Raw genomic sequence first — 113,528 nt, forward strand, 5'->3', positions numbered from 1 at the left:
GCGCGCAGACGACCAGCTCGCTATCTGGCAGCCGGGGCCGCAACGCTCCTGGCCGTCGGGATGATCGGGTCGCAAGCAGCGGCGCTGCCGGAGGACGACTCGGAGGCGCTCGCGCAGCTGATCGACGTCGACGCTCTCGGCCTCGAGGTGCTGGAGGCCCTGACGCAGGCGTCGGGCAACCCCAGTGACCTCGGCCCGAACTTCGGCGAGATCGATGCCGAGGTCCTCAACGGCCTCGTCGGCCTGAGCCTGCCCGGTATCGGGATCCCGCTCATCGGCGACGGCGAGAACACCGGGCTGCTCGACCTCGGCCCGCAGGCGGGGGTCGGGGCGACCAACGCCTTCACCTCGTCGGCGACGCCGAGCACCTCGATCGCGGCCGTCGGCGCGGTCACCGATGAGGGTGCCGTGGACGTGGCTCCCGAGTTCGACCCGAGCGATGTCAACAACGCACAGCTCGATCTCACGGCCCTGCTCGGTCAGCTCGAGGTCGACGGCCTGACCGACGAGATCGTTGACGAGCTCACCATCGCGCTCGGCGCAGTCGCCGCACGTGCCGAGGCCACCGGGCCGGGCGCGTACGACTCCGACTACCTCCTCGCCGGCGCCGAGCTGCGAGTGAGCAGCCCCGCGGTCGGTGGGCTGGCCAGCACGCTCGACACGACCTACGACACGGTGGTCGGCGGCCTGGAGACCACGGTGAACAGCGCCGTCGGCGAAGGCGGCACGATCGACACGGCACTGGGTCTCTTGGAAATTCCCGCCCTGAACGTGCTCGGCCTCGTGACGCTCGAGCTCGACGACATCTCCGCCGCTGTCGACGTGACGATCCCGGATCTGTCCGATGCGCTGCTGACGCAGGCCGTCAGCGATGACGGTCTGGTCACGATCGATCTGACGGATGGCACCATCGCCGTCGACGTCGCTCAGCTGGTCAAGGGCGAGGACGGCGAGGACCTCAACGGACTTGCGCCGAACACCTCGGTGCTGACCGACGAGACCATCGAGGCGATCACCGCCGGTGTGGCGAGTGCGCTCGGCAACGTGGTGGACTCGCTCAACACGCAGATCGTCACCGGGCTGCAGAACTCGACGCTGACGATCACGCTCAACGGTGAGGCGACAGCGGTTGGTGGCGTTCTCACCGCTCCGGTCAGCCTGACGGTGGCCGGGACGCTTGCCGGGTTCGCCGGCCTCGCGGACGCGCCGACTCCCGTCGTGAGCTCGACCACGGCGATCGAGATCCCGCTGCTGGGCATCAGTATCCCGGCGGGGGCCGTGGTCACGGCGGTGGCGAGCACGCTGCTCCCCGCCGTGCTGGCTGGTGTCGGTCCGGTCGTAGGCTCGCTCCTCGTCACCCAGTCTGCACTGGTCGAGTCCACGCTCACCGGCGTGGTCGACCTGGTGCTGGAGCCGCTCGAGCCTGTGCTCGACGGCGTGCTGCGTCAGATCGTCACGCTGACGATCAACGAGCAGCCCACGGTTGCGCCGATCAACGGCACCGGTGACCTCGGCGCGGGCTCCTTCACGGTGCGCGCGCTGGCGATCGACGTGCTGCCGATCCTCGGGGCCGGCGCAGTGGGCGTCGATCTCGCGAGCGCCAGCGTGCGTGCCGCTGTGCTGGCACCTGTCGTGATCGCGACTCCTGACCCGGTCGAGATCGGCGCTGAGCTGACGGCGACCGGTACGGGCTTCACCCCGTTGACCGAGCTCACGGTCACCTACGTGGACGCGGGCGGCAACACCGTCGGGACCTCCACCGTGACCACCGACGAGACCGGCGGCTTCACCGACACCATCACGGTGCCGGAGGAGACTGTTCTCGGGATTCTGACGGTCACCGCGGACGACGGCACGCTGTCCGGCTCCGACACCACCACGGTGATCGACGAGGGCACGGGTACTGACCCGACGGGCACTGACCCGACGGGTACTGACCCGACGGGTACTGACCCCACGGGTACTGACCCCACGGGTACCGACCCGACCGGCACGGACCCGACCGGGACCGACCCCACGGGTACTGACCCCACGGGCACCGACCCCACGGGTACCGACCCGACGGGTACTGACCCGACCGGGACCGACCCGACCGGCACGGACCCGACCGGGACCGACCCGACCGGTACCGACCCCACGGGCACTGACCCGACCGGTACCGACCCGACGGGCACCGACCCCACAGGTACTGACCCCACGGGCACCGACCCGACGGGCACCGACCCGACGGGCACCGACCCCACGGGCACTGACCCGACCGGGACCGACCCGACGGGCACCGACCCCACGGGCACTGACCCGACCGGGACCGACCCCACGGGAACGGACCCGACCGGCACCGACCCGACGGGGACCGACCCGACGGGCACCGACCCCACGGGCACTGACCCGACCGGGACCGACCCCACGGGAACGGACCCGACCGGCACCGACCCGACGGGCACCGACCCGACGGGCACCGACCCCACGGGCACTGACCCGACCGGGACCGACCCCACGGGAACGGACCCGACCGGCACCGACCCGGGTGCTTACGACCCGACGCTGGTGGTCGACCCGGGGACGGTCGAGCCGGGCGAGGAGCTCACCACGAACGGTTCGGGTTACCCGCCGAACACGGAGGTCGTCGTGACCTACGTGGACAGCGAGGGCAACACGATCGCGACGTCGACGGTCACGACCGACGACAACGGTGACTTCACCGACACGATCACCGTTCCTGTGGGCACGCCTGCCGGCGCGCTCGTGGTGACCGGTACGGCAGACGGCTACGCGGCCTCCGACACGGCGATCGTCGTGACGGATGAGCTGGGTATCGCCATCGAGCAGCCGACGCGCTACCGCGGTCAGGTGCAGGTCGGGCACGGATGGGGCTACGCGCCGGGGACGGTGGTGCACGGGTACATGAACTCGACGCCGCAGATCGACCTCGGCACGCAGGTCGCGAACGCGGACGGCGAGGTGACGTTCACGTGGACGATCCCGGCGTCGGCCGCGATCGACACCCACACGTTCTCGCTCACCGCCAACGGATACGACGACCAGTCGGTCACGTTCCGGGTGCTGGCGAACGCGGCCGCTCCTGGCCCGCAGCTGCCGAGCACCGGTGCTGACACCGGTCTGGCGATGTCGGCCGCGATCCTGGTCCTGCTGGGCGGCGCGTTCGCCCTGCTGTCGACCCGGGTGAAGCGTCGGCGAGGCATGCTGGAGGGATGACATCAGTCGTCCGTAACAAGGCCGGCCGCACTCAGCCCGAGTCAGGTCGACCACAGCCCGAGGGGCGGCGTGCAGACGCCGCCCCGAGGGCCCCGGGTGAGCACCCACCCGCCCAGCGAGGACGTCCTCGCTGGGCGGGTCCCGCCGTCTGGCTGGGTGTCGTCGCCGTGCTGCTGCACACGCTCGTGATCGCGACCTGGGTGGGACCGAACACCCCGGTCCGCACCGCGGTCGGCGACGACCGGCTGCGCTCCTACGTGATGCCCGTCTTCGAGCAGTCGTGGATGATCTTCGCCCCGACCCCGCGACGCGTCGCCGTCAACCTGCAGATCCGGGTCGAGTACGTCGACCCGGCCTCGGACCAGCCGGTCATCACCGACTGGGTCGACCTGGTCGACGGCGAGGACGCCCTGATCGCCGGCAACCCGTTCCCGCCGAGGATGTCGCTGGCGGCGCGCCGGGTGGCGAACACCCTGAACGCCGCGATGGGTGATCTCAACGACGCCCAGCTCGAGGCGGTCGCGGGCAACTACCTGTCCACCCCCACGTCGGTGCTGGGGGACCGGATGATGGATGTGACCGACGCCGGCGTGCCCTCGGGCACGGTCGGCACCTATCTCCAGTACGACGAGATCGCGACCCATCTCGCCACGCTGTACTTCGCGGCCGCCTATCCCGACGTCGAGCTGACGTACGTGCAGTTCCGCACCGGGATGCGGTACGTCCCCACCTGGGAACCCGGGACCCCGCGGAGCATCAACGACGCCGAGATCACCTGGTTCGACTACGGCTGGCGTCAGCCCGCCGTGATCACCGAGGACGAGCTCGGGCTGTTCGCCCCGTACCTGCGCATGACCGGGAACCTGTCATGAGCGTGCTGAGCACCCCGATCGCCTCGATGTCGCAGGCCAAGGATCGGGTCGACGACTGGTTCCTCGACGACAAGCGTGCCGGCTACGGCCTCTCGTTCAGCCGGATCGCCGTCGGGATCGCGGTCCTCGGCATCCTGGTGACCAACCTCGGCACCCGGTACGCGCTGTGGGGCCCGGGCTCGTCGTGGGCCTCGAGCCTGCGCGAGAGCTCGACCTTCGGCGGCCTCAACCAGCTGTGGGGGACGTCGAACCCGGTGCTGTTCACCACCCAGTACCTGCTGCTGATGCTAGTCGCGGTGGCGGTGATCATCGGGTGGCGCACGCGACCGGCCACGGTGCTGCTCGTCATCGGCATGACCGCGCTCGTGGAGCGGAACCCGATGGTCGGCGACCAGGGCGACAACATCGCCCGCATCGGGCTGATCTTCCTCGCGGTCACCTCCTGCTCCGAGCACTGGTCTCTCGATGCGCGCCGGCGGCGCCGGGTGCTCGCCGAGGGTGCGCCCTCCGGTGCTCTCCGCCGGCTCTGGGCGGGGCTGCCGGTGCTGCCGCACTGGGCCGGTGCGGCGATCCACAACCTCGCCCTGATGGCGCTCGCGCTGCAGGTCTTCGTGCTCTACCTGGCCTCGGCGCTCTACAAGGCCAACGGCGAGCTGTGGCAGCTGGGCACGGCCCTGCACTACCCGCTGGCGCTGCACGAGTACGGCGTGTTCCCGTGGTTGAACGAGCTGCTGACCGGCAACGGCGTGATCCTGACGGCGGCCACCTACTTCGCGGTGTTCGTGCAGCTGTTCTTCGCGCCCGCGTTGCTGCACCCGCTGACGCGGAAGGTGGCGGTGCTGGCGGTGGTGGCGATGCACGTCGGCATCGCGGTGCTCATGGGCCTGCCGTGGTTCTCGCTGTCGATGATCGCCTTCGACGGCATCTTCGTCTCCTCGGTGACCTATCAGCGGCTGGCCGCGTGGCTGCGGGAGCGCGCGCGTGCCGTGCAGGCGTGGTCGGCGCGGCGAGGCTGGTTCACCGGATCCGCTACCACCTGAGGAAGGTCAGGCGCCGAGAACCATCCACCGGGACCCGCGGGCACGAAGTCCCGTGGTGACCGCCCGGGCGAGCATGAACCCGCCGGCGAAGGCGACCCACAGCCACGCCAGCCCGGCGGCACCGCCGGGTGCCCAGGCGCGCACGGCGAGCGCGAGCGGCGCGTACGCCACCAGGGTGATCAGGCCGGCCCATGCGAGATAGCGGCCGTCGCCGGCGCCGATGAGGACGCCGTCGAGCACGAACACCCAGCCGGCGATCGGCATCAGCACGCCGGTGACCACCAGTGCGAGCGCGGCCGCTCGGCGCACCGCCGGGTCCTCGGTGAAGAGCGGCGCGATCAGCCAGCCGGAGGCGGCCACCAGCACCCCGACGGCACCGCCGCCGAGCGTGCCCCACCACAGCGAGCGGCGCGTGATCGCGCGCACGCTGCCGGGGTCGCGAGCGCCCAGCCCGTGCCCCACGAGGGCCTGGGCGGCGATGGCCAGCGCGTCGAGGAGGAAGGCCACGAGGTTCCAGATCGAGATCACGATCTGGTGGGCGGCGAGGGTGTCGTCCCCGAGGGAGGTCGCCACCAGCACCGTGAGCAGGATCGCCGCCCGCAGCGTGAGCGTGCGCACCAGCAGCGGCGTCCCGGCACGGGCGTTGGCGAGGATGCCGCCGGGGTGCGGGCGCAGCGAGACCCCGCGCGCTCGAGCGCCCCTGACGATCACGACGAGCAGGGCCAGACCCATGCCGATCTGGGCCACCGCCGTCGAGAGTCCCGAACCCGCGATGCCCATGTCGAACCCGTAGACGAACGTCACGCACAGCACCGCGTTGGTGATCGCGCCGGTGACGGCCACCACGAACGGGGTGCGGGTGTCCTGCATGCCGCGCAGCGCGCCGGTGGCGGCGAGCACCACGAGCATCCCGGGGATGCCGGGGGCCGACCAGCGCAGGTAGTCGACCGCGTGCGGGGCGACGTCATCGGACGCCCCGAGGGCGGTCACGACGTGCGGTGCGAGGGTCAGCCCGAGCGCGGTGAGGGCGACGCCGAGCAGGAGGGCGAGCCAGACGCCGTCGATCCCGACGGCGAGCGCGCCCTTCTCGTCGCCCGCTCCGATCCGCCTCGCCACCGCGGCGGTGGTGGCGTAGGCGAGGAACACGAAGACGGCGACCAGGGTCACCAGCACCGTGCTCGCCAGGGTGAGGCCGGCGAGCTGGGGTGTGCCGAGGCGGCCGACCACGGCGGAGTCCACCAGCACGAACAGCGGCTCGGCGACCAGCGCGCCCAGCGCGGGCGCGGCGAGCGCGAAGATGCGCTTGTCGAGGGCGCGTCGCTGCTGGGCGTCCTCGGGTGCTCGACGGCGTTCGGTCACCTGGTCATGGTGGCGCACCTCGGGGGCACCGGGCGCCGCAGTACCGTGGCCGCATGCCGCGCCTGGTGCTCATGTGCGGTCCCGCCGGCGCGGGAAAGTCGACGCACGCGCGACGGCTCGAGGAGGAGGGCTGCGTGCGGGTCTCGGTCGACGACCTCGCCTGGGCGGAGGGCCACGTGGAGCATCCGCTGCCGGCCGAGGTGGCGGCGCGGGTCGGGGAGGCGTTGCGGGAGCGGGTGGTCGCGTTGCTGGACGAGCGGCGCGACGTCGTCGTCGACAGCTCGTTCTGGTCACGGGCCTCGCGGGAGGAGTTCCGCCGCCTGGGTGCCGAGCGGGGCGTGGTCGCGGAGGTGCTCTACGTCTCGACACCGAGGGCGGTGGCGCTGGCGCGGGTGGCCGCGCGCACCGGTGCGCACGCGCACGACGTGCTGCTGAGCCCGGAGGTGGCCGCCGCCTACTACGACGGCTTCGAGGTCCCGACGCCGCAGGAGGGTCCGCTGACGGTCGTTCGTGGTGGTTGAACCGGACCGGTGCCGTCAGGGCCGGCAGCCGGCAGGGCCGGCAGGCGTCGCGGCGGTCAGCGGCGCAGCAGGGCGGCGGTGTCGCGGCCGAAGGACCACAGCAGCAGCGCCAGCGTCACGGCCGTGACCACGACGGCGGCAGGCTGGGGCAGCAGCGGACCGGCACCTAGCGCCAGGGGCGGGATCGAGCCGATCACCTTGCGCGAGAGCCGGGGCGGCAGCGGGCGGCGCAGCGCGGGGACCCGCCGTCCCGCGAGGGCGTAGCCGTAGGGCAGCGCGCCGATGAGCAGCACCCACCACCCGAGTGCGGCGGCCGCGGCGATCGAGAGCACCGCCGTCAGCGCGCAGTCGACGGCCATGTCGAACCGGCCGCCGGCCTCCGAGGCCTCGCCGCGCGAGCGGGCGAGCCGACCGTCGACGCCGTCGAGCAGCACAGAGACGCCCACGAGCGCCAGCACGAGCAGCGCCGCCGCCTCGCCGACGAGCATTCCGGCGGTCGCGGCCAGCAGCAGCACCCGCACGTGGGTGACGTGGTCGGCGAGAGTGACGTGGAACGGTGAGCGCCTCAGGAACGCCGCGGTCGCCACGACGCAGAGGATCGCTGCCGTGACGGCGGCGAGCGGGCGATGAGCGGTGGCGGTGGTCACCGCGAGCAGCGTGGCCGCGCAGGCTTGCACCGCTGCACGCGGCAGCCACGCCGCGCGTGACCAGCGGGAGGTCATCGGTGTCACGTGGTTGCCTCGTTCGGTGGTGAGGAGTCCGTTCAGCGGCGACGATCGCCGTCGAGGACACGCCGACGCATGTCTCCCGACCCGTCACCGCAGTCTCCCACCGAGCCGGTCCACCCGCCCCGCCGGGCCGATCGGGGGGCACCTACCCGGGGGCGACCGCCCAGGGATCGGACCGCCGTCGGGCGCTCGGCGTGTCGCGAAGGTGTGTTGCGCGGGTTGTCCACCGACGGGTCTTCGGCGGACGTCCACAGCGTGTGGGAGGGCGTTCGGGTGCGGTGGCGGCGTTGTGCACACCTGTTGAGAGAGGTTGTGGACAACTGTCCACACGGACTCCACAGGTGGGGGCGGGTTCTCCCCAGGGCGGTGTGGACCGGGCGGCTCGACGGCGGCCTTCGGGGCCGCTAGCGTCGCGCGGGTGCCGTCGATGGTGAGGGCCTCCGCGGGGGTCTGGATCCCGCGGGCCAAGGTGATGTCGGTGGGCGGTGCAACGCTCGGACCTATGGGGGAGACAGCAACGGTGAGAGTACGGAGACGGCTGACGTGAGCGTGGCAGAGCTGGCTCCCCAGGGGAACTTCGAGCGGACCCCACCGCAGGATGTCGCGGCTGAGCAGAGCGTGCTCGGCGGCATGATGCTGAGCAAGGACGCGATCGCCGATGTCGTGGAGACGGTGCGCGGCACCGACTTCTACCGGCCGGCGCACGAGTCGATCTACGACGCGATCGTCGACCTGTACGGGCGTGGCGAGCCAGCCGACGCGGTCACGGTGTCGGCGGAGCTGACCAAGCGCGGTGAGCTGGGCCGCATCGGTGGCGCGCCCTACCTGCACACCCTGATCAGCTCGGTGCCCACGGCCGCGAACGCCGGGTTCTACGCGCGGATCGTGCGGGAGCGGGCGGTGCTGCGCAAGCTCGTGGACGCGGGCACCCGGATCGCGCAGCTGGGGTACGCCGCCGATGGTGGCGACGTCGACGAGCTGGTGAACACCGCACAGGCCGAGGTCTACGCCGTCACGGAGCGGCGCAGCAGCGAGGACTACCTGCCGCTCAAGGACGTCCTCAACGGCACGATGGAGGAGATCGACGCCGCCTCGCACCGCGGCGAGGGGATGATCGGCGTCCCCACCGGGTTCAAGGATCTCGACGCGCTCACGAACGGTCTGCACCCCGGGCAGATGATCGTGCTGGCGGCTCGTCCGGCCGTCGGCAAGTCGACCATGGGTCTGGACATCGCCCGGGCCGCGTCGATCAAGAACGGTCAGACGTCGGTGATCTTCTCGCTGGAGATGAGCCGCAACGAGATCGCGATGCGCATGCTCAGCGCGGAGTCGCAGGTGCCGCTGCAGCACCTGCGCAAGGGCACCCTGCGCGATGAGGACTGGACGCGCCTGGCCCGCACGATGGGCAAGCTGAGCGACGCGCCGCTGTTCATCGACGACAGCCCCAACATGTCGCTGATGGAGATCCGCGCGAAGTGCCGCCGGCTCAAGCAGCGCCACGACCTCAGGCTCGTGGTCATCGACTACCTCCAGCTGATGAGCTCGGGCAAGCGGGTCGAGTCGCGCCAGCAGGAGGTCTCGGAGTTCTCGCGTGCGCTCAAGCTGCTCGCCAAGGAGCTCGAGGTCCCGGTCATCGCGATCTCCCAGCTCAACCGTGGCTCCGAGCAGCGCACGGACAAGAAGCCGCAGATGAGCGACCTGCGCGAGTCGGGCTCGATCGAGCAAGATGCCGACGTCGTGATCCTGCTGCACCGCGAGGACATGTACGAGAAGGAGTCGCCGCGCGCGGGTGAGGCGGACATGATCGTCGCCAAGCACAGGAACGGCCCGACCGACACCATCGTCGTCGCGTTCCAGGGGCACTACGCCCGGTTCTTCGACATGGCGCAGTAGCTCAGCGCGCAGCAGCGTTCAGCACCAGGATCCCAGAAGGGGCGGCGCCAGCCCACGATCGCGATCCCTACCTCATGCTGCGAACCGTGGGGACCCGCAGCCCTGTCGCGGCGCCGCGGATACCGTGGCGCCCCACCGCTGGGGCGGATCGACCAGGGATCAGATGTCGAGAGGGGTCACGCCGTCGGCGACGAGAATGTCGCCGGCGGCGTCGACCGCGTTCGGGACGACGACGAGCCAGGGGAGCTCAGCGACCGTTTCCTCACCGTGCTCCGCATCGGGACGTACCGTCGTTCCATGGAGACGGTCCACATTGCGGGCCTGGGTCTCGCCTACCGCCGCTGGGGTCACGGGCGAACGGTGTTCTTCGTCCACGGCGGGGCCCAGGACAGCCGTTCCTGGACGCCGCAGCTGGAAGCCCTGTCCGACGAGTTCACCGCGATCGCGTGGGACGAGCCCGGCGCCGGCGGGTCGGCCGACGTACCGGACGGATTCGGCCTGGCCGACTACGCCGACTGCCTCGCCGGCATGATCGATGCCCTCGGCGCGTCGCCGACGGCGCTCGTCGGGCTCTCGTGGGGTACGACCGTGATCCTCGAGCTGTATCGACGCCATCCCGGGCTCGTGCGCAGCATGGTGCTGGCCGACGGGTATGCCGGGTGGCGCGGATCTCTGGGCGCCGACGAGGCAGACGCCAGGCTGGCCGCCCTACGTGCCGACCTGGCTGAGCCGGACGCGGTATCCGCTCCGACGCTGCCGGGACTCTTCGCAGGTGGTCCACCAGCGCGCTTCGTCCCTCTCCTGAACGCCATGGCGGCGGACGTCAGACCCGCGAGCATGATGACCGCCCTCACGGCCATGGCACAGGCCGATCTCAGTGACGTCCTGCCGACGGTCCGGGTGCCTACCCAGCTGATCTGGGGCGCCCTGGACGTGCGGTCGCCGCTGTCGGTGGCGCGCGAGCTCGAGCGCATGATTCCCGGCGCGAGACTCGACCTCATCCCGGGGTGCGGACACGTGAGCAACCTGGAGGCACCCGGGCCGTTCAACGACCTCGTTCTCGCCTTCCTCCGAAGTCACGGGTGACGAGCGGCGCCAGCATCTGTGTCTGGTCGCGCGTTGCCGCCAGCCACGGGGGCATGTGGCTCATCCGCACTCACCGCTCGGCGCTCCTGTCGGAGGCGGGGATGGACCGCTCGATGTCATCGAGGATGACACCGAGGCCGTACGCGAACTCGTCGCCGAAGTCGTAGCCAGGCTTCATGACGCGTTCGACGGCGTACTCGCGCAGGCGCGGATACTCGCCGGAGGAGAACTGCGCCGCAATGGCCTGCGTCACCTCAGGTGCGCTGTCGCGGTCGAAGGGCAACGCAGATTCCTGGATGGCGAACCCATAGACGAAGGAGTCGAGGAGAGCGTAGGCGTGCCCCGTCATCGGTAGGGAGAGCCCGGCGCTGCGGAGCGTGTCGAGCATCGCTTCGTGGTGTCGCAACGTCGCGGGGCCGGGTGTGGTTCGGGACTCCATGAGGGCGATCGCCCAGGAGTGACGCCGGAGCACGGCGCGCGCAGAGGTCGCCCGGCGGCTGACCTCGGTTCTCCAGTCCCCGTCGGCTGCGGGCAGCTCGATCTCGCCGAAGACGAGATCGACGACGCCGTTCAGGATCTCGTCCTTGGTGGCGAAGTAGTGGTAGAGCGACATCGGCCTGACGCCCAGCTCCTTGGCCAGCGACCGCATCGTGAGCGACTCAAGGCCGCCCGCGTCGGCGATCGCGACGGCACGCTTGAGCACCCGTTCACGACTGAGGGGAGCGCGATCGCGGCTCTCGCTTGCTTCGTTCAACATCAGCCCCCTGTCGCGCTCGTACTTTGTACGGTACCGTGCCTTACATAGTACGGCGGGACGCGACACGGCGCCCAGCAAGATGGAAGGAACACCATGGCGGCTCATGGTCAGCACGTCGTCTCGGAAGGCCTCGGTACGAGCGAGGACACGATGCGCGCGGTCGTGCACGAACGATACGGAGGAGCCGAGGTACTGCAGCTTGCCCGTGTCCCGCGCCCTGAGGTGAGCGACCGGGCCGTGCTGGTCCAGGTGCATGCGGCGGGTCTGGACCGCGGGGTTTGGCACGTGATGCGGGGGCTCCCGTACGCCGCCCGTCTCGCCTTCGGGCTCCGGCGACCGAAGCACCCGGTGCTCGGCTTCGACGTCGCCGGCACGGTCATTGCCGTGGGAAGGTCCGTGACGCGGTTCGCCGAGGGGGACGAGGTGTACGGCTTCGGCGAAGGCACCTTCGCCGAGTACGCCACGGTGCCGGAGGGCAACCTCGCCCGCAAGCCGACGAATCTCTCCTTCGAGCGTTCGGCCATCGTCCCGGTCTCTGCCGTCACGGCGCTCAAGGGCTTGCGCTCCGCCGGGAAGCTACGGGCAGGGCAGCACGTCCTGATCACTGGTGCCTCCGGTGGCGTGGGCAGCTACGCCGTCCAGCTCGCCAAGGCCCTGGGGGCCGAGGTGACCGCCGTGGCGAGCACCACCAAGCTCGAGCTGGTGCGATCCCTGGGAGCGGACCACGTCCTGGACTACACGTATGAGGACTTCGCCGACGGGGCGCGGCACTACGACCTGATTCTCGACATCGCCGGCAGTCCGTCGATCGCACGGCTGCGGCGCGCACTGACCCCGAACGGGACTGCCGTGATCGCCGGCGGCGAGGACGGCGGCAAGCTCACCGGCATGAGCAGGCAGCTGAGCGCCTTGGCCATCTCTCCGTTCGCGCGCCAGCGGCTGACGAGCTTCGTCGGCAGTGTGCGCACCGTCGACCTCGAGCAGCTCACCGCATACATCGAGGCCGGCACCGTGACCCCGAGCCTCGACCGGACCTACCCCCTCGAGCAGACAGCCGATGCCATGCGCCGCCTCGATGCGGGAGAAGTACGGGGAAAGGTCGCCATCACTATCTGAGCTCCGCCGTCGGGCGACTCGCGTGGTGTCCGATACGCGCGGCGGCAATCACTAGTCTTGCGGCATGCCTGGACGCCTCTGGTTCGGTTGCGGCAGTGCCGCGGATGAGCGGCCGCTGTGGCTGGAGATGCTCGGCGAGCGGCACACGCGGATCGTGTACTGGCCGTTCGCGCTGGGCCCGGAGATGCTCGCCGGCGCCGATGCGTGGCTGCGAGGCAACCTCGACGCGCTCGGTGCCGACTACGAGCTCACCACCTGGGAGAGCCTCGAGGGGCACCGACCCGAGGAGCTGATGGAGGTCGCGGACCTGCTGTTCGTCGGCGGGGGCAACACCTTCAGGTTGTTGGGCGAGGTCCGACGCCATGGCTTTCTCGAGCCGGCCCGGGCTTTCTGGCGTGCCGGCAGGGACTACTACGGCGGCAGCGCCGGTGCCGTGCTGGCGTGCGAGTCCATCGCGATCGCCGAGGGGCACGACCCCAACGAACCCGGCCTGGACGACCTGACCGGGCTCGGCCTGTTCACAGGCGCGACGATCCTGCCCCACTTCACACCCGCGCAGGTGGAGTCGGCCCAACGGTGGGGCCGCGCCCACGACACCACGGTGATCGGCATGCCCGAGAGCATCGGCCTCGCCCACGCCGATGCTCACTCGACCGTGATCGGCGCTGGAGTGCTGACGGTGATCACCCCCACCGGTGTCCAGCAGCTCGCTCCAGGGGAGTCGTTCGGGTGAACCTTGTTGCTTGATCGGTGACGGCACGGATCAGCGTCACCCGGATTCGGGAGGGTCACCACTGCGCGGGGACGGCGCCATTTCCGACCGACCCTGGACCTCTCGACGTGCGGTGCGTACGGTGGATGGCGTTTTGCAGCCGACCGAGGAAGCACTATGCACCCTCAGACGAACGCACGATCAGCAACCAGCACGTCGTCCCGGCGCCGATCTCGCCGCCTCTCAGCGCACCTCGGCAGCGCCGTCGCGATCGCGGCGACGGCCCTCGCCGTCGCGGGGACCGGGGCGGCCGCGGCACCGGGCAACGGCACGGCCCTCGATGAGGCCGAGTACCACGATCCCGGCACCTACGCACTGGATGTCACGGACTACTCGCAGGCCATCGATGCGATCGCCGGCCAGCCCGACGTCGACCAGGTGAGCTTCGACGAGCTCATCGCGAGCCGCTCCGGCGAGACGACGTCCTGCGGCGAGACCTGCCGTACCTGGCCCGAGCACCTGAGCTCCGACGACCGCTGGTACCCGCAGGGACTCGCGGGCAGCGAGGAGTCGAACTGGTCGGAGGCACCGGACGCCGAGGTTCTCGTCTCTGCCTGGTACCAGCGCACCTCACCGGAGGAGCACGCGGCCGTCGACTCGGCGCTGAAGTTCGTCTCCACGGACGACTGGCGCTACCGCAACGTGCCGCTCCGACTCCCGGTGCAGACAGACGACGGCTGGACAACGGAGCCGCTCGCCAGCCACAACGGTGGCGTCGCCTGGGCCGGACCGTACCTGTACGTGGCCGCGACCGACCGGATCCACCGGTTCGACCTGCGCACGACGATGTCCGACGACGAGGGCTACTTCCTGGTGCCCGACAGCACCTATGTCGGGATCGACCAGGACCCGTACGGCGAGCCGCGCCTGTCGGCGATCTCCACGGACTGGACCGGGCAGCCGGCGCTCGTCTCCGCTGAGTACTCCGCAGACGAGAACGCCACCACCGAGGTCGTCCGCTGGCCTCTGAGTGCCTCGGGTGAACTGGCGGCCGAGAGCGGAGTCGTCGGTTCGCAGGACAACTTCTGGGTCGACAAGGACTCCTCGGTCGACAAGGTCCAGGGAGTCGGCGCACACGAAGGCCTGTACCTGTTCAGCGGTTCCGCCGGCACTCTCGACACCGCGCGGGTCGGATCCCAGACGGACCGAGGCACACTGACCTGGGGGCGCACCGGCGACGACACCGACATCCCCCAGGACCTGTATCTCAGCGAGTCGAACGTGTACGGCCAGACCGAGGAGCGCACCGACCGCTACCTGTTCTGGGAGTCCCGTGACGACGTCCTGCCCTGACGCCTCGACCTTGCACGCTTAGCCCTGCCGCCCTGCCGCCCTGCCGCCCTGCCGCCCTGTCGTTCTGCGGCATGCGCCCTCGGACTGACGCCCTGCTCCAGGTGACGGACGGGCACGTCAGAACGGTGGTGGGACGTCGGGTCCGGGATGTGCGACCGGGGCCGGTGCGGGTTGCGGCTGCTGCATGACGACCCTGCCGTCGTGGAACTCGGTGTACCGGTGCCCGGTCGCGGTGGTCCAGGTGCGGCTGCGCTCGATGCCGTTGTAGGTGTAGTGCCAACCGGCGTGGGTCAGGAGCAGGTGGTCCCGGCGGCAGCCTGGCGCCATGTCGCGGGCTGTCGTTATGCCGATCGGCCAGGGGATCTCGTGGTGCAGGTCGCAGGAGTCCGAGCTCACGCCGCAACCGGGCCGAACACACTGCGGGTGGGTGGCCTTCACCAGGTCGGCCATGCGAGGCGGCGGCTTGTACCTCTCGGTGGAGAGCTCACGGACCGACTCATCGATCGGGTCGGTGACCAGACGTTGCCACGTGCTGCCCGCCGCGAGTGCGCGAGCCACCGAGGCGGGAATCGGGCCGTACCCCTCGAGATCGGCCGGCTCATGGGAGCCCGGTGGGTCCGAGCCGCCACCATCGGTGCCGGTCATCAGACTCGTCAGCGGTACGGTCACGCGGATGTGCGCGGACCTGCCACCGATCACTCCTACCCGCATCCGAGGGGCACGCTCATGATCCGGGCCGTCGGGTTCTGGTGCGGCAGTGCTGCCAGCGGATGGCGCGGCTGCGTCAGCAGCTGATAGGCGACCGCACTGGACGCCGTCACACGGGCCGATCCAACCGGTCTCGACCGCGGTGGCGCCCAGCAGTGCGAGGGCGTCGGCGCGAAGCTGATCCATGGTCCGCTCATCGCCGCCTGCTTTCGCGGACCGTGCCGCGGCATCCAGAGCTCGGTAGAGGGTCGACGCCTCGGCAGCCGGCATCACCGCATACACCGAGGCCATGCCGTGCGGCAGCGCCCGCGGTCGGTCCACGCGCCGCACCGTTGCCGCCTGTGCGCACCGATCCTCGAACTCCTCGGGATCGACCTGTGCGCACGCCTTGGTGAGCTCGCGGCGCACCGTTCCCGACGGCACGTACGACGCCTTCTCCAGGACCCGGCTCTGCACCTCGAGAGCGACATCGACCGACAGATCGGTCAACGCATCGAGGATCATGTCAGCCTTGACGGCGTTGATCTCCCCGGCCTCGAACGCCTCCTGGGTGGGGATGCCGACATGCCGCATCACCTGGCCGGTGTTGATCAGTCGCTTCGCGGCGCGCTTGGTGATGCCGAGTCGGGACGCGAGCTCGTCGCCAGCGATGCAGGGGTCGGAGACCACCACGCCCCGGCCTCGGGCATCCTTCTTGCGCAGCCGTTCCAGACCCGCCAGCCCGTGGGCCATCTGCTCGCGCCGTGCCAGCGCCGCAGCAGCCAGGCGCTTGCGCGCTGCGCAGAACGCCTCCAGCCGATCCCAGTGCGAGACGATCTCGACGGCGTCGTAGTCGGTGTCGATGGCGCCTTCGGGCAGCTGCTCGAGCTCGGACAGGAGCCTGCTCGACGGCGGTAGCTCACCCAGCCACGAGCCGGGCCCCAGCTCCGGAAGGTGAAGCTCTGTCAACCAGTCCGACTCGGACGCGTCATCGTCAGCACTCGGCTCCCAGTCGTGCGGTCGTGTGGGCAGGAGGTCGGTGAGGAGGTCGAGCAGCTGCTCACGCGACATCTCGTCGAGAGGCACAGGGCCGCGGCACGAGTCGTCAACGATGGTCTCCGACACCCTCCCACTCCCTTCAACGACGCTGGTGATCTGCACTGATCCGAGAGTCCCACAAGGCTCTGACACCGGCTGATCTCGATGCTCCGAGCATCTCACCGAGGTCTGACATTCCTGCTTCTGCCAGGAGAAGGAGCCTTCATCCGACAAGGAGAGCTCCGCCGTCATACCTGAAGGATGGGGGTCGTCGTTGCCGCCCGCAGGCGCCTGCGCAGGGCCGCCCATCGCGCTCGCCACCTCGCGCAGACCCGAGCCGTGCCCCGCGCCGTCAGCGTTCGCCCCGCGCCGCTCGGTAGCGGGCGACCTTGTGCTCGTTGCCGCACGTGCGCATGCTGCACCACCGTCGGCGGCGGCTCCGTGAGGTGTCGACGAAGAACCAGCCGCACCCGTCGCAGGCGCGGATCGCGGGCGTGGGCGGGTGCAGCAGCAGCTGGAGCGAAGCGACCGCAAGAGCGGCCGGCGCGCCGGCGGTTGCGCTCGCGGTGATCGCCCCGTACGGGTCGACCACGACGTGCTCCGCGCCGCGCCGTGCCTGTGCGAGCACGCGCGCCAGGACCGCGGGGTCGATGCCTCGCCCTGCACGCTGGGCGTCGAACGCCTTCCAGAGCACCGAGCGCAGGTCGACGGCGGCCCTCAACGTGGCGGCCTTGACCGGTTCGGCGGTCGGCGCCACGAGATCGACGTGGATGAGCCAGCGGTAGAACGCGTCGGTGCTGTCGAGCAGCTCGGCCCCCAGCTCCGGAGTGCGCCGGTAGACGGTGTTGCAGAAGTCGAGGGCGACGTGCCCGGCGACGACGTGGTCGTCCAGCCAGACTGTGCCCGTCATCGTGGCGTCTGCGTGTGCCCGGCGACCACGTCGCGAGCGAAGGCCCTGACGGCGGTGGTGATCTCGTCGGCGTGCGTCTCGGTGAGGAAGTGGCCGCCGTCGTAGATGTGAGCCTCGAGGCGGTCGAGCTCCTCGTGGAAGGCGAGCACCTCGGCGATGTCGAAGAACGGGTCGTGGCGACCCCAGAGGACCAGGCACGGCGGTTGGTGCCTGCGGTGGTACTCCGCGATCTCCGGGAACCGGTCGACGTGACGGCGGTAGTCGAGGAACAGCCGCTCATGGGCGTCGATGTTGCCCTGGCGGGACAGGCGTTCCCAGTCCAGGTGCCAGGACTCGCGCGGGTGCAACGGCACGAGCCGCTCGGGAAGCCCGGAGAGATAGGTGTCCCTGGTGCCGGCGAACGTGAACCAGTCCCCGATCGCAGCGCGGTTCTCCGGCGTCGGGTCCGACCAGTACCGGCGCACGGCGTCCCACGGCTCGCCCAGGCCCGCGTCGTGCACGCTGCCGTTCTGCACCACGATCCCGAGCAAGCGTTCCGGGTGGCGGGTGGCGAGGTAGTAGCCCACCGGCGTGCCGAAGTCGGTCACGTATAGCACGTACTGCTGCAGCCCGATGTCCTCCAGGAACCGCTCGATCCTCGTAGCGAGGTGCTCGAACGTGTACTCGAACTCCTCGACGGCCGGGGCGTCGGAGAACCCGAAGCCGGGCATGTCCGGTGCGACGGCGTAGTGCTCGCTCCCCAGTCCCGGCAGGACCTCGCGGAACGAGTGGGACGAGCTGGGCGAGCCGTGCAGCAGCACGATGCCCGACGAGCCCGGTACACCGGTCTCCCGGTAGTGGACGGTGAATCCCTCGATCGTCCGGTCGAGGTGCCGGGTGCGCGCGATGCGCTGCATGCCAACCTCCTGTAACCGATGACCATGCTTATAACGGTTACCAGCCTGACCGCTTCGACCACTCTGCGCAACCGTCTCGTGGCCGGCTTTCGCGGTGGTCCCGTTGATGCCTTGTCGCTCCTCGGCTGCCTCGGGCACAGTGACCCGATGAGCGAGCAGCGACCCGTCATCGACATCCGCCCCTACGACCTGCACTGGCCTGAGGAGTTCGCGGCGTTGCAGGCACAGCTCGTCGACGCGCTCGGCGGACTTGCCGTGCGGGTGGATCACATCGGCTCGACGTCCGTGCCCGACCTCGCCGCCAAGGACATCATCGACATCCAGGTGAGCGTGACCGATCTCGACGACCCGGAGGTGTCGCGCGCCTTCCTCCAGCTCGGTGCCACCGCGACGACGATCACCAGCGACCACGTCCCACCCGGGGACAAGCACGGCAGTGTCGGCTGGCGCAAGCTGCTGTTCCGCCCGCCGGCCGCCTGGCGGCCGGCGCACCTGCACGTGCGCGCCGTGGGGCAGCCGAACCAGCGGTACGCGCTGCTGTTCCGGGACTACCTGCGCGCCACGCCCTCGGCGGCCGCCGCGTACGCGCAGATCAAGATCGCGCTCGCCAGGCTGCACCCCGATGACCCGGGCGCCTACTACGACGTCAAGGATCCGGTCTGCGACCTGATCATCGATGCCGCCGAGCTCTGGGCAGGCGGGGAGGGCTGGCGCCCCTGACGCCCGCGGTGCCCGCGTCCCTCCGGTCGATGTCAGCCCTCGCTGACAGACTGCGGCGAGTGCTCGACCACCCAGGTCGCGCAGCGTCCGAGGAGGAACAGTGCCGGTTTCCGTCAGCAACCCCGAGGGTCTCGCACCGCCGCCGGCCGGCGTGTACAACCATGTGGCCGTCGCCACCGGCAGCCGCCAGGTCTACGTCGCCGGTCAGATCGGGACCGACGCCAGCGGCGAGCTGGTGGCCGAGGATCTCGCCGGTCAGGTGGCACAGGCCTACCGCAACGTCGTCACCGCGCTCGCCTCGGTGGGTGCAGGGGTCGCGGATCTCGTGCGACTCACCTTCTACGTCGTGGACTGGTCGCCGGAGAAGTTCCCCGAGTTCATGGAGGGCATGCAGGCCGCGGTCACCGAGCTGGGGGCGAGCGGAGCGCCCGCCTCGCTCATCGGCGTCGAGATCCTGTTTCAGCCCGGCGTGCTCGTCGAGATCGAGGCGACCGCCGTCGTCGACTGAACCCGCCCGCTCGATACCGGAGATCCGCCCGCCGCGGCTACAGGTCGCGGTGAGCGCCGGAGTCCGGGCCGCCGCCGCGCTTGAGGTTGATGATCGCGGCCACCAGGCCGCCCCAGACGATGACGATCGAGACGATCATCATGGCCACCGCTGCTCCGCTCATGGTGCGTCCTCCAGGTCCTGCTCGGTCTCGAAGTTCTCGACGGCGGTGTCAGCACGCCATCGGGTCCGCCCCGCGATCAGCCCGAAGATGATCGCGGCGACCGCCACACCCCAGCCGAAGACGGCGAGCATCCAGGTCGGGTAGCCCTCGTACGGGGTCCGCAGGTCGGTGATGAGCTGCTGCACCAGCACGAACGTCAGCGCCACCGGGATCACCCCGCCGACCAGGACGTACCACCACCGCCCGAGCCGTATCGAGCCGGAGCGGTTGAGGTGGGCGGCCAGCTCGGGGAGTGCGCGGACGCCCCAGGCGACCGCGAGCGTGCTGACGACGGCGACCAGCAGGATCCCGTACTGGTTGACGAAGTGGTCGACGATGTCGAGCACGCTCAGGCCGCTGGCGGTCGAGAAGAAGGCGATGCTGACCAGGGCGGCCGGCACCGTCACGACCAGTGTCGCCCTCACCCGCGTGAGCTCGAACTTGTCCCGGACGGCGGAGATCACCACCTCCAGGATGCTCACCAGCGAGGTGATCCCGGCCAGCACCAGCGAGCCGAAGAACAGCACCCCGATCAACGCACCCGCGGGTGCCTCGCTGATGATCGTCGGGAACACCACGAACGCCAGTCCGATGCCACTGGCGACGACCTCGGTCACCTGGACGCCGTTGGCCTGGGCGAGGAAGCCAAGCGCGGCGAAGACACCGATGCCGGCGAGCAGCTCGAAGCCGGAGTTCGACAGACCGACGACGAGGCCGGAGCCGGGCATGTCGGTCTTGCGGCCCACGTAGGAGCTGTAGGTGATCATGATGCCGAAGCCCACCGACAGCGAGAAGAAGATCTGGCCGAACGCCGCACCCCAGACGCCGGGTTCCAGCAGCGCGGCCCACTGCGGGGTGAACAGCGCGTCGAGGCCGGTGGCGGCGCCCGGCAGCAGCAGCGCCTGCACCACGAGTGCGGTGAAAGCGACCAGCAGCACCGGGATGAACACGACGGCGGTGGCTCCGACCCCCCGCTGCACCCCGAGCGTCATGATCGCGATCGTCACGACCCAGACCAGCGTGAGCGGGACGAGCACGCCAGGAACGATGTCGAAGGAGATGCCGCTGCTTCGCTGCAGGAAGTCGTTCATGAGGAACGACTCGGGATCGTCACCCCACGCCTGGGTCAGCGAGAAACCGGTGTAGCGGATCGACCAGGCGATCACGGCGGCGTAGTAGACGGCGATCGCGACGCAGATCGCGACCTGCCACCAGCCGATGCCCTCCGTCCACCGGCGCAGCCGCGCGAAGGTCAGCGGTGCCGAGCCGCGGAACCGGTGCCCGAGGGCGTAGTCCATGAGCAGGAACGGCAGCCCCGCCACCAGCAGCGCGACGATGTACGGGACCATGAAGGCGCCGCCACCGCCCTCGTAGGCGACGTAGGGGAACCGCCAGATGTTCCCCAGCCCGACGGCGGAGCCGATCGCGGCCAGGATGAACACGGTCCGGGAGGAGAACGCGCCCCTCCGCTTCTCGGCGTCGGTCGTGGCAGACATCGGCACTCCGTCCTGCTCGGGTCCCGCCACGCTAGCGCTGCGAGCGGGCGTGGACCACCCGTTCGCCGAGCGGCGCACGGTGGAGGTGGCGCCGTGCCGCCGCGGCGCACGACCCGACGACACGCGTTCGCCGTCAAGATTTGAGTCATTCACGATTGCGGGTTAGCGTCGAGGCGACGAGCGCGACCGGGCCAGGGGCCGGCGAGCACGACGTCGTCGGGAACCCGATCTCGGCGCGCTCTGTCCGTTCGGTCGGCGTGTCGCCACCGATCTCCCCGGGTGCAGACCGCGCCGCGGGTCAGAAGTCGAGCAGAGGAATCACCCAGGCATGAGCACTCCCACCACGAGCAACAGCGGTGCACCGGTCGCGAGCGACCAGCACAGCCAGAGCGTCGGCGCCGACGGCGCGATCGCGCTGACCGACCACTACCTCATCGAGAAGCTCGCGCAGTTCAACCGTGAGCGTGTGCCGGAGCGCGTCGTGCACGCCAAGGGCGGTGGCGCCTTCGGCAGGTTCGAGGTGACGGGTGACGTCAGCGCCTACACGCGTGCGGCCGTGTTCCAGCCCGGCGCCCGGACCGAGACCCTGGTGCGGTTCTCGTCGGTCGCGGGCGAGCAGGGAAGTCCCGACACCTGGCGGGACCCGCGCGGTTTCGCCGTCAAGTTCTACACGACCGAGGGCAACTACGACCTGGTCGGCAACAACACCCCGGTGTTCTTCATCAAGGACGGCATCAAGTTCCCGGACTTCATCCGCTCGCAGAAGCGGCTCCCGGGCAGTCACCTCCGCGACCACGACATGCAGTGGGACTTCTGGACCCTGCAGCCCGAGAGCGCGCACCAGGTGACCTGGCTGATGGGTGACCGCGGCCTGCCGAAGAGCTGGCGCCACATGGACGGTTTCGGCTCGCACACCTATCAGTGGATCAACGCGGCCGGCGAGCGGTTCTGGGTGAAGTACCACTTCCGGACCGAGCAGGGCAACGACTTCCTGCCGCAGGAGCAGGCCGACCAGCTGGCCGGGTCGGACGCCGACTACTACATCCGCGACCTCCACGAGGCGATCGAGTCCGGCGACCACCCGTCCTGGACGCTGTCGGTGCAGGTGATGCCGTACGAGGACGCGAAGAGCTACCGCTTCAACCCGTTCGACCTGACGAAGGTCTGGCCCAAGGGCGACTACCCGCTCGTCGAGGTGGGCCGGATGACCCTGGACCGCAACCCGCAGAACTACTTCGCCCAGATCGAGCAGGCCACCTTCGCGCCGTCGAACTTCGTCCCGGGCATCGCCGGCAGCCCGGACAAGATGCTGCAGGCACGGATCTTCTCCTACGCCGACGCGCACCGCTACCGCGTGGGCACCAACCACGCCGACCTGCCGGTGAACCGCCCGCACGCCGCGGAGGTGCACAGCTACAGCAAGGACGGCGCAGCGCGTCACTCCTATCCCGACCCTGCCCGCCCGGTGTACGCGCCGAGCTCCTTCGGTGGGCCGGCGGCCGACCCGGTGCGCGCCGGTGACGACGCGGGCTGGCACAGCGACGGCGAGCTGGTGCGCACCGCCGCCACCCTGCACCCCGAGGACGACGACTTCGGGCAGGCGCGCACCCTGGTCAACGAGGTGCTCGACGACGCCGCTCGCGCACGGCTGGTCGACAACATCGTCGGGCACGTGAGCAAGGTCCGCGTGCCGCAGATCCGTGAGCGTGTGATCGCGTACTGGACCTCGGTCGACACCTGGCTCGGCGAGGCCGTCGCTGCCAGGCTCGGGCCGATCGAGAACCCGAAGCGCACGCTGGTCGAGACGCCGGCGCCGGCCCCGGTGGGCTGACCGCCGCAACCACCCACGAACGGCCCGGACCGCATGGTGTCCGGGCCGTTCGCGCTCCTCGACACGAAGGACGTCTGAGGTCGCCGTGCATGAGGCTGCCCTCTGACGCGCCCAGTGGGCTCGGTCGGGCCCTCGAGCTATGCGACGCTCGCGCCCAGCCGTGCCGTGTCGTGAACGGCCACACGCTGGACCGGCAGCGCCTCGGGATTGTGCTCCTGCAACCAGGTGGCGAGCTGCTCGCGGACGAGGCAGCGCAGGGCCCAGTCGTCACCGGTGTTGCGGGAGGTCACCAACGCGCGCACCGTGAGCCGCTCGCCGGAGGAGTCGGTGACAAGGATCGAGCGGGAGCGGCCGTCCCACATCCCGCTGTCGTCCACGATCCGCTCGAACGCCTCCCGCATCCCAGCCAGGTCCACTCGCCAGTCGAGCGAGAAGTTGATCGTGCCGGTCACCGTGTTGCCGGTGCGGCTCCAGTTGATGAACGGCGTGGTCGTGAAGTACGTGGAGGGCAGCACCTTGTGCCGCTCGTCCCAGATGCTCACCACCACGTACGACAGCGTGATGTCCTCGACCGTGCTCCAGGTGCCGTCCACCTCCACGATGTCGCCGATCCGGATCGCATCGGTGAACGCGAGCTGGAGCCCGGCGAACAGGTTGCCCAGACTCGTCTGCGCCGCCACCCCGATCACGACCGAGAGCAGGCCTGCGGAGGCGAGGATGGTGGTGCCGATCCGCTCCACCCCGGGAAAGGTGAGCAGCACCAGTGCGGCGCCGAGCACCACGAAGACCGCCCCGACGACCCGCCCGATCAGCGTCATCTGCGTCTGCGCCCGCCGTTGGGCGCGATCGTCCTTCATCCGGCTCGTCACGCGCGTCCGCGCGTGCTCGAGCCAAGCCAGCACCACCGTGCCGGAGAGCCAGACCGCTGAGACGATGATCACGATCAGCAGCGCATGCAGACCGAGGTCGCGGAACGACCCGCGCTCCGCCGTCGCCGCGAAGCTGATCCTCAGTGCTACGGACAGCGCAAGTGCAGCCAGCGGTCGCCGCACCTGGCGCCATGCCGCCAGCACCCAGGGCAACCGCCGGCCGAGCCGCCCGGCGGCGACATTGATGACGAGCAGGACAAGCACCGTCGCTGCGGCCGAGGCGGCAACCGCGATGATCCATCTGAGGACTGGCCATAGCTCCATGCCGTCCGTCCTAACACACCCGGACCAGCGCGCTGAGCACACGACGAGGAGCGCACCGGCCGCTCACTCAGTCGGCGGAGTAGTCGCGGGCCCACCACGTCGTCGGCCTGACGACGAACGCGACGAAGCCGGAGCGCTGCTCGTACGGCCCGCCGGTGTAGGTGTGGGAGAGCCGGTCGACGACCTCCATCGCACGGTCGCCCTCGAGGCGCTCGAAGACGACGCCCTGCACGGTCGCCATGTCGAAGGCGTTGTCGGGTGCGGTGATCGAGAGCGCCACCCGCGGCTCGCGGGCGATGTTGCGATCCTTGCGGGTGCCCTCGAGCGTGAAGAACGTCAGCGCGTCCTCACCTTCGAGGTCCACCCACACGGGGACGACGTGCGGTGCGCCGTCGTCGTCGATCGTGGCCAGGTGGGCCACGGCCGTGCCGGTGAGGTGCGGTACTACCTGAGACCACTCGGTCATCGCCATCTCCTTCGTCCGGGATCAGCCTGCCACCCCGCTCCGTACGCGTGAAGACTCAACCGAGCGACCAACGGCGGGACACGGCTGGCCGGGGCTTGCTAACGTCCGAGAGGCCGAGCGCGACGATCAGGGAGTGCCTGTGCCAGACCGAGACAGATACCGCGGCAGCCGCCCCCTGCTCGACCGGCGCACGATGTTGCGGTTCGTCGGGGGCACCGCAATCGCGCTGCCGCTGGCGGCGTGCGGGGCGGGCGGTGGCAACGAGAACCGGCTGCGCATCGCCTACCAGCAGTTCGGCTCCGGTCAGGTGATGGAGGACTACCTGACGCGGGTCATCGAGCAGTTCACCACGGAACGGCCCGAGGTCGTCGTCGAGCTGGTGCCGATCGTCGCGGCGGAGCACGACTACTTCACCAAGAACGAGCTGATGATGTCGTCCGCCCGGACCGCGCCGGACCTGGTCTACGAGGACACCTTCATCCTGCAGGCCGACGTCGAGGCGGGATACCTCCGGCCGATCACCGAGCTGGTCGAGGCCTGGCCCACCTGGGAGGCCGTGTTCGAGCCCGGACGGACGGCGGTCACGGCCGACGACGGCGAGATCTACGCCGTCCCCACCCACACCGACACCCGCGCGCTCTGGTACCACAGCGGCCTGTTCGAGGAGGCTGGTATCGAGCTGCCCTGGGCCCCGACCACCTGGGAGGAGCTGCTGGAGACGTTCAGGACGCTGCAGTCCGAGCTCGGGGAGGACGTCATCCCCTTCAACATCTTCTCCGGCAAGGCTCAGGGCGAGAAGGCCAGCATGCAGGGCTTCGAGATGCTGCTGTACGGCACCCAGGACACGCTCTACGACGAGGAGTCCCAACTGTGGCAGCTCGGCAGCCAAGGCTTCGCGGACTCCCTCGACTTCATCCGGACCGTCTTCGAGGAAGGGCTGACACCCAACCTCGGCGACGCGCTCGACCCGAACGTGGGCGAGACCATCTACAACTCGTGGTTGCCCGAGGGCCGGCTCGCCGTCAACCTCGACGGCAGCTGGATCAGTCAGAACTGGATCGAGGGCGCGCCCGGTGAGTGGCCGGAGTGGTCCGACGTCATGCAGCTCGCGACCATGCCGACGCAGGACGGCGCCGACCCCGGTTTCGTCACGCTCTCCGGTGGCTGGTCCTGGGCCTTGCCCGCGCTCTCGTCCCGATCCGAGCTCGCCTGGGAGTTCCTGCAGCAGATGCTGACCGTCGAGAACATGACCGAGCTCGCGGTCACGGACAACCAGATCGCGATCCGGGAGGACATCGCGGCGCAGGAGGACTACCTCGGCTACTCGCCCACGGTCGAGTTCTTCACCGAGCTGGTGCCGGATGCGACGTACCGACCGGCCTACGCGCCGTACCCGCAGGTGTCGGCGGCGATCCAGACCGCGATGGAGACCGTGATGACCGGGCAGGGCTCGGTCGAGGAGGCACAGGCCGCCTACGACGAGGACGTCATCGGCATCGTGGGCGAGGACGGCGCGGAGCAGGCCGGATGACCGCCGCCACCGCACCCGAGGCCGCCGCGGCGAGCACGCCGGGGGAGGGGAGGGAGCCGGACCGGCAGGCTCCGACCTCACGCACCGTGCGCCGCGGGTTACCGCTGGTCCCCGCCGTGGTGCTGCTGCTGGCGTTCATGGCCGGACCGATCGTCTACAGCCTCTACCTCGCCTTCACCAACCGCGCGTTGCGCGGGGAAGGCGCGAGCGAGACCTCCTTCGTGGGGTTCGACAACTTCACCCAGGCGTTCGCCTCGGCCGACTTCTGGAACGCCGTCGGGCTGACGCTGCTGTTCACGCTGGTCTCGGCGATCATCGGCCAGAACCTGCTCGGGATGGCGCTCGCGCTGCTGATGCGGAAGGCGAACAAGCTGGTGACGGCGTTGACGGGCGCCGTGGTCATCGGCGCCTGGATCCTCCCCGAGGTGGTGGCCGCCTACCTCTGGTACACCTTCCTCGGCGACGAGGGTTCCCTCAACCAGGTGTTCACCGCGATCGGGCTGCCGCCGCAGGACTGGTTGTTCTCGGTGCCGATCCTGGCGGTCTCGTTCGCTAACATCTGGCGCGGCGTGGCGTTCTCGATGCTGATCTACACCGCGGCGCTCGCGCAGGTCTCGCCCGAGGTCGAGGAAGCGGCGACGATGGACGGAGCGGGGCGGATCCGCAAGTTCGTCTCGGTGACCCTGCCGATCATCCGCCGCTCCGTCGCCACCAACCTCATGCTCATCACGCTGCAGACGCTGTCCGTGTTCGGCCTGATCTTCATCATGACCGCCGGCGGGCCGGGCACCTCCAGCCAGACGCTGCCGCTGTACATGTACGAGCAGGCCTTCAGCTACGGCCAGCTCGGCTACGGCACCGCGGTGGCGCTGCTGCTGCTGCTCATCGGCGGCCTGGCCTCCCTGGCGTACCTGAAGATGCTCCCCGAGGAGGAGAAGTCGTGACCGCGGCAGCGACCAGCGAGCGCGCTCCCAGCCAGCCCGCGCGCACCACCGAGCTGCACCCTGACCGAGGACCGGGGGCGGCCCAGCGCGTCGTCACGGTGCTGTCGAACATCGCTCTCCTGGTCATCAGCGCGCTGTTCGCGATCCCGCTGCTGTGGGTGGTGCTGGCCGCGCTCGACCCCGAGGCCTCGCTCGCCGTCAAGGTTCCCTCTCCGCCGTCGCTGGCGAACTTCTCCGCGATCGCGACCATGGAGACGACGTTCCGGCCGCTGCTCAACTCGCTCATCCTGTGCGGTGGCGGCACCGTCGTCACCATGGTGTGCTCGGCGCTCGCGGCCTACCCGCTGTCGCGCTACCGGTCGCGCTTCAAGCGACCCTTCCTGCTGACGATCATCTTCGCCACGGGGCTGCCGATCACCGCGGTGATGATCCCCGTCTACGCGCTCTTCGTGCAGGTCAACCTGATCGACTCGATGGGCGGGGCGATCCTGTTCCTCGCGGCCTCGTCGCTGCCCTACGCGATGTTCCTCACCAAGACCTTCATGGACGGCGTGCCGATCGAGCTCGAGGAGAGCGCGTGGACCGAGGGCGCCACCATGCTGCGCACCCTGTGGTCGATCGTGCTGCCGCTGATGCGGCCCGGCATCGCCGTCGTCACGATCTTCACGTTCGTGACGATGTGGGGGAACTTCTTCGTCCCGTTCATGCTGCTGCTGTCACCGGAGAAGCTGCCCGCCGCGGTCAGCCTGTACACGTTCTCCAGCCAGTACGGGCAGATCGCCTACGGCCAGCTGGCGGCGTTCTCGTTGGTGTACTCCCTGCCCGTGGTCGCGCTGTACCTGGCGCTCGGTCGCCGGCTCGGTTCGGGCTTCGCGATCACCGGTGGCGTCAAGGGCTGAGCGCGGCGCGACGATCATCCCTCGGCCTACGCCATGCTGCCCAGCAGCTCGGCAGCCTGGCGGGGTCGCACCAGCCACCCCAGATGGCTCGAGGTCAGCGTGCGGACGTCGTAGCGGTTGTCCGGCGTGAGGGCGTCACCCTCGCGGATCATCCGATCCTGCATCGCCACCGGGATGCTCGCGTCCTCGCTGAGGCGCACATAGGTCCGGGGGATCGTGCCCCACGTGTCGGGTTGGGCACGGTCGTCGGGTCCGCCGGCGTCGAGGTTCTCGTCGGGTTGGAACGAGTTGAGCAGGGCGAGGAACTCCGACTCGGTCCCGTCGGCGAGGAAGGCCGCCCGAAAGCCGGCGAGCGTGGCCGGGTCGGCCGTGCGGAAGTTGCTGCGCAGCAGCCCCAGCTCCATCGGGTTGCCGAGCATCCCGCTGGCGATGCCCGCGTTGTCGACCGATGCCATCTCCGGTTCGGCGTAGTACGCACCCACCTCGAGATCGACCGGCGCCCACGCCGAGACGTACACGATCCGGTCCACCAGATCAGGTCGAGCGTTGCCCACAGCCGTGATCGTCATGCCACCGCGGCTGTGCCCGAGCAGGATGACCGGGCCGTGCTCGCGCACCCGCTCCAGTATCCCGATCACTCGCTCGACGTTCTGGGCGAGCGTGACCCCGGCGATCGCGCCCGGTTCGGCAGCGAGGCGAGCCAGGTCCTGAGGTGCCTGGTACGCCGTCGAGAACGTCGCCTCGAAGCCGTGACCGGGCAGGTCGACGGCGAGCGAACGCCTGCCCAGCAGGGCCAGCTCGGCCTGCAGCGGGGCGAACGAGAACGAGTTGGCGAAGGCGCCATGGACGAGGACGAAGGTCGGCGTCATCCTTCCGACGTTACGACATGACGCGCGGTCGTCGGGCACACGAGCCGTGGAAGCATGTCCCTCATGCAGGACGCGTCCTCCCTCGCCGAGCCCGACGAGGCCGACGAGGCCGACGAGATCATCCAGGCCACGGCCGAGCAGGTGCTGGCCGTGGTCGAGCAGATGGTCGACCTGCCGTGGCCCGAGGGTGACGAGTGGCTCGAGTGGCGGCTCGACGGCCTGGAGGGAACCACCAGCTACCTCATGCACGTGCTCCCGCTCGCCAGCCACTCCGATGCAGCGGCGGTGGCGACCTTCATCGCGCCGGTCGCCGCGCTCGCCGACCAGCGGTGGGGAGCCCGCCACCACTTCGACGCATCTCGCTTCACCGACACCGCTGCCACGCCCGCCGCGAAGTACGACCTGCGCAGCGCGCCCGCCGCCCTGGTGCGCTCGCTCGACGCCGAGAGTGCGATCTGGTGGAGGCTCGGCACGGATGCCGCGCTGCTGGTCGTCAGCTCGGTTCCCGGCCTCCAGCTCAACAAGGCGGCGTTCATGGTGTTGTCGTCGAGCTGGTTGGCCGACGAGGCACCCGACGAGGCGCCGTCGGCCCTGCTGCTCGCCGACCTCCTGTCAGGTGAGAAGGACCGGATCATCTCCGCGATGTGGGAGGTCTTCGCGACCCGCGATCGCGAGATCCTCGTCCCGCTGGCGCGCTACCTGCCGAAGATCCGGCAGGCGACGGCGGACGTCGAGCTCGGCGGCATGCTCGCCTCCCAGCGGTCCAACCTGGAGCACGTCCTGGATCGGCTCGGGCTCGTGAGCAGCGGTGCGTGCCTGTGCGCGGCGTACCCGGCTCACCAGTTCTACGACCCGAAGAAGGAGGAGGGGCGGCAGCACGTCCGGATCGTGGGGACCGTGCCCAACCAGCAGCAGTGGGAGCCGGACCGCATCTGCGAGTGCTGCGACTGCGGCGCGCGGTTCCAGGTCGAGCAGGGCGAGTACCACTACACCTGGTGGAAGTGGCGGCCACTGACCGCGCCCCGATCCGGTCGCGCGAGAAGGCGCAGCGGCGTCAAGCGTGAGCGGCGCTGACCTCCGCGGCCAGCCCGGCGACGTCGACCGGGCCCGAGGTGTCGACCTCCACCACGGGGGACAGCCCGAGCGGTCGGCCCTGCGAGGCCCAGGTCTCCCAGTCCCGCTCGAGACGCTCGACGTCCTGATGGACGGCGTGCCGGCGCCGCGCGACGTAGCGAGACCTCGCGGTGGCGGTGCCGGCATCGCACCACACCTCGACGACTCGGTCGGGGGACACCGCCGCGATCCCCGCACGGACGAACTCGAGGTCCCTGGGTGCGAACCACCACGACTCGACGAGGACCGTGCGCGCCACGGCAGCTGCCAGCACCCACGCGGCCTCCATGGCTGCGGCGCCCAGTGCGGCCGCGCTCTGCTCGTCCAGCCGGAGGGCGTCGGCCATGGCTTCCTTGATCGCGTCCTTGGAGATGACGACGGCGTCCACGCTCGCCCCGAGCTGGTGCGCCAGCGTCGTCTTGCCGGCACCGGGAAGACCGTTCACGAGGATCAGGAGGTCCGGCATGTTCCCAACGGTAGGCCGGGAGCCGTGCTGTCGACGAGGCCCCCGGAAGCGCGCTACGTTGCGTGAGGAGGCCACGCCGTCGAGATCGGGGAAGTGTCGATGAGTGAGATCCGGGCCATCACGCTCGTGCTGGAGAATCCCTCGCGCGCGGCCGGTGCCCTCCGGGACATCTTCGGCTGGGACGTCGACAGCGACTACGGTGCCTTCGCCTCGGTGGCGCTGCCCAGTGGCATCCCCCTCTGGATCAACGCACCTGCGGCCGATGGGTCGGTCACCGACAACGTCACCATCCACCTGAGCGCGGCCGACGTCGACAAGGCCTTCGACGACGCCGTGGCCCGGGGCGCTCAGGCGCTGCGGGAACCCACCGACATGGACTACGGCGAGCGTTCGGCGTGGGTCACGAGCGAGCTCACGCCCGGCGTCGTGTTCGACTTCTCCCGACCTCTGGACTGACCGGCGCGCACGCCGGCGTCAGACGAGCCCTTCGGTCCAGACGCGCTCGAGGATCTCCTCGACGCTCTCCTCGACGGACTGCTCGGAGGTGTCGAGCCACAGCCCGATCCGGGGCGTCTGCTCCCGCAGGTAGGTGTCGAGGTCGGCGATCGAGTCACCGCCCGGCCGGTAGGCGACCTTGCCGCGCGCGGCCTGCCGGTCCGCGTCACGATCGCGCACCACCTCAGGGCGGGGTGCGAGGACGACGACGTGGAGCGGCCGGGTGCGGATCGCGGCCACCATCTCGCTCAGGTGAGGCCCGAGGACGATGTCCTGCAGGACCACGGTGAACCCGGCGTCGGCGTAGCCGTCGGCTGCGGCGGCGGCCAGGCGGTAGCGCAGCTCGAGCTGACGGACCGCCTCGGGCGAGGGATCCGGGGCGCCCATCTCGGCGCGGCCGTTCACGACCATGCGCCGGAACAGGTCGCCCCGCACGTGCACGGAGCGGTCGAGCCGCTCCGCGATCGCCTGCGCGATCGTCGACTTGCCCACGGCCTGGATGCCCGTCACCAGGATGATGCCCATCGCCACCCCGTGCTCGAACCGGTCGGGCGAGGTCACGGCGCCACGTCGACCGCGACGGCGTCCTCGCGAGCACGCTCGGCGTCCAACCGCCGGCCGGACTCGGCGTCGAACAGCAGCGTGCGGCGCGGCGGCACCGTGACCCAGCCGCGGGACCCGGGCGCCGGCTCGTCGTCCTCGCCGAGCACCAGCTGCAGCCGGTCCGCGCCCGCCACGGCGGTCACGAGCACCGAGGCGCCGAGGTTCTCCACCACGGTGACCTCGGCCTCGACACCACCCTCGACCGCCGTCGTGCTCCATCCCAGGTACTCGGGGCGCGCACCCCACACGACCTCGGCGCCGTCCGTGACCGCGCCGACCGCGTCCAGCGGCATCGGGACCACCGCGGACCCCAGCCGCACCTGCCCACCCTCGACCCGCGCGGCCAGCAGGTTCATCGGTGTCGATCCGATGAAGCCGGCCACGAACGTCGTCGCCGGCTTGGCGAACACCTCGCGCGGCGTGCCGACCTGGATCAGCTTGCCCGCGCTCATGACGGCGATCCGGTCGGCGAGCGCGAGCGCCTCGGCCTGGTCGTGCGTGACGAACACCGTGGTCACCGCGAGCTCGCGCTGCAGCTCCTTGAGGAACGTGCGCGCCTCGAGCCGCAGCCTCGCGTCGAGGTTGGACAGCGGCTCGTCGAGCAGCAGCACCTCCGGTCGGGTGGCCACCGCACGTGCCAGCGCCACGCGCTGCTGCTGCCCGCCGGAGAGCTGCCCCGGCCGGCGCTCCATCAGCCCGGTCAGGGACAGCCCGTCGCCGACCTCGCTCGCGACGCCGCGTCGCGCGGACCTGGGTTGGCGCCGGATCTTCAACGGGTAGGCGATGTTGTCGGCCACGTCCATGTGCGGGAACAGCGCGTAGTCCTGGAACACCATCGCGACGCCGCGCTGGCCGGGCTCGAGCCGCGTCACGTCGCGGTCACCGATGAGCAGCTGCCCCTCGGTGATCGTCTCGAGGCCCGCGATGGAGCGCAGCAGCGTCGTCTTGCCGCACCCGGAGGGGCCGAGCAGGGCGAAGAACTCGCCGTCGGCGATGGCGATGTCGACGCCGTCGACGCCGCGGACCCCGCCGGGGTACTCCTTGACGAGAGCGTGCGTGGTGATCGCGGCCATCAGCTCTTGATCCCTCCGTGGAACCGGAATCCGTACCGGCGGTTGACGAGGAAGTACATGACGATGATCGGGATGGAGAAGATCAGCGCGAACGCCGACAGCAGCCGCAGGTCCGCCTGCCCCGACTCGGTGTAGAAGGTGTACATCAGCACCGCGGCGGGCTGCTGCTGGGTGCGCCGGATCAGCAGGTACGGCACGAGGAAGTTGCCCCACACCTGCACCAGCGTCCACACCGCCACGAACGCGAGGCCGGGGCGGGCGATCGGCACCACGACGTCGCGCAGGATCTGCCACGGCCGCGCCCCGTAGAGCCTTGCGGACTCCTCGTACGACCTCGGGATCGAGTCCATGAAGTCCTTGAGGATGAAGATCACCGTGGGCAGGGTGCCGCCGGAGACCACCAGCACCACCGCGAGGTGCGTGTCGATCAGGCCGAGCATGTTGACGAGCTGGAACGTGGGCACCATCGCGGCTGTGCCGGTCACGATCGAGGACAGCAGCAGCAGCGCGTAGAGCAGCCCGTCGCGGCCGGGGATGCGCACGCGCGAGAGCGCGTAGGAGGCGAACGCGCCGAGCACCAGCACGACGACGCAGGTCCCGAACCCGATGATCGCCGAGTTCACGAAGGACCCGATGGCGTAGCGGTTCTCCCCGATGGCCGCGAAGTTGGACAGCGTCCAGTCCGGCCACGCGACGGCGAGGGTGGGCGCCGAGTCGAACGGTGCGGTGGCGAGCCAGGCCAGCGGCACCCCGAAGAACACGACCAGCAGCGCCAGCCCGATCACGGTCAGCAGCCGCGAGACGAAGTGCCGTGCTCGCGGTGCCCGCGCCACGCGCGCTGCAAGCGGCGGGGGTGCAGCCGCGGTGGTCCGGGTCTCGGTCATGATGTCGCCGCCCCGCCGGCGGTCTCGGCCGCTGTCGCTTCCGCCGGTCGCGCGGCCCGGGCACGCCCCACGCGCAGGTAGCCGAGCGCGATCACGAGGTTGATCAGCAGCATGATCAGCGAAATCGCCGCGCCGACGCCGAGCTGGCCGCCCGGGATCGCGGTGTTGTAGATGTACACCGCGAGGATCTCCGAGGCACCGTTCGGCCCGCCGGCCGTCACGAGGTAGGGCGTGAAGGTGTTGAAGGTCCACAGCGTGATCAGCAGCGTGTTGGTGAGGATGTGCCCGCGGATGTTCGGGATGACGACATCCCGCAGCTGCTGCCAGCCGCTCGCCCCGGCCATGCGGGCGCTCTCCAGCTGTGACGGCGGCACGGACGCCAGGGCCGAGGAGAACAGGAGCATGGAGAAGGCTGTGCCGACCCAGATGTTGAAGATGATGATCATCGCCATCGGGTGCTCGATCAGCCACGCCGTGCCCTGCGTGCCGAGGATCTCGTTGAGGGTCCCGCCACGCCGGTCCAGCAGCGCGATCCACAGGAACGAGGCCACCGACGCCGGGATCACCCACGCGGCGAGCACGAGGGTCTCGACGACGGACTTCAGCCACCCGGTCAGCCGGCGCAGCGCCCAGGCGATCGCGAACCCCAGCAACGACTGGCCGACGATGCCCGAGGCCAGGACGAACACCAGCGTCAGCCGCAGCGAGCGCCAGAACGCCGGGTCGCCGAGGATCTGCTCGTAGTTGTCCAGCCCGACGAAGCTGGGGTCCACCGCCTGCAGGCCGGTGAGCCGGTAGTCGGTCATCCCGAGGTAGATCGTCCACAGCGCGGGGAACACCAGGAACAGACCGATGAGCGCGAGCGCGGGTGCGACGAACGCGCCCGCGCCGAACCGGCCGAGGCCGGCCACGTCGTCGCTCGCACCACGTCGGGGACGCCGACGGCGGGGCGCGCCACCCCCCGCCGCGGACGCCGAGGCGGCGGTCAACTCAGCCGTCCCCCGACGCCACGTTCTCTTCGCCGACGATGCCGATCAGCGCCTGCTCGTAGGCCTCGGCGGCCTCGTCCGGTGAGGTGCCGTCGACGACGGCGGCCGTCGCCTCCTGCAGCGCCACCGAGACCTGTGGGTACGCCGCGAGGCCGGGCCGGTAGCTGTTGATCGGCAGCACGTTCTCGCTGACGAAGCTGAGCATCGGGTCGCCCGCGAGCACCTCGGCGTTGACGTCGTCGCGCGGGGTGATCGAGACGGTGCCCGCCACGCGCTCGGAGTACGCCTCGGCCGAGTTCATGAACGCGAGCAGCTCCCACGCCAGCTCGGGGTTCTCCGAGTTCGGGTTGAGGACGCGGCCCGTGCCGCCACCCATCGAGACGAAGTCGCGCCCCTCGACGCCGCTGCCGGGCTCCTGCGCCGGGATCAGGGTGTAGCCGACGATCTCGTCGCGGTTCGCCATCGGCGCGGTCCCGATGCTCTCGTCGGGGTTGATCACCGAGCGCCAGAAGTAGTCGCCCTCGAGCAGGATCCCGATCTCACCTGCGGCGAACTGCGCGAAGGAGTTGTCCCGCCCCGCGGCCTCCTGCTGCAGGATCGGGTCGCCGAGGCCCTCCTCGGCGTAGATCGTGGCGTACAGCTCGAGCGCGTCACGCAGCCCCTGCGTGGCGCCGTTCCACATGCCGTCGGAGTAGACCTCCGAACCGGTCCCGGCCAGCAGCGGCAGCACGCCTTGCATCGTGGTGGCCTCGCCCATCGCGGTGCCCGCGTTGAGCTGGATCGGGATCACGCCGTCGATGCCCGCGAGCGAGCGGCCGGCCTCGAGGACCTCCTCCCAGCTCGTGGGCTGCCAGTCCTCGGGGAGCCCGGCCTGCGCGAACAGCTCCTTGTTGTAGTAGAGGACACGGCCGTCGGCGCCCTGCGGGACCCCGTACCGCTGGTCCTCGAACGACATCGCCGACTGGACGGCGTCCGACATCTGGTCCCAGCCCTCCCAGCTGTCGACGGCGTCGCCACCGACCTCGCTGAGCGGCATGATGTAGCCCGCCTCGGCGAACTCGCCGACCCAGATTCCGTCGATGCCGATGATGTCGGCACCTTCGCCGGACTGCAGGTCGAGCGCGATCTTGGTCTTGTAGTCCTCGTCGTCGACGCCCTCCTCGAGGAACTCGACGGTGACGTCACGCCCCGCCTCGCTCTGGGCGGCCTGGAACTCGGGGATCACCCAGTCGCGGATCCAGTCGGCCTCCGCGGCGTTCTTGCCGCCCGAGATCGCGTTGGCGGTGATCGTCAGGGTGACGGCTCCGCCGTCATCTCCCCCGCCGCCATCGCCCCCGGAGCTGCACGCGGCGACGAGACCGAGTGCGGTGAGCGAGGCGAGCGCGGCCGTGAGGCGTCGCGTGCGGTGGACCATGGTTCCTCCTCGAACGTGGATCGTCGACGCCCCGGTCCGGGAGCCGGCTGGGCCGGGCGCCACCGCTCCGAGGCGTCATTGTCACGACAAAGTCACCCTAATGCAGCCCCACGACAGCCGAGGGGCGCTGCGGTGGACGTCGGGACCAGGTCAGCCGGCGTCGGTCGGCGAGGGGGCGTCGTCGGCGACGACCCGGACCGACTCCTCCAGATAGGCCACGACCTGACCGGGCCGGATCTGGGCGCCGCGACGGGTCTCGACCTCGCCGTCGACGGTCACCTCGCCGTCCTGGATGACCATCCGCGCCATCACGCCGTCGTGCACGAGGCCGCTGAGCTTGAGCAGCTGGCCGAGGCGGATGGCCTCGTCGCGGATGACGACGTCGGTGGGCACGGGCACGAACCCACCCTACGTCGGCGCCTGGTCGGCGGGGACGTCAGCGAACCTGCTGCACCTCGAACTGCATCCGCGGGTGTGCGTAGGCCTCCTGGGACTCGACGAGCTGCAGCTCGCGCTCGCCGGAGGTCAGGGTGTTCGTGAGCAGGTCGAACACGCTCGAGGTGGTCGCGGCCAACGCCTGCGCCGCGGAACCGGTGCTGCGGTAGTGGGCCGTGAACAGGGCGCTCGTGACGTCACCCGACCCGTTCGCCTTGAACGGCAGGAAGGGCGTCTGCACGAGCCATGCCCCCGCCTCGTCCACCGCGAGCATCTCGATGGTGCCCTCCGGCCGGTCCGGCCGCTCCACGCTGGTCACCAGCACGGTGCGAGGCCCCATCTCGCGTGCCAGGTCCACCGAGGCGAGCGTGGACTCGAGGCTGTCGGGGTCGGTGCGGGTGAGGAACCCCAGCTCGAACTGGTTGGGCGTGATGATGTCCGCGTGCGGGATCACCCGCTCGCGGATCAGCGGCGGGATGCTGTCGGCCACGAAGCAGCCGGACTTGGCGTTGCCCATGACCGGGTCGCACGTGTAGGTCGCGTCGGGGTTGGCCGCCTTGACGCGCTGGACGGCGTCGACGACGACGTCGACGATGCCCTCGCCACCGAGATATCCCGACAGCACCGCGTCGACCTGACCGAGGGCGCCGCGCTCCTCGATGCCGGTCACGATGTCGCGGACGTCGTCGGGCGGCAGCAGCGGTCCACGCCAGGACCCGTACCCGGTGTGGTTGGAGAACACCACCGTGAACACCGGCCACACCTCGTGGCCCAGCCGCTGCAGCGGGAACATCGCCGCCGAGTTGCCGACGTGCCCGTAGGCGACCGAGGACTGGATCGAGAGGAACTTCATCCTCCTATCGTGCCCCCTCCGCGGCGCCTGCCCCGCCCCCGGCTCAGCGACGCGCCAACGTCGCTCTCTTTGCCTCTTGCGGTCGCGGTATCTAGCGCTACTATGTACCGGTAGTCAATGACGTTGAGTAGTAGGGAGCTTCATGAGCAAGCAGATGACCGAGATGCTCAAGGGCACCCTCGAGGGGATCGTGCTGGCACTGCTGTCCGGCCGTGCCGCCTACGGGTACGAGATCACCGCCTGGCTGCGCGAGCAGGGCTTCGCCGACATCGCCGAGGGCACCGTGTACGCCCTGCTCGTCCGGATCGAGCAGCGCGGGCTCGTCGACGTCGAGAAGGTCCCCTCCGAGAAGGGCCCGCCTCGGAAGGTCTACTCCCTCAACGCCCAGGGGCGGAGCTACCTCGACGAGTTCTGGAGCACCTGGCGCTTCCTCGCAGCTCGGCTCGAGCAGCTCCGCACCTCGCACCCGGACGACGCCGGCGGCGGAGGCGACGCCGTCGACCCAGACAACCGCATCGACCCAGACAACTCAGACAACTCAGACAACTCAGACAACTCAGACAAGGAGAGCTGACATGGCCAAGTGGTACGAGATCGTGACCGGTCCGTTGGAGCAGAAGAAGCAGTACCGGCAGGCGAAGGCGCGGATCGAAGCGCTCGCCGAGCCGTACGCCGAGGTGGCGACCGCCATCCACCGCTACCTGTTGATCCAGGGCGGTGTCACCGACGGCGACACCACCGTGCAGATGTTCGTCGACCTGGCGGACCTCTGGGAGCGCGCAGCGGTGGACGGCACCCCGGTGCGGGACATCGTCGGGGAGGACCCGGTCGACTTCGCGGAGACGTTCGCCCTCGCGTACACCGGCAAGCGGTGGATCGACAAGGAGCGCAAGCGCCTGATCGACGCCGTGGATCGCGCCGACGGCGACACCAGCGGGAGGTCCTGATGTCCACGGCAACCATGTCCGCCCCGGCGATCAGCGTGCGGGAGCTGTCGAAGTCCTACGGCGACCTGCAGGTGCTGCGCGGCGTCGACCTCGACGTCACGCCCGGCGCCATCGTCGCGCTCCTCGGCTCGAACGGCGCAGGCAAGACCACCCTGGTGCGGATCCTGTCCACGGTGCTCGCCGCCGATGGCGGCGCTGCCAGCGTCGGCGGCTTCGACGTCACCTCCCAGGCCGCCCAGGTGCGGGAGGCGATCAGCCTCACCGGCCAGTTCGCCGCCGTCGACGAGATCCTCACCGGGCGAGAGAACCTGATCCTCATCGCGCGGCTGCGGCACCTGCCCGACCCACGCGCGATCGCCGACGCGCTCCTCGAGAAGTTCTCGCTCACCGACGCCGGCGGCCGGCCGGTGGCGACCTACTCCGGTGGCATGCGTCGTCGTCTCGACATCGCGATGAGCCTCGTCGGCAACCCGCCGATCATCTTCCTCGACGAGCCCACCACCGGCCTCGACCCGCAGGCCCGCATCGAGGTGTGGCAGGCCGTCAAGGAGCTCGCCGCCGGCGGCACCACCGTGCTGCTCACCACGCAGTACCTCGACGAGGCGGAGCAGCTGGCCGACCGGATCGCGATCCTGCACGAGGGCCGGATCATCGTCGACGGCACCCTGGCCGAGCTCAAGCGGCTGCTGCCGCCCGCCGAGGTCGTCTACGTCGAGAAGCAGCCGACGCTCGAGGACGTGTTCCTCGCCGTCGTCGGCCACACCAGCGCCACCACGAAGGATGGAGACCCGTCATGACCCGGCACTTCGTCAGCGACCTCGGGGCCCTGCTGGGCCGGTCGCTGCGACACATCGCACGCAGCCCGGACACGATCATCACGACGGCGGTCATGCCGATCGCGATGATGCTCCTGTTCGTCTACGTCCTCGGTGGCGCGATCGATACCGGGTCCGCCTCCTACGTGGACTACCTGCTGCCCGGCATCCTGCTGATCACGATCGCCTCCGGCATCTCCTACACGGCGTTCCGGCTCTTCCTCGATCTCAAGGGCGGGATCGTCGAGCGCTTCCAGTCGATGCCGATCGCGCGGTCAGCGGTGCTGTGGGCGCATGTCCTCACCTCGCTGGTCGCGAACCTGATCTCGCTCGCCGTCGTGATCGGGGTCGCCCTGATCATGGGCTTCCGGCCCGTGGCGGGGGTGGGGGACTGGATCGCCGTGGTCGGGATCCTGCTGCTGCTGACGCTCGCGCTGACCTGGGTCGCCGTCATCCCCGGCCTGACGGCGAAGTCCGCGGACGGCGCCGTCGCGTTCTCCTACCCGCTGATCTTCCTGCCGTTCATCAGCTCCGCGTTCGTCCCGACCGCCACCATGCCGGGACCGGTGCGGTGGTTCGCCGAGCACCAGCCGGTCACGGCGGTCGTCGACACCGTGCGCAGCCTGTTCGCGCAGCAGCCTGTGGGCAACGACATCTGGGTGGCGCTCGCCTGGTGCGTCGGCGTGCTCGCCGTCGGCTACCTCGGCGCGTCGCTCACCTACCGCCGCAGGGTCGCCTGACCGACCCCCTCAGGGTGCCGACTCCCGGCACCTCACCCCTACGGTGTCGTCTGCACGTCTCTACGACGTGCGGACGGCACCGTTGGCACGAGAGGGCACTCGCGATGGGCACGGTGGGTTCGCCCGACACCCGGCTGATCGTCATCCGAGGCAGAGCTACGGCGAGATGCTCACTCGCCTCCGCCGCGACCACCGCGGCGTGACGCGCTGCTACCGCTACGACCTGGACCTGGACGTGACGCTGGAGCGCCACCGCACCAAACCGCTCGCCGCCGAGGTGACCGAGGGCACGGTGCAGTCCTGGTACCGGCCGAGCGACCCGGTCGCCGAGCTCGGTGAGACAGCCTTCGGTCCCGATGTCTCCGTCGATCTGGCTCTCCGCACCATCCTTGCCGACGTCGGCTGGACGGCCCGCCCCATCGGTTCGCACGCACCGGACACTCGGCCAGCAGGACCACCGTAGAGTCGAGAAGTGAACAACCTGACCGCTGGTGTCGTTGCTACCTCTCGCAAGCCTGACGAGCGGCGGTTGGCCATCCACCCCGCGCACCTGGAGCGGATCGATCCACAAGTGCGCTCGCGGCTGTTCCTCGAGCACGGCTACGGCGAGCGGTTCGGGTTACCCGACGCCGACCTCGCCCGCCTCGTCGGTGGCCTCCGGACGCGTGAGGAGCTTGCCGCCGAGTGCGACGTCCTCGTGCTGCCCAAACCGCTGCCGGAGGATCTCGAGACCCTCCGCGAGGGCCAGGTCCTGTGGGGCTGGCCGCACTGCGTGCAGGACGAGCGGATGACCCAGCTCGCGATCGACCGCCGTCTCACGCTGATCGCCTGGGAGGCGATGAACCACTGGACGCGTGAAGGCGCCTTCAGCCTCCACGTGTTCCACAAGAACAACGAGCTGGCCGGGTACAGCTCGGTCCTGCACGCGCTCGGGCTGCGCGGCATCACCGGTGACTACGGGCGCAGGCTGCGCGCCGCGGTCATCAGCTTCGGCGCGACGGCGCGCGGTGCGGTCCGCGCGTTGTCGGCCCTGGGCGTCAGCGACGTCACGGTCCTCACGCAGCGCAACACGACGGCGGTCGCCTCACCGTTCGCCTCGGTGGTGCTGCAGCACTTCGCGCGTGACCCTGCGAGCCCGGGCCGCACGCTCGCGCTCAAGGATCCCGAGCCCGGCCCGCTCGCCGAGGTGCTCGCGGGGTACGACATCGTGGTCAACTGCATCCTGCAGGACACCGACGACCCGCTGATGTTCGTGATGAACGAGGACCTCGGCCACTTCGCGCCCGGCACGCTGTTCATCGACGTGTCCTGCGACGAGGGGATGGGTTTCGAGTGGGCGCGGCCCACCTCGTTCGCGGAGCCGATCATCCCGGTCGGGAACGCGTCGCACTACTACGCGGTGGACCACAGTCCCTCGTTCCTGTGGAACTCGGCGACCTGGGAGAACAGCGAGGCGCTGCTGGAGTACCTGCCCGGCGTGCTGGCCGGCCCGGCGGGCTGGGATGCCGACGAGACGATCAGGCGTGCGATCGAGATCCGTGACGGCGTGGTCCAGAACCCCCGCATCCTCACCTTCCAGCACCGCGGCGAGGAGTACCCGCACGCGGTGGGCGCGGCCTGAGCTCCGCCGCCCTCAGCCGGGAGCGTCGCCGTCTGCGGGCTCCGGCAGCTGAGGATGCTCGGTCGGGTAGAGCCCGGCGACGAAGCCGAACACCTGGGTGCCGCCGCGGGGCAGCCCGCTGAACTCGTCGGCCAGGTCGAAGAGCCGCCGCCGGAACTCGTGCAGGTGCTCGCGCGGGACGCTGGCATGACGCAGGATCGCCGTCAGCGAGTCGTCGGCGTGCGCCTGCCGCGACTCGGTGGCCGCGGTCGCCAGGTAGTTGGAGTGCAACGGCCGCCCCGACTCGTCGAGGGCCTTGAGCGCACCCACGAAGAACAGCCGGGCGGTGCGCCCGTAGTAGGTCTCTGTCACCGCGCGGACCCGTCGTGTCCGGACCGCGCGCACCAGCCCCGCGGCGGCCAGCACCTTGACGTGGTAGGCCACGGTGCCCTTCGGGCGGCCGACCGCGGTGGCGAGCTCGGTGACCGTGGCCGCCCGGTCGAGGAGCAGGTCCAGCAGCGACTCCCGCAGCGGCTCGGCCATGGCCCGCACCTGGGGGATGGTGGTCAGCTCCATCCGCTCCGCGAGCTCGTAGTCCAGCGACCTCTTGCCACCCGTCACCTCATCAGGTTAACGTTACCGAACGTTTGAGATTTCTCGACCGATAGGGGTACGGAGTGAACATCGTGCTGATTCCCGGCCTGTGGCTGAACGGGTCGTCGTGGGACCCGGTCGCGCGCCGTCTCGAGCAGGCGGGCCACACCGTGCAGGCGCTGACGCTGCCGGGTCTGGAGTCCCGCACCGCCGATCGCGGCGGCATCCGGCTGGCCGACCACGTGGCCGCGGTGGTCGCCGCGCTCGACGCGGCGGCCGAGCCGAGCCTGGTCGTCGGCCACTCGGCGTCCGCCACCCTCGCCTGCTGCGCCGCCGACGCCCGACCGGAGAAGGTCAGCCGCCTGGTCTACGTCGGCGGGTTCCCGGGTGAGGACGGCACAGCCTTCATGCAGGGGCTGCCGGCCGAGGGTGATGACGTGCCGTTCCCGGGATGGGCCGCGTTCGAGGGTCCGGACAGCGCGGACATCGACGAGCCGACCAAGGCGCGCCTGCTGGAGGAGCTCGTACCGTCGCCCGCCGGGGTCCTCTCCGACAGGGTGCGCCTGACCGACGAGCGCCGTCACGCCATCCCCGTGACCGCCGTCTGCCCGGAGTACTCACCCGACGACCTGCGGGAGTGGATGGCCGCCGGCGATCTTCCGGAGCTCTCGCGGGCCCGGGACGTCGAGATGGTGGACATCGACTCCGGCCACTGGCCGCAGATCACCGCTCCTGATCGCCTCAGCGAGCTGATCCTCGCCGCGGCGCAGCGCTGAGAGCGACAGCACCTCGCCGTCGCCCTCAGCGCTCGCCGCACGACGGCGGCCCGAGCGGCGATGTCAGCCGGGCACCTTGTCGAGGAAGCCGCGGACGTCACGGATCCGCTGCTGACCGTCGAGCACGACCACGTCGAAGCCGATGACGACCGGCTCCTCGCCGGCAGCACCCAGGCCCCAGCGGAACCGGACCTGCTGGTGGTGGCCGTCGACGTCGCCCACCAGGCTGAACTTCAAGCCCGGGAACTGGCCGTGCACGGCCTCGATGACGGCACCGACCGCCTCCCGGCCCTGCACCTCGGCGAGCGGGTCGACGTACACGCAGTCCTCGGACCAGTGCTGGTCCAGCAGGGCCTCCCGTACCGACGCGTCGGTGGCGTTCCAGGTCTCCAGGTACCGGTTCACGATCTCGTTCATGGTGTCGTCCTCTCGTGGTTGGTTTGCTCGAGAAGACTCACCGCACGCCGATGCTCCGGTCCATGACCTCCGAGGTCATGGAGGCCGCGCTGTCACGTGCCTACGCTCGGAGCATGATCTCCACGGCGACGTCCCCATCGGTCGGCGAGGAGCTGCGCCGATGGCGTGAGCTGCGATCGCTCAGCCAGCTCGCTCTGGCCACGCAGGCGGAGGTGAGCACCCGGCACGTGAGCTACGTCGAGAACGGGCGGTCGCGGCCGACACCGGAGATGATCATCCGCCTGGCCGACGTCATGCAGGTACCGATGGCCGAGCAGAACCGGCTCCTGCTCGCCGGAGGGTACGCCCCGCGCTACCCGCACCGCAGCACCGACGACGAGGCGCTCGCGCCCGTGATGGCGGGGCTGCGGTCCCTGCTGGACGCCCACGCGCCCTACCCCGCCCTCCTGCTCGACGACCACTGGGACGTGGTCGATGCCAACGAACCCGTGGACGCGCTGCTGGCCGGCTGCGACCCCGCTCTCCTCGAGCCGCCGGTGAACGTGATCCGGATCTGCCTGCACCCGAGGGGACTGGCGCCACGCATCCGCAACCTGCCCACCTGGCGGGCGCACCTGCTGCACCAGCTCGAGCAGCGCATCGCCCGCACGGGCGGCGATCCCGCGCTGATCACGCTCCGAGAGGACGTCGTCGGACATCCGGCGCCCGGAGAGCCGCCGGCGCAGCCCGGCGTCGATCCGGTGATCCCGCTGGAGATCGAGGCCGGCGGGCAGGTGCTGCGGCTGTTCAGCGTGGCCAGCCAGATCGAGAGCGCCGCGGACGTGACGCTGCGCGGCCTCCACCTCGAGACCTTCGTGCCCGCCGACGAGCAGACGCGGCAGCTCCTGTCCCGATGAAGGGCTGTGCGCCCGTCATGCCCCGGCGATGCTCAGGTCAGGTGGTCGAAGTCGCCACGAGCCCACGCGGCGTGACGGGCGGCGGAGCGCTGCACCGCCGCACGGGCGTCGGCAGGCACGACACCGTCGAAGTTGTTGTAGAGCCGGTCGAACGACCACCGGCTCACGTGCGCCGCGATCCGTTCGGCCACGGCGGCCGAGAGCGGGATGCGGTTCGGGTAGCTGCGCATGAACGACACCGAGGTGCGGTCGGGGTTCGCGTGGAGGGTGTCACCCGCCAGCAGCACCCCTCGGCCCTCGGCCCCCGCCGCCCAGTGAGCGACGGCGCTGCCCGGGAAGTGCCCACCTGGCTGGCTGAGCGTGATCCCGGGGAGGATCTCGACGTCGTCGGACCACGTCTGGATCACCGGGTCCGGGCGTGCCACCCAGCCCAGGTCGGCCTCCGCCACGAGCACGGGCACGCCACCGAGCGCGCGGCTCCACTCGACCTGCACGCCGAACATGTGCGGGTGCGAGGCGACGATGTACGCGGCGCCACCGAGCTCGCGAACGCGCGCCACGCCGTCGTCGTCGAGATAGCCGAGCGGGTCCCACAGCAGGTTCCCGGCGCTGGTCCGCACGAGCTTGGCCTGCTGCCCGATCCCGACCGGCGGCCGCGCGGTCAGCCCGTACAGGTCCGGCTCGAGCTCGGTGACCACGACGGCGGTCCCGGCCGCGGCCAGCTCGGGCAGCGACGTCCACACCTGCCCGTGCGCCGGCACCCACTGGCGCTCGTCCTCGCAGATCGCACAGACGTCGGTCTTCTCGGCGTGCTCCACGGCGCACGTCGCGCAGATCCAGAAGCTCATCGGGACAGTCTGATCGGACGCCGGGCAGAAGTCGACGCCCATCGCCGTGGCAACCGGTTGTCGGCGGCCGATCGGGTCGAACGGCGACGAGATCGTCGCGCTCAGGCCGGCCGAACGCTGGTCCCATGGCCGCGAGGGGTAGCCGCTGTCGGACGTCGGTGCCAAGGTCGGGTCATGGAGGAGAAGACGTTCCAGGGAGACCTTCGCGGTGCGAGATTCACCGAGGCGAGCCTGCGCGGGGCACGGTTCACCGAGTCGGACCTGAGCGAGGTGGTGATGCGCGGCGTCGACATCGCCGGTGCGGACATCGACGCTCCATGGCTCGACGGCGGGAGCACGCTGCTCGTCAACGGCGTCGACGTCGCGCCGTTCGTCGAGGCGGAGCTCGACCGCCGGTTTCCCGGCCGCGCACAGAAGCGTGCCGCCGACCCGGCCGGGCTGCGTGCCGCCTGGGCCGAGGTGGAACGGGCCTGGGATGCCGCGCTCGAGCGGGCGGCAGCGATGCCGGCGAGCTCCGTGGAGATCTCGGTCGACGGCGAGTGGTCGTTCTCGCAGACGTTGCGCCACCTGGTGATGGCCACCGACACCTGGCTGCGGCAGGCGGTCCTCCAGCTCGAGGACCCGCACCACCCGATCGGGCAGCCTGATGCCTCGTACGGCACCGGCGAGAACGAGACCGCTGCCTTCAGCCCCGAGGCTCCGCCCTACGCCGAGGTCCTGCAGGTGCGCGCGGAACGCGTGGCGATGGTGCGCGACTTCATCGCCGCGCTCACGCCCCAGCAGCTCGACGAGGCTCGCGCGAACCCGCACTCGCCCGAGCACCCGGAGACGGTGCGGTCCTGCCTCCACACGATCCTCGAGGAGGAGTGGGAGCACCTGCGCTTCGCGCTCCGGGACCTCGACGCGATCGAGGGCGGCGCGGCCGGCGCCCCTGCCGCGCCCTAGCGAGCAGGCCTAGGCTAAGAACCGTGTCCGGGCCGATGCACTTCGAGCACCACGCAGCGACGTACGAGGAGGCGCGGCCGCCCTATCCGGCAGCGCTGTGGCGCAGGGTCGCCGAGCTCGGCGCCCTCAAGCCGGGGTTGCGCGCCGTCGATCTCGGCGCCGGCACGGGCCAGGCCACCGGCGGGCTGCTGGCAGCGGGTCTGGAGGTCACCGCCGTCGAGCCCGGCCACCAGCTTGCCGCCCAGCTGCGGCAGTCCCACCCGGCGGCGCGGGTGATCGAGTCGACCGCCGAGGCCGCCGACCTGCCCGAGGCGGCGTTCGACCTGGCCGTGGTGGCGACCGCGATCCACTGGATGGACCTCGACCAGCTGCTCCCGCGGCTGCATCGCGCCCTCGTCCCGGGTGGCCAGCTCCTCGTCTGGCGCAACGTCTACGGCGACGAGACCGCCGAGGTGACGCCGTTCCGCGAACGTGTCGCCGAGATCGTCGCGCGCCGGTCCCAGCCCGGTCGGCACAGGCTGCAGCTGTCCGAGCGCACCGAGGCCGACCTCACCCGGAGCGGGCTCTTCGCGACCACGAGCGTCGACCACTTCTCGTGGTCGATCGATCTGGACGAGGCGCAGGTCGCGCTGCTGTTCGGCACCTTCTCCGACTGGAGCCCGGCGGAGGTCGAGGAGGCCGCCGCTGCTGTGCGCGACCTCGGTGGCACGGTCACCGAGCACTACGGCTCCTGGCTGATCGCGCTGCGCCGCGTGTCCTGATCAGGCCAGCATCGGCAGCAGCTCCCGCAGGCTCGCGATCTGGGGGAGGTTCGCCGGGAGCGCCAGCGGGATGCCCGGGGTGACGAGCAGCAACCCCGTGACGCCGACGGCGCGGGCAGCCTCCGCGTCACCCGGGCGGTCGCCCACGGCGATCACCTCGGCGGGCGCGAGGCGGTGCCGCTCGAGCAGCACCTGCACCATCTGCGGCGACGGCTTGCGCTCGTAGCCGTCGGGCGCGCAGACCATGTCGTCGACGGCGAGCCCGGTCGCCCGGAGCAGCTGCTCGGCGCTGCCGCGGTCACGGTGCGTGGCGACGAGGTTGAGACCGCCGACCTCCGTGACGGCCGCCATCACCTCGCGCGCGTGCGGCATCACGGGGGCGGGGGTGTGCTGCCACAGCTCCTTGACGCCGTCGTACGCCGCCCGGAGCACGTCCTCGGCGACCCCGGTGCGGTCGGCGAGCTCGCCGATGGCGTGCCCGCTCGAGATCCGGGTCAGTGCCGCGACCTCCGCGAGGTGCTGCTCGTCGTCATCGGCGAAGGCGGCCCGCGCGAGGGCGCGGTCCACGTCCGGGTAGGTGTCCACCAGCGTGCCGCCGAAGTCCCAGATGATGCTGCGGATGGTGCGCCCTTTCCGAGGGGGCCGAAGCCCTTGCGGTGCGGTCCGATGCACGTGGTGCGTCGGATCCACACCGTAACGCCGGTCAGGCGACGCTGAAGTTCACCATCATCATCATGTCCTCGTGCTCGAGGTTGTGGCAGTGGAGCACGTAGCGGCCGGAGTACCCCTCGATCGGCACGAGCACCTCCGCGCCGCTGCCCGGCCGCAGGTCCACGGTGTCCTTCCACGCGAGGCCGTCCCCGCCTGGGGCGGCGACCTGGAACCCGAGCAGGTGCGCGTGCACCGGGTGGTGCACGTCGGTGCTGAGCCGCCACCGCTCCAGCGTGCCGAGCTGCGAGGTGAACACGTCGCCGTCGTGGAACGTCATCCCGTTGACCGACCACTCCGCCATGCCGTGATGGCCCGAGCCCGTCGGGCCCAGCGAGAAGTGCAGGTCGCGCGTCACCACGACCGCGTCGCCGTCGAGCTCCTCGATCGTCGAGAGCACCTCGGGCACCCGCGTGTCGTCCGAGGCGGCCCTGCGCACCACGTGGAACTGCATCACCTGCCCCGGGCCACCGCTGTCCAACGTGTTCGTCATGGTGACGCGGGTTCCCACCGGCACGCTCGAGAAGTCGACCACCACGTCGGCGCGCTCCGCGCTGGCCATCGGGATCGACGACCGCTCCACCGGGCGCTCCAGCAGCCCCAGGTCGGTACCGACCTGCGTGAAGGGCACCCCGTCGAGCTGCAGCTCGAACCGGCGTGCGTTGGAGGCGTTGAGCATCCGGAACCGGTACCGCGCCGCGTCCACCTCGAGCACCGGCCAGGGTGCGCCGTTGACCAGCACGCAGTCACCCAGCACACCGCCGTGGTACCGCATCGTGACGCCGTGGCGGGTACGTGAAGGATCGGCGAGCGGGTAGGCGAACGCGCCGTCGCCGTCGAACGAGCGATCCGCCACCACGAGCGGGATGTCGCGCTCGCCGGTGGGCAGCCCGAGCCCGTCCTCGGCGTCGTCGTGAAGGATCGCCATGCCTGCCAGCCCCGCGTAGACGTTCGGCCCCGTGAAGTCCATCGCGTGGTCGTGGTACCAGAGCGGCGCAGCCCGTTGCTGCAGGGGGTAGACGTAAGGCCGGTCGGTCCCGGGTGTCACGAGGTCGGTGGGGTAGCCGTCGTGCTCGGGCGGGGTGCGGCCGCCGTGCAGGTGGAGGACGGTGTCGATCTCGAGGTCGTTGCGCAGCCGGACCTGCAGCTCCTCGCCGGCGCGGGCGCGGATCGTCGGGCCCGGGAAGGTGCCCTCGTACCCGAGGATCTCGGTGGTGCGTCCCGGCAGGATCTCGACGGCGGAGCGTCGGGCCGCGATCTCGATGATGCCGTTGCGTGGTTCCAGGGTGGGCGGGATCGGGAGCGGTACCTGGAAGGGGTCGGGCAGCGGTACCTGGCTGGGCAGCAGGGCACCGTGCGACCCGGTGCCGCCACCGGCCGTGAACCAGCTCGAACCGCACCCGGCGAGCACCGCCGTCGCGGCGACCGACCCGGCCAGCCCGAGGAACGCTCGGCGTGAGGGCCTCATCGGTACGGACCTCCGCCGTCGGGCACGGCGCGAGGCGCGGCGGGCCGGTAGGAGCGCCGCGCGCGACCGGGCCGCCACGCCCACAGGGCCAGGGCCACGCCCGCCGCGACCAGCCCGACCCCGAGCAGGAGGTGGACCGCGAGGAAGCGGGCGTGGCCCATGCCGAGCTGGATGGGCAGCAGCATCGCGCTCGCGAACGCGACGGCGACCGGCCACGCCGGCAGCCGCCCGGGTCGCCACGCCAGCACCGCGGCGACGACCACCAGCCACGCCACCCCCATCAGCCCGATCCCGACGTTGCCGTGGGTCGACAAGGACGGGAAGTCGCCGTCGAGGAACCGGCCGGCGAGCACCGGCTGAGACACGAGCAGAACGGCCTGGATCGCCGACACGATGCGGAGCACCCACAGCGTGCCGATCGTGCCGCTCCCCGGGGTCGCGGGGGCCGCCGACCACGGGGGTGTCGGCGCGACCATGGGCGGGTACGTCGTCATGGCGTCGACGTTAGGGACGCCACGACCGAGGCACATCGGGCCACGGTCGGCACTGGTGCATCGCCTGCGGGTGACAGGCCGTGCCCGCGATGTCGCCTCCGGGTGACTGTGGCGGGGGAGGGTTGTCCCTAGGGTCGAGGCATGGACCGCGTTCGCCCGCTCACCGACGGCGTGCTCGCCGCGGTGGTGCTCGCGGTGCTGCTGCTGGCCACGTTCGCGCGCGAACCCGCCGCGGAGGATCGCCCGCTCGACGCTCTCGGCTACGCGTTCCTCGTCGCTTTCGCGGTGGCGACCTACTTCCGGCGGCAGTGGCCGATCCCGGTCCTGCTGATCTGCACCGCCGGCATCTTCGGCTACTACGCGACGGGGTATCCGCCCGTCGGGCTCGAGATCCCGCTGGCGGTTCCGATCTACACGGTCGCCTGGGCCGGGCGCTGGCGGTTCGCCTCGGTGTGGGCGCTGGCGGTAGCGGTGTGCGCCTACACCTCGCGGGTGGTGCTCGGCCAGGAGCTGCTGCCGCTCCTCGGCCTCCAGGTGCCGACGACGCTGGCCGTGTTCTGCGGCGCGATCGCCCTCGGCGACGCGGTGCGCAGCCGCCACGAGCTGCGCGCCGAGCAGGAGCGCACGCTCGCCGCCGTGCGCCGGGAGGCCGAGCAGAGCACCGCGCAGCGGCTGGCGGCGGAGCGGGTGCTGCTCGCCCGCGACCTGCACGACGTGCTGGGCCACACGGTCTCGGTGGTGTCGCTGCACGCGGCGGTCGCCGAGGAGGCCCTGATCGCGGACGACCCCGACGCCGCGCTGGAGGCGACGCGTGCGATCCAGCAGGCCAGCGGGACCGCCATGCGTGACCTGCGCGGGACGGTGCAGGTGCTGCGCGGCGACGGTCCCGACTCGCTCGACCCGGTGGGCGGCGTCGCCGCGATCGGCGGTCTGGTCGACGGCGCCCGCAGCGCCGGGCTCGACGTGAGCCTGTCGATCGAGGTCGAGCCCGCCGCCGTGCCGGCCACGGCCGGGATGACGGCGTATCGCGTCGTCCAGGAGGCGCTGACCAACGTGCTGCGGCACGCCGAGGCCGACCACGCCACGGTGGTGGTCACGTCCGAGCCAGGGGTGCTGCTGGTCCGGGTCGAGGACGACGGCCACGGTCGCGGCACGCGTGGAGGCGGCGGTGGCGGTACCGGGCTGCGCGGGATGGCCGAGCGGGTCCAGCTCGTCGGCGGCAGCGTGCGCACCGGGCCCCGCGAGGGTGGCACCGGGTTCAGCGTCTCCGCGAGGATCCCGACATGATCCGACTCTTCATCGCCGACGACCAGGAGCTGATCCGCGCCGGGCTGCGCGCCCTGCTGGCCAGGACCGAGGACATCGAGGTGGTGGGCGACGCACCCGACGGGTTGGCCGCCGTCGAGCAGGTGCGTGCCCTGCTGCCGGACGTCGTCCTCATGGACATCCGGATGCCCGGGATCGACGGCATCGAGGCGACCCGTCGGATCGTGGCCGACCCCGCGCTCGACGCCGTGCGGGTGCTCGTGCTGACCACCTTCGACACCGACGAGCACGTCTTCGACGCGCTGCGCGCCGGCGCCGCCGGCTTCCTCCTCAAGGACGCGCGCCCCGAGGAGCTGCGTGCCGCCGTCCGGACCGTCGCCGACGGCGGTGCGCTGCTGGCGCCCGCCGTGACCCGCCGGGTGGTCGCGGCGGCGGTCGCCGGCGGTGTCGCGCCCGACCCGGACAACCACCCCGCAGCGGCTGGCCTGACCGAGCGCGAGCGCGAGGTCCTGACCCTGATCGGGCAGGGCCTCGACAACGGCGACATCGCCGCCCGGCTCGTCATCAGCCCGGCGACCGCCCGCACCTACGTGTCCAGGCTGCTCGCCAAGACCCACTCGCGGGACCGTGCCCAGCTGGTGGTGCTGGCGTACGAGGCGGGGCTGGTGCGCCCGGGCGGCTGACGCGCGGGCGTCGCTGGCAACCTGATCGTCCTCGGAGTCTGGCGGTGGCCGCGGCGACATTTCCGGTGGCCGCGACGTGGGGGGCGATGGTCTGATCGAGGGATGGTGATCGAGCTCGTCCAGCCCGCTGTCGAGGACCTCCCCGCCGCTGTCGCCGCGCTGTCCGCGTGGCAGCGCGAGGGCGGGGCCCTGCAGCTGCACCCCGGTGACCTCGGGTGGTACTGGCAGGCAGGGCCGCAGCGGACAGCCGCGGCCATTCGCACCTGGAGCAGGAACGGGCAGCTGCTCGCGGTCGGGCTGCTCGACGGTCCCGGCCTGGTCCGGATGGGCCTGGCTCCTGAGGCCGACGAGGACGCGGAGCTCGCGGAGCGGGTGGCTGCCGACCTGACCGACCCGGCGCGCGGGGTGCTGCCGGCGGGACCGGTCGCCGTCGAGGCCCGGTTCGGTGCCGCGCTGCAGCGGCGGCTGAGCGATGACGGCTGGGCCGCCGACGAGCCGTGGACGCCGCTCCGGCGCGCGCTCGAGGTACCCCTGGAGCACCCGGGGGTGCGCGTCGAGACCATCGGTGCCGATCGCGCGCACGAGTGCGTCGCCGTCCACCGGTCGGCGTTCGACAGCGCCCGGTTCACCGAGGAGCGCTGGCACGCGATGGCGTCGGGGCCTGCGTTCGACGACGCCCGCTGTCTCGTCGCCTACGACGAGTCCGGGACGGCGGTCGCGACCGCGACGGTCTGGTCCGCCGGGCCGGGCCGACCCGGGTTGCTCGAACCGATGGGTGTCCACGCCGAGCACCGCGGCCGGGGCTACGGCCGGGCGATCAGCGTCGCTGCCGCCGCTGCGCTGCAGGACATGGGAGCCTCGAGCGCGACCGTGGTGACGCCGAGCTCGCTCGTCAGTGCGGTGCGGACCTACGTGGCTGCGGGGTTCGAGGCGCTGCCCGAGGTGACCGACTTCCGCCACGGCGGCTCGCCCGCGGTCTGAGGGATGGCGACGACCTGCACGTCGTCGGCGTAGGTGATCGGCCCGGCCAGCCTCCGTGGACCACGCGTCGGTATCGTGGCCTGACGCGCGGCCAGCGCGTGTCCCAGCGAAGGAGTGCGGTGAGCGAGCCCGACCCGCAGGAGCGCTCGGGTGCGCGCGCGCGGGTGCGCGACCTGCTCGCCGGGTGGCGTTACGCCGCGGTGGGCGTCCTTGGCGCGATCGTGTTCGTGCTCGGGATGATCGGCTTCTACCAGTCGGTCCCAGGCATCCGGTTCGTCGACGCCCTGTACGACACGATCCGTCTGTTCATCCTCGAGTTCGACATCGACGGCGAACCCGCCCTCGCGCTCGACATCGCTCGCTTCGGGGCGGGTGCCGTGGTGTACCTGGCAGTCGCGTTCGCGGCCATCGACATCCTCGAGCGGCAGCTCACGCTGGCGCGTGCGTCGCGGCTGCGCGGGCACGTCGTCGTGGTCGGCAACGGGCCGGAGGCGATCCCGCTCGCGCTGAACTTCCGCCGGGCGGGGCTCGCGCACCGGGTGGTCGTGATCAGCGACGCCGACGACACCGCCGGCACCAGCCGGGGTACGGGCGTGGTGAGGCTGCCACCGCTCTCCGACGAGTCGCTGCGTCGCGTCGTGGACCACGCCGACCAGGTGCTGGTGGTCGGCGGCACCGACCAGGAGACCGCCGAGCTCGCCCACCGGCTGCGCGGCCTCCAGGTCGCTGCCCGGTTCCCGACCGTCGTCATGGTCAACGACCGCAACCTCGCCGGCCACTGGGCGAGCTTCGCGCCGGAGGACGTCGTGTGCCGCCCCGCGCGGACCGCGATCGCGACGCTGCGCGCCGCACCCCCGTTCCTCGACGACGCCATGGTCCCGCCACCGATCGTGGTCGGCGACGGGCCGCTGGCCGCCGAGCTGGCCCGCCGCATCGTCACCGGGTGGCAGCAACCGGGCGAGCAGCTCCGGGTGTACTGCCTCGGCGAGAGCCAGGACTGGGTCGTCGACGCCGCGATCGGCATCGAGGAGCGCGCCGACCTCGTGTGGGTGCCGATGGAGCCCAGCGTGGCGCTCGCACCACGCAGGATCTGGGATCTGCTCCGCCGGCTCCCGGCCCCGGACCCGCGCTTCACGCAGGCCGCCGCTCGCGTGTACGTCGCCTACCCCGACACCTCGCGCACGGTTCCGATCGCGGCGGCGATCGCGCGCCGGGTACGCGGCGCGGACGTCACCGCGGTCGTCGACGACGCCGACACCTGGAGCGGCACGCTCGGCAGCGACCACCGCCTGCGCATGGTGTCGTCGCAGCGACTGCTCAGCGACCCGGACACGATCCGGCTCTCCGTGGTGGAGCTGCTCGCCGGTGAGCTGGTGGCCGACGCCGGCCGGTGGCCCGCCGATGTGCCGGGCGCGTTGGGCGGCGTGGTGCGGGGACCCGACGGTGCCCAGCTCGCCGAGCAGAGGCCGCAGGTGCGGACGGCGGTCCGGGCCGTGGCCGATCGCGTCGAGGAGATCTTCGCGGCCGCCGACATCGAGCTCGACGCCGGCTATCCCGCCGAGGTGCCCACGCTGATGCTCGGACCGGAGGAGCTCAGCGCTGTCGAGAAGGCGTTGGCCACCGTGCTGCCGGACGCCTCGTCCCAGCCGACCACGGACCAGGGTGAGGCCGACGAGACGGCCTCGCTCCGCCGTCGTGCCGACGAGGCGCGCCTGCGCCGGCTCGAGCTGGCGGCGCGCCTGCCCGTGCTCGCAGCCCGCGCCGGGCTGGTCCCGGTGCGCCGGGCCGCGGGCCACGCGCCGCTGACCGACGCATCGGTGCGCGAGCTGGCGCTCGAGGTGCACAACGACTACGTCCGCACCGCGAGCACCACGGGCAACGCGACCGCCTCCGACAACGCCGACCTCACGTGGGACGAGCTGTCCGAGACCGATCAGCGCTCGAGCATCGCGCAGGTGGTCGACATCCCCGTCAAGCTCGCGGCGCTCGGGCTCGGGTGGCGGCCTGCGGCCGAGCCCACGGCGCACGAGTTCTCCGACGACGAGATCGAGCTGCTCGCCGAGATGGAGCACCGCCGGTGGGTGCACTTCCAGCTCCGCAACGGCCGCGCCAGACACACCTTCAACACCGGGTGGGAGCGTCTGGCCGACGGCGTGCAGGAGTACGACCGCGGCCCGGTGCGCCTGATGGGGCGCCTGCTCGGGATGGTCGGGTTCGAGATCGTCGACGGCGGCACGCGTCAGGTTGGTGCGCACGCGGCTACCGAAGGTTGATCCTCGCCGGATCGATGACGGCGACGTGCGGGGCGTCGGCCTCGTGACCAGGGCTTCAGCCCGCTCGCAGCGGCCCGCCTTCCTCCGCTGACCACCTCCCGGGCTCCGCCGCGCCCATGCGCAGGTAGCGAGCGACGCACGAGATCGGTCCGATCCGGCGGACCGGTCCGCCGCTCGACGAGTCTCATCGAGACCCTTGACGCGTATTGGTCTGATGATTACCGTGTCCGCGAGGCGCGACCGCGAGGGTGTCGCCAGAGGAGACGACGATGTCACTGCCGGAAATCACCATGATGCCGCTGAGCCCAGCGGCATCGATGCGGCGAGAGGTCAAGCCAATCGTCGGGGTGGTCGGGTGCTGATCACCCCCCAGGCCTCGGCTCGCGGGACGCTCAGGGTCAAAGACACGTCCAAGGGGCGGAAGGCGGCACAGCGCGCTCTCCGCCGGCACTGGCAGCTCTACCTGCTGGTGCTGCTGCCGGTCGCGTACTTCATCGTGTTCAAGTACTGGCCGATGACGAACGCGGTCATCGCGTTCAAGAGCTACAACGTGATCGACGGCGTCTGGGGCAGTCCGTGGGTCGGGCTCGACCAGTTCCACCGCTTCTTCGAGAACCCGGTGTTCTGGACGCTGCTCCGCAACACGTTCATCCTCTCCGCGTACGTGCTGGTCGCGAGCTTCCCGATTCCGATCATCCTGGCGCTCGCGCTCAACGAGGTGCGGCAGAAGTTCTTCAAGCGCACCGTACAGATGGTGACGTACGCGCCGTACTTCATCTCGACGGTCGTCGTGGTGTCGATGACGATCCTGTTCCTGTCACCACGCCTGGGCCTGGCGAACGACGTGATCGGCATCTTCGGGATCGACTCGATCGACTTCCTGAGCCGGCCGGAGTTCTTCCGGCACATCTACGTGTGGAGCGACGTCTGGCAGACGGCCGGCTACTCGGCGGTCATCTACATGGCGGCACTGGCCGGCATCGACCCGACGCTGTACGAGGCGGCGAAGGTCGATGGTGCCTCGCGGCTGCAGAAGATCCGCCACATCGACCTGCCGGGCATCCTGCCGACCGCCACCGTGGTGCTCATCCTCGGGGTCGGCAACGTCATGGCGATCGGCTTCGAGAAGGCGTTCCTGTTCCAGAACACGCTGAACCTGTCGCAGTCGGAGATCATCGCGACCTACACCTACCGGATCGGGCTCCTGAACGCCGACTTCAGCCAGGCATCCGCCATCGGGCTCTTCAACTCCGTCATCAACCTCGTGCTGCTGGTGGCGGTCCACCTGATCGCCAAGCGCGCCACCGGAAGGGGCCTGTGGTGAGTGTGGAGACCAGCGATCGTTCCACCGTCCGCGCCACGGGCGTGTCGGCTCTGCTGACGCAACGCCGCAGGAAGCCGCCGCGGCCGGTCAAGATCAAGGAGCGCGGCGTCGATCGCCTGTTCATGGTGGGCGTCTACGTCCTGCTGACCACCTTCCTGGTGGCGGTGCTCGTGCCGCTGATCTACATCGTGGCCAGCTCCTTCAGCGATCCGCGTGCGGTGTCGGCCGGGCGCGTGATGCTCTGGCCGGTCGACTTCACGCTCGACGGCTACACCGCCGTGCTCGGCGACCCGCAGATCCTCACCGGGTTCGGGAACTCGCTCTTCTACACCGGGGTCGGCACCGCGGTGAGTCTCGTGCTCACCGTGGCCATCGCCTACCCGCTCTCCCGCAAGGAGTTCTGGGGCCGGGGCTTCCTGGCGGCCGGCATCGTCTTCACGATGCTCTTCGCCGGCGGCCTCATCCCCACCTATCTCGTGGTGCAGGAGCTCGGACTGCTCAACACCCGCTGGGCGTTGATCCTCCCCCAGGCCGTAGGTGTCTGGCAGACCATCCTCGCGATGGCGTTCTTCCGGGCCTCCATCCCCGACGAGCTCTATGAAGCGGCTCAGCTCGACGGGTCCAGCGACATGCGCTTCCTGCGCTCGGTCGTGCTGCCGCTGTCGAAGCCGTTGCTCGCGGTGATCGGCCTGATGTACGCCATCACGCAGTGGAACTCCTACTTCGACGCGCTCCTCTACATCCGTGATCCCGACCTGTACCCGCTGCAGCTCGTGCTGCGGAACATCCTCATCCTCAACCAGAGCGTCGCCGGCATGGACGCCGCCGAGATGCTGCGGCGCCAGGAGCTGGCGGACCTGCTCAAGTACTCGCTCATCGTCGTCGCCACGGTGCCGGTGATGCTCATCTACCCGTTCGTGGCCCGGTACTTCACCAAGGGGGTCATGCTCGGCGCGGTCAAGGGCTGACCGTGCCGGAGGGCACCCCAGCTAGCAGCGGTACCCCCGACCGGGGGCGTCGCAGGACGACCAGGAGGTCACCACGCATGGCACGACACGCACGCCGCGTCGCCGCACTGACGGCGCTCACACTCGGCATCGGCGCCGTGGGCGCCTGTTCCGGCGAGTCCGACGGAGACGGCGGAGGGAGCGGTGACGACGGCGTCATCACCATCTTCGCTCCCCAGGACGCCGAGTCGAACCTCGAGGACAACGCCTTCACCCTCCACCTGGAGGAGAAGTTCGACGTCGACCTCCAGTTCGAGACGACGACCTACGACGCCGCCGCAGCCGCCGAGGCGCGGCAGATCTCCCTGGCCAGCGGCAGCTTCCCGGACGCCTACATGCTGATCCCCTGGGTGAACCAGTTCAGTCAGCCGGAGCTGTTGCGGCTCGGCAGCCAGGGTGTGGCGGTGCCCCTGAACGACCTGATCGACGCCCACGGGCCCACGATCACGGAGACGTTCTCCGAGGTGCCCGCCTACGAGACGTTGGCGACCTCGCCGGACGGGAACATCTGGGGTCTGCCGCAGTGGAACGACTGCTACCACTGCTCCTATCCCAGCAAGTTCTGGATCAACACGCAGTGGTTGGAGAACCTCGGGCTCGACCAGCCGACCACGCCGGAGGAGCTCTTCGACGTCCTGACGGCGTTCAAGAACGACGACCCCAACGGGAACGGCATCGCGGACGAGATCCCGCTCACGGCGAACGCGCGTGACTCGGTGATCCCCTTCATCATGAACGCCTTCATCTCCAACGCCTGGAGCATCGGCGGCACCACTCAGCCCGTCTCGCTCGGCATGAGCGGCGACCAGGTGCAGATGCAGCCGGCGCAGGACGGCTGGCGTGAGGGGCTGATCTACCTCAACTCGCTGTGGGAGGCCGGGCTGATCGACGAGTCGGCGTTCTCCCAGGATCCCGACGCCATGCAGGCCAAGGGCAACTCGGCCGAGGGCGTGATCATCGGGTCCTACACGGGTGTGCACCCGGGGATCTTCGTGACCATCGGTCTGGAGGACGCGCGTGACACCCAGTACGACGCGCTCCCGCCGCTGACCGGTCCCGGTGGCGACAACGCCACCTACGTGCTGCCCAGCACCCCGGGGGCGACCTTCGTGATCACGAGCAACGCCAGCGAGGCCAAGCAGCAGAAGCTCATCGAGATCCTCGACTACATCTTCACCTACGAGGGGCACCTGCTCGGCGAGTTCGGTGTCGAGGGCGTCGGCTGGCGGCCGGCCGAGGAGGGCGAGGTCGCGCTCGACGACACGCTCGAGCCCTCCTTCGTCGACCTGCCGACCGACACCGAGAACCCGCAGGACGTGAACGCGGCCTGGGGTGCCATGGCGCAGTACAACAGCACGGCCGAGTTCCGCAACGCCCAGGTCCAGGACACCGACATCTACGCCCAGGCGGGCTACGAGCGCCGGCTCTTCGAGGCCACCCAGCTCTACGAGGGCCACGAGACCGACGCGATCTTCCCGTACTGGAACGCGTGGGTGTCCGTGGAGGACGCACCCGAGCTCGCGACGTTGCAGACCAACGTCGAGAACTACGTGTCGACCTCGACGGCGGAGTTCATCACCGGGGTGCGCGACCCGGGCGACGACGCCGCCTGGACGTCCTACGTCGAAGGCCTCACCGGTCTGGGCGCCGACAGGTACGTCGAGATCTGGCAGGCCGCCTATGACAGCAGCGTCGGCTGACATCCTGGGCGGTGCGGGATCGAGGGATCCCGCACCGCCGTCAGCTTCGGGTGCTCACCACCGCGTGCGCACGTCGCCCGACGGCGGAGGTCGGAGCCGTCCGTGCGTCCCCATCACTCGTGGATGAAGTCGTGACGACGCGGTGTCACGCGGCTGGCCAGCAGCACCCTGATCGCAACCCCCGGGAGGTCGGCGTGCGCATCCGTCAGATCCACCTCCAGCGCCTCAGGCGTGCGGCGCCACACGGCCGGTGCGGGGTCGCCGAGCACCTCGACGGTCTCGATGTCATCGAGCAGCAGACCGAGGTGGGTGCCCCAGGAGCGGATCCGCACGGTCCCGGACGCAGGCCGCGCCAGCACGATCGCGTACAGGTGCTCACCCATCTTGTCGATCCGGCGTGTGAACCGGATGTCGGCATCGGTGTACTCGACCGGCGCGTCGTCCACGAAGGAGCCTTCAACCGCACGGGTCGGACCCTCCACCGGCACGAGCCAGGGGCGGGTCCCGTAGATCGCCTGCCCGTAGACGCCGAGCCACCGGCCCAGCTCGCGAACGATCTCGACCTCGCGCGGGTCGAAGGTGCCGTCGGCCTTCGGGCACATGTTGAGCAGCAGCGCTCCGTTCTTGGCCACGCAGTCCGCGAGCTCGGCCACCAGTGCCGCGCACGACTTGTAGTCCTGCTCGGGGTGCCAGCTCCAGGAGTTCCGGGAGATCGAGGTGTCGTTCTGCCACACGTCGTCCTGGATGTGCGTCATCGCGCCGCGCTCGATGTCACGGACGGCCGAGCCCCGCGCGAACGCCTCCCACTTGTACTGCAGCACCACCTGCACGCCCCACTCGGCAGCCCGGTTGTAGTAGTAGGCGGCCAGGGTGCGCAGGTAGGGCTCGAACGCGGGCGTCTCGATCCACCAGTCGAACCAGAGCACCTGAGGCCGGTACCGGTCGATGATCTCGACGGTGCGCAGCAACCAGTCCTGCAGGAACGCCTCGTTCGGCGCGGTCTCCTCGCGCTGGGCCGGCCCGTAGAAGTCCTGGTAGGCGGGGTCGAGCACGTCAGAGTCGAACCGGGTGCCGCCGTTGAGGAAGAACCAGTGCTCGGCGCGGTGCGAGGACACCCCGGCCACCATGCCGGCACGTCGCGTCGCCTCCGCGAGATCACCGAGCACGTCACGCTGCGGGCCGACCTTGGACGCCGCCCAGCGGGTGCGATCGCTGTGGTACATCGCGAAGCCGTCGTGGTGCTCGGCCACGGGCACCACGAACTGGGCTCCGGCCTCTCGGAACAACGACGCCCAGGCCTGCGGGTCGTAGGACTCCATCCGCAGATCGGGGATGAAGTCCTTGTAGCCGAACTCGCGGTGCGGACCGTACGTGGCGACGTGGTGGTCGAACTCCGGGGTGCCCCGCCGGTAGGCGTTGCGCGGGTACCACTCGCTGCCGTACGCCGGGACGGTGAAGACGCCCCAGTGCAGGAAGATGCCAAACTTGGCGTCCTGGTACCACAGCGGAGCCTCGTACGCGGTGAGCGAGTCCCAGTCCGCTGCGTAGGGCCCGCGGGCGACGATCGCCGCCACGTGGGCCAGCGCCTCGGAGCTGTCAGAGACGTCCACGGGTTCCGGCAGTGTGGTCGGGTCGAGCGGCATCGGGCGGCCTCCAGATCAGTTCAGTTCGGTCGGGTCGAGAGCGGCGTGACGGCGTCACGTCGGGGGGAGGTTCATCAGCGGTGACGAGCAGGAGCGAACCGACGCCCGCGCTGGCCCGGTCGCAGACCGACGTCGTGATCGACGCGGTCAAGGCGATGCTGCGCGACGGGACCCTGCGGGCCGGGGACCGGCTGCCGATCGAGCGGGAGCTGGCGCTGCGGCTGGGTGTCTCGCGAGGATCTCTCCGCGAGGCCGTGCGAGCGCTCGTGGCGCTGGGGGTGCTGGAGTCGCGCCAGGGTGATGGCACGTACGTGACCTCGCTGGACCCGGCGAGGATGCTCAGCCCGATCGGGTTCTTCGCGGAGCTGCTCGAGCCTTCGAGCGCTGCCGAGGTGCTCGCCGTCCGCCGGATGCTGGAGGTCGAGAGCGTCGCGCTGGCCGCGACCCGGCTCACCGCGGACGAGCTCACCGAGCTCGAGGCGATCCTGGCGCGGGTCGACGCCATGCTCGCCGACCCCGACCACCTGGACCCCGAGCGCACCATCGAGGCCGACGTCGAGTTCCACCACCTCATCGCTCGTGCCAGCGGGAACTCGGCGCTCGCCGGGCTGGTCGACAACCTCTCGAGCCGGACGGTGCGCGCGCGCCTGTGGCGCTCGGTCAACCAGGCCGACTCGATCAGCATCGCCCACCAGCAGCACCGCTCGATCCTCGTCGCGCTCGTGGCGCGCGACCCCGACCGGGCGCGCGTCCGGATGAGCAGCCACCTCCTCGACGTGGAGGAGTTCGTCGCCGCGCACCACCGCGAGGTCAGCGCCGCGGAGATCGACCCGTCGCTGCCGTTGCTCGACGCCGACGGCGACGGCGACCCGGCCGGTCGCCCTGGGAGATGAGCTGCTCACCGCCCTCACGGCGAACCGTCGCAGGCACGCGGGTGACCGTCAGTGGTGGGCATCTCAGGGGCTCGATGTCGTCGGCTCGACTGCTGCGTCGATTGGTTCGACCAATATAGGTCCGACGTGCCCTGCGCGGCCACATCTGCCGCGCAGGGACACGCATCGCCCCGGATTCATCTGACCCCGACCCGGCTGCGACGAGACCGCAGCCCTTACGGGGCGTAGCAGCGCACCTCCGCGATCGCGGCGGAGGGGTCACCGTTGGTCGCGTGCACCACGACCCGCAGGCGGGCTGTCGAGGCGGCCTCCGGAAGGTCGTGCTGGCGTCGCCGTGCGGCGTTGCCCGTCACGGTGAGCACGCGACGCCAGCCCTCGCCGTCGGCCACCTCGATCGAGTAGTCGCGCGCACACTGCGGGTCGCGATACCCCGGGGGGTAGCGGTCGTACTCGCGCAGGAGGCTGCCCGCGAACGTGAGCTCGATCCGGCCGATCGTGCGGGCGGTGTCCCAGCTGAGCTCCAGCCACTGGTCGAAGGGCTGTGCCGGGTCGGACCTCCACACGTTGGTCGATCGGTGCGGGCGGGTGACGCCGGTCAGCACCCCCGACGCGGGCCACGCGGGCTGAGCCGGTGCGACCCGGTGCGAGAGCGTGATGGCATCGAGGTAGCGACGCATGCGTCCCGAGGCGATCCGCACCCCTGAGACGCACCCGGGGACCACGGCGCCGGCGCGGTGCCAGGAGATCTCCGGGTCGGCATCGAGGTCCAGGCGGACGTAACGCACGTCGCCGGCGGCGCCCTCTCGGAGCGTCTCGGCGTCCAGGTCGACGTCCCAGGTGACCCAGAGCCGCTCACCGGGGGGCACCAGCAGGTCGGTCGCGGCCAGCACGGGCACGCCGTCGATGCGGTAGTCCCAGATGTTCTCGACGGCGACGATGCTCGCCCCGATCGACCGCGCGGCCCCCGAGGTGTTGGTCAGGCAGACCGACACCTGGGCCAGGCCGGGTGCGTCGGCACCGGTGCCGACGGCGATCCACTGCCCCCGCCGCTCGGCCAGCACGTCGCTGGGCTTGGAGTGGTTGCCCACGCCGCCGGTGACCGCGGTGCTGTCCGGTCCGGCGCCGTAGGCGAGGGCGTGCGAGGAGGCTCGCACCCGGGCGTCGCGCCCGAGGTCGTCGACGTCGGTGTTCGCCACCGAGGGCAGGAAGGCTCCGTCGCGCAGCAGGCGCTGCTGGACGGCGTCGATCGCGACCGACGCCACGTCCTGGGCGCCGATGCCGTCGCGCACCGCAATCGCCGCCGCCGTTCCCGCGGCCTGGCCCATGATCGCGGTCGTCGCCTGCACCCGGACCGAGCCCAGTGCCACGTGGCTGGCCGACACGTTCCTGCCTGCCATCAGCAGGTTCGGCACCTCGAGCGCCACCAGCGAGCGCAGCGGGATCCCGAACGGCCCCACGTAGGCCGCCACGGCCGCCGGCGCGGTGGTCTCGTGGTTCTCGGCGGCCGTGGGCTCGCTGGTCTCGGCGAGCATCCCACCCGGGGTGTGCAGGTCGATGTTCCAGCCGCCGTAGGCGATCTCGTCCTCGAACGGCTCCGCTCGCGTCAGGTCGGCCTCGGTCATGAGGTGCTGGCCCATGATCCTGCGGCTCTCACGCTTGCCCGGAACCTGTCCGATCCAGTCCAGCGCGTAGGTGCTGGCGCGCTCGCGCAGGTACGGGTCCTTGTTCTTGATCCAGTCCCAGACGCCGAGCGCATGGCGGGTGAGCTCGTGCCGGATCGTCTCGGCGTCGTCGATCGTGTGCCACGGCACCCCGATCTCGATCCACCAGTAACCGCCCTTGAGGGTCGACGGACGGCGGCCGCCGCGGTAGAAGAAGTCGGCGTCGTCGTAGGAGACCGCCCACGGCGGGAGCTCGAACTCGACGGGCCGGCCGACGTCCTTGGTCTTGATGTGGATCGAGTTGCCCATGACGTCGTCGGAGGCCTCCGGCGGGGCGTGCGGCTCGTCGAACTCGTCGCGGCCCTCGGTGCCCATCCGCCACGGTGCACCGGCCAGGGCAGCCACCACCCCGTCGCCGGTGCAGTCGACGAAGACGTCGCCGTTGATCTCGATCTCGGTCTCGGCGCTGGCGGTGTAGGCGAGCACGGCGATGATGCGCTTGTCCGTCTCGTCGACCACGACGTCCCGCACCACGGTGTTGAGGTGCAGCGTCAACCCCGGGGTCTGCTCGACCAGGTCGTAGATGGTCATGTCCCACACGCTGTTGGTGAAGCCGTTCTCGAAGATCTCCTCGTGGTTGAGCAGCCGCTCGCGCTCGAGGAGGTCGCCGACGACGCCGGTCTCACGGGCGTAGGCGTGGTAGTTCCCTGCGCCGCGCGGGACCACCCGCACCTCGGAGGAGCTGTTGCCGCCGAGCACCGGGCGATCCTGGACCAGGACCGTCTCGAGGCCCAGGCGTGCAGCTGAGACAGCGGCGCTGATACCCGCCAGACCACCTCCGCAGACGACGACCTGGGCATGTTCGACACGAGTGCGCACGTGATTCCTTCGGTTGGGTGATGGGTGAGGCGACGGGGCTGGTCAGCCCTTGAGGCCGGTCGTCGCGATGCCGGCGATGAGCTTGCGCTGGAAGAGCAGGAAGAAGATGAAGACCGGCAGCAGCGAGACGAGCGACATCGCGAACAGCTGCCCGTAGGAGGACTGCCCCATCGCGTTCATGAACATCCGCAGCCCGAGCGGGACCGGATAGTCGTTGAGGTCGCTCAGGTAGATCAGCGGCCCGAGGAAGTCCTCGTAGGTCCAGATGAACGTGAACACGGCGGTGGTCGCCAGCGCCGGGATCGACAGCGGGAGCATCACCGAGCGGAACATGCGCCACCGCCCGGCGCCGTCGAGCTCTGCGGCCTCGTCCAGCTCACGAGGGATGCCGCGCATGAACTGCACGAGCAAGAAGATGAAGAACGCGTCCGTGGCCAGGAACTTCGGCACGATGAGCGGAAGGTAGGTGCCGACCCATCCCGCCGCCGAGAACAGCGCGTACTGCGGGATGAGCGTGACGTGCGCGGGCAGCATGACGGTCGCGAGCATCACGGCGAACCAGAGCCGCTTCAACGGGAAGTCGAGGCGGGCGAAGGCGTACGCGGCGAGCGTGCAGGCGATGAGGTTGCCCGCGACCGCACCGGCGCAGATGATGAACGAGTTCATCAGGAACGTCCCGAAGCCGGGCGGGTTGGCCGACCAGCCGGCGGCGAAGTTCGAGAGGTCGACCTGGGACGGCACGATCGTCGGGCTCGCGAAGATCTCGCTCTCCGGCACGACCGCGCTGCGGGCCATCCACAGCACCGGGTAGAGCGTGGCCAGGCACAGCAGCAGCATCAAGCCGTGCCAGGCGGTCGTCGCCAGCGGTGAGCGGCTGCCGCGGCGGCGCCCGCCCTTCGACGACGTCGAGGGGGGCGAGGGGTCGACGGTGGCAGGGAGCACCTGCGTCACGGTGGAGGGCATCAGCTCGCGTCCGAGTAGTGCACCCAACGACGGGCGCCGAGAAAGTTGACGGCCGTGAAGGCCGCGATGATGGCGACGAGCACCCACGCCATGGCGGAGGCGTAACCCATCTCGAACTCGCTGAAGCCCTTGATGTAGAGGTACAGCGTGTAGAAGAGCGTCGAGTCGACCGGCCCACCGGTGCCGTTGGAGATGATGTACGACGGCGTGAACGCCTGGAAGGCCACGATCGTCTGCATCACGAGGTTGAAGAAGACCAGCGGTGTGAGCAGCGGCAGGGTGACCGAGACGAACCTGCGTACCGCTCCGGCGCCGTCGACCCGTGCCGCCTCGAGCAGCTCGGCGGGGATCTGCCGCAGGCCGGCCAGGAAGATCACCATGGGTGAGCCGAACTGCCAGATCGCGAGCACGATCAGCGTCGCCAGACTGGTGTCGGGCGAGGCGATCCAGTTCGGACCGTCGATGCCCACCAGCGCCAGCAGCTGGTTGATCGCGCCGTTGCTGCCGAAGAGCTGACGCCACAGCACCGCGATCGCCACGCTGCCGCCCAGCAGAGAGGGCAGGTAGAGCGCGGCGCGGTAGAACGACATCCCGCGGAGCGTCCGGTTCATCAGCACGGCGAGCCCGAGCGCGACCACCAGTCGCAGCGGCACCGAGGCGAGCACGTAGGTGAAGGTCACCCGCAGCGACTGCAGGTAGCGCGGGTCGTCGGTGAACAGCGTGCGGTAGTTCTCGACGCCGACCCAGACCGGGTCGTGGAAGAGGTCGTACTCCGTGAAGGACAGGTAGGCCGAGGTCGCCATCGGACCGATGACCAGCGCGGCCAGACCGACGAACCACGGGAGCAGGAAGAGGTAGCCGGCTCGTGCCTCCTTGCGGCGGCGAGCCGACCGCCGCCGGCGGGCGGGCGCGGGTGCGCCACCTCCGGCGGCGGTCGTTGCGTTGCTCACCGGCTGCTCAGCCCTCGGCGTCCGCGAAGAACGCGTCCACGGCGTCGTCGACGCTCATCTGGCCGAACGCGACCTGCTCGGAGAGCTGTGACATCAGCGTGCGGGAGTCGGCGAAACCGTCGGGCCAGAGGCGGTTGAGCGGCCGCGAGTTCTCGGCGACGAGATCCATGTACTCGATCGCCGGGCGCTCCTCGTCGGTGACGGACTCGGCGATCTGGGCGCGGGCAGCAGCGGTCGGCGGGATCCCGAGCGTGGCGCCCAACGTGTCGACGGCCTCCGGGTCGTTGACCAGGTAGTCGATCAGGTCGGCCGCGCCCTGGGGGTTGCCCGACCAGGCCGAGATCGACCACAGGCTTGCGGCGTTGATCCACAGGCTCGGGTTGGTCGCGTTGTAGGGGGGCAGCGCGATGTCCAGCGCGTTGTCCGAGACCGACTGCAGTGCGACGTAGTCCTGCGTCCACACGAAACCGCTGGCGGCGCCGCCGGTGGCGAGCGGCGAGCCCGGCAGGTTGCCGCTGGCCTCCGCGGTGATGTCCGCGGGCGGGACCGCGCCGGACTCACGCATGTCCGCCCACAGCTGGAACCACGCCCGCAGGTCGTCCGGCGTCGCGTTGATCGACCCGTCCTCGGCGTAGAACTCGCGGCCGGAGTCCCGCACGAACAGGATGAACAGGATCATGTCGCCCGAGCCGTCCTGGACGCCCCAGTGCTCACCGCCGCTGGCGGACTGCACCTCGCTCGCGAAGGTCGCGAGGTCGTCCCAGGTCCACTCACCCTCGGGGGCTGCGATGCCCAGCTCGGCGAGCAGGTCCTCGTTGGTGACGAACCCGGTGGCGTTCGTCGCCGCGACCACCCCGTAGGTGGACTCGCCGACGGCGCCGAACTCGCGGATCCCCTCGTCCAGACCGCTGACGTCGAGGTCGACCTCCGAGAGGTCGAGGAGCGAGTCGCGCTCGGCGTAGGTGGGCAGCTGGCTGGCGGCCTGCATGATGACGTCCGGGAGGTCGCGGCCGGCGACCTGGGTCGCCAGCTTGTCCCAGTAGCCGTCCCACGGCTGCGGCTCCACGCTCACCTGCGGCCCGCCGGCCGCGGTGAAGGCCTCGATGGCGGTCTCCAGCGCGCGGTGCTGGTTGTCGACGCCCCACCACGCTGTCCGGATCTCCTCGTCGGTCGCCGGACCGCCGGCGTCGCCGCCGTCGTCCCCGCTCCCTCCGCCGCTGCCATCGACACCGCAGGCCGCGAGGGCCAGCGCCCCGGAGAGCAGGGCAGCGGCGGCGGCAGATCTGCGGATCGCACGTCGGGTGGTCTTCATCGTTCCTCCTGGGGCCGGACATCGGCGTCGGCGTGTACAACGTTAGACGTATCTGACATCGCCGAGATCAACGCTGTCAACTGCGGTCATGACCACGTCCCGGCACCCTCGCTCTCCGATATCCTGTCCGCTATGCCAGAACAGGTATCGGGCGACGACGGCGTCGCCGGGGACAGCGCACCGCCCCGCAAGGTCGGGGGCATCAAGGACGTCGCCGCACGCGCCGGGGTCTCCTGGAAGACGGTCTCGAACGTCATCCATGGCCGGCCCCACGTCGCGGCCGCGACGCGGCGCAACGTCGAGCGCGCGATCGCCGAGCTCGGGTACCGCCCCAGTCTCGCGGGCCGTCAGCTGCGGCGGGGGCGCACCGGTCTGCTGGCCGTGTCGGTCCCGGACCTCGCGACGCCGTACTACGCCGAGCTGGCCAGGGCCGTCGTCCGGCGCGCCCGCGACGAGGACTACACGGTGCTCATCGACGAGACCGGGCACTCGGTCCCACGCGAGTCCGCAGCAGCACGGGGCTACAGCGTCCGGTTCACCGACGGTGTGCTGCTGAGCACCTCGCGGCTGTCCGGGGCGGAGGTGGCCGCGCTGCAGACGGACACGCCGATCGTGCTGCTGGGCGAGCAGGCCGAACCGGGCGGCCTCGACCACGTCGGCATCGACAACGGCGCCTCCGCGCGTGACGCGGCGCGCCACATGCTGGCGCTCGGTCGCCGCCGGTTCGCGTTCCTCGGAGCCGAGATCGGTCCGCACCGCAAGGCGTCGGCGCTCCGGATCGCCGGCCTGCGCGCCGAGCTCGCCGAGGCTGGCGAGGCAGCCTCCCTCAGCCTGATCGAGACCAGCGAGTACTCACGGTCGGAGGGGTTCGCGCGCACCCGTGAGGCGTTCGCCTCCGGCACGCCCTGGGACGCCTTGATCTGCGCCAGCGACCTGGTGGCGGTCGGTGCGCTCCATGCGCTGGCCTCGCTCGGCATCCGCGTCCCCGACGACGTCGCGGTGCTGGGGTGGGACAACGCGCCCGAGGCCGAGTACGCGTGGCCGCCGCTGACCACCATCGCGCCCAACATGGAGGAGTTCGGCTCCCGTGCCGTGCAGCTCCTCGCGGCCCGGATCGCCGAGCCGAGCGCGCCGCCGCGGCGAGGTGTGGTCACGCACCGACTGATAGTGCGGGCGAGCACCTTGGGTTCCGCAGCCGTGTTCAATCCGGCCGTGCCATATCAGATCTGGCATGAGCGTCCGCGGCCGGGTGAGCTGATCCGCGACGCCCGACGGCACGCGGGGATCACACAGCGATCGCTGGCCGAGACTGTCGGGACGTCACAGGCGATGATCGCCCGCTACGAGGCGGGCGAGGTGAGCCCCACCGTCCGGTCCCTGGAGCGGATCCTGGGAGCGATGGGCGCGGCACTGCGTCTGGACACGCTGCCCGAGGACCTGCGCTGAACCGGTCCGACCCACGTCAGCTGTCGGACGGCCCGCTCGCTGCAGGATCTCCGCCCCCGAGACCCTCCGCACGGGCGCGGACGATGGCGGCCGAGCGATCGCGCAGCGACAGCTTCGCCAGCACCGTGGCCACGGTGTTGCGCACCGTCTTCGGGCTCAGCGTGAGCCGCCGCGCGATCGCGGTGTTGTCCAGGCCGTGGGCGAGCAGGTCGAGGACCTCGCGCTCGCGGGCCGTCAGCTGCGGGAACGGCACGCGTGCCGCACGCTGACCGCCGAGCACGTACGCCATCGCACGCTCGGCGACCGCGGGAGACAAGATCATCTCGCCCGCCGCCACGGCGCGCACCGCGCGCTCGACGGCGTCCGGCGGGGACGACTTCACCAGGTAGCCGCGCGCCCCGGCACGCACGGCGGCGACGACCGCGTCGTCGTCCTCGTGCATCGTCACCACCAGCACGCGCAGGTCCGGCCGGTCACGGAGCAGATCGCGTGTGAGGTCGACGCCCGAGCCGTCGCCCAGGTCGATGTCCATGAGCACGACGTCGGTCTCGTGGCCCTCGGCGAACAGCTCCCGCGCTGCCGCGAACCCGGGGACCTGCCCGACCACCGTGATCCCCTCGAGCGAGTCCAGCAGCGCCGCCATCCCGATCCGGAACACCGGGTGGTCGTCGATCAGCGTCACACGGAGCGCTGCCGCCGCGCCCTCGCTCATGCCGGCACCGCCGCGGGTGCGAGCGGCAGCTGCGCCCGCACGAGCGTGCCCCCGTGCGGTGACGGGCCGATGGCGATCCCGCCGCCCAGCTCCTCGGTGCGCTCCCGCATCGAACGGGTGCCCACGCCGTCGGCGACGTCGGGAGCCCGACCCGAGCCCTGATCGAGGCAGCTGACCACGAGAGCGGGTGCGACGCCGTCGGGCTCGACGAGCGTGACCTCCACGACGCACCGGTCTGCCCCCGAGTGACGAGCGGCGTTGAGCACCGACTCCGACACCACGGCGTACGCGGCCGCCGCCACCCGCGGGTCGAGGTCGCGCAGCGCCTCCGGGTCGTCGGTGACCAGACCGCGCACCTCGACGGCGAAGCCCATCCGCTGGTGTCGATCGACCAGCTCGGCGAGCGCCGCGACCAGGCCGTGCTCCTCCAGGACGGGCGGCAGCAGGCTGCGGGAGAGCAGCCGCACGTCCTGCACCCGCTGGGCCACCTCCTCCTGCAGGGCCGCGAGCACGGCGTCGGCGGCACCGGGATCGGTGGCCAGCACGTTCCGAGCCCCCTGCAGCCCCAGGCGCAGCCCGGAGAGCCAGGGCCCGATCCCGTCGTGGAGCTCGCGCCGGATCAGCCGTCGTTCCGCCAGCCGCGCCCCGGTCGCGGCATCCCGCGCCCTGACCACCTCACCGGTCGCCCGCACCAGCCCGAGACCGACGGCGAGCACGGGTCGCAGCTGGTCCAGCGCGTCGAGCGTGCGGCGGTCCAGCCGCTCACCCGGTCGCGGCGTCACGGTGAGCACCCCGACCGGCTCGCCGGTGCCGTCCTCGCCCTGCCGGACCACGCGCTCCACCGGCACGCTCGACGGCGTGCCCCACCGACCGGCCGTGCCGTCGCCCGGCTGGGTGAGGATGACGGACTCCAGCCGCAACGCCTCACCCACGGCTGCGGCCAGCCGGTCCAGCAGCTCCACGTCCTCAGCGCCTGTCAAGGAAGCGCCGATCCGCAGGGCCGCACGCCCGGGTGAGCTGGCCTCGCCGTAGACGAGCCGGTGCACCTCGCTCTCCAGCCGACGCCGCGTGGGCCCGGCGGCGAGCACGACCCCGACCGCCGCCACCACCTGCGCGACCGCGGAGCTCGCCACGAAGGCGGTGGCCGTCCACACGAGCGCCGTGTAGACCACGACCATGCCGAGCGTCAGCAGCCCGGCGAGGACCGCTCGGCTCACCGCGATGTCGATGCCCCAGAGCCGGTTGCGGAGCATCGTGACCAGCAGCGCACCGGGGAACAGCGCCTGGCACGCCAGGTGGGAGATCGGGACCAGCAGGACGATCCCGCTGTCGGTGTAGGGGACCAGCAGCAGCGGCACGAACGACAGCGCCATCAGCGCCGTCCCGGCAGCCAGCAGCCCGAGACCGGCCCGCTCGGCAGCGGGTCCGCGGCGGTGCCGCCACAGCACCGCGGTCGCGGTGCCCAGGCCGACCAGCACGACGGCGAGCAGCAGCCCGCGGTTGTCGCTCATCGGTGCAACGAGCCGCTGCAGGGTCAGGGCCAGCGCCGTCAGGGCGCCGACGGTGACCCCTGCCCAGGCGACGCGGTCCAGCGAGCTCTCGCGCACCAGCCAGGGCACCACGAGGAAGAGCGCGAGCGTCCCGGGCACCCACGCGGAGCCGAACAGCCCGATCGCCAGGTCCCCGCCCGGGCTGCCCGGCCGTGTGAGCGCGAACGACGCCCAGCCGCCGCCCAGCGCCGACAGCCCACCACCCACGGCAGCGAGCGCGACCAGCCAGCCGACCGGGTGGCTGCGACGGGAGAGGATGACCGCCGCGACCGCTCCGTAGACGAGGCCGACGGCGACATCGACGACGAGGAACAGCACATCGGGCGTCACCGGGGCGCGGCTGGCGGCCTGCAGCGCGCCACCGGCCACCGCGGGCAGCGCCGCCAGGACGGCCACCACGACGGCGGCGCGTGGCCGGCCTGGGTAGCGCGCCGTCGTCATGCGGTGAACGGTAGGGCGTGGGGGTGGTGCGGGGGAACACCCCCGCGGCAGCTGCCGCGGGGGTGTCGAGAGCGGCGCGGGTCTCACCCGCGGCGCCGGTCACCGAACGCGAAGCCCAGCGAGGCGATCAGCAGCCAGACCGGTCCCACGAAACCGGCCATGTACTGGAGCGGCGACACCCCGGCGATCACGGTCAGGAGGCCGAGCACCAACGAGACCACGCCGACCCACCGGGGTGCGGCACCGTGCCGCAGCGACGCGATCGAGACGGCCAGCGCCGACAACCCGGCCCCGACCCACAGCCACGGGATCGTCGCGACCCAGTCGGTGTAGAACGCCGCCGACTCCGGCACGTACGCCGACGGGTCGGACAGCCCGAGCGCGAACTGGGTGTCGAGGCCGCTGCCGAGCAGCAGCGCCGCCGCGGTCAGCAGCAGCCCGCCGAGCGCGACCTGCCCGTGGAGCCCGCCGGCCGGGCCCTGCTGGTCGAGCCGGCGCTTCAGCCCCGCCGCGAACACGGGCAGCACCAGCATGGTCAGCACCGCGAGCGTGTGGAACAGCAGGTAGGCGCCCTGCTTGGTCGCGGCGTCGGCGAGCATCTTCTCGGCGTCGCCTGCGGTGGCCTCCCAGTCGACCGAGGTCGCCATCGAGGCCTGGATGGTGGCGATGCCGAGAACCCCGGCGGCGACCCCGCTCCAGGCCCAGGCGCGCGAGGCGCGGGGCGGGGTCGTCGGCTGTGCCGTCACGGCGTCGGTCAGGTGCGTGGACATGAGCACTCCTCAGAGATCGGCCCGCCGACGGTCGGCGGGCTGCTGAGGACGAGCGTCGGCCCGGCTGCGTCCCGGGCACCAGGGCGCAGCGCCCGACTTCCCGGGCGGTGATCGCCGAGGGCGCGTCAGGCAGCCTCGTCCACGTCGACGACGGCCGCAGGGCCGATACCTCTGCTCGCCCCGCGGGCGGCGACGACACCGGCCAGGCAGAACCCGGCGAAGACGAGCATCAGCAGCTGCGCGGACCGCACCATGTCGGGGGCGGCGAGGTTCACCAGCACCCCGGCGAACGCGGCGCTGAACGCGCTGGCGATGAGGAAGACCGTGTTCACACCCGCGGCAGCCTTGGCGCCCTCCTCGCCGTCGCCCGCGCTGCCGAGCGCTGCCACGGTCAGGTGCGGGAAACCGAGCCCGATCCCGGCACCGGCGACGAACAGGGCGACGAACCACAGGACGACCACGAGCGCCGACGGACCGGAGTGCTGCAGCACCCCGTAGGCGGCGAGGCCCGACCCGAGCACCAACGGGCTGGCGAGGATCAGGCCGCGACGGGACCGATCACCCGTGGCGTTCGCCGTGACGACCTGGGTCAGCGACCACCCCAGCGACACCGCCGCGCCCATGAGCCCGGCGACGAAGGGGATCAGGCCGCCGATCTCCTGCCCGAAGAGCGGGATGAACGCCTCCGTCCCGATGCCGAACGCCATCACCGCGACGGTCACGTAGACCCACCGCAACGACGAGGTGCGTGCGAACGTCACCCGGGGGAGGATGCCGCTGCCGCCACGCTTCTCGTGGCGGATGAAGGCCGCACCGAGCGCCACCCCGACGACCAGCGCGAGCACCGTCGCGGCGCCGCTCGGGACGATGCTCGCGACGCCGACCGCTGCCACGCCGGTGGCCAGCAGCGCCAGCGACGTCCACGGCACCGCCTCACGTGAAGCGCCTCGTGCCGTGGCTGGCATCGACCGCACGACCACGACGCCGATCAGCGCGCACACGAGCGCCAGCCCGATGAAGGTGGCGCGCCAGGCACCCAGCTGCGCAGCGACGCCGCCCACCACGGGTCCGAGCACGTTGCCGACCCCCCACATCGCCGAGACCAGGGCGGCCGCACGCGCCCACAGCCGTCGGGGCAGCGACCGCTGGATGAGGGCGTACCCCAGCCCGGCGAGAAGGCCGCCGCCGAGTCCTTGAACGGTGCGCCCGACGAGCAGCGCCGACATCCACGGGCTCGCCGCGCAGAGCACCGACCCCAGCGCGAACAGCCCGAGCGCGAGCAGGTACGCGCGCACCGCGCCCTGCTGCACGAGGATCCTGCTGACCAGCATCGCGCTGACGACCGAGGCGAGCAGGAACGTCACCATCGTCCAGGCGTAGAAGTCGGCACCGCCGATCTCGGCGACGATGGTCGGCAGCAGGCTCGTGGTCAGGTAAACGTTGCTGGCCTCGACCAGCACACCGCCGGCGAGCACCGCCGCGATCGGGGCGTACCGCCCGGCCACCAGCTCCCGCCATGCTCCGTTGGCTTCTGTCTCCTGCTGCGCCTGCGTCATCCTGCGTCGTCCTCACGGCCGCGATCGGTCGGGCCTGCGCCCGTGCGCCGTTCGTGGCGCGTCGTCACGCTAAAACCTCAAGTAAGCTTGAGGTCAAGTGGGAGGTGGGCGATGTCACTCGAACCGGATGATCTCCTCGGCGTCGGTGAGGTCTCACGCCGTTCGGGCGTCCCGGTGTCGGCGCTGCGCTTCTACGAGGAGCTGGGGCTGATCGCCGCGACGCGCACGCCCGGCAACCAGCGCCGCTATCGACGCCACATGCTCAGGCGGATCTCGCTGATCGTCGTCGCGAAGCGCCTCGGGATCCCGCTCAGCGACGTGCAGGAGGTGTTCACGAGCCTGCCGATCGATCACCCGCCCTCGCAGCGGGACTGGCGCCGGGTGGCACAGCTCTGGCGCGCCCAGATCGAGCAGCGCCGCACTCAGCTCGAGCACCTGCAGCGTGAGCTGACCGGCTGCATCGGGTGCGGCTGCCTCTCGATGAAGGCGTGCCGCCTCCTCAACCCCGAGGACGCGCTGGCCGACGAGGGGCCCGGGCCCCGTCGGATCTGAGCCCTGGCTACGCCCGGGCCCGCCGCTCACTCCCAGCGGAACAGCCGGGCGGACAGCAGCCCGCAGATCACGACGGCGCCCGCGAGCGCCAGCAGGTGCGTCGGCTCGGGGGTCCGGCCGAGCCACGTCGTCCCCAACGCACCCACGGCGGCGCCGAACGGGAGCAGCTCGCCCACCTGGGCAACGCCGTCGGGCAGGTTGGTGGTCGGTCCGAACATGCCGCCGACGGCGCCGAGCAGGAAGAAGGTGCCGAGGCCGATCGCGACCGCGGCGTTGGCGGTGGGTGCGATCGCCGCGACGAGCATCCCGACGGCGTACATGGCCGCCGCCGCGAGCGCGAACACGCCGATCGCCAGGCCCGGGCGGCTGGGCAGGTTGGCGTCGAAGCCGAGGACCGCGACCCCGACGGCGAGCCCGACGCCGAGCGCGGTCTGGATCACGCTGACGATGAGCTGCGCAAGCAGGATCATCACCGGCGACGCGGGTGTGACGCCGAGCCGCCGCAGCACCCCGCTCTTGCGGTAGTAGGCGAGGAAGCTCGGCATGTTGATGACACCGATCGTCGCCACGCCGATCACCAGGATCAGCGGCAGCACGTAGATGTCGAACGCCGACATGCCACCGGCGTCGGGCAGCGGCTCGGTGCTGCTCCCGAGGCCGTTCATGACCAGGAAGAGCATCGGCAGGGCGATCGGCACCACCAGGCCGGCGGTGTCGCGCGCCACCATCCGCGCCTCGGCCGCCACCAGGGTGGCCAACGACCGCAGCCCGGGCCGGTAGGCGGGGACGTCGGCGAGATCGCTCGGGGAGGCGGTGGTGCTCATCGGTCGGCTCCATGCAGGTCGTGGTCGGTTCGGTCGGTGCTCAGCGTGTGCCCCGTCAGGGCGAGGAAGGCGTCGTCGAGGGTGGCGTGCTCGAGGCGGGTCTCGGTCGCGACCACACCGGCGCGCACCAGCGCGGTGCTGACGGCGCCCAGCAGGTCTCCGGCGCCGGTCACCGTCACCTGGTCGCGGCGCACCTGGACCTCGCCGACCTCGGGGAGGTCGTCGAGGGCCGCACGCGCCAGCGCCGGTGCGCCGCCGTCGCCGACGCGGAACCGGACCCGTTGTCCGAGCCCGGCGGTCTCGACGAGACCGGCGGGGCTGTCCTGCGCGACGACCCGACCGCCGTCGAGAAGCGCGACCTGGTCACACAGCCGCTCGACCTCCTCCATGAGGTGGCTGACCAGGAGGACCGTGACGCCGTCGTCACGCAGTCGTTCGACGATCGCCCAGATGTGGCGCCGCGCCTCCGGGTCGAGCCCGGTGGTGAGCTCGTCGAGGATCACCACGCGCGGCCGGCCGATCAGGGCGAGCGCGATCGACAGTCGCTGCTGCTGGCCGCCGGAGAGCCGCTCGAAGCGGACGTCGCGATGCCCGGTCAGGCCCACGGCCTCGATCAGCTCAGCGGTGTCCGCCGGGCGTGCGTAGAAGGTGCGGTACAGCCGCACGAGCTCGGCGACCGTCAGCGCCGCGTGCAGCTCGCTCTCCTGCAGCTGCACGCCCAGCAGCTGCCGGACCCGGCGCCGGTCGCGCCAGGGGTCGAGGCCGAGGATCTCCACGGTCCCGGAGTCGGGGCGGCGGAGCCCGGCGATCATCTCCACCGTGGTGGTCTTGCCGGCTCCGTTGCGACCCAGGATGCCGAGCACCTCCCCCTCGGCCACCGTGAGGCTGACGCCGTCGACGGCGGTCCGGTCGCCGTAGCGCTTGTGCAGGTCGTGGGCATGGACGGCGGTCATGGTGTCTCCCTGAGGATGGGCGTCGGCGGGTCGAGGCTCGTCCTCGACGCTAGGAGCGGCGCCCGCCCGGGCGCGCGTGCCGGTCGTCACGAGCTGCGCGCATGACTTCCGGCACGGGTGCGCCCTGCTCGAGGCGCCTACGCTCGGGCCGTGGACAGGCGCGACCCGAACCTGTGGGCAGGGGCCTTCGGCCTGCTGGTGTGCCTGGGCCTCGGGCTGGTGTTCCTGCTGCTCCAGCTGCAGGGAGCGGAGTTCACGAGCGTGGCACCCGCGCTCTGGTGGGCCAGCTACGTGCTGTTCATGCTCACCCTGGTGGCGGCCCAGTGGCTCGTCGGTGTCGATCGAGTCCGGCTCGCACAGGCGCTCTTCGCCGTGCAGGTGGTGCTCGGCATCGTCATCGTCGTGACGGCGCCGGGCGCGGGATGGCTGCCGATCCTCGTCGTCTACACCGCGGCGCTGAGCGCCTATGTGGTGTCGTGGCGCGTGACGGCGGTGATCGTGGCGGCCAACACCGCGGCGGTCGCGGCCGCCAGCTGGATCTCCTCGTCGTTGGTGCTGGAGACGGTGCTCAGCGGTGGGCTGTACGCGATGCTGCAGCTCGGGACGTACTTCGCGGTGCGTGCGCAGCATCGTGAGGTGGAGATGCGGACCGCGCTCGCAGCCGCCCACGCCGAGCTCCGGGCGACCAGCACGCTGCTCGCGGAGTCCTCGCGCGCCGACGAGCGGTTGCGGATCTCGCGCGACCTGCACGACGCCGTCGGCCATCAGCTCACGGTGCTGGCCCTCGAGCTCGAGATCGCCTCGCACCGTGCGACGCCGCCCGCGAGCGAGCACGTGGCGCGTGCCCGCGGCATCGCCGGCGACCTGCTGGCCGACGTCCGGCAGACCGTGGGCGAGCTGCGCCGGCGGGCGCCGGACCTGCGGGACGTGCTCGAGCGGATCGTCGCCGACCTGCCCTCGCCGCGGATCCATGTGGAGGTCGCCGACGACGTCGAGCTCGACGAGATCCGCACGGTCGCCCTCGTGAGGTGCGTGCAGGAGGTGGTCACCAACGCGATCCGCCACGCCCAGGCGGCGAACCTGTGGATCGAGGTGGCCAACGAGAGCGGGGCGGTGGTGCTGACGGCGTGGGACGACGGCCGCGGCGCCGCGCGGCTCGAGATGGGGAACGGGCTGCGCGGCATCAGCGAGCGGGTCGCGGATCTGGGTGGCGACGCCAGCTTCACCACCATGGGCGGGTTCCGGGTCGAGGCGCGGGTGCCGGTGTCGTGATCCGCCTGGTGGTGATCGACGACCAGACCCTGGTCCGGCAAGGCATCCGCGGTCTGCTCGAGCTTGCCGACGACGTCGAGGTGGTCGGCGAGGCCGACGACGGCATGACCGGGCTCGCCGCGATCCGCGAGCACCGGCCCGACGTGGTGCTGCTCGACCTGCGGATGCCGCGGCACGACGGCATCTGGACCCTCGAGGCGCTGCGCGCCAGCGATCTCGACGTGCCGGTCCTCGTCCTCACCACCTTCGACGACGACGACCTGGTGCTCGCCGCGATCCGCTCCGGCGCACGCGGCTATCTGCTCAAGGACGTGACCCTCGACTCGCTCGTCGGGGCGGTCCGCACGCTCGCGGAGGGTGGCACGCTCCTGCAGCCGGCGATCACCGACCGGGTGCTGCGGGCCATCCGGGACGGCGCCGTCGGGATCGACGACGACGCCCCCCTCGTGGTGGGTGACCTCACCTCTCGGGAGGTCGAGATCCTGCGGTTGCTCGCCGGCGGCTACTCCAACCGCGAGATCGCGGACGCCCTGCACCTGGCCGAGGGCACGGTGAAGAACCACGTGTCCACGGTGCTGCTCAAGCTCGGAGCCCGCGACCGCACTCGCGCGGTGCTCCGTGCCCTCCACCACGGCCTGCTGGAGTGAGGGGCTGTCGGTGGCCTCCACCACGATGGTGCGCATGGACAGTCACACGCACCGCATCCCGCACTCGATCGACTACATCGAGATCACTGTCACCGACATGCAGGCCGCCCAAGACTTCTACGGCCGTGCCTTCGGATGGGAGTTCACGGCGTACGGGGATGGCTACGCGGGGATCCGCACGGCCGCCGAGAGAGGCGGCGACGAAGCCGGTGGTCTCGCGCTGGCGCCCGAGGTCACGGGCGGTGGCCCGCTCGTGCTGCTGTACAGCGACGACCTGGAGGCCACGCTCGCCGCGGTGACGGCGGCCGGCGGCCTCATCGTCAACGGTCCCTACGAGTTTCCCGGCGGGCGTCGCTTCCACTTCACCGACCCCGCGGGGAACGAGCTCGGGGTGTGGGCGCTGCAGTAGGTTCCCAGGGACATCCGTCCCGCTCGCCAGTGCTTCTCGAAGGCTCCTGTGCTCGCCACCCCGCTCGCGCGCCGCAACGCGCTCTTCGCCCTGTTCTTCCTTCCGGGCATCACCATGTCCTCGTGGGTCACCCGCACGCCCGACGTGCGTGACCTGGTCGAGGCCTCGACGGCGCAGATGGGGTTGATCCTGTTCGGCCTCTCGGTCGGGTCGATGATCGGGATCCTCGCTGCCGGGCCGCTGCTCGCGCGCCTCGGGGCGCGCACGCTGATCCTCGCCGGGACGTCCTCGATCGCCGTCGGCGCTGTGGTGGTCGGGGTCGGGGCTGGCCTGGGGTCCGGCGTGGTCGTGGCCATCGGCCTCGGCATGTTCGGCCTCGGCATGGGCGGTGGTGAGATCGCGCTCAACGTCGAGGGCGCGCAGGTCGAGCGCCTGCTCGGGCGCTCGACGATGCCGGCGATGCACGGGTTCTTCTCGCTCGGCACGGTCGTGGGCGGGATCTGCGGCATGGTGCTGACCGCCATCGGCTTCCCGGTGCTCGCCCACCAGGTGATCGTCGGCATCATCGTGCTCGCGGTGCTGGCGCTCGCGATCCGTCCGGTGCCGGCCAAGGGCGGCCGCCGTGCGCCTGCGGACCCTGCCGGTGCTGCCGACGTCCCGCGCGCCCCGGTCTGGCGGGACAGCCGGCTGCTGCTGATCGGTGCGATCATCCTCGCGCTCGCGATGGCCGAGGGCACCGCGAACGACTGGCTGCCGCTCGTCATGGTCGACGGACACGGCTTCGACCCGGCGCTCGGGTCCGGGGTCTACGTGGTCTTCGCCGCGGCGATGACCGCCGGGCGTTTCGTCGGAGGCTGGTTCGTCGACCGGGTCGGCCGCGCCGTGGTGCTGTGCGCCAGCGCGCTGGCCGGCGGTGCAGGGCTGGCGCTGGTGATCTTCGTGGACAACCAGGCCGTCGCCGCCTCGGCGGCCATCCTCTGGGGGCTCGGCGCCTCGCTCGGGTTCCCCGTGGCGCTCTCCGCCGCAGCCGACTCGGGCGAGGACTCCGCGGCCCGCGTCACGCTCGCGGCGATCGTCGGCTACATCGCCTTCCTCGTGGGCCCGCCCACCCTCGGCTTCCTGGGCGAGGCGTACGGGCTGCGGCCGGCGCTGATCGTGGTGCTGGTTCTGGTGCTGGCAGCCGCGCTGGTGACGCCTGCCGCACGTGCCCGGCCCGCACCGGAGCCCGAGCCCGAGCCCGAACGTGAGCGTGTCTGAACGCGTCGGACTGCGTAGGCTGACAGCGGCTGGATCGGCATGGTCGGGGATCGGTCGGGCACAGCCGACTCCACGACGTTGAGAGGCAGCACCATGAGCGACTCACCGCACCTCGACACCGCGGCTGTGCCGAGCGGGTCCGGCTGTCAGGAGTGCGAGGCCGCCGGTGGCTGGTGGGTCCACCTGCGCCGGTGCGCCGCCTGCGGCCACATCGGCTGCTGCGACTCCTCGGTGGGACAGCACGCCACGGGTCACTTCCGTGAGACCGGGCACGAGCTGATGCGGACGTTCGAGCCCGGCGAGGACTGGTTCTGGAACTTCCGCACCGAGAGCGTCGTGGCCGGACCGGAGCTCGCGCCACCGCTCGCGCACCCGGCGGATCAGCCCACGCCCGGCCCGGCAGGGCGCGTGCCGACGGACTGGCGCGACCGCATCCATCGGTGAGGTCGGTGGCACGGCCGGCACCCCTACCCGCGCACGACCGGGGTGCGACGGGCCGAGGAGCCGGCACGTAGCAGACCACCACCGGGAACGGAACCCCCGCGTCACCGTTTCTGCTGTGGGAGCGCCGTGTTAGGAAGGAACGCATGCTGCGGAGACTCCCCAGACACGCTGTCCGAACCACCGCCGTCGCCGGCGCGGCCGCACTGCTTCTCGCAGGTGCCTCGGCTGCCGTCGCCGACACGACCACCGATCAGCAGGACCAGCCGCCCCTAGCCGCCCAGGTGGAGGCGCCGGTCCCTGAGATCGCCTGGAAACCCTGCGAGGGTGAGGGGCTCGAGGCCTTCGACTGCGCCGCCGTCGAGGTCCCGACCGACTACGACGAGCCCGAGGGCGAGACCACCACGATCGCCCTCACGCGGCTCCCCGCCACCGATCCGGACCAGCGGATCGGGAGCCTGTTCGTCAACTTCGGCGGACCCGGCGGCCCCGGTGTCGCGACGATGCACCAGCTCGGTGGGCCGTTCCTCGACCCGCAGGTGCACGCCCAGTTCGACGTCGTCGGCTTCGACCCGCGCGGCGTCGGGCTCTCGGACCCCGTGACCTGCTTCCCCGACCAGGCGAGCGAGAACGCATTCATCGCGGACACCCCGGCATTCCCGATGACCACGCGTGAGCGGGCCCAGATGCTCGCGACCTTCGGCACGATCTCGGCGACCTGCGAGCTGCTGTCCGGCGACCGGATCGAGCACGCCTCCACCGCGAACGTCGCCCGCGACATGGACCTGCTGCGGCAGGCGGTCGGTGACGAGCAGCTCAGCTACCTCGGCTACTCCTACGGCAGCATCCTCGGCGCCACCTACTCCGCGCTGTTCCCCGACAACGTCCGCGCGCTCGCCATCGACGGCACCCTCGACCCCGAGGGCTGGTCCGGCGGCGAGGGGTCGGTCGGCTACCGCACCGGTCAGGGAGCGGCCGCCGCCGAGGTCTTCGACGAGTTCCTCGCCGTCTGCGCCGAGGCCGGACCGGAGAGCTGCGCGCTCGCTGCGCTCGGTGACCCGGGCGAGGTGGTCGAGGACGTCTTCACCCAGCTGCAGGAGCAGCCGGTCGAGATCCCGCTGCCCGACGGCACCACCGTCGAGCTCGGCTACGACGACGCCGTGGCGATGGCGTTCAGCGCCCTCTACTCGCCGGCGCTGTGGGGAGACCTCGCCGCGACGTTCGCGGCGCTCGCCGTCCCGCAGCAGCAGTCGATGGCGGCGCAGCGATCCACCGACGACATCGACTCGATCGGTGACCTTCTGCGCCGTCTCGGCCTGATCGAGGACTACTCGGGCATCGGAGGCGCGCTCGCCAGCATGTGCGTGGACGGCGAGCACCCGCTCAAGCCGTGGGAGTACCAGGCGCACGCGGACGCAGCCGATGCCGAGGCCCCGCACTTCGGGCGCTACCGCGCCTGGGTCGGGCTCCAGTGCGAGTTCGTCAGCTTCACCGACGAGGATGCCTACACGGGTCCGTGGGAGCAGACGACCGAGGCGCCGGTGCTGGTGATCGGCACCCGCTACGACCCGGCCACGCCGTACGGCCAGACCCAGCCGTACGCGGACAGGTTCGCCGACGCCAGCGTGCTGACCGTCGAGGGCTACGGCCACGGCACCCTCGGGATCAGCACCTGCGCCAACGCCGCGATCGCCGGTTACCTCGTGGATCTCGACGCCACCGACGGCGCCACCTGCGAGCAGGACATCGCACCGTTCCAGGCACCGCCCGGGGAGGCCGAGCTCGAGGAGAGCCCGCTGCTGATGGCCCCGATCGCTGGACTGCCCGGGCTGTAGGCCCGCCGTGCCGGGCGGCGGGGGCTCTCAGGGGGAGCCTCCGCCGTCCGCAGGTTCACCTGATGCCGAGGCGTCCGAAGGCGGACCGGAACGGCGTGACGGTGCCGAGGCCGGGCAGCCGCTGCAGGCGTTTGTCGAGCTTGTCGAGGTCGTCCGCGCGACCTCCGAACAGGTGCCCCATCACGTGCTGGACCTCGGGCTCGTCCATGATCCCGGAGCCCACGGGCTTCCACACCTTCTCCAGGATCAGGCGCACCAGCGTCTGGGCGCGGGTCGAGGCTTCGAGACGCTCGCGCGCCTGCGTGGTGTAGAAGGCGACGTGCCGCGTCTCCTGCTGGGAGATCCGCTGCAGCAGCACGGACAGCGTCGGGTGCTCGTTCAGCTCGGCCAGCCGGCGGTAGGCGGCCACCGCGGAGAGCTCGTTCGCGGCGCCCCACGTCATGTGGACCGCCACGAAGTCCGGCCCGATGAGGTTGGAGAGCGCCGACTGCTTGAGAGTCCCCAGCGCCAGCCGCCACCCCAGCTTGACGCGCTTGGCCTTCAGCTCGTCGTAGTCGACGACGATCCCGTGCCGCGCCAGCACCGCGGCGAGCGCCTCGCCGTGCCAGAACTCCTCGCGGTTCCACATCGTCATGAAACCGGCCGCGTCCTCCTCGCGGTGCGAGGGCGTCACGAGCATGTCTCGCAGGAAGCAGGACGTGTGGTACTCGACGTCGCACATGTAGCGCAGCGTGCGCAGCGTCGCCCCATCGAGCGGGCGCTCCTCGAAGGCGTCGAAGTCGAGGTCGTGCCAGGTCACCGCCTCGGAGGTCTCGGCGAAGGTGTCGAGGTCAAAGGCCATGAGTATTCCTCTCCGGGGCGGCACGACGACGGCGGCGTGCCCGCAGGACCAGGTCGAGCGCCGGCGTCGGGCGGCCGGGCAGGATCGCACCCACCGCCAGGTCGGAGGCCTCCAGGTCCGCCAGCGCTGCCGGCGTGTCGAAGATCGAGCTGAGCGCCTGCACCTCGGCCGCGTCGGCGACCCCGACGGCCCGCAACGGTGCCCAGGGCCGGCTGAGCATGACGACGGCACTGGCACGCTCCGCCGTCGAGCGCTCGACACGAGCGCGCGTCTCGGCACGGAAGAAGTCCACGAAGTCGGTGCGGCGAGCGATGATCTCCCCGACGGCGTCGCTCGCCTCTCCCTCGAGTCGTGCCCTGACGGCGGCGAGACCGGCGCGAAGGGCGCCTTCCTGGACCGCCATCCTGGCGACGTGACCCGCCGCCAGCGGTTCGCCGAGCACTCCGCCGACCACGGGGGAGACCAGGGGCAGGAACCGGTCGATGCCGTAGCTGCGGATCCGCGCCGAGAGCGGTCGCCGACCGTTTGCCTGCAGCGGCCGGCCGGCTGCCGTGAGCAGGTCGCGCGCGGCGCGTGCGAGCCAGTACCGCTCGTACGCCCAGGTCGCGAGGAAGGCCGTGATCCGCGTCTCGTTGCCGGTCCAGGAGGTCAGCAGCGACCGCATCTCGGCGAGCGCCGCGACCTCGAGCCGCCACAGGAACGCCAGATCGCGGGCGGCGCGGCCGGAGATCACCGGACCCGACGCGCTCACGTGGATGCGGCCACGCGCGCCCCGGACGTACTTGTCGACGTCGAAGTCGGTGCGGACCACCGGGCGGGTCGAGCCGTCGGAATGGAGGTGGCCGTCGGCGCGGTAACCAGGTGGGGCGTCAGTCATCAGCACACCACCCGCCGGAGCGTGCCTGGCACCCGGGCCGCGCGCAGCGCGCACCGCTCACGCATGGGAACATCGTAGGGACATGACTGGTGTTCGCCACCGTGACGCGATCGGATGGGTGTGACTTCGAGTCTGTGTACGGGGGGATCTGCGCGGACGGGACCGTGCCGGCGGCGGCGTCGGTAGGCTGGGTGCCCGGGTCGAGATCCCGATCGTCCCGTCCGGATGTGCGCAGCGTGGCGTGCTGAACTCCTTTCCGGCGCTCCGGCGTCGAACCACCCGCAAGGACCCACGTGTCGCACAGCCCCGACAGCCACGCCGTGCCCCGCCCGACCCCGGCCGACGGCCCGCCCGAGGCCGACGAGTCGTTCTCCGTCCGCGCGGCACTCCGCTCGCCGAGGCGGCTGCGCATCGAGGTCCTCGGCGGGCTCGTCGTGGCCCTGGCGCTGATCCCCGAGGCGATCGCGTTCTCGATCATCGCCGGTGTCGACCCGCGCGTCGGTCTGTTCGCCTCCTTCACGATGGCCGTGACGATCGCGATCGTGGGCGGGCGGCCGGCGATGATCTCGGCGGCGACCGGCGCGGTCGCGCTGGTGGTGGCGCCGGTCGTCGCCTCGCACGGTGTCGACTACCTCGTCGCGACCGTGATCCTGGGCGGCGTGATGCAGGTGCTGCTCGGCGTGCTCGGGGTGGCCAAGCTGATGCGGTTCATCCCTCGTTCGGTGATGATCGGCTTCGTCAACGCGCTCGCGATCCTCATCTTCGTGGCCCAGCTGCCGCACCTGATCGACGTGCCCTGGCAGGTGTACCCGCTGCTGGTGGCAGGCCTCGTGATCATGGTGCTGCTGCCGCGCTGGACGAAGGCGGTGCCGGCGCCGCTGGTGGCGATCGTGCTGCTGACCGGGCTCACCGTGCTGGCAGGCATCGACGTCCCGACGGTCGGCGACGAGGGCGAGCTGCCCGAGTCGCTGCCGCAGCTGCTGCTCCCGGACGTGCCGCTGACGTTCGAGACGCTGCAGGTCATCGCGCCCTACGCGCTGGCCATGGCGCTCGTGGGTCTGCTCGAGTCGCTGCTGACCGCCAAGCTGGTCGACGACGTCACGGACACCCACTCCAACAAGACCCGGGAGGCGTGGGGCCAGGGTGTCGCGAACGTCGTGACCGGCTTCTTCGGCGGCATGGGCGGCTGCGCGATGATCGGCCAGACCATGATCAACGTGAAGATCTCGGGTGCGCGCACCCGGATCTCGACGTTCCTGGCCGGGGCGTTCCTGCTCGCCCTGGTGGTCGGGCTGGGTGACGTGGTCGCGATCATGCCGATGGCTGCCCTGGTCGCGGTGATGGTGATGGTGTCGGTCGGCACGTTCGACTGGCACTCGATCCGACCCGCCACGCTCAGGCGGATGCCGCGCTCGGAGACCGCGGTGATGATCGCGACGGTCGCGGTCACGGTGGCGACCAGCAACCTCGCGTTCGGGGTGATCGCGGGCGTGCTCGTGGCGATGGTGCTGTTCGCGCGCCGCGTCGCGCACATCACGAGCGTGACCCGTCTCGATGCCGGCGACGACGACGACGAGCGGGTCTACGCCGTCGAGGGTGAGCTGTTCTTCGCCTCCTCCAACGACCTCGTCTACCAGTTCGACTACAACGCGGACCCGAAGAGCGTCGTCATCGACATGTCGAAGGCGCACATCTGGGACGCATCCACGGTGGCCACGCTCGACGCGATCACGCAGAAGTACGCGCGCAAGGGCAAGACGGTCACGATCGTGGGGATGAACCGGGACAGCGAGGCGCGCCACACCCGGCTCGCCGGGAAGCTCGGCGCCGGCGAGTAGCCGCGCGGCGTCGGCTCAGAAGTGGCGCCGGCTCAGCGCCTGCTCGGGTCGGTCGCCACGGTGGCCCCGTGCTCACGGTGTCCGTCCCGGTCCTGGCGGGCGATGGTCGCCACGATCGCGGTCAGCAGGATCAGCTCGAACGCGTTCGTGACGGCGGCGCTCGGCACCGGGATCTCGACCGCGCTGCCGACGCTCATGGCCAGCGCGCCGAGCAGCAGCCAGGGCCAACGCTGCCGTCGCCACAGCCCGACACCCGCGACGACCAGCCCGGCTGCGACCACCAACGGCATCACCGGCGGGCCGCTGGAACCGGCGCTGGAGTAGCTGAGCACGCCGTGCACCTCACCGCTGCCCAGCTGGAGATCCATCAGCACCGTGACGATCTCGACGACGACGAGTCCGACGACGACCAGGGCCGCCACGGTCGCCGCGACCCGGGTGCGGGCCCACGCGACGCCGGCGCGGCGCAGCGAGTCCCACGCCCACAGCACGAGCAGCGGCGTCACGAACGCGTGGATCCAGAACCGACCGACGCTCAGCGCCTCCAGCAGCGGCCCCTCGCCGAGGAGCCGGCCGCCCGCGATGACGGCGTTGTCGTAGACCAGACCCGCCACCACCAGCAGCGGCAGGTTGGCCGAGCGCGGCCACCCGGACCGGGACGCGAGCGTGAGAACCCACACCAGCAGCACGAGGTAGGCGACGGCGTAGGCGCCGAACAGCACGGTGTCCATCCCTCGACCCTGCCCGATGTCCCGCCACCGGGCCAGCACTGTGAGGCGTGCCGTGCGTCGCAGCGCGTCCGTGCACGGCGGCAGCACTAGGGTCGGTCACCGCCCGAGTCCAGCATCGCCTGCGGAGGAACCCCTTGTCGATCTTCACCTGGCGTCGCCACGGCGACGGCCGCACCATCGCGCCCGGAGCCGTCGTGGCGCCCGACGAACGCCTCGCCTGGCCTCGGACCATCGGCATCGGCATGCAGCACGTGGTCGCCATGTTCGGCTCCACGTTCCTCGTCCCGCTGCTGACCGGGCTGCCGCCCGCGACCACGTTGTTCTTCTCCGCGATCGGCACCGTGGCGTTCCTGCTGATCACCAAGAACCGGCTGCCCAGCTATCTGGGCTCCAGCTTCGCGTTCATCGCCCCGATCGGGGCCGCGGCCGGCAGCCACGGCATGTCGAGCGCGCTGGGCGGCGTGGTCGTCACGGGTGCACTGCTGGCGTTGGTCGGTCTGGTGGTCCATCTCGCGGGCACCCGGTGGATCGACGTCGTGATGCCGCCGGTGGTGACCGGCACGATCGTCGCGCTGATCGGTTTCAACCTCGCGCCCGCCGCCTGGGGCACGTGCGACCAGGAGGTCGTCGACGGCGAGATCGTCCAGATCTGCGAGAGCGGCGTGCGCGCCGCACCCATCACGGCGATCGTGACGATCCTCGCGATCATCCTGGTGACCGTGCTGTTCCGCGGCATCCTCGGCCGGCTGTCGATCCTCGCGGGGGTGATCATCGGCTACGTGGTCGCCACCGCGCGGGGCGAGGTCGACTTCACCGACGTGGGCCAGGCGGCCTGGGTCGGCCTGCCGCAGTTCACCACGCCGACCTTCACGCCGGCCGTGCTGGGGCTGTTCGTCCCGGTGGTGCTCGTGCTGGTCGCCGAGAACGTGGGCCACGTGAAGTCCGTGGCCGCGATGACCGGCCAGAACTTCGACGGCGTGACCGGCCGCGCCCTCTTCGCCGACGGCGTCGCCACCGTTCTCGCCGGGTCCGGCGGCGGCTCCGGCACCACCACCTACGCCGAGAACATCGGCGTCATGGGCGCCACCCGCGTGTACTCCACGGCCGCCTACTGGGTCGCCGCGGCCACGGCGCTGGCGCTGAGCCTGTCACCGAAGTTCGGGCAGCTGATCGCGACGATCCCCGCCGGTGTCCTCGGCGGAGCCGCGACGGTGCTCTACGGCATGGTCGGTGTGCTCGGTGCCCGCATCTGGGTGCAGAACAAGGTCAGCTTCGCCGACCCGATCAACCTCATGACGGCGGCGATCGCCCTCATCGTGGGCATCGCCAACTACACGTGGTCGGCCGGAGCGATGACGTTCGAGGGCATCGCCCTCGGCACCGTCGCCGCCATCGGCGTGTACCACCTGATGCACGGCATCGCCCGGCTGCGCGGGACCGCCGGCCGGGAGCCTGCCGACACCGTCGACGCCCCGACCCCCTGACCCGCGCCGCCCACCTGACCCGCGCCGCCCACCTGACCCGCGCCGCCGACCTGACCCGCGGCGCCCACCTGACCTGACCCACCGCCTGTCCACCCGGTCACCACCGACCTGCGGAAAGCGCTATGGGGTGGTTGCGGTCCACGTGGCGGACCCAGACGACCCCAGAACCGCGACCCGGCCCGCGCTGGGGCGGGTGCTGCTAGGCCGAGAGCCGGAAGATCGGGAAGGCCCGACCCTCGGCGGTCTTCTCGTACTCCGCGAAGCCCGGCGACCGCTGCTTGAAGCGCTCCCACATCGCGTCGCGCTCGTTCCCGGTGACCTCCTCGACCGTGGCGCGCACGGTCCTGACGGGATCTCCGGGAACCTCGATGTCCACCTGCTCGGCGCGGCGAAGCCCGAAGACCCACGCGGGGTCGCGGGGAGAGCCGCCAGAGGAGCCGACGACGTACCAGGCGTCGTCGTCCTGGATCGATGCCAGCGGGGCGACCCGGATGGTGTCGCCCTTCTTCGGCACGTGCACGAGCACCAGGCTCTTGCCGAAGGACATCGGCTCGTTGACCTCGCCGCCGTTCGCGCGGAAGGTGTCGATGATCTGCTGGTTGAAGTCCATGTCGCGCCAACAGCGGGGTGGCAGCGCAACATTCCGCGTTCGTCGGGAGCGAACCGGTCTATGTAGTCGTTGCAGTAAATACTGCAATCAGCGTAGGCTCAGGCCATGGATCTCTCGGACAAGCTGACCGCAGCCGAATCGGCCTACGTCGACGAGGTCGCCGAGTTCTTCGTCGGTGAGGGACTGCCGCTCATCGCCGGGCGCGTGATCGGCTGGCTGCTGATCAGCGACCCCGCCGAGCAGACGCCGGCGCAGCTGACGGCGGCGCTGCAGGTGAGCCGCAGCTCGATCTCGTCGGCGATGCGGCTGCTGACCCCGAGCGGCCTGGTCGAGCGGACCCGCCGCCGTGGCGACCGCAACGAGTACTTCCGGATCGCGCCCGACGGCTGGAGCCGGATGCTGATGCGGCGCTACGCCCAGACCACGGCGTTCCGCGAGGTCACGGAGCGGGGCCTCGATCTGCTGGCCACCTCCGGCGCGGAACGGCGCGAGCGGCTGGAGCAGGTCACGGACCTGTACCGGTTCCTGGAGACCGAGCTACCCGCGCTGCTCGAGCGGTGGCGCACGCGCCAGGAGAGCAGCTGATGACCCGCCCCGAGGACATCGCCGTCACGCACGAGTGGATCGATCAGCCCGAGGGGCGGCTGCAGGTCACGCGCGCCGGCGCCGGTGGCAACCCCGTGGTGCTGCTCAGCGGAGCGGGCATCGACAACGCCCGCCTCAGCTGGGCCCGGATGATCCCCGCGCTCGCCGCTGACCGGGCGGTCTTCGCCCTCGACTGGCCGAAGCAGGGCGGGAGCATCCCCTGGCAGGGTGTCGCCGACCACGACAGGCTGCTCCGCGCGGTTCTCACCGTGCTCGATCACTACGCCCTCGACCAGGTGGACCTGGTCGGGCTGTCACAGGGCGGGGCGCTCAGCCTCGCCACGGCGATCGCCCACCCGGACCGCGTCCGGCGACTGGTCCCGATCGCGCCTGCCGGGATCATCTCGTTCCCACCGGTGGTGCATCAGCTGCTGTGGCTCACCGCCAAGCTGCCGCTGCTGAACCAGACGCTGCCGTCCCTGATGTTCCGCAGCCGGGCCGGCGTCGAACGGTTCGTCCGCTCTTCCCTCGTTCCTGGTCCCGTCGACGACTTCGAGCAGATCGTCGACGACGTGATGGCCGAGATCGCCCGCCGCGGCGGCAGCGGTTCGTCCGACTGGCAGAACAGCTCGATCGGTCTCTGGAGGATGCGGGTGGATCTACGCCCGCAGCTGCACACCATCGCGTGCCCGACCCTGTTCATCCAGGGCGGCGCCGACATCGGCGTCGCACCCAGGCACACGCGGGCCGCCGCTGCCCTGGTACCCGGAGCCCGGCTCGAGATCATCGAGGGTGCCGGGCACTGGGTGAACCGACAGGAACCCGAGCGGGTGAACCGGCTCGTGGTCGACTTCCTCGCCTGACCTGCTTGCCGTCGACGGGCGAGCAGCCCCGTCGCCACTACCAACTTATAGCGCACAGGGGGTCTTGCGGCAAGACCCCCTGGCCGTCGCAGAATCTCCGACCATGTCGTCGTCTCACCGCTCCGCCAGCCTTCCCACCACCACCCCGTTCGCCCTCCCGGACCGCCTTGCCGCCAAGGCCGACCCCGCCCTGATCGCCGCCGACGAGGAGCACCTCGCGGGCGTCGCGACCAGCCTCGAGTCCCAGATCGCCGAGCTCGAGGAGCGGCTGGCCGCCGAACGCCGCGCCCCTGGCGGTGGCGGCACCGAGGCGCTCGAGCGCGACCAGCGCATCCATGCGTACACGGCCCGGCTGCGCACGTTGCGCCGGTTCGGGCTCGACCTCTGCCTGGGCCGGATCGTCACCGACGAGGGGGTGGCCACCTACATCGGTCGCGTCGGCGTGACCGACGGTGACGGCGGCAGCCTTCTCATCGACTGGCGCTCACCCGCCGCTGAGCCGTTCTTCGCCGCCACCCAGGCGCACCCGATGGGACTCGCGAGCCGGCGCCGCTACCGCTGGTCGGTGGGGCGGATAGTCGACTACTGGGACGAGGCCTTCACCGACGCCGGTGCCGCTGCCGGCGCCGCCGCGCTCGACGATCAGTCCGCCTTCATCGCCAGCCTCGGCGCCAGCCGTTCGCCCCAGATGCGGGACGTGCTCGGAACGATCGCCGCCGATCAGGACGCGATCGTGCGCGCTCCCAGCGGCGGTGCGCTCGTGGTCGACGGCGGTCCCGGCACCGGCAAGACGGTGGTGGCCCTGCACCGTGCCGCCTACCTCACCTACACCGACCCCCGGCTGGACGGCCGCGGCGGCGGCGTCCTCGTGCTCGGCCCGCACGAGCACTACGTCAGCTACACCGCCGACGTGCTGCCCAGCCTCGGTGAGGACGACGTCCGCACCGTCACGCTGCGCGACCTCATCCCTGAGGGGGCGACGGCGAAGCCCGAGGCGAGCGCCGTCGTCGCCGGCCTCAAGGCGAGCGCCGCGATGGTGACCGCGGTCGACGCCGCGGTCCGCTTCTACGAGGACCCGCCGACCGAGCGCGTCGAGGTGGAGACGCCCTGGGGCGAGGCGCTGGTGCGCAAGGGCGACTGGGCCTCGGCGTTCGACGCCGCTCGCGGCGCACCGCACAACGAGGCGCGGGAGCTGATCTGGGAGGAGCTGGTCGAGATCGTGGGCAGCCAGCTCGACGATGCCGACCCGGACCTGCTGCGGCGGACGCTGCAGCGTGACTCGGACCTGGTGGCGGCGCTCGGCGGCGCGTGGCCGCTGCTGGAGCCGGCGGACGTCATCGGCGACCTCTGGTCCGTGCCCGCCTACCTGCGGATGGCTGCGCCGTGGTTGAGCAAGGAGGAGGTGGCGGCGCTTCAGCGGAAGCGCCCGCAGGAGTGGACCACCTCCGACCTGCCGCTGCTGGACGCCGCGCGCCAGCGGCTCGGCGACCCGGGCGCGGAACGTGTGGGTCGCCGTCGTCGTGACATGGTCGCGCGGCAGCGCGAGGACATGGACCGGATCGTCGGTGACCTGATCGAGCACGACGACGGCGACCTGCAGATCATGAGCATGCTGCGCGGCGAGGACCTGCGGGAGGCGCTGGTGGACACCTCCGGCATGCCGGAGCACCGGCGGGACGCGCTCGCGGGACCGTTCGCGCACGTGATCGTCGACGAGGCGCAGGAGCTGACCGACGCGGAGTGGCAGATGGTGCTGCGGCGGTGCCCGTCGGGGAGCCTGACGATCGTCGGGGACCGGGCGCAGGCGCGGCACGGGTTCGCGGAGCCGTGGGAGGAGCGCCTGGAGCGCGTGGGCCTCCGCCGGGTCCGGGTCAGCTCGCTCGGCATCAACTACCGCACCCCGGCCGAGGTGATGAGCTATGCCGAGCCGGGCATCCGCGCCGCGCTCCCGGACGCCAACGTCCCCACCTCGATCCGCAGCACCGGTGTGCCTGTGCGCGAGGGCTCGACGGCGGAGCTCGCCTCGGTCCTGGAGGGCTGGCTCGCGGAGCACGAGGGCATCGCGTGCGTCATCGGGGCCGACGGGTTCGAGGGCTCGGAGCGGGTCCGCGCACTGACCCCGACCCTCGCGAAGGGCCTCGAGTTCGACCTCGTGGTGCTGGTCGACCCCGCCGCGCTCGGAGGCGGCATCGAAGGCGCCGTGGACCGGTACGTCTCGATGACCCGGGCCACGCAGGAGCTGGTCGTCCTCACCGCGTAGCGCGCGGGGCTTGTGATGCGGATCCGATGCACCTGGTGCGTCGGATCCGCATCACAAGCAACCGATGGCCGTGGCTTGACCTCGCTCGCTCGCGCCTCGGAGGATGCCGGTGACAGAGCCGCCTCCGGGCCGGCGTCCCGCTGCGGACAGGACGACATGCCACGACGGACCCCGATCGACCGCCGCGCCGTGGTCAGCAGGCACGACCCGCGCCAACGCGAGCACCGCCCCGGGGAACCGCTGCAGCTGGGGAACGGCGAGCTCGCCGTCGCTGTCGACCTCACGGGTCTGCAGACGTACCCGGACGCGCACCCGCACGCGTCGCTGCACGGCGAGCCGCCCGGCACGCTGCTCGGCACCATGGCCCAGTGGGGCTGGCACAGCTCGCCCGCGGCGCTCGATGCGCGGCTGGAGGACGCGTTGCGTCTGTACGAGACGCCGCGCGGCCCGGTCTCCTACGTCGACCTCGACACCACCGCGCACGGTCCCGATGGTGACGCCGGGACCGACAACGAGCGCGCGCTGCGCAACAATCCGCACCGCGTCCATCTCGGGCTGGTCGGTTTCGCGCTCCCGGTCGCCCTCGATGCGCTCACCGAGACCGAGCAGCACCTCGACCTGTGGTCCGGGCTGCTGCACAGCCGGTTCGCCGTGCCCGGTCACGTCGCCACCGAGGTCACGACGGCGGTCCATCCGACCGAGGACATCCTCGCCGTGCGGGTGGCGGGCCACGTCCCGGCTCTCGAGCTGCGGTTCGGCTACGGCAGCGAGTCCTGGACGAACGCGCTCGACCTGCGCACCCCGCACGCGCACACCACCGAGGTACGCGCCGGGTCCGGCGGCTGGCAGGTCGTGCGCCGGCTCGACGCGACCACCTACACGCTGACCGTGACCACCGACGGCGCTCTCGAGCTCCTCGAGGAGCATCGCGTCCGCATCACCCCTGCCGGAACCAGCCTCTCGCTGAGCGTGCGGTTCGACCACGGCGACCCCACCGAGGCCGCGACCGACGTCGACGAGGTGCTCTCGGCGTGCCGGCTCGAGTGGCCGCGGTTCTGGGAGTCGGGGGCCGCCGTCGACCTCGGTCAGGTCGAGGACGAGCGCGCCCACGAGCTCGAGCGTCGGATCGTGCTCTCGCAGTACCTGACCCGCATAAACTGCGCAGGCTCGCTGCCGCCCGCGGAGACCGGGTTGCTGACGAACTCCTGGCGTGGGCGGTTCCACCTGGAGATGCACTGGTGGCACGCAGCGCACTTCGCCTCGTGGGGGAGGCCGGAGCTGCTGGAGCGGTCGCTGTCCTGGTACCAGCGGATCCTCCCGACGGCCCGGGAGATCGCGACCCGGCAGGGATACCGGGGTGCGCGCTGGCCCAAGCAGGTCGGGCCGGAGGCGCGCGAGTCGCCCAGCGACATCGGCCCGTTCCTGCTCTGGCAGCAGCCGCATCCGCTGCATCTGGCCGAGCTGGTGCGCCGGGCCGCGCTGGCGCAGCACGGAGAGGCGGCGGCGACCGCCGTCCAGGAGCGCTACCGGGAGATCGTGACCGAGACCGCCGAGCTGATGGCCGACATCGTCAGCCTCACCGACGCCGGCTACGCGCTCGGTCCGCCGCTCGTCCCTGCGCAGGAGTCGTACGCGCAGCTGCGGCACCGGCTGACCAACCCGACGTTCGAGCTGGCGTACTGGCGCTGGGCGCTGCTCGTCGCGGCCGACTGGCTGCGCGACCTCGGGCTCCCGGGACGGCCGCACTGGCGCGACGTCGCCGCGGGCATCGTCGCGCCGGCGCTGCGCGACGGCGTCTACGAGGCGGTCGACGTCGAGCCCTTCACGATCCGGACCGACCACCCCTCGATGGTCGCGGCCCTGGGGGTCGTCCCGCCGACCGGTCTCATCGACGAGGCCGCCATGTCACGGACGCTCGACGGCGTGCTCGCGGACTGGGACTGGTCCAGCACGTGGGGTTGGGACTACGGGATGCTCGCCATGACGGCGGCGCGGCTGGGGCGAGGCGCCGACGCGGTCGAGGCGTTGCTGCTCCCGGTCGCCAAGAACCACCACGGCTCGCACGGTCACAACCCCCAGCGCCCGTCGTTGCCCGCCTACCTGCCGGGCAACGGCGCGCTGCTGAGTGCCGTGGCCCTGATGATCGGCGGCTGGGAGGGTGGGCCGCCGCAGCCGGGCGTGCCGCCGGGCTGGGACGTGCGGCACGAGGGCTTCGTCCCGGCCCCGGGTGCGGTGAGTCCTCAGCCGCTCTCCGCACGGCGCAGCTCGCCGAAGAACGCCTCGGCGTGACGGTAGGAACCCAGTCCGTACTCCAAGGTGGCGAGCTGGTACCGCGCGAGGTCGACGTGCTCCTCGCCGATCTCGACCTGGGCGATCCGCTCGGAGAGATGCTCGAGCTCCTTCAGACCTGCCTCGATGCGTGCGTGGACGCGGCCCAGCACACCGGCCCGGTCCTCGGCAGGCAGCAGCCCGAGGAAGTACAGACGTGACAGCGCAGCGGTCTCGACGTCACCGGCGGGTTCGCCGGTCATCCACGTGCGGAACGCCGCGCGACCCGCGTCGGTGACGCGATAGACCTTGCGACCACGGGCGCCGTCGGAGCTCGCGACCTCGATGAGACCGTCCGCGAGCAGCCCGTCCAGGGCGCGCTTGATGCTGCCCGACGAGGCGCTGTAGAAGAGCGAGACCCCGGCCTCGAACGACTTGATGAGGTCGTAGAGGCTCTGCGGTGCGATGAGCAGCAGGCCCAGGATCACGTGCGCCACAGCATCACCCTAGACCTCTTGACCCTCCTAGACATATCTAGTAGACCTGTCTATGAGGTATATCAAAGGAGGGTGGACATGCTCACGAGAACCAACCCCACGCACCGGGGCGTCGCACGGCTGCAGCGGTCGCTGGAGCGGCTGAGCCGGCGGCGCGCGCCCCGGCTCCCCGCTCCGCAGGTGCTGGTGCAGGCACCGGAGGAGTCCTTCGAGTTCGGCGCCGTCGACCGGCCCTTCCACGCTGCGAGCGCAGGCAAGCTCCTGACGGCGACCCTGGTCGCCCAGCTCGTCGAGCAGGGCAGGCTCAGCTTCGACTCCCCGCTCGGAGCGGTGCTCCCGGCCTCGGACGTGGCCGGGCTCCCGGCTGCCCCGGGCGTCGACGTCGCCACCGACGTCACGGTGGAGCACCTGCTCACGCAGACCTCCGGCCTGCCGGACTACTTCGAGCCCCGGCGTGGGCACGACACGGCTGCCTCGGTGCGCGGCGCCGTCGAGCATCCCGGCTGCAGGTTCACGCCCGCCGACCTGCTGGCCGAGGCCCGGACGTTGCCGGCCGACGGGCGACCGGGGGAGCGGTTCGGCTACTCCGACACGAACTGGGTGCTGCTCGGCCGGATTGCCGAGGAAGCCGCCGGCGAGGCGTTCGCCGAGCTGCTGCGGACGCGGATCTTCGAGCCCGCCGGTATGCAGCGGGCCTCGACGCCCTACGACGCGACCCTGATCGCGGACGATCTCACCGACCTCGACGTCGAGCCGTTCTGGCTGGGCGGGCACGAGCTGAGCCGCGCGCACGCCGTCAGCCTCGACTGGGCGGGTGGGAACGTCGTCGCGCCGCCCCGGGACTGGGTGCTCTACCTGCAGGCGCTGCGCGGCGGCAGCCTGATCTCGCACGACACGCTCGCGTACCTGGACCGGACGCGGAACCGCTTCCGGCAGGGGATCCGGTACGGCGCGGGCACGATGACGCTCCGGTTCGGCGAGCTCGTGCCGCTGCTCATGCGCGGCCTGCCGGAGCCCGTGGGTCACCTCGGGGTGTGGGCCACGCACGTGTTCGCCTACCCCGAGCAGGACGCCTACGTCGTGCTCAACTTCCACTCCGACCGTGCGATGCAGCAGAGCTTCATGGTGCACATGCAGATCGCGAGGCTGCTGGCCCGGCGATGAATCCGGTGGTGCGCCCCGTTCTGGTCGGGAAGGATCGAGCGTTGTGACCGACGACGACCGCACCCGAGCCGCCTGGGCCGCCGCCTCGATGAAGTACGAGCGCGAGGCGAACGAGCACCTGGAGCTGGCGCGCACCTATCGGCTCGAGCCGGTCGAGGAGCAGGTGCTCGCGCGGGACGTGCACGGCGCCGAGGTGGTCCACCCGATGAGCGGGCACGGCCTGGACGACCTCGCGCTCGCCAGGCTCGGGGCGGCGAGCGTGCTCGGTCTCGACTACAGCCCGGCCGCCGTGCGCTCGGCCCAGCAGCGGGCCGACGCGCTCGGGCTGCCCTGCCGCTACCGCGAGGTCGCGCTCCCTGCCACGGGACTTCCCGATGGTTCCGCCGACCTCGTCTACACCGGCAAGGGCGCGCTGATCTGGGTCGCGGACCTCGCGGCATTCCTCGCTGAGATGCACCGGATCCTGCGGCCCGCGGGCGCGCTCTTCGTGTACGAGGCGCACCCGCTCGTGCCGCTGTGGACGTGGGAGCCCGACGAGGCCCGGGTGCGCGCCGATCGCAGCTATTTCGCCCCCGGTCACGTCAACGACACCTTTCCCGCCGGCGGTGCCTACGAGCACCAGCGCACGCTGGCCCAGATGGTGACGGGCGTGCTCGAGGCGGGCTTCGCCGTCGAGCACCTCGCCGAGCACCCGGACCCGTTCTGGAAGCCGGGCGACCTGCGTGCTGCGGCCTGGGACGGCAGGCTGCCGAATACCGTCAGCCTTCTCGCCCGGCGGCTGGGCTGAGCGCCGTGGAGATCGTCACCCGTCACGTGGACGACCTCGAGGGCGCCGTGGACGCCGATGTCGCGGTGGTGATCGACGTGATCCGCGCCTTCACGGTCGCGCCGTGGTGCCTGTCCCGTGGCGCGGAGCGGCTGCTCTTCGCACCGGGTGTCGAGGAGGCGGTGCGAGCGCAGACCGAGCATCACCCGGAGGCTCTGCTGCTCAAGGACGGCGGCACCGACCCGCGCTTCGCGCTCCCGAACGCCCCGGGCCGGATCGCACGCGAGGACCTCACCGGGCGGACCGTCATCCAGGTCACCGGCAACGGCACCCGGGGTGCGTACGCCGCCGGCGCCGCCCCGGTGGTGCTGTGCGCCTCGTTCGCGACGGCGGCCGCGACCGCTCGCGCCGTGCGGGCCGCCGCCCCCGCCCGGCTGCTGCTAATGCCGACCGAGGGCGATGAGGACGTCGCTCTCGCCGACTACCTCGTCGCGATGCTCGACGGCGGAGCTGCTGTCGATCCCTCGCCCTACCTCGAGCGGGTGGTCCGCTCGACGGCGGGGCGCGAGTGCGCCGCGTACGGTGCGGACGCCCGGTATCCCGGGGTCGACGCGGACAACCTGCGCCGCTGCCTGGAGGTCGACGTCTTCGACCACGCGCTGCAGGCGGTGCCGCAACCCGATGGGCTGCTCGCGGTCCACGCGCGCTGACCTCCCGCCACAATGGGCCGGTGCCCTCCACACCGCTGACAGCTCCGCACGCGCTCGACGACGTGCCGTGCCACGACCCGTACGTCCTCGCCGTCGAGGGTGGCTACCTGCTCTACACCGCCTACGACTCGGCGCGCTGGGAGCGGCAGGTGCCGGAAGGCACCCTCACCGACCACCCGGCGCCGCCCGGGACCGGGGTGCTCGCGTGGTGGAGCCCGGACCTGGTGCGGTGGGGCTCGCCGACGTCGGTGTTCCAGGTGCCCGAGGGTGCGTGGGCCGATCCCTCGGTGGCGCCCTGGGCGCCCGAGTTGCACCTCGTCGACGGCGTGCACGTGCTGGCCACCACGCTGCACAACCCGGCCGACCGGCTGCCCGAGGTCGCGCAGCGCGGCACCCGCATCGCGATGTCCTCCTCGGGCTGGGGTGACTTGACGCCGGTGCGCCGCGGCACGGTGCTCGCGGTCAGCACGACCGGCCCGCTCGGACCGTTCGAGCTCCTCGACCCGGCAGGCCCGCACACGCCCGCGGACTTCATGGCCCTGGACGGAACGCTCACCCGCGACGAGCACGGCGCGCCCTGGATGGTCTACGCCCACGAGTGGGTGCAGACCGTCGACGGCACCATGGAGGCGGTGCCGCTCGACGACGAGCTCCGCGTCATCGGCGAACCGGTGCACCTGTTCCGCGGCTCCGAGGCGTCCTGGTACCGCAGCATCACGCCCTCGGTCGCCGCGCTCGCGCCGTACGTGACCGACGGGCCGCAGCTGTGGCCGCTGCCGGGTGGCGCGCTCGCGATGATCTGGGCGTCCTATCGCCCGGGCAGCTCGTTCACCGGTGGCGAGTACGTCGAGACGCAGGCGATCTCCCGCTCGGGCTCACTGCTGGGCCCGTGGGAGCAGGGCCACGTGCTGGTCGACGGCAACGCCGGTCACGGGATGCTGCTCACCACCCATGAGGGCGATCTGGTGCTCGTGCTCCACCGCGGCATGGGCACGCCACGTGTGAGGGCCGAGATCCACGACGTCGTCGCGACACCGGAGGGCCTGCGGGTGACCGGACAACGGGGCGCCGGGTAGCACGCCCTCCCCTCAGAGGTCGAGCCACCCGCGCGAGGCGCCCTGCATGGTCTGGTGCTGACGCTCGACGCCGTCGAACTCCAGGTGGCCCGCGGTCAGCTCGACCAGCATCTTCGGGCCGGGCAGCGCCTCGTAGACGGCGAACTGCCCGACCGGCGGCACCGCGGGGTCCACCCGTGCGGCACCGACCAGCACCGGGACCTGCACGCGTGCCGCTGCGGTGGCGGCGTCGAAGTACCGCACGGTCTCGACGACGTGCGGGTCGCGCTGCGCCAGCAGCCGCACCGACTCGCCGCTGCCGGTGCACGGCGTGCGCAGCCGGGCGGGGTGGTTGCCGAAGGTGGGCACGGTGAGCGTCGCCGCGGTCACGCGGTCGTCCCACGGCAGCGCGAGCGCGCCGAGACCACCGCCGAAGCTGCTGCCCCGCAGGTCCACGCGGCGAGTTTCGGGGAAGAGCTGCTGCGCCGCGGTGATCGCGACCCAGGCGTCCTGCACGCAGCCACCGATCACATAGGTCTCGCGCGCAGCGATGCCGTGCAGCACGTGCTCGGCCGCGACGTCCGGGATGCCTGGCTGCTCGCTCAGGGCGGGCATGCCACGGACCGCGGGCGAGAGCTCGGCCACCCCGGGCCGCCGCAGCGGGTCGAACGGCTCGTGCGCACCCCCGTAGCCGCTCAGCCCGACCACGACACGATCGACACCGCCGTCAGGCTCGAGGAGGTACGCACCGAGCTCGATGCCGCCGGTGCTCGTGAAGCGGACCTCGCTCAGGCGCCACCCGGGCTCGCGGCCGATCTCCCGCACCCTCCGGGCGCCGGGCTCGACGGCGCGAGCCTGCGCGTGCCGCTCCCGCCAGAACTCGTCGAACTCGGGTGGGCCGGCCAGCAGCTCCTCGGTCAGCTCACCTCGGTCCGCGTCCAGCGGGACAGCCTCGCTCATGGCGATCATCCTGGCAGCGAACGCTCGTGGCACCCGGCGTGCGAGGATCACTGTGTGGACGGGCAGAGCGGCTCGACATGTCGTCGTTGCCGACGGGGATGGGGACAGGTGGACGATGACCTCCTCGATCGAGCCGAACGAACCGCCCATGCTGGAGCCGCATGGCGCCAACGCTGGCGCTGGCCAGGATCCCTCGCTCCGGCCGGTCGCCGACCTCGCTCACGAGCTCGCTGTCGACCTCGACACGGGTCTCAGCGCCGAGGAGGCGGCGCGTCGCCTCGCCGCCGACGGCCGCAACGAGCTGCGCGCCACCCCGCCCGTGCCGCTGTGGCGCAAGATCCTCGCCCAGTTCCGGGACCCGTTGGTCTACCTGCTGCTCGTGGCCGTCGTGGTCTCGCTGATCGCCTGGGCTGTGGAGGGGATGCGTGGCCTCCCGATCGACGCCACCGTGATCGCCGCCGTGGTCACCCTCAACGGGGTGCTGGGATTCGTCCAGGAGAGCAAGGCCGAGAACGCCGTCGCGGCGTTGCAGTCGATGACGGCCGCGACGTCGACGGTGATGCGCGACGGGGTGCTGGTCACCGTTCCATCCGCTGAGCTCGTCCGCGGTGACGTGCTGGTGCTCAGCGAGGGCGAAGCCGTCGGAGCTGACGCTCGCCTGTTCCGAGCGAGCGCACTGCGGGTCCAGGAGTCCTCGCTCACCGGCGAGAGCGAATCGGTGACGAAGGGCGTCGCGACCCTCACGGCCGAGGCTCCGCTCGGCGACCGGCTCGACATGGTGTTCAAGGGCACCGCCGTGGCACAGGGAACCGGTCGCGCACTGGTGACGGACACCGGGATGAGCACCCAGATGGGTGCCATCGCCGAGATGCTTGATGCCACCGAGGATGAGGTGACGCCGCTGCAGCGCGAGATCGCCGCCGTGAGCAAGCTCCTCGGGTTCACCGTGATCGTGATCGCCGTGGTCGTCATGGTCGTCACCGCCCTGGTCAATCAGGTCACCACGCTCGGTGACTTCGTCACCGTGCTGCTGCTCGGGGTCTCCCTGGCCGTGGCCGCCGTGCCGGAAGGTCTGCCTGCGATCCTCTCCGTGGTGCTGGCGATCGGGGTGCAGCGGATGGCGCGGCGCAACGCCGTCGTCAAGGAGCTCCAGTCCGTGGAGACGCTCGGCTCGGCGTCGGTCATCGCCTCGGACAAGACCGGCACGTTGACCAAGAACGAGATGACGATCGAGCGGGTGATCACCGCCTCCGGGGCGGTCCGCCTGACCGGTGTCGGATACCGCCCGGAGGGCCGCGCGCTGGTGGACGGCAAGGAGCTGACCGATCCGGCGCTCACACGTGAGGTCAGCATGGTCATCGGGGGTGGTGCGCTGGCGAACGACGCCCAGCTCGCGGAGCACGACGGCGAGTGGCAGATCCAGGGGGACCCCACGGAGGCCGCGTTCCTCGTCGCGGCGCACAAGGTCGGCACGGTCGAGCAGGTTCGCTCGTTCCAGCGGCGCGGTGACATCCCGTTCACCTCCGAGCGCAAGATGATGTCCGTGCTCGTCGACCCCGAGGGAGCGGGCGAACGGGCGCTCGTGACCAAGGGGGCACCCGATGTGCTCCTGGAACGGTGCACGCATCGCCAGCTCGGCGACGAGATCGTTCCGTTGGGCGACGACGGACGCGCCAGTGCGCTGGCCGACGTCGAGGAGCTCTCCCAGCAGGCGTATCGCACGCTCGGGGTCGCCTACCGCCGCATCGCTGCGGGTACCTCGGTGGAGGACCTCACGGGCGCCGAGAAGGACCTGGTCTACGTCGGTGTGGTCGGCATCATCGACCCCCCACGCCCGGAGGTGGCGCAAGCGATCGCCGACGCACACCGGGCGGGCGTGCGGGTCATGATGATCACCGGCGACCACCCGACCACCGCGGTGCGCATCGCCGAGGACCTCGGCATCGTCGACGAGGGTGCCCGGGCGGTCACCGGCGCTGGTCTGGACCAGCTGGACTCGGCAGACTTGCGTGACCTCACCCGACAGGTCTCCGTCTACGCCCGGGTCGCGCCGCAGAACAAGCTGCAGATCGTGGATGGGCTGCAGGCCGACGGGCACGTCGTGGCGATGACCGGGGACGGCGTCAACGACGCGCCCGCGCTGAAGTCTGCCGACATCGGGGTCGCCATGGGCACCGGGACCGACGTGACGAAGGAGGCAGCCAACCTGATCCTCGGCGACGACAACTTCTCCACGATCGTCGCCGCAGTACGCCAGGGCCGCGTCATCTTCGACAACATCAAGAAGTTCCTGCGCTACCTCCTCTCCTCCAACATGGGCGAGGTCTTCACCGTCTTCTTCGGAGTCGTCCTCGCCGGACTCCTCGGGCTGACCGGCGCCAGCGACGACGCCGTGGTGGTGCCGCTGCTGGCCACCCAGATCCTGTGGATCAACCTGGTGACGGACTCGGGCCCCGCACTGGCGATGGGTGTGGACCCCGAGGTCGACGACGTCATGGCACGACCGCCGCGGCAGCTGACCGAGCGGATCATCGACCGGCGCATGTGGACAGGGATCCTCTCCATCGGGCTCGTGATGGCCATGGCGACACTGATCACCATCGACATCTTCCTGCCGGGCGGCATGATCGCCGGCAACGACTCCCTCGAGGTCGCCCGCACAGCGGGCTTCACCACCCTGGTGCTCGCGCAGCTGTTCAACGCGCTCAACTCGCGCTCGGAGACCACCACCGCGTTCCACCGGATCTTCGTGAACAGGTGGCTGTGGGGCGCGTTGGGGCTGGGCGCCACGCTGCAGGTGGCGGTGGTGGAGCTGCCACCCCTGCAGGCTGCCTTCGGCACCGCCTCCATGGATCTGGCGCACTGGGGCGTCGCGGTGGCGATGGCGTCCAGCGTGCTGTGGTTCGACGAGCTCCGCAAGCTGCTGTGGCGGGCCTCGGTGGCCCGCGACGCCCGAAGGTGATCGATCCTGCCGGATCGAGCGAGTCCAAGCAGTCAGTTCTCTGACACCGCGGTCGCGTCCCGCGCGAGCCGCTCCAGCAACCGCTCGAGCGCCTCGACGTCGTCACGTGGCCAATCGGCCAGCGCGGTCGCGAGGGTGTCGGCGGCACGTGCCACGATGCGCTCGCCGACCGCGCGCCCCGTCGAGGTGAGGGCGACGAGCACCCCGCGGTCGTCGTCGGGCGCCGCGACCCGCACCACGAGCCCCGCCGCGACCAGCCGACCGACGATCTTGCTCATGTTCGTGGGTGTGCCGCCGAGCACCTGCACCAGCTCGGCCGGCCGCATCGCGCCGTTGTAGGTCAGCTGGTTGACGACGAGGAACATCCCCATGTCCTCGTACGGGAAGTCGACCACCGACATGACGTGCCGCCGCACGGGGGTGCTGTCGGCCCAGTGCACGATCGACGTCAACGAGACCCGCAGGTCGCGCGGCCGCGGCCGGATCACGGGGCTCAGGTCGGCGGACGCGGCGTCCCCCACGTCACCGCGGGCCATCGTGCCGGCTCCTCAGTGCTCTCGCAGCAGCCGTACCGGCCCGAGCAATCCGTGCTCGCGCACCACCGCGACCTGCATCCGCTCGACGCCCTCCGACATCGCGACGACGTCGCGGACGCCGTCGTAGTAGCCGCGAGCGAGCAGCCGGTTGTTGAGCGAGCTGGCCACCCGCACCACCACCGCGTTCGCACCCTCGCGCAGGTCCGCGGTCACGTCGATCACCGGCCGTGAGGTGTCGAACCCCCGCACCGGCCCGGCGCCGACCTGGACCGAGCCGAGCCCGCCGCCGGTCGACCCGAGGTCGAGGAGGTAGCGCCCCTCCTGGAGCGCGGGCACCGACACGCTCGCCCGGTACTCCCCGACACCGGAGACCTCCGGCCCCACGCCGTCGAGCGCGGTCCACGGTCGCAGCTCGGTGGGGCCGACCTCGATGCGGGTCACCGCGGTGGTCGGTCGTACCTCGCGGGTCACGTAGCCGAGCCCGCGGTCCTCGGTGATCACCTCCGGCTCGCCGGCGTCCCAGCTCTCGACGGCGGCGCTCCAGCCGGTCACCTCGGTCACCACCTCGAGAGCTGGGGCGGCCGAGCCGAGCGGCGCAGCCGCTCGGTCGAGCACGAGGACGGCGACCTCCCCGGGAGCCAGCGTGAGATCGACGACGGTGCTCTCGCCGTCGGGTGTGGCGCCCCGGTGAGGGCGGACCTCGCCCGACCAGGCATCGAGACGGTGCGCCGCGCCGAGGCCAGGGAGCCGCACCTGCACGGTGGTCGTCGGCTGGTCGGTCTCGTAGAGGAAGTGGTAGACGTACAGGACGAGCAAGTCGCCGTCCTCGCGCAGGTGCGTGAGGACCCGCTGGTCCTCGGTGACGAACCGGGCCCGCCCGGTCACCCCGAGGCCTTCCAGCGCGGCGACCACCTCCGACGGCGAACCCACCTCCGCCACGGTCGGACGCTCGCGCAGCGCAGCCATCGTTGCTGCGAGCTCGTCGTCCCGGCCGTCCAGGCCCGGGGTGCGTGCGGCGGCGCGCTCGTGGACCCGGTGCCTGCCCGCCATGAGGAACTCGACCTCACGAGCGCCGTCGACGAGCACCAGCCGCAGCCCGCGGTCGACCCACGTCAGCAGGTGCGCGGCGACGTCGGGATCCAGCTCCTCCTGGTAGACGATCAGCGCCGCGTACCCGGGCCCGTCGGGCTGCACGAGCGCTGACCGGTCGTCGAAGACGACATCATCACGCAGCAGCAGCGATCCGTCGAAGAACTCGTAGGTGATGCCCGCGTCCTGCATCGACAGGTCCTGCCACCAGTGGTTCTCGCGGTCGCGCATCCACATCGTCCCGTAGGCGACCTCGTCCGGGATGCGCTCGCCGTCCGGGCCGGTCAGGCTCATGCCCACGAGGTTGTCGGTGAAGTGGTCGGTGCGCAGGATGCCGACGTCGATGCGCGGCCTGCCGCACCGCAGCGCGTACTGCAGCCGCGCGATCGCCGCGGTCCACAGCGGGTAGAGCTCGGAGGCGGGCTGCCGGGTGTCGAACCGCTCGGAGAACATCGGCCACATGCCCTCGTGGCCGGGCCACGTCGTCACGCCCTCCGCGCCCGCCGGGCTGGCCCACCCGTGCAGCACGGTCTTGGTGATGCCCGCCGCCAGCTGGGTCGCGATGACCTGGTCGTAGAACCGGTGGTCGAGCATGTGGTTGCGCGTGGTCGCACCGGTCTCCGAGGAGTACTGCTTGCCGAACAGGTGCGCCGGTCCGGCAAGCAGCCGATAGGCGTCGATCTGGCTGCCGAACTCGAGCGACTCGGTCTCGATGCCGTCGACCTCCGGCCCCGGGCGGGTCAGCTCGAACGGCAGGCCGTAGCTGATCTCGGCCCGCAGCGTCAGGCCCACCGAGTGCAGGAACTGCGCGAACGGGCGCAGCATGTTCTCGATGTAGAGGTCGGTCAGGGTGCGCGCGTAGTCGTGGCGGACCTTGGCGACGGTGATGCGGTCGGGCTCGGCCGGCTGGTGGTGGTAGACGGTGGAGACCGCCATGAAGGCCGCGGTCCGGGTCAGGAACGGCAGCCACGGCACCAGGTCGTAGCCGCGGCGGGCCCGGAACTCCTCGATCACCGTCCAGCCGAAGAACAGGCCGCCGGCACCGAAGGTCGAGAGCTCGAGCGAGTCCATGTACATCTGCGCGCGCGGGTTCGCGGCGATCTGCTCGCGCAGCTCGGGCGTGAGCACCACCTCGTCCCAGTAGGCGATGACCGCGTCCACGCCGTCGCGGTCGAGGTAGTTGACGGTGTAGTTGACGGACGCGGAAGGGTTCGCCGTCTGGCCCGTGCCGTGCATCCAGTAGCAGAACAGCCGCCAGTGGCCCTCGGGTGCCGCCCACTCCAGGGTCTCGTCGACGACGACGGGTGTCAGGTCCGTCACCGACGCGACGTCCAGGACGCCGTCGCCGATCACCCTGGCCGCGACGACCGCGACCAGGTGCTGCTCGGTGATGGTGCCGCGATGGCCCGGCAGCGTGGTGACCGGGGGTGGGGCGTCGAGATCGATGCGGGGGAGCGGCCCGGACCGGTGCGCCCTGCCCTCGAGGTCCTCGACGGCGACGTCCAGCTCCTGGGCTGCGGCGCGGTCGTCCGGGGTGATGGTGGGCAGGTTCGCGTTCGACCAGTTCGTGCCCGAGGTGAAGCTCACCGACATGCCGCGCCTGGTGGTCTCCTCGACCACGATGTGGGAGTCGTGCACCCACTCCTCGGCGCCCCACCCGTAACGGCTGTGGTCGATGTCGCCCTCGTCCATCGCGAGGAACTCCATGCCACCGAAACCGAGCCGGTGCGCGTCGGCGATCTCGCGGCGCAGGGTCTCGTCGGTGTGCAGCCCCTCGGCCAGCCACCACCGCAGCTCTGGACGGAACTCGATCGCCGGTTCGGCGACCTCGGCGCGGAACGTCTCGAGGGACACAGGGACTCGCTCTCGTTCGTCGTCGAACGCTGCTGACGACGCCGATGCTAGCCATCTGATGTCGCCACGACAATAGATCGGCCGGCTTCGGACCATCCGGACGCGGCGGCGGTGACTGAGCGCCCACGATCTGTGCCAGCGTGGGCGCTGTCGCACCGCCGGTCGGCCGAGGTGGGCGCACAGTCACCGGCGCCGAGGGCGGCGGCGTGCCACCATCGAGCATGGAGATGCTGTTTCTGCCGCCGGTCTACGACTGGCTCTGGACCCTTGGGACCCTCGGGGCGGTGCTGGCCATGCTCGCCGCGATCGTGCAGATCAGCCGTAGCAGGGTGCTCACGGGCTCGACGCAGCTCGTCTGGACGCTCACCGTGCTGTTCGTGCCCCTGATGGGTGCCCTCGCGTGGTTCCTGCTCCGCCCACGGGATCGCGCCAGCGCGGACAGGTAGCGAGCCGCGCGCGCCGCGGGTCGCCCCACCGTGGCCGGCCGGGGACGGCCACGGTGGGGGCGAGGTGTCAGCTGCCTCGCGTCACTGCCCGGTGGGCAGGCGACGGTGACGTCGGGCGACGAGCAGCACGGCGCTGCCGAGCAGCGCGACCGCGGCACTGAGGGCCAGAGCGGTCAGACCGTCCGAGCCGGTGTCCGGGAGGCCCTGACCTGAGCCTCCGGTGCCTCCGGTGCCTCCTGTGGGCGACACGGGTGCGGCCTCCGTCGGCTGGTCGGTCGGACCCACGTCGGTCGGTGCGCCGTCGCTCGGCGGGTCGGTCGGCTCGACCGTGCTCGGCGGGTCGGTGGGCTCCACCGTCGTCGGCGGGTCGGTCGGCTCGACCGCGGCGGCCTCGACGGTGATCGTGAACTGCTTGGTGATGGGGTCGCCCACGAACACGGTGGAGGTCACCTCACCGGCGGCCTCGGGGATGCCGGAGATCTCGCCGGTCTCGGTGTCGATCGTCAGACCCGCCGGCAGCTCGCCCTCGAAGACGCCCCAGGTGTAGGGGCCGCCGTCGCCGCCGGTGGCCTCGAGGGTGACCGAGTACTCCTCGCCCACGGTGGCGCCGGGCAGGGTGTCGGTGACGATGACCAGCGGGTCGAGCACGGTCAGCGTGCCGTCGACGTAGTCGAAGGCGTAGAAGTCGTCCGCGCCGCCGAAGCAGTACGTCGTCGCGGTCTCCACGTCGTAGTCGCAGGTGGGCGGGGTGTCCAGGTCGGCGACGGTGTCCTCACCGATGAAGCCCTCGTACCCGGCCGCGATCTCGGGCTCGAAGGCACCCTCGTACCAGGTCGCATCGCCCGCGGTCACCGTGATCAGGCCACCGGCTCGTTCGACCGCGCCGGCGTCGCACGCGTCACCGACGAGGCGCGGGTAGCCGCCGCCGCGCTGGTCGGTCTCGCCCGGGCACAGGTCGATCGTGCTCTCGCCCCACAGCACCGAGGTGCCCGTCGGGACGAGGTTGACGGCCGGGCTCGCCGGACCGGGGAGAGCGGTGTTCGTCGGGCCGCCGTTGGCGCCCAGCGGCTCCAGCTGAGGGTCGCCCACAACGGTGCTCGCAGCGGACAGCGCGCAGGTCTCGTCGGAGACGACGTTGTACCCGCCGTCGGTGAGGGCAGGGTTGCCCGTGCACACGTCCGTACCCTCGGCAGCCTGCAGGATCGAGCCGATCACGGTCGCTGCGCCACTCTCACCCAGGACGAGGGCTCCCTCGCCGTTCTGCGCGACCGTGCTGCCGGCCAGCAGGAACGGCCGTTCGTCGGACTCCGAGGGTTCCTCGCCGAACCACTCTCGGAGGATGCCCGCCCCGCCGTTGCCGGCGATCGTGCTGGCCACGATGCGCCCCTCGTTGTCAGGCCCGAGCAACAGCCCCGTGCGAGCGTTGCCCGACACCTCGGTACGCACGAGCTCGACCTCGCCGACCCACTCCGGACCGGCCGAGCCGACGAGGATGCCGTGGCCGGTGATCGGCACTCCGAGCACATCGTCCAGCGGGGTGGTGACGGTGTCCCTCACCGCGCTGTCGGTGAGGGTGAGCGAGCCGCCCTGCAGCAGCACGCCCGCAGCGTTGTCCGCGATCGTCAGATCCGTTCCCGTGACGGCCGCGTGGAAGCGGGTGCCGATCCCGCCGAACCCGAAGATGGCGCCCGTCGGAGGGTTGAAGCCGTTCCCGTTGATGGATGTCCCGGTCAGGTCAGCAGTGATCTCGGTGCCCGAGTTGGGCTGCTCGGCGAGGAAGAGCCCGATCCAGTCGTTGTCCGAGATCGTGCCGCCGGTCATGCTGAGCGTGGAGTCCGGGTTGACGAAGAGCCCCACGCCGTTGTGGTCGAGCTCGGTGTCGGTGATGACGACGTCGGTGGGTCCCTCGATGGAGACGCCGGCCGGGCCGATCTCGGATTCCGGGCCGTTGCCGTCGCCGTTGCCGCTCACGACACTGTCCGTGAGCTCGAGACTGCCTCGGCTCCCGGCCGTGGCCCACGTCACGATCCCACCGCTGTTCGCCGTGACGGTGCTCGTGCTGATCTGCGCCCGCACGCCGTCCAGGCCCATCCCGAGGGTGTGGCCGGACATCTCCGAGCCCGACATCGTCAGGTCGAGCAGGGAGACCTCGCCTCCGGACTCGTCTGCCCGCCCGAGAACCCCGATGATGCCGTCGACGATCGAGCTGTCCGTCAGTGTGACCTCGCCACCGCCGTGGGCCGCCACGCCATAGCTGTTGCCGGCCATCGTGAGCCGCTCGCCGGTGAAGGTCCCACCCCGCTGGAGCACGACACCGCCCTGCGAGTCCCCGGCCCCGTCTGTCCCGTTGTCGCTGATCGTGGTCCCCGTGATCTCGATGAGGACCTCCGGCCCGTACGCCATCACGCCGGCAGCCATGTTGTCGGACATCGAGCTGTCGGTGACGGTGAGGTCACCCGCGAGCATCGCGATCCCGTTGCTGTTGCCGGTGAGAGCCGACGTCGTCATCGTGACCGTGGCAGGCCCCGTGCTCGCCTCGCCCAGCTCGCCGCCTGCCATCACGGCGTGGGCAACACCGGAGATGGTCGACTCGGCGAGGTCGACGGTGCTCCCGGGCAGGGCGAGAACACCGATGTTCGCCAGCCCGTCCTCGCCCTCTCCGCTGATCGCGACTCGGGTGAGATCCGCCGCCCCGCCCTGCTCGACGCGCACGACGTTGCCGATCCCCGTCCCGTCCCACGGCCCGGGGTGGATTGTCATGTCGGTGATGGTGACGGCGCTGTCGGTGCTGACGTGGACGACCGGCTCTCCCTCCTCCGAGCCGGTCAGCACCACGCCGGCGGCGCCCTGCAGCGTGACGGGGGTGGTGATCGCGAGCGACTCCGTGTAGGGCCCGGCTGCGATCGAGACGACGTCGTCCGGGGTCACCTGCGCCAGCGCAGCACCGATCGTCGCGCACGCCTCGGCGCCAGGAGCCTCGCCGCACTCCGAGGAGTCGGCCCCGGCGGCCTGGTCGACGTAGAAGGTGTTGCCCGCGGCCGTCGCCGGCAGCGTGAATCCCGCCATCGCCATGGCCCCGAGCACCGCCACCGCCGAGCCGGATACCAGCGCACGTCTGCGCGATGATGATCGACGCCTCGCCGTCACGTCTCGGTCCATGGCTGTACGGCCCCCGACGATGCGCATGACGACGTCCCCCCGATTACTTTCTCATTCAAGAATTCTGAGACCCTATCGGTCAGCCTGTGAGGCGGGAACCCCCATCGGGGCGCGCACCGGGTGGCCGTCCATGGTCCCGGGACGGCGATACCGTCAGCCGACAGGGAGGTCGCACACCGCATGGATGACGTCGGCAAGGCCAGGGTCGCGCTGCTCGGCTCGGGCTCGGCCGCGGCCGACCAGGTGTTCACGACCATCCTCACCAGGTCCCCCATCAGCCGGATCGACATCGCCCGCCGCACCAGCCTGTCGCAGGCCGCCGTGACCAAGGCCGTGACCCCCCTGGTCGCCGCAGGGATCGTCATCGATCAGGCCGGTCAGCCCCGCGAGCAGCGACGGCTCGGGCGGCCCGCCAACCCGGTCGCGCTGGTTGCCGACGCGCTCGTCGTGCTCGGCATGAAGGTGAATGTCGACGAGGTGATCGCCGTCGCCACCGATCTGCAGACCCAGGTGCTGCACAGCGTGCGAGCGCCGCTGGCCCAGCACGATCCCGCCACCGTCGTCGAGGCGATCGTCTCGCTCAGCGGCCAGCTGGCGGATCTGCTCGGCCCTGCCGCGCAGCGGCTGGCGGGCGTCGGGGTGTCGGTGTCGGGTGACGTCGACGGTGCCGCCGGGGTCGTGCGCGAGTCGGCCATCATGTCGTGGGCCGATGTCGACCTCCGCACCGTCCTCAGAGAGCGTCTGGGACTGCCCGTCGTCGTCGAGAACGACGTCCGCGCGCTCGCGATCGCCGAGCACTGGTTCGGTGTCGGGCTGGGCACCCGGTCCTTCGCGATCGTGACGATCGGGCTCGGCATCGGCAGCGGGCTGCACGTCAACGGCGAGGTCGTCGAGGGCTCGTTCGGCGTGGCCGGCGAGCTCGGACATCTTCCGCTCGCCTCACCCGAGGCGATCTGCGCCTGCGGGCGTCGCGGCTGCGTGGAGGCGGTGGCCGCGACGCCGGCGATCGTCGCGCGGGTCTCCGCCGCGCACGGCCGCGCCGTGACGATCGGAGAGGCGGTCCAGCTCGCGCACCAGGGTGACGAGGCCGCGGTCGAGGCGTTCCGCGACGCCGCAGCCCTCATCGGCACCGCGATCGCGAGCCTGGTCAACCTGATCGGGCCGGAGCTGGTGATCATCGGCGGTGAGGCCGTCCGCAACTTCGACCTGTTCGACTCCACGCTGCGTGCGGCCTTCGCCGAGCACGCGTTCGGCGCCGCCGGCCGCAGCCGCATCCTGGTGCGGCCGCACTCGTTCGAGGACTGGGCGCGCGGAGCAGCAGCGACCGCGATCCGGTCGCTGCTGCTCCCGTGACCGGGCGGGTCAGCGGATCTTCTTGACCGTGTACGTCACGGTGTCGAACCTCATCACCTCGCCGGAGACCATCACGAGCCGGACGGTGTGCTGCTTGTCGCGCAGCTTCTGCGAGGTGAACAGCTCCTGTCCGGTGAGCCGTGCCTCCCCGTGGGTGTCCACGACCTCGACGAGGTCGCCGTCGACCCACACCTCGACCTCACCCTGGTCGGGTGCGACCGGACCGGACCAGGTGAAGCGCTCGCCGCGGAAGGAGATCTCGACGGCGTCCCCGACCGTGGTGGTCGCGTGCACGTCGTCGAGGTGGTCACCCGAGAAGGCCACCTGGAGGGTCTGCTCACCCTCGTCGAGGGTGGCGAGGTACGCCGCGCGGACGGTGAGCTCACCGCCGTCTGCCACGTAGTCGGTGCCGTCGACGAGGGCGCCGTCGGGGCCGGTGATCCCGGCCAGCTCCCCGCCGCCGCGGAGGAGCTGCACGGTGAGGTCCGCGGGGAGCGCACGGTCGAACGCCGCCGTGCTCGGTTCGATCAGGGTCTCCTGGACCACGTCGAGCCGGTCGATCAGCATGTACTGACCGGTGGCGTGGACCAGCCGCAGCGTGTGCGTGCCGCTCGGGAGGTCGCGCACGCTGTAGACCACCTGCTGCGCGCCGCGCCCGGACTCCTGGTACGTGCTGACGGTCTCCACCAGCTGGCCGTCGAGGTAGACCTCGACGTCGCCCTGCGAGGAGTGCGTCTCGGTGACGTAGTCGATGCCGGTGCCCACGAACGTGTACTCGACGGCGTTGCCCGCCGACTCGCTGAAGTGCACGTCGTCCTCGTGGTCGCCGAGCCCGCGACCGGTGCTGTGGCTCCAGGAGCCCTGGTACAGGACGCTCGGGTCGTCGTCGTTGACGGCGATCGGTCCGGCCTCCGGCGCCGTGGGCGCCTCGCCCGTGCTCGAGTCGGCGACGGCGATGGTCAGCGGTTGCGAGGTGGCGACGACCTCAGATCCGCCGTTGCGGTTCCAGTCGCCCTGGTGGTCGACGCGCAGGTCGTCGTCGTTGACCGTGATCGTGGCGTCCTTGCCCGGCGTGACCGTGAACAGCCGCGCACCGTGGATCGGGACACCCTCCACCAGGAGCTCGTCGGTGACCGTGCCGACCCTGCGCTGCGCCCAGAGGTCGCGCACGGTGGCGCTGCCGCTGAGGCCGAGATCCTCGAAGCTGAGGGTCATGTCGGCCTCGGTGCGCCCGAGGTTGAACAGCGCGACCGTGTAGGTGCCGTCAGGGTTGAGCGCGTACCAGACCTGCCGGGTGGTGTCGGTCGCCACGGGGCGGGCGGGGACCGCGGCCTGGTTGACGGCGATCACCTCGTCGTTGGTGAGCAGCTCGATGCCGTACTCGTCGAGGTCGGTCATGTCGTTGCCGATGTAGAGCGGAGCCGCGGACACCGCCCACAGCGTCATCGCGGTGCGGCGCTCGTCGCGCGTGAGACCGTCCATGCTGCCGTTGCCGACGTTGAGCGAGTCGAGGTCGTTCCAACCGCGGTCCGGGCCGGCGTGACGCCACCACTGCGCCAGCCGGGGGAACAGCCGCTCGATGTTCGCCCAGGTGGTGAGGGCCTCGTCACCGCAGTAGCACTCGACGTCCCAGTCGACCCGCCAGCCTTGAGCGTGCTCGGCCCAGTAGTCCGCCTGGTCGATGTCGACGGCCCAGGACAGCTCGAGCCAGATGTCGTGACGGGCGAGCGCCTGCGACCACGCCGCCACGTCGCCACGGGAGTCCATCGAGCCGTCCTCGATCCCGGAGCCGGGGGTCACGCTGTCGAACTTGACGAAGTCCACGCCCCAGTCGCCGATCAGATCGGCGATCGAGTCGATGTAGGCCTGTGCGCACGGGTTGGTGAAGTCGATCTGGTGCGTGAAGCCCCAGTAGTCACCCTGCTGCAGGGGCAGCGTGGCGATGTCACCGGTCGAGCAGTCGGGTGCACCCGCGATCGGCAGGTCCGCCTCGTACACCTCCTGCCCGATCCCCGGGATGAAGTACAGCCCGAACTTCTGCCCGTTGTCGTGGACGTGGTCGATGACGGCCTGCAGGCCGTCCGGGTACAGCGTCTGGCTGGGGACCGGGCGACCGTGCTCGTCGATGCCGCCGTTCCACCCGGCGTCCACGTTGATGTAGGTGTAGCCGTGCGGCTGCAGCGTCTCGTGCATCGCGTCCGACTGCGCGATCAGCTGATCGGCCGTGATCCACTGGCCGCCCGAGTGCACCTGCATGCTGTAGCTGCTCCAGCCCATGTACGGCTGCTGCGCCAGCTCCTCGATCCCTGGTGGATCGTTGTCGGCGACGGCGGAGCCGCCTCCAGCCATCGTGACCATCAGTGCTGCTGCCGCAGCGACAGCGGGTGCTGCCAGCCTCCTGCGGTTCGTGCTGATCTGTTCCTTCATGTGACCGCTCCTTCTTCTCTGGTGTTCCGGTCGTCGTTGTCCGGGCAGGGATCGCGGTCAGGCGATCCGACGTCTGTCGATCTCGTCGCGGTTCCAGTCGATGCCGAGGCCCGGCGTGATCGGTGCGTGCAGCCGGCCCTCGCGGACCTGCTGCGTGGTGCGCGTGATGGCGCTCAGCTGCGGGACGTGTTCGACGTAGCGTCCGTTGGGCACCGCGCACGCCAGCGAGACGTGCAGCTCCATGAGGAAGTGCGGCGCCACGGGTAGCGAGTGCGTCTCGGCGAGGTGCGCGACCTTGAGCCACGGCGTGATGCCACCGATGCGGGCGACGTCGGGCTGCAGGATCGTCGCTGCGCCGAGCGACGCGTACGTCTGGAACTGCCGGATCGAGTACAGGCTCTCGCCGACGGCGATCGGGATCGTCGTCGCGCGAGCCAGCTGCTGGTGTGCCAACGGGTCGTCCGCAGGGAGCGGCTCCTCGAGCCACGCCGGATCGATCGCCTCGAAGGCGCGTGCGCGCCGGATCGCGTCGTCGAGCGTGAAGCACTGGTTGGCGTCGAGCATGATCTCGAAGCCATCGGCACTGCCCACGGCGGCACGCACCGCCGTCAGCCGGTCGAGGTCCTCGGCGAGGCTCGGCTTGCCCACCTTCACCTTGATGCCCGCGAAGCCGGCCTGCTGGGCCGCCACCGCGCCCTGCACGAGCTCGTCGACGTGCAGGTGGAGCCAGCCGCCCTCGGTGTCGTAGGTCGGCACCGACTCCTGTGCTCCGCCAGCGGCCTGCCACAGCGGCCGGCCGTCTCGTCGTGTGGTCGC

102 protein-coding genes and 1 pseudogene (1 of these 103 only partly in view) are annotated in these 113,528 nt (G+C 71.1%); 56 read left to right on the top strand and 47 right to left on the bottom strand.

Going from position 1 to position 113,528, the window contains the following annotated elements; genetic code table 11:
• The first annotated feature begins 60 nt into the window (after positions 1–60).
• The 3 genes from GPA04_RS17665 to GPA04_RS17675 all read left to right on the top strand — a co-directional run bounded on the left by GPA04_RS17665 (position 61) and on the right by GPA04_RS17675 (position 5,128).
• Entirely contained in the window at positions 61–3,216 is a 3,156-nt protein-coding gene (locus GPA04_RS17665; RefSeq protein WP_156225535.1) for a choice-of-anchor G family protein, read from the top strand.
• Between the two features lie 167 nt (positions 3,217–3,383).
• Positions 3,384–4,088: a DUF5819 family protein gene (locus tag GPA04_RS17670; protein ID WP_156225536.1), complete on the top strand. Its 705-nt coding sequence runs from the start codon at positions 3,384–3,386 to the stop codon at positions 4,086–4,088.
• On the top strand, positions 4,085–5,128 hold the full coding sequence (locus tag GPA04_RS17675; RefSeq protein ID WP_156225537.1) for an HTTM domain-containing protein: 1,044 nt from the start codon (positions 4,085–4,087) through the stop codon (positions 5,126–5,128). The genes GPA04_RS17670 and GPA04_RS17675 overlap by 4 nt, the downstream gene beginning before the upstream one ends.
• A 6-nt stretch (positions 5,129–5,134) precedes the next feature.
• Here the strand turns inward: GPA04_RS17675 and GPA04_RS17680 are convergent, their stop codons facing one another.
• Positions 5,135–6,487 carry an MATE family efflux transporter gene (locus tag GPA04_RS17680; protein WP_194238970.1) on the bottom strand — a complete coding sequence of 451 codons (1,353 nt, stop codon included), beginning with the start codon at positions 6,485–6,487 and terminating at the stop codon, positions 5,135–5,137.
• 53 nt (positions 6,488–6,540) lie between these two features.
• On the opposite strand from GPA04_RS17680, the gene GPA04_RS17685 reads away from it, so the two are divergent.
• A complete protein-coding gene (locus tag GPA04_RS17685; RefSeq protein WP_156225539.1) occupies positions 6,541–7,008 on the top strand; it encodes a P-loop nucleotide/nucleoside kinase family protein in 468 nt (155 codons plus the stop codon).
• A gap of 56 nt (positions 7,009–7,064) precedes the next feature.
• Here GPA04_RS17685 and GPA04_RS17690 read toward each other — a convergent pair whose 3' ends face one another.
• The gene (locus GPA04_RS17690; RefSeq protein ID WP_241680910.1) at positions 7,065–7,730 is read right to left on the bottom strand and encodes a CDP-alcohol phosphatidyltransferase family protein; all 666 of its coding nucleotides are present in this window, start codon (positions 7,728–7,730) and stop codon (positions 7,065–7,067) included.
• A 549-nt stretch (positions 7,731–8,279) separates the two neighbouring features.
• On the opposite strand from GPA04_RS17690, the gene dnaB reads away from it, so the two are divergent.
• A complete protein-coding gene (gene dnaB, locus GPA04_RS17695; protein WP_156225541.1) occupies positions 8,280–9,629 on the top strand; it encodes a replicative DNA helicase in 1,350 nt (449 codons plus the stop codon).
• A gap of 297 nt (positions 9,630–9,926) precedes the next feature.
• Complete coding sequence (locus GPA04_RS17700; protein ID WP_156225542.1) at positions 9,927–10,715, top strand: alpha/beta fold hydrolase; 789 nt, start codon at positions 9,927–9,929, stop codon at positions 10,713–10,715.
• A 70-nt stretch (positions 10,716–10,785) separates the two neighbouring features.
• On the opposite strand, the gene GPA04_RS17705 is transcribed toward GPA04_RS17700, so the two are convergent.
• Entirely contained in the window at positions 10,786–11,727 is a 942-nt protein-coding gene (locus GPA04_RS17705; RefSeq protein ID WP_241680896.1) for a TetR/AcrR family transcriptional regulator, read from the bottom strand.
• Between GPA04_RS17705 and GPA04_RS17710 the strand changes: the two genes are divergently transcribed.
• From GPA04_RS17710 to GPA04_RS17720, 3 genes are all read left to right on the top strand, one after another.
• Positions 11,710–12,588 (top strand): NAD(P)-dependent alcohol dehydrogenase, encoded by an 879-nt coding sequence (locus tag GPA04_RS17710; RefSeq protein ID WP_241680897.1) that lies wholly within the window; start codon positions 11,710–11,712, stop codon positions 12,586–12,588. The genes GPA04_RS17705 and GPA04_RS17710 overlap by 18 nt on opposite strands.
• Before the next feature lie 64 nt (positions 12,589–12,652).
• Entirely contained in the window at positions 12,653–13,321 is a 669-nt protein-coding gene (locus tag GPA04_RS17715) for a Type 1 glutamine amidotransferase-like domain-containing protein (RefSeq protein WP_156225543.1), read from the top strand.
• Between the two features lie 156 nt (positions 13,322–13,477).
• Entirely contained in the window at positions 13,478–14,653 is a 1,176-nt protein-coding gene (locus GPA04_RS17720) for a hypothetical protein (protein ID WP_156225544.1), read from the top strand.
• A 117-nt stretch (positions 14,654–14,770) separates the two neighbouring features.
• Here the strand turns inward: GPA04_RS17720 and GPA04_RS17725 are convergent, their stop codons facing one another.
• The 3 genes from GPA04_RS17725 to GPA04_RS17735 all read right to left on the bottom strand — a co-directional run bounded on the left by GPA04_RS17725 (position 14,771) and on the right by GPA04_RS17735 (position 18,184).
• Positions 14,771–16,465, bottom strand: a complete 1,695-nt coding sequence (locus tag GPA04_RS17725) for an HNH endonuclease signature motif containing protein (protein WP_156225545.1) — start codon at positions 16,463–16,465, stop codon at positions 14,771–14,773.
• A 265-nt stretch (positions 16,466–16,730) separates the two neighbouring features.
• Entirely contained in the window at positions 16,731–17,288 is a 558-nt protein-coding gene (locus GPA04_RS17730) for a CGNR zinc finger domain-containing protein (protein ID WP_156225546.1), read from the bottom strand.
• The gene (locus tag GPA04_RS17735; RefSeq protein ID WP_156225547.1) at positions 17,285–18,184 is read right to left on the bottom strand and encodes an alpha/beta fold hydrolase; all 900 of its coding nucleotides are present in this window, start codon (positions 18,182–18,184) and stop codon (positions 17,285–17,287) included. The genes GPA04_RS17730 and GPA04_RS17735 overlap by 4 nt, the downstream gene beginning before the upstream one ends.
• A 147-nt stretch (positions 18,185–18,331) precedes the next feature.
• Between GPA04_RS17735 and GPA04_RS17740 the strand changes: the two genes are divergently transcribed.
• Both GPA04_RS17740 and GPA04_RS17745 read left to right on the top strand, forming a co-directional pair.
• On the top strand, positions 18,332–18,904 hold the full coding sequence (locus tag GPA04_RS17740) for a GrpB family protein (protein ID WP_156225548.1): 573 nt from the start codon (positions 18,332–18,334) through the stop codon (positions 18,902–18,904).
• A gap of 100 nt (positions 18,905–19,004) precedes the next feature.
• The gene (locus GPA04_RS17745; protein WP_156225549.1) at positions 19,005–19,412 is read left to right on the top strand and encodes a RidA family protein; all 408 of its coding nucleotides are present in this window, start codon (positions 19,005–19,007) and stop codon (positions 19,410–19,412) included.
• A 37-nt stretch (positions 19,413–19,449) separates the two neighbouring features.
• On the opposite strand, the gene GPA04_RS17750 is transcribed toward GPA04_RS17745, so the two are convergent.
• Together GPA04_RS17750 and GPA04_RS17755 are read right to left on the bottom strand one after the other, a co-directional pair.
• Positions 19,450–19,575 (bottom strand): methionine/alanine import family NSS transporter small subunit, encoded by a 126-nt coding sequence (locus tag GPA04_RS17750; protein ID WP_156225550.1) that lies wholly within the window; start codon positions 19,573–19,575, stop codon positions 19,450–19,452.
• The gene (locus GPA04_RS17755) at positions 19,572–21,110 is read right to left on the bottom strand and encodes a sodium-dependent transporter (protein WP_156225551.1); all 1,539 of its coding nucleotides are present in this window, start codon (positions 21,108–21,110) and stop codon (positions 19,572–19,574) included. Before GPA04_RS17755 ends, GPA04_RS17750 begins: the two co-directional genes overlap by 4 nt.
• Positions 21,111–21,438: 328 nt before the next feature.
• On the opposite strand from GPA04_RS17755, the gene GPA04_RS17760 reads away from it, so the two are divergent.
• Complete coding sequence (locus GPA04_RS17760) at positions 21,439–22,941, top strand: catalase (protein ID WP_156225552.1); 1,503 nt, start codon at positions 21,439–21,441, stop codon at positions 22,939–22,941.
• Between the two features lie 137 nt (positions 22,942–23,078).
• On the opposite strand, the gene GPA04_RS17765 is transcribed toward GPA04_RS17760, so the two are convergent.
• Both GPA04_RS17765 and GPA04_RS17770 read right to left on the bottom strand, forming a co-directional pair.
• A complete protein-coding gene (locus tag GPA04_RS17765) occupies positions 23,079–24,134 on the bottom strand; it encodes a mechanosensitive ion channel family protein (RefSeq protein ID WP_156225553.1) in 1,056 nt (351 codons plus the stop codon).
• 67 nt (positions 24,135–24,201) lie between these two features.
• Positions 24,202–24,600 (bottom strand): TIGR03618 family F420-dependent PPOX class oxidoreductase, encoded by a 399-nt coding sequence (locus GPA04_RS17770; RefSeq protein ID WP_156225554.1) that lies wholly within the window; start codon positions 24,598–24,600, stop codon positions 24,202–24,204.
• A 139-nt stretch (positions 24,601–24,739) separates the two neighbouring features.
• Between GPA04_RS17770 and GPA04_RS17775 the strand changes: the two genes are divergently transcribed.
• The 3 genes from GPA04_RS17775 (at position 24,740) to GPA04_RS17785 (ending at position 27,974) form a co-directional block, all read left to right on the top strand.
• The gene (locus GPA04_RS17775; RefSeq protein ID WP_241680898.1) at positions 24,740–26,131 is read left to right on the top strand and encodes an extracellular solute-binding protein; all 1,392 of its coding nucleotides are present in this window, start codon (positions 24,740–24,742) and stop codon (positions 26,129–26,131) included.
• Positions 26,128–27,075, top strand: a complete 948-nt coding sequence (locus GPA04_RS17780; RefSeq protein ID WP_156225555.1) for a carbohydrate ABC transporter permease — start codon at positions 26,128–26,130, stop codon at positions 27,073–27,075. Before GPA04_RS17775 ends, GPA04_RS17780 begins: the two co-directional genes overlap by 4 nt.
• Positions 27,076–27,173: 98 nt before the next feature.
• Positions 27,174–27,974, top strand: a complete 801-nt coding sequence (locus tag GPA04_RS17785; RefSeq protein WP_436277926.1) for a carbohydrate ABC transporter permease — start codon at positions 27,174–27,176, stop codon at positions 27,972–27,974.
• 26 nt (positions 27,975–28,000) lie between these two features.
• On the opposite strand, the gene GPA04_RS17790 is transcribed toward GPA04_RS17785, so the two are convergent.
• Complete coding sequence (locus GPA04_RS17790; protein ID WP_156225556.1) at positions 28,001–28,843, bottom strand: alpha/beta fold hydrolase; 843 nt, start codon at positions 28,841–28,843, stop codon at positions 28,001–28,003.
• A gap of 54 nt (positions 28,844–28,897) precedes the next feature.
• Between GPA04_RS17790 and GPA04_RS17795 the strand changes: the two genes are divergently transcribed.
• Entirely contained in the window at positions 28,898–29,917 is a 1,020-nt protein-coding gene (locus tag GPA04_RS17795) for a hypothetical protein (protein ID WP_156225557.1), read from the top strand.
• Here the strand turns inward: GPA04_RS17795 and GPA04_RS17800 are convergent.
• Positions 29,898–30,422, bottom strand: coding sequence for a P-loop nucleotide/nucleoside kinase family protein (locus GPA04_RS17800; RefSeq protein WP_156225558.1), 525 nt, complete (start codon positions 30,420–30,422; stop codon positions 29,898–29,900). The two genes, GPA04_RS17795 and GPA04_RS17800, sit on opposite strands and share 20 nt — an antisense overlap.
• A 99-nt stretch (positions 30,423–30,521) precedes the next feature.
• Between GPA04_RS17800 and GPA04_RS17805 the strand changes: the two genes are divergently transcribed.
• Entirely contained in the window at positions 30,522–30,878 is a 357-nt protein-coding gene (locus GPA04_RS17805; RefSeq protein WP_156225559.1) for a VOC family protein, read from the top strand.
• An 18-nt stretch (positions 30,879–30,896) separates the two neighbouring features.
• On the opposite strand, the gene GPA04_RS17810 is transcribed toward GPA04_RS17805, so the two are convergent.
• The 7 genes from GPA04_RS17810 to pdxY form a co-directional block, all read right to left on the bottom strand.
• Complete coding sequence (locus tag GPA04_RS17810) at positions 30,897–31,478, bottom strand: AAA family ATPase (RefSeq protein WP_241680899.1); 582 nt, start codon at positions 31,476–31,478, stop codon at positions 30,897–30,899.
• Complete coding sequence (locus tag GPA04_RS17815; protein ID WP_156225560.1) at positions 31,475–32,593, bottom strand: ABC transporter ATP-binding protein; 1,119 nt, start codon at positions 32,591–32,593, stop codon at positions 31,475–31,477. Before GPA04_RS17815 ends, GPA04_RS17810 begins: the two co-directional genes overlap by 4 nt.
• Positions 32,593–33,477 carry a carbohydrate ABC transporter permease gene (locus GPA04_RS17820; RefSeq protein WP_156225561.1) on the bottom strand — a complete coding sequence of 295 codons (885 nt, stop codon included), beginning with the start codon at positions 33,475–33,477 and terminating at the stop codon, positions 32,593–32,595. Before GPA04_RS17820 ends, GPA04_RS17815 begins: the two co-directional genes overlap by 1 nt.
• A complete protein-coding gene (locus tag GPA04_RS17825; protein WP_206674271.1) occupies positions 33,474–34,388 on the bottom strand; it encodes a carbohydrate ABC transporter permease in 915 nt (304 codons plus the stop codon). Before GPA04_RS17825 ends, GPA04_RS17820 begins: the two co-directional genes overlap by 4 nt.
• A 79-nt stretch (positions 34,389–34,467) precedes the next feature.
• On the bottom strand, positions 34,468–35,880 hold the full coding sequence (locus GPA04_RS17830; protein WP_156225563.1) for an extracellular solute-binding protein: 1,413 nt from the start codon (positions 35,878–35,880) through the stop codon (positions 34,468–34,470).
• A 150-nt stretch (positions 35,881–36,030) separates the two neighbouring features.
• Positions 36,031–36,279, bottom strand: coding sequence for an RNA-binding S4 domain-containing protein (locus GPA04_RS17835; protein ID WP_206674272.1), 249 nt, complete (start codon positions 36,277–36,279; stop codon positions 36,031–36,033).
• 37 nt (positions 36,280–36,316) lie between these two features.
• Entirely contained in the window at positions 36,317–37,168 is an 852-nt protein-coding gene (gene pdxY / locus GPA04_RS17840; RefSeq protein WP_156225564.1) for a pyridoxal kinase PdxY, read from the bottom strand.
• A gap of 142 nt (positions 37,169–37,310) precedes the next feature.
• Here pdxY and GPA04_RS17845 point away from each other — a divergent pair.
• The 6 genes and pseudogenes from GPA04_RS17845 to GPA04_RS17870 form a co-directional block, all read left to right on the top strand.
• Positions 37,311–37,625: pseudogene (locus tag GPA04_RS17845) on the top strand (PadR family transcriptional regulator); the annotation flags it as partial.
• Positions 37,626–37,743: 118 nt separating this feature from the next.
• Positions 37,744–38,115: a DUF1048 domain-containing protein gene (locus GPA04_RS17850; RefSeq protein WP_156225566.1), complete on the top strand. Its 372-nt coding sequence runs from the start codon at positions 37,744–37,746 to the stop codon at positions 38,113–38,115.
• Positions 38,116–38,129: 14 nt separating this feature from the next.
• A complete protein-coding gene (locus GPA04_RS17855; protein ID WP_156225643.1) occupies positions 38,130–38,912 on the top strand; it encodes an ABC transporter ATP-binding protein in 783 nt (260 codons plus the stop codon).
• Complete coding sequence (locus GPA04_RS17860) at positions 38,909–39,670, top strand: ABC transporter permease (RefSeq protein WP_156225567.1); 762 nt, start codon at positions 38,909–38,911, stop codon at positions 39,668–39,670. Before GPA04_RS17855 ends, GPA04_RS17860 begins: the two co-directional genes overlap by 4 nt.
• 166 nt (positions 39,671–39,836) lie before the next feature.
• Positions 39,837–40,133: a P-loop NTPase family protein gene (locus GPA04_RS17865; protein WP_156225568.1), complete on the top strand. Its 297-nt coding sequence runs from the start codon at positions 39,837–39,839 to the stop codon at positions 40,131–40,133.
• Between the two features lie 66 nt (positions 40,134–40,199).
• Entirely contained in the window at positions 40,200–41,291 is a 1,092-nt protein-coding gene (locus GPA04_RS17870; RefSeq protein WP_436277924.1) for a N(5)-(carboxyethyl)ornithine synthase, read from the top strand.
• A 12-nt stretch (positions 41,292–41,303) separates the two neighbouring features.
• Here GPA04_RS17870 and GPA04_RS17875 read toward each other — a convergent pair whose 3' ends face one another.
• Positions 41,304–41,891: a winged helix-turn-helix domain-containing protein gene (locus GPA04_RS17875; RefSeq protein ID WP_156225570.1), complete on the bottom strand. Its 588-nt coding sequence runs from the start codon at positions 41,889–41,891 to the stop codon at positions 41,304–41,306.
• A gap of 65 nt (positions 41,892–41,956) precedes the next feature.
• On the opposite strand from GPA04_RS17875, the gene GPA04_RS17880 reads away from it, so the two are divergent.
• Complete coding sequence (locus GPA04_RS17880) at positions 41,957–42,640, top strand: alpha/beta fold hydrolase (RefSeq protein WP_241680900.1); 684 nt, start codon at positions 41,957–41,959, stop codon at positions 42,638–42,640.
• A gap of 63 nt (positions 42,641–42,703) precedes the next feature.
• Here GPA04_RS17880 and GPA04_RS17885 read toward each other — a convergent pair whose 3' ends face one another.
• Positions 42,704–43,057 carry a nuclear transport factor 2 family protein gene (locus GPA04_RS17885; protein ID WP_156225572.1) on the bottom strand — a complete coding sequence of 118 codons (354 nt, stop codon included), beginning with the start codon at positions 43,055–43,057 and terminating at the stop codon, positions 42,704–42,706.
• Positions 43,058–43,119: 62 nt separating this feature from the next.
• Here GPA04_RS17885 and GPA04_RS17890 point away from each other — a divergent pair, with 62 nt between their 5' ends.
• Positions 43,120–43,953 (top strand): helix-turn-helix domain-containing protein, encoded by an 834-nt coding sequence (locus GPA04_RS17890; RefSeq protein ID WP_241680901.1) that lies wholly within the window; start codon positions 43,120–43,122, stop codon positions 43,951–43,953.
• 32 nt (positions 43,954–43,985) lie between these two features.
• Here GPA04_RS17890 and GPA04_RS17895 read toward each other — a convergent pair whose 3' ends face one another.
• Positions 43,986–44,801, bottom strand: coding sequence for an MBL fold metallo-hydrolase (locus tag GPA04_RS17895; protein ID WP_156225573.1), 816 nt, complete (start codon positions 44,799–44,801; stop codon positions 43,986–43,988).
• A gap of 174 nt (positions 44,802–44,975) precedes the next feature.
• On the opposite strand from GPA04_RS17895, the gene GPA04_RS17900 reads away from it, so the two are divergent.
• Both GPA04_RS17900 and GPA04_RS17905 read left to right on the top strand, forming a co-directional pair.
• Positions 44,976–45,746 (top strand): DinB family protein, encoded by a 771-nt coding sequence (locus GPA04_RS17900; protein WP_156225574.1) that lies wholly within the window; start codon positions 44,976–44,978, stop codon positions 45,744–45,746.
• 23 nt (positions 45,747–45,769) lie between these two features.
• Positions 45,770–46,507 (top strand): class I SAM-dependent methyltransferase, encoded by a 738-nt coding sequence (locus GPA04_RS17905; RefSeq protein ID WP_156225575.1) that lies wholly within the window; start codon positions 45,770–45,772, stop codon positions 46,505–46,507.
• Here GPA04_RS17905 and GPA04_RS17910 read toward each other — a convergent pair whose 3' ends face one another.
• The 3 genes from GPA04_RS17910 to GPA04_RS17920 are packed head-to-tail and all read right to left on the bottom strand — an operon-like array spanning position 46,508 to position 49,177.
• Positions 46,508–47,197 carry an HAD family hydrolase gene (locus GPA04_RS17910; protein WP_241680902.1) on the bottom strand — a complete coding sequence of 230 codons (690 nt, stop codon included), beginning with the start codon at positions 47,195–47,197 and terminating at the stop codon, positions 46,508–46,510.
• Between the two features lie 13 nt (positions 47,198–47,210).
• Positions 47,211–48,683 carry a multicopper oxidase family protein gene (locus GPA04_RS17915; RefSeq protein ID WP_156225576.1) on the bottom strand — a complete coding sequence of 491 codons (1,473 nt, stop codon included), beginning with the start codon at positions 48,681–48,683 and terminating at the stop codon, positions 47,211–47,213.
• A complete protein-coding gene (locus tag GPA04_RS17920; protein WP_156225577.1) occupies positions 48,680–49,177 on the bottom strand; it encodes a hypothetical protein in 498 nt (165 codons plus the stop codon). The genes GPA04_RS17915 and GPA04_RS17920 overlap by 4 nt, the downstream gene beginning before the upstream one ends.
• Before the next feature lie 141 nt (positions 49,178–49,318).
• Here GPA04_RS17920 and GPA04_RS17925 point away from each other — a divergent pair, with 141 nt between their 5' ends.
• From GPA04_RS17925 to GPA04_RS17955, 7 genes are all read left to right on the top strand, one after another.
• Positions 49,319–50,464 (top strand): sensor histidine kinase, encoded by a 1,146-nt coding sequence (locus GPA04_RS17925; protein WP_156225578.1) that lies wholly within the window; start codon positions 49,319–49,321, stop codon positions 50,462–50,464.
• On the top strand, positions 50,461–51,126 hold the full coding sequence (locus GPA04_RS17930; RefSeq protein ID WP_156225579.1) for a response regulator transcription factor: 666 nt from the start codon (positions 50,461–50,463) through the stop codon (positions 51,124–51,126). Before GPA04_RS17925 ends, GPA04_RS17930 begins: the two co-directional genes overlap by 4 nt.
• Before the next feature lie 102 nt (positions 51,127–51,228).
• The gene (locus GPA04_RS17935) at positions 51,229–52,107 is read left to right on the top strand and encodes a GNAT family N-acetyltransferase (RefSeq protein ID WP_156225580.1); all 879 of its coding nucleotides are present in this window, start codon (positions 51,229–51,231) and stop codon (positions 52,105–52,107) included.
• A 119-nt stretch (positions 52,108–52,226) separates the two neighbouring features.
• Positions 52,227–54,380, top strand: coding sequence for a hypothetical protein (locus tag GPA04_RS17940; RefSeq protein WP_156225581.1), 2,154 nt, complete (start codon positions 52,227–52,229; stop codon positions 54,378–54,380).
• 355 nt (positions 54,381–54,735) lie between these two features.
• A complete protein-coding gene (locus GPA04_RS17945; RefSeq protein WP_241680903.1) occupies positions 54,736–55,704 on the top strand; it encodes an ABC transporter permease in 969 nt (322 codons plus the stop codon).
• A complete protein-coding gene (locus GPA04_RS17950; RefSeq protein ID WP_241680904.1) occupies positions 55,701–56,672 on the top strand; it encodes a carbohydrate ABC transporter permease in 972 nt (323 codons plus the stop codon). The genes GPA04_RS17945 and GPA04_RS17950 overlap by 4 nt, the downstream gene beginning before the upstream one ends.
• Positions 56,673–56,749: 77 nt before the next feature.
• Positions 56,750–58,411 (top strand): type 2 periplasmic-binding domain-containing protein, encoded by a 1,662-nt coding sequence (locus GPA04_RS17955; RefSeq protein WP_156225583.1) that lies wholly within the window; start codon positions 56,750–56,752, stop codon positions 58,409–58,411.
• 113 nt (positions 58,412–58,524) lie between these two features.
• Here the strand turns inward: GPA04_RS17955 and GPA04_RS17960 are convergent, their stop codons facing one another.
• Complete coding sequence (locus GPA04_RS17960) at positions 58,525–60,021, bottom strand: alpha-L-fucosidase (protein WP_241680905.1); 1,497 nt, start codon at positions 60,019–60,021, stop codon at positions 58,525–58,527.
• A gap of 113 nt (positions 60,022–60,134) precedes the next feature.
• Between GPA04_RS17960 and GPA04_RS17965 the strand changes: the two genes are divergently transcribed.
• On the top strand, positions 60,135–60,947 hold the full coding sequence (locus GPA04_RS17965; protein ID WP_241680906.1) for a FadR/GntR family transcriptional regulator: 813 nt from the start codon (positions 60,135–60,137) through the stop codon (positions 60,945–60,947).
• Between the two features lie 215 nt (positions 60,948–61,162).
• Here GPA04_RS17965 and GPA04_RS17970 read toward each other — a convergent pair whose 3' ends face one another.
• Genes GPA04_RS17970 through GPA04_RS17985 form a run of 4 tightly spaced genes read right to left on the bottom strand, consistent with a single transcriptional unit; the run spans position 61,163 to position 66,712 of the window.
• On the bottom strand, positions 61,163–63,487 hold the full coding sequence (locus GPA04_RS17970; protein ID WP_156225585.1) for an FAD-dependent oxidoreductase: 2,325 nt from the start codon (positions 63,485–63,487) through the stop codon (positions 61,163–61,165).
• 42 nt (positions 63,488–63,529) lie between these two features.
• On the bottom strand, positions 63,530–64,450 hold the full coding sequence (locus tag GPA04_RS17975) for a carbohydrate ABC transporter permease (RefSeq protein ID WP_162458656.1): 921 nt from the start codon (positions 64,448–64,450) through the stop codon (positions 63,530–63,532).
• Positions 64,450–65,400, bottom strand: coding sequence for a carbohydrate ABC transporter permease (locus GPA04_RS17980; RefSeq protein WP_156225586.1), 951 nt, complete (start codon positions 65,398–65,400; stop codon positions 64,450–64,452). Before GPA04_RS17980 ends, GPA04_RS17975 begins: the two co-directional genes overlap by 1 nt.
• 7 nt (positions 65,401–65,407) lie before the next feature.
• Positions 65,408–66,712, bottom strand: a complete 1,305-nt coding sequence (locus GPA04_RS17985; RefSeq protein ID WP_156225587.1) for an ABC transporter substrate-binding protein — start codon at positions 66,710–66,712, stop codon at positions 65,408–65,410.
• Between the two features lie 132 nt (positions 66,713–66,844).
• Here GPA04_RS17985 and GPA04_RS17990 point away from each other — a divergent pair, with 132 nt between their 5' ends.
• Positions 66,845–68,158 (top strand): substrate-binding domain-containing protein, encoded by a 1,314-nt coding sequence (locus GPA04_RS17990; protein WP_156225588.1) that lies wholly within the window; start codon positions 66,845–66,847, stop codon positions 68,156–68,158.
• A gap of 16 nt (positions 68,159–68,174) precedes the next feature.
• On the opposite strand, the gene GPA04_RS17995 is transcribed toward GPA04_RS17990, so the two are convergent.
• From GPA04_RS17995 to GPA04_RS18010, 4 genes are all read right to left on the bottom strand, one after another.
• On the bottom strand, positions 68,175–68,870 hold the full coding sequence (locus GPA04_RS17995; RefSeq protein WP_156225589.1) for a response regulator: 696 nt from the start codon (positions 68,868–68,870) through the stop codon (positions 68,175–68,177).
• A complete protein-coding gene (locus GPA04_RS18000) occupies positions 68,867–70,861 on the bottom strand; it encodes a sensor histidine kinase (RefSeq protein ID WP_156225590.1) in 1,995 nt (664 codons plus the stop codon). The genes GPA04_RS17995 and GPA04_RS18000 overlap by 4 nt, the downstream gene beginning before the upstream one ends.
• An 83-nt stretch (positions 70,862–70,944) precedes the next feature.
• On the bottom strand, positions 70,945–71,631 hold the full coding sequence (locus GPA04_RS18005; protein ID WP_156225591.1) for a hypothetical protein: 687 nt from the start codon (positions 71,629–71,631) through the stop codon (positions 70,945–70,947).
• Positions 71,632–71,756: 125 nt separating this feature from the next.
• On the bottom strand, positions 71,757–73,187 hold the full coding sequence (locus GPA04_RS18010; RefSeq protein ID WP_156225592.1) for an MFS transporter: 1,431 nt from the start codon (positions 73,185–73,187) through the stop codon (positions 71,757–71,759).
• Positions 73,188–73,298: 111 nt separating this feature from the next.
• Between GPA04_RS18010 and soxR the strand changes: the two genes are divergently transcribed.
• Entirely contained in the window at positions 73,299–73,739 is a 441-nt protein-coding gene (soxR, locus tag GPA04_RS18015) for a redox-sensitive transcriptional activator SoxR (protein ID WP_156225593.1), read from the top strand.
• Between the two features lie 26 nt (positions 73,740–73,765).
• On the opposite strand, the gene GPA04_RS18020 is transcribed toward soxR, so the two are convergent.
• Complete coding sequence (locus GPA04_RS18020; protein WP_156225594.1) at positions 73,766–74,563, bottom strand: ABC transporter permease; 798 nt, start codon at positions 74,561–74,563, stop codon at positions 73,766–73,768.
• Complete coding sequence (locus tag GPA04_RS18025) at positions 74,560–75,516, bottom strand: ABC transporter ATP-binding protein (RefSeq protein ID WP_156225595.1); 957 nt, start codon at positions 75,514–75,516, stop codon at positions 74,560–74,562. Before GPA04_RS18025 ends, GPA04_RS18020 begins: the two co-directional genes overlap by 4 nt.
• A 150-nt stretch (positions 75,517–75,666) precedes the next feature.
• On the opposite strand from GPA04_RS18025, the gene GPA04_RS18030 reads away from it, so the two are divergent.
• From GPA04_RS18030 to GPA04_RS18055, 6 genes are all read left to right on the top strand, one after another.
• On the top strand, positions 75,667–76,788 hold the full coding sequence (locus tag GPA04_RS18030; RefSeq protein ID WP_156225596.1) for a sensor histidine kinase: 1,122 nt from the start codon (positions 75,667–75,669) through the stop codon (positions 76,786–76,788).
• Complete coding sequence (locus GPA04_RS18035; RefSeq protein WP_156225597.1) at positions 76,785–77,435, top strand: response regulator; 651 nt, start codon at positions 76,785–76,787, stop codon at positions 77,433–77,435. The genes GPA04_RS18030 and GPA04_RS18035 overlap by 4 nt, the downstream gene beginning before the upstream one ends.
• Positions 77,436–77,469: 34 nt before the next feature.
• Positions 77,470–77,844: a VOC family protein gene (locus GPA04_RS18040; protein ID WP_156225598.1), complete on the top strand. Its 375-nt coding sequence runs from the start codon at positions 77,470–77,472 to the stop codon at positions 77,842–77,844.
• 48 nt (positions 77,845–77,892) lie between these two features.
• Positions 77,893–79,101: an MFS transporter gene (locus GPA04_RS18045; RefSeq protein WP_156225599.1), complete on the top strand. Its 1,209-nt coding sequence runs from the start codon at positions 77,893–77,895 to the stop codon at positions 79,099–79,101.
• Between the two features lie 93 nt (positions 79,102–79,194).
• Positions 79,195–79,545 carry a UBP-type zinc finger domain-containing protein gene (locus tag GPA04_RS18050; RefSeq protein ID WP_156225600.1) on the top strand — a complete coding sequence of 117 codons (351 nt, stop codon included), beginning with the start codon at positions 79,195–79,197 and terminating at the stop codon, positions 79,543–79,545.
• 143 nt (positions 79,546–79,688) lie between these two features.
• Positions 79,689–81,377 (top strand): alpha/beta hydrolase, encoded by a 1,689-nt coding sequence (locus GPA04_RS18055; protein WP_156225601.1) that lies wholly within the window; start codon positions 79,689–79,691, stop codon positions 81,375–81,377.
• Between the two features lie 55 nt (positions 81,378–81,432).
• Here the strand turns inward: GPA04_RS18055 and GPA04_RS18060 are convergent, their stop codons facing one another.
• Positions 81,433–82,218: a ferritin-like domain-containing protein gene (locus GPA04_RS18060; protein WP_156225602.1), complete on the bottom strand. Its 786-nt coding sequence runs from the start codon at positions 82,216–82,218 to the stop codon at positions 81,433–81,435.
• Complete coding sequence (locus tag GPA04_RS18065) at positions 82,208–83,095, bottom strand: hypothetical protein (RefSeq protein ID WP_156225603.1); 888 nt, start codon at positions 83,093–83,095, stop codon at positions 82,208–82,210. The genes GPA04_RS18060 and GPA04_RS18065 overlap by 11 nt, the downstream gene beginning before the upstream one ends.
• Before the next feature lie 293 nt (positions 83,096–83,388).
• On the opposite strand from GPA04_RS18065, the gene GPA04_RS18070 reads away from it, so the two are divergent.
• On the top strand, positions 83,389–84,933 hold the full coding sequence (locus GPA04_RS18070; RefSeq protein ID WP_436277925.1) for a SulP family inorganic anion transporter: 1,545 nt from the start codon (positions 83,389–83,391) through the stop codon (positions 84,931–84,933).
• A gap of 32 nt (positions 84,934–84,965) precedes the next feature.
• Here the strand turns inward: GPA04_RS18070 and GPA04_RS18075 are convergent, their stop codons facing one another.
• Positions 84,966–85,664, bottom strand: a complete 699-nt coding sequence (locus GPA04_RS18075; protein WP_156225604.1) for a hypothetical protein — start codon at positions 85,662–85,664, stop codon at positions 84,966–84,968.
• A 134-nt stretch (positions 85,665–85,798) separates the two neighbouring features.
• Here GPA04_RS18075 and GPA04_RS18080 point away from each other — a divergent pair, with 134 nt between their 5' ends.
• Positions 85,799–87,148 (top strand): uracil-xanthine permease family protein, encoded by a 1,350-nt coding sequence (locus tag GPA04_RS18080; protein ID WP_156225605.1) that lies wholly within the window; start codon positions 85,799–85,801, stop codon positions 87,146–87,148.
• Positions 87,149–87,347: 199 nt separating this feature from the next.
• Here GPA04_RS18080 and GPA04_RS18085 read toward each other — a convergent pair whose 3' ends face one another.
• Positions 87,348–87,758, bottom strand: a complete 411-nt coding sequence (locus GPA04_RS18085) for a nitroreductase/quinone reductase family protein (protein WP_156225606.1) — start codon at positions 87,756–87,758, stop codon at positions 87,348–87,350.
• A gap of 105 nt (positions 87,759–87,863) precedes the next feature.
• Here GPA04_RS18085 and GPA04_RS18090 point away from each other — a divergent pair, with 105 nt between their 5' ends.
• The 4 genes from GPA04_RS18090 to GPA04_RS18105 all read left to right on the top strand — a co-directional run bounded on the left by GPA04_RS18090 (position 87,864) and on the right by GPA04_RS18105 (position 93,755).
• Entirely contained in the window at positions 87,864–88,343 is a 480-nt protein-coding gene (locus GPA04_RS18090) for a GbsR/MarR family transcriptional regulator (protein ID WP_156225607.1), read from the top strand.
• Positions 88,343–89,206 carry an alpha/beta fold hydrolase gene (locus tag GPA04_RS18095; RefSeq protein ID WP_156225608.1) on the top strand — a complete coding sequence of 288 codons (864 nt, stop codon included), beginning with the start codon at positions 88,343–88,345 and terminating at the stop codon, positions 89,204–89,206. The genes GPA04_RS18090 and GPA04_RS18095 overlap by 1 nt, the downstream gene beginning before the upstream one ends.
• A gap of 103 nt (positions 89,207–89,309) precedes the next feature.
• Positions 89,310–91,466, top strand: a complete 2,157-nt coding sequence (gene helR, locus GPA04_RS18100) for an RNA polymerase recycling motor ATPase HelR (protein WP_156225609.1) — start codon at positions 89,310–89,312, stop codon at positions 91,464–91,466.
• Between the two features lie 156 nt (positions 91,467–91,622).
• Positions 91,623–93,755, top strand: a complete 2,133-nt coding sequence (locus GPA04_RS18105; RefSeq protein ID WP_241680907.1) for a hypothetical protein — start codon at positions 91,623–91,625, stop codon at positions 93,753–93,755.
• On the opposite strand, the gene GPA04_RS18110 is transcribed toward GPA04_RS18105, so the two are convergent.
• Positions 93,707–94,231 carry a PadR family transcriptional regulator gene (locus tag GPA04_RS18110; protein WP_156225610.1) on the bottom strand — a complete coding sequence of 175 codons (525 nt, stop codon included), beginning with the start codon at positions 94,229–94,231 and terminating at the stop codon, positions 93,707–93,709. The genes GPA04_RS18105 and GPA04_RS18110 overlap by 49 nt on opposite strands.
• A gap of 78 nt (positions 94,232–94,309) precedes the next feature.
• Here GPA04_RS18110 and GPA04_RS18115 point away from each other — a divergent pair, with 78 nt between their 5' ends.
• Genes GPA04_RS18115 through GPA04_RS18130 form a run of 4 tightly spaced genes read left to right on the top strand, consistent with a single transcriptional unit; the run spans position 94,310 to position 97,947 of the window.
• The gene (locus GPA04_RS18115; RefSeq protein ID WP_156225611.1) at positions 94,310–95,395 is read left to right on the top strand and encodes a serine hydrolase domain-containing protein; all 1,086 of its coding nucleotides are present in this window, start codon (positions 94,310–94,312) and stop codon (positions 95,393–95,395) included.
• Between the two features lie 43 nt (positions 95,396–95,438).
• A complete protein-coding gene (locus tag GPA04_RS18120) occupies positions 95,439–96,182 on the top strand; it encodes a methyltransferase domain-containing protein (RefSeq protein WP_156225612.1) in 744 nt (247 codons plus the stop codon).
• 5 nt (positions 96,183–96,187) lie between these two features.
• Positions 96,188–96,871, top strand: coding sequence for a 2-phosphosulfolactate phosphatase (locus GPA04_RS18125; RefSeq protein WP_162458657.1), 684 nt, complete (start codon positions 96,188–96,190; stop codon positions 96,869–96,871).
• Positions 96,872–96,891: 20 nt separating this feature from the next.
• A complete protein-coding gene (locus GPA04_RS18130; RefSeq protein WP_162458658.1) occupies positions 96,892–97,947 on the top strand; it encodes a family 43 glycosylhydrolase in 1,056 nt (351 codons plus the stop codon).
• A 12-nt stretch (positions 97,948–97,959) separates the two neighbouring features.
• On the opposite strand, the gene GPA04_RS18135 is transcribed toward GPA04_RS18130, so the two are convergent.
• Entirely contained in the window at positions 97,960–98,886 is a 927-nt protein-coding gene (locus GPA04_RS18135; protein ID WP_162458659.1) for an acetylxylan esterase, read from the bottom strand.
• 148 nt (positions 98,887–99,034) lie between these two features.
• On the opposite strand from GPA04_RS18135, the gene GPA04_RS18140 reads away from it, so the two are divergent.
• Complete coding sequence (locus GPA04_RS18140) at positions 99,035–101,848, top strand: cation-translocating P-type ATPase (RefSeq protein ID WP_156225616.1); 2,814 nt, start codon at positions 99,035–99,037, stop codon at positions 101,846–101,848.
• Positions 101,849–101,880: 32 nt separating this feature from the next.
• Here GPA04_RS18140 and GPA04_RS18145 read toward each other — a convergent pair whose 3' ends face one another.
• Together GPA04_RS18145 and GPA04_RS18150 are read right to left on the bottom strand one after the other, a co-directional pair.
• Positions 101,881–102,384, bottom strand: a complete 504-nt coding sequence (locus tag GPA04_RS18145; protein ID WP_156225617.1) for a MarR family winged helix-turn-helix transcriptional regulator — start codon at positions 102,382–102,384, stop codon at positions 101,881–101,883.
• Positions 102,385–102,396: 12 nt separating this feature from the next.
• Positions 102,397–105,327, bottom strand: coding sequence for a glycosyl hydrolase (locus GPA04_RS18150; RefSeq protein ID WP_156225618.1), 2,931 nt, complete (start codon positions 105,325–105,327; stop codon positions 102,397–102,399).
• Between the two features lie 221 nt (positions 105,328–105,548).
• On the opposite strand from GPA04_RS18150, the gene GPA04_RS18155 reads away from it, so the two are divergent.
• Complete coding sequence (locus tag GPA04_RS18155; protein WP_156225619.1) at positions 105,549–105,773, top strand: PLDc N-terminal domain-containing protein; 225 nt, start codon at positions 105,549–105,551, stop codon at positions 105,771–105,773.
• Between the two features lie 81 nt (positions 105,774–105,854).
• Here GPA04_RS18155 and GPA04_RS18160 read toward each other — a convergent pair whose 3' ends face one another.
• Positions 105,855–108,863: a right-handed parallel beta-helix repeat-containing protein gene (locus GPA04_RS18160; protein ID WP_162458660.1), complete on the bottom strand. Its 3,009-nt coding sequence runs from the start codon at positions 108,861–108,863 to the stop codon at positions 105,855–105,857.
• 249 nt (positions 108,864–109,112) lie between these two features.
• Here GPA04_RS18160 and GPA04_RS18165 point away from each other — a divergent pair, with 249 nt between their 5' ends.
• Entirely contained in the window at positions 109,113–110,285 is a 1,173-nt protein-coding gene (locus GPA04_RS18165; protein WP_156225621.1) for an ROK family protein, read from the top strand.
• Between the two features lie 9 nt (positions 110,286–110,294).
• On the opposite strand, the gene GPA04_RS18170 is transcribed toward GPA04_RS18165, so the two are convergent.
• Both GPA04_RS18170 and GPA04_RS18175 read right to left on the bottom strand, forming a co-directional pair.
• Positions 110,295–112,712, bottom strand: coding sequence for a X2-like carbohydrate binding domain-containing protein (locus GPA04_RS18170; protein WP_206674273.1), 2,418 nt, complete (start codon positions 112,710–112,712; stop codon positions 110,295–110,297).
• A 57-nt stretch (positions 112,713–112,769) separates the two neighbouring features.
• Positions 112,770–113,528, bottom strand: the 3' portion of a protein-coding gene (locus GPA04_RS18175; RefSeq protein WP_241680908.1) for a mandelate racemase/muconate lactonizing enzyme family protein. The gene runs 345 nt beyond the window's last position; the window shows 759 of its 1,104 coding nt (coding positions 346–1,104); the start codon falls outside the window, past its right edge; it ends in the stop codon at positions 112,770–112,772.

This window comes from Pseudactinotalea suaedae, from assembly GCF_009733815.1.
Lineage (GTDB): Bacteria > Actinomycetota > Actinomycetes > Actinomycetales > Beutenbergiaceae > Pseudactinotalea > Pseudactinotalea suaedae.

What these genes read in the sequence shown, in the direction of transcription:
- GPA04_RS17765 (WP_156225553.1), bottom strand. Translation starts at nt 24,134, where the DNA reads ATGGAGCTATGGCCAGTCCTCAGATGGATCATCGCGGTTGCCGCCTCG.
- GPA04_RS18170 (WP_206674273.1), bottom strand. Translation starts at nt 112,712, where the DNA reads ATGAAGGAACAGATCAGCACGAACCGCAGGAGGCTGGCAGCACCCGCT.
- GPA04_RS17750 (WP_156225550.1), bottom strand. Translation starts at nt 19,575, where the DNA reads ATGAGCGGAGCAGCGGTGGCCATGATGATCGTCTCGATCGTCATCGTC.
- GPA04_RS17955 (WP_156225583.1), top strand. Translation starts at nt 56,750, where the DNA reads ATGGCACGACACGCACGCCGCGTCGCCGCACTGACGGCGCTCACACTC.
- GPA04_RS17800 (WP_156225558.1), bottom strand. Translation starts at nt 30,422, where the DNA reads ATGCCGGACCTCCTGATCCTCGTGAACGGTCTTCCCGGTGCCGGCAAG.
- GPA04_RS17715 (WP_156225543.1), top strand. Translation starts at nt 12,653, where the DNA reads ATGCCTGGACGCCTCTGGTTCGGTTGCGGCAGTGCCGCGGATGAGCGG.
- pdxY (WP_156225564.1), bottom strand. Translation starts at nt 37,168, where the DNA reads ATGAAGTTCCTCTCGATCCAGTCCTCGGTCGCCTACGGGCACGTCGGC.
- GPA04_RS17925 (WP_156225578.1), top strand. Translation starts at nt 49,319, where the DNA reads ATGGACCGCGTTCGCCCGCTCACCGACGGCGTGCTCGCCGCGGTGGTG.
- GPA04_RS17780 (WP_156225555.1), top strand. Translation starts at nt 26,128, where the DNA reads ATGACCGCCGCCACCGCACCCGAGGCCGCCGCGGCGAGCACGCCGGGG.
- GPA04_RS18025 (WP_156225595.1), bottom strand. Translation starts at nt 75,516, where the DNA reads ATGACCGCCGTCCATGCCCACGACCTGCACAAGCGCTACGGCGACCGG.
- GPA04_RS17675 (WP_156225537.1), top strand. Translation starts at nt 4,085, where the DNA reads ATGAGCGTGCTGAGCACCCCGATCGCCTCGATGTCGCAGGCCAAGGAT.
- GPA04_RS17930 (WP_156225579.1), top strand. Translation starts at nt 50,461, where the DNA reads ATGATCCGACTCTTCATCGCCGACGACCAGGAGCTGATCCGCGCCGGG.
- GPA04_RS17665 (WP_156225535.1), top strand. Translation starts at nt 61, where the DNA reads ATGATCGGGTCGCAAGCAGCGGCGCTGCCGGAGGACGACTCGGAGGCG.
- GPA04_RS18005 (WP_156225591.1), bottom strand. Translation starts at nt 71,631, where the DNA reads ATGTCCACGCACCTGACCGACGCCGTGACGGCACAGCCGACGACCCCG.
- GPA04_RS17855 (WP_156225643.1), top strand. Translation starts at nt 38,130, where the DNA reads ATGTCCGCCCCGGCGATCAGCGTGCGGGAGCTGTCGAAGTCCTACGGC.
- GPA04_RS17690 (WP_241680910.1), bottom strand. Translation starts at nt 7,730, where the DNA reads ATGACCTCCCGCTGGTCACGCGCGGCGTGGCTGCCGCGTGCAGCGGTG.
- GPA04_RS17805 (WP_156225559.1), top strand. Translation starts at nt 30,522, where the DNA reads ATGAGTGAGATCCGGGCCATCACGCTCGTGCTGGAGAATCCCTCGCGC.
- GPA04_RS17920 (WP_156225577.1), bottom strand. Translation starts at nt 49,177, where the DNA reads ATGACGACGTACCCGCCCATGGTCGCGCCGACACCCCCGTGGTCGGCG.
- GPA04_RS18140 (WP_156225616.1), top strand. Translation starts at nt 99,035, where the DNA reads ATGCTGGAGCCGCATGGCGCCAACGCTGGCGCTGGCCAGGATCCCTCG.
- GPA04_RS17850 (WP_156225566.1), top strand. Translation starts at nt 37,744, where the DNA reads ATGGCCAAGTGGTACGAGATCGTGACCGGTCCGTTGGAGCAGAAGAAG.
- GPA04_RS18040 (WP_156225598.1), top strand. Translation starts at nt 77,470, where the DNA reads ATGGACAGTCACACGCACCGCATCCCGCACTCGATCGACTACATCGAG.
- GPA04_RS17985 (WP_156225587.1), bottom strand. Translation starts at nt 66,712, where the DNA reads ATGAAGACCACCCGACGTGCGATCCGCAGATCTGCCGCCGCCGCTGCC.
- GPA04_RS17705 (WP_241680896.1), bottom strand. Translation starts at nt 11,727, where the DNA reads ATGCACCTGGACCAGCACGGCCCGGTCGCTCACCTCAGGGCGCGGGAC.
- GPA04_RS17815 (WP_156225560.1), bottom strand. Translation starts at nt 32,593, where the DNA reads ATGGCCGCGATCACCACGCACGCTCTCGTCAAGGAGTACCCCGGCGGG.
- GPA04_RS17990 (WP_156225588.1), top strand. Translation starts at nt 66,845, where the DNA reads ATGCCAGAACAGGTATCGGGCGACGACGGCGTCGCCGGGGACAGCGCA.
- GPA04_RS18020 (WP_156225594.1), bottom strand. Translation starts at nt 74,563, where the DNA reads ATGAGCACCACCGCCTCCCCGAGCGATCTCGCCGACGTCCCCGCCTAC.
- GPA04_RS18050 (WP_156225600.1), top strand. Translation starts at nt 79,195, where the DNA reads ATGAGCGACTCACCGCACCTCGACACCGCGGCTGTGCCGAGCGGGTCC.
- GPA04_RS17755 (WP_156225551.1), bottom strand. Translation starts at nt 21,110, where the DNA reads ATGTCTGCCACGACCGACGCCGAGAAGCGGAGGGGCGCGTTCTCCTCC.
- helR (WP_156225609.1), top strand. Translation starts at nt 89,310, where the DNA reads ATGTCGTCGTCTCACCGCTCCGCCAGCCTTCCCACCACCACCCCGTTC.
- GPA04_RS18075 (WP_156225604.1), bottom strand. Translation starts at nt 85,664, where the DNA reads ATGGACACCGTGCTGTTCGGCGCCTACGCCGTCGCCTACCTCGTGCTG.
- GPA04_RS18000 (WP_156225590.1), bottom strand. Translation starts at nt 70,861, where the DNA reads ATGACGACGGCGCGCTACCCAGGCCGGCCACGCGCCGCCGTCGTGGTG.
- GPA04_RS18115 (WP_156225611.1), top strand. Translation starts at nt 94,310, where the DNA reads ATGCTCACGAGAACCAACCCCACGCACCGGGGCGTCGCACGGCTGCAG.
- GPA04_RS18055 (WP_156225601.1), top strand. Translation starts at nt 79,689, where the DNA reads ATGCTGCGGAGACTCCCCAGACACGCTGTCCGAACCACCGCCGTCGCC.
- GPA04_RS17860 (WP_156225567.1), top strand. Translation starts at nt 38,909, where the DNA reads ATGACCCGGCACTTCGTCAGCGACCTCGGGGCCCTGCTGGGCCGGTCG.
- GPA04_RS17890 (WP_241680901.1), top strand. Translation starts at nt 43,120, where the DNA reads ATGACCTCCGAGGTCATGGAGGCCGCGCTGTCACGTGCCTACGCTCGG.
- GPA04_RS17885 (WP_156225572.1), bottom strand. Translation starts at nt 43,057, where the DNA reads ATGAACGAGATCGTGAACCGGTACCTGGAGACCTGGAACGCCACCGAC.
- GPA04_RS18145 (WP_156225617.1), bottom strand. Translation starts at nt 102,384, where the DNA reads ATGGCCCGCGGTGACGTGGGGGACGCCGCGTCCGCCGACCTGAGCCCC.
- GPA04_RS17820 (WP_156225561.1), bottom strand. Translation starts at nt 33,477, where the DNA reads ATGACCGAGACCCGGACCACCGCGGCTGCACCCCCGCCGCTTGCAGCG.
- GPA04_RS18060 (WP_156225602.1), bottom strand. Translation starts at nt 82,218, where the DNA reads ATGGCCTTTGACCTCGACACCTTCGCCGAGACCTCCGAGGCGGTGACC.
- GPA04_RS17790 (WP_156225556.1), bottom strand. Translation starts at nt 28,843, where the DNA reads ATGACGCCGACCTTCGTCCTCGTCCATGGCGCCTTCGCCAACTCGTTC.
- GPA04_RS18010 (WP_156225592.1), bottom strand. Translation starts at nt 73,187, where the DNA reads ATGACGCAGGCGCAGCAGGAGACAGAAGCCAACGGAGCATGGCGGGAG.
- GPA04_RS18165 (WP_156225621.1), top strand. Translation starts at nt 109,113, where the DNA reads ATGGATGACGTCGGCAAGGCCAGGGTCGCGCTGCTCGGCTCGGGCTCG.
- GPA04_RS18135 (WP_162458659.1), bottom strand. Translation starts at nt 98,886, where the DNA reads ATGAGCGAGGCTGTCCCGCTGGACGCGGACCGAGGTGAGCTGACCGAG.
- GPA04_RS17935 (WP_156225580.1), top strand. Translation starts at nt 51,229, where the DNA reads ATGGTGATCGAGCTCGTCCAGCCCGCTGTCGAGGACCTCCCCGCCGCT.
- GPA04_RS17770 (WP_156225554.1), bottom strand. Translation starts at nt 24,600, where the DNA reads ATGACCGAGTGGTCTCAGGTAGTACCGCACCTCACCGGCACGGCCGTG.
- GPA04_RS17735 (WP_156225547.1), bottom strand. Translation starts at nt 18,184, where the DNA reads ATGCAGCGCATCGCGCGCACCCGGCACCTCGACCGGACGATCGAGGGA.
- GPA04_RS18095 (WP_156225608.1), top strand. Translation starts at nt 88,343, where the DNA reads ATGACCCGCCCCGAGGACATCGCCGTCACGCACGAGTGGATCGATCAG.
- GPA04_RS17830 (WP_156225563.1), bottom strand. Translation starts at nt 35,880, where the DNA reads ATGGTCCACCGCACGCGACGCCTCACGGCCGCGCTCGCCTCGCTCACC.
- GPA04_RS17760 (WP_156225552.1), top strand. Translation starts at nt 21,439, where the DNA reads ATGAGCACTCCCACCACGAGCAACAGCGGTGCACCGGTCGCGAGCGAC.
- GPA04_RS18065 (WP_156225603.1), bottom strand. Translation starts at nt 83,095, where the DNA reads ATGACTGACGCCCCACCTGGTTACCGCGCCGACGGCCACCTCCATTCC.
- GPA04_RS18105 (WP_241680907.1), top strand. Translation starts at nt 91,623, where the DNA reads ATGCCACGACGGACCCCGATCGACCGCCGCGCCGTGGTCAGCAGGCAC.
- GPA04_RS17975 (WP_162458656.1), bottom strand. Translation starts at nt 64,450, where the DNA reads ATGCCCTCCACCGTGACGCAGGTGCTCCCTGCCACCGTCGACCCCTCG.
- GPA04_RS17915 (WP_156225576.1), bottom strand. Translation starts at nt 48,683, where the DNA reads ATGAGGCCCTCACGCCGAGCGTTCCTCGGGCTGGCCGGGTCGGTCGCC.
- GPA04_RS17685 (WP_156225539.1), top strand. Translation starts at nt 6,541, where the DNA reads ATGCCGCGCCTGGTGCTCATGTGCGGTCCCGCCGGCGCGGGAAAGTCG.
- GPA04_RS17730 (WP_156225546.1), bottom strand. Translation starts at nt 17,288, where the DNA reads ATGACGGGCACAGTCTGGCTGGACGACCACGTCGTCGCCGGGCACGTC.
- soxR (WP_156225593.1), top strand. Translation starts at nt 73,299, where the DNA reads ATGTCACTCGAACCGGATGATCTCCTCGGCGTCGGTGAGGTCTCACGC.
- GPA04_RS17700 (WP_156225542.1), top strand. Translation starts at nt 9,927, where the DNA reads ATGGAGACGGTCCACATTGCGGGCCTGGGTCTCGCCTACCGCCGCTGG.
- GPA04_RS17900 (WP_156225574.1), top strand. Translation starts at nt 44,976, where the DNA reads ATGGAGGAGAAGACGTTCCAGGGAGACCTTCGCGGTGCGAGATTCACC.
- GPA04_RS18090 (WP_156225607.1), top strand. Translation starts at nt 87,864, where the DNA reads ATGGATCTCTCGGACAAGCTGACCGCAGCCGAATCGGCCTACGTCGAC.
- GPA04_RS18085 (WP_156225606.1), bottom strand. Translation starts at nt 87,758, where the DNA reads ATGGACTTCAACCAGCAGATCATCGACACCTTCCGCGCGAACGGCGGC.
- GPA04_RS17895 (WP_156225573.1), bottom strand. Translation starts at nt 44,801, where the DNA reads ATGAGCTTCTGGATCTGCGCGACGTGCGCCGTGGAGCACGCCGAGAAG.
- GPA04_RS17995 (WP_156225589.1), bottom strand. Translation starts at nt 68,870, where the DNA reads ATGAGCGAGGGCGCGGCGGCAGCGCTCCGTGTGACGCTGATCGACGAC.
- GPA04_RS17865 (WP_156225568.1), top strand. Translation starts at nt 39,837, where the DNA reads ATGCTCACTCGCCTCCGCCGCGACCACCGCGGCGTGACGCGCTGCTAC.
- GPA04_RS17795 (WP_156225557.1), top strand. Translation starts at nt 28,898, where the DNA reads ATGTCCCTCATGCAGGACGCGTCCTCCCTCGCCGAGCCCGACGAGGCC.
- GPA04_RS18155 (WP_156225619.1), top strand. Translation starts at nt 105,549, where the DNA reads ATGGAGATGCTGTTTCTGCCGCCGGTCTACGACTGGCTCTGGACCCTT.
- GPA04_RS17720 (WP_156225544.1), top strand. Translation starts at nt 13,478, where the DNA reads ATGCACCCTCAGACGAACGCACGATCAGCAACCAGCACGTCGTCCCGG.
- GPA04_RS17740 (WP_156225548.1), top strand. Translation starts at nt 18,332, where the DNA reads ATGAGCGAGCAGCGACCCGTCATCGACATCCGCCCCTACGACCTGCAC.